This is a genomic window from Pontibacter anaerobius, from assembly GCF_026241195.1.
Classification (GTDB): Bacteria; Bacteroidota; Bacteroidia; order Cytophagales; family Hymenobacteraceae; genus Pontibacter; species Pontibacter anaerobius.
In genome coordinates this window covers 1-115343 of the sequence record NZ_JAPFQO010000005.1, presented here as the reverse complement: position 1 = coordinate 115343, position 115343 = coordinate 1, and the positions used below count along the sequence as shown (strand labels likewise).

Annotated in this window: 87 protein-coding genes (1 of these 87 running past the window's edge); 55 read left to right on the top strand and 32 right to left on the bottom strand. The window is 45.8% G+C overall.

Going from position 1 to position 115343, the window contains the following annotated elements; genetic code table 11:
- The 3 genes from OO017_RS08690 to OO017_RS08680 form a co-directional block, all read left to right on the top strand.
- Positions 1 to 2520, top strand: the 3' portion of a protein-coding gene (locus tag OO017_RS08690; RefSeq protein ID WP_266052087.1) for a tetratricopeptide repeat protein. Its footprint begins 357 nt before the window's first position; the window shows 2520 of its 2877 coding nt (coding positions 358-2877); the start codon falls outside the window, past its left edge; the stop codon is at positions 2518 to 2520.
- A gap of 45 nt (positions 2521 to 2565) precedes the next feature.
- The gene (locus OO017_RS08685) at positions 2566 to 3147 is read left to right on the top strand and encodes a SixA phosphatase family protein (protein ID WP_266052086.1); all 582 of its coding nucleotides are present in this window, start codon (positions 2566 to 2568) and stop codon (positions 3145 to 3147) included.
- A gap of 96 nt (positions 3148 to 3243) precedes the next feature.
- A complete protein-coding gene (locus tag OO017_RS08680) occupies positions 3244 to 4518 on the top strand; it encodes a DUF389 domain-containing protein (protein ID WP_266052085.1) in 1275 nt (424 codons plus the stop codon).
- Positions 4519 to 4527: 9 nt separating this feature from the next.
- Here the strand turns inward: OO017_RS08680 and OO017_RS08675 are convergent, their stop codons facing one another.
- The 4 genes from OO017_RS08675 to OO017_RS08660 all read right to left on the bottom strand — a co-directional run bounded on the left by OO017_RS08675 (position 4528) and on the right by OO017_RS08660 (position 7782).
- Complete coding sequence (locus OO017_RS08675; RefSeq protein WP_266052084.1) at positions 4528 to 4959, bottom strand: RDD family protein; 432 nt, start codon at positions 4957 to 4959, stop codon at positions 4528 to 4530.
- Between the two features lie 275 nt (positions 4960 to 5234).
- Complete coding sequence (locus OO017_RS08670) at positions 5235 to 5708, bottom strand: RDD family protein (RefSeq protein ID WP_266052083.1); 474 nt, start codon at positions 5706 to 5708, stop codon at positions 5235 to 5237.
- A 111-nt stretch (positions 5709 to 5819) separates the two neighbouring features.
- Positions 5820 to 6809 (bottom strand): c-type cytochrome, encoded by a 990-nt coding sequence (locus OO017_RS08665; RefSeq protein WP_266052082.1) that lies wholly within the window; start codon positions 6807 to 6809, stop codon positions 5820 to 5822.
- Between the two features lie 352 nt (positions 6810 to 7161).
- Positions 7162 to 7782, bottom strand: a complete 621-nt coding sequence (locus tag OO017_RS08660; RefSeq protein ID WP_266052081.1) for a MarC family NAAT transporter — start codon at positions 7780 to 7782, stop codon at positions 7162 to 7164.
- A gap of 239 nt (positions 7783 to 8021) precedes the next feature.
- On the opposite strand from OO017_RS08660, the gene OO017_RS08655 reads away from it, so the two are divergent.
- Positions 8022 to 9152, top strand: coding sequence for a 5-(carboxyamino)imidazole ribonucleotide synthase (locus OO017_RS08655; RefSeq protein ID WP_266052080.1), 1131 nt, complete (start codon positions 8022 to 8024; stop codon positions 9150 to 9152).
- Positions 9153 to 9154: 2 nt separating this feature from the next.
- Positions 9155 to 9682, top strand: coding sequence for a 5-(carboxyamino)imidazole ribonucleotide mutase (gene purE / locus OO017_RS08650; protein WP_266052079.1), 528 nt, complete (start codon positions 9155 to 9157; stop codon positions 9680 to 9682).
- An 84-nt stretch (positions 9683 to 9766) separates the two neighbouring features.
- Here the strand turns inward: purE and OO017_RS08645 are convergent, their stop codons facing one another.
- The 9 genes from OO017_RS08645 to dnaK all read right to left on the bottom strand — a co-directional run bounded on the left by OO017_RS08645 (position 9767) and on the right by dnaK (position 20109).
- Entirely contained in the window at positions 9767 to 10834 is a 1068-nt protein-coding gene (locus tag OO017_RS08645) for a glycosyltransferase (protein WP_266052078.1), read from the bottom strand.
- 279 nt (positions 10835 to 11113) lie between these two features.
- Positions 11114 to 12103, bottom strand: a complete 990-nt coding sequence (locus OO017_RS08640) for a glycosyltransferase family 2 protein (RefSeq protein WP_266052077.1) — start codon at positions 12101 to 12103, stop codon at positions 11114 to 11116.
- The gene (locus OO017_RS08635; RefSeq protein WP_266052076.1) at positions 12100 to 13041 is read right to left on the bottom strand and encodes a glycosyltransferase family 2 protein; all 942 of its coding nucleotides are present in this window, start codon (positions 13039 to 13041) and stop codon (positions 12100 to 12102) included. The genes OO017_RS08640 and OO017_RS08635 overlap by 4 nt, the downstream gene beginning before the upstream one ends.
- Before the next feature lie 3 nt (positions 13042 to 13044).
- Entirely contained in the window at positions 13045 to 14064 is a 1020-nt protein-coding gene (locus OO017_RS08630) for a polysaccharide deacetylase family protein (protein ID WP_266052075.1), read from the bottom strand.
- Positions 14065 to 14066: 2 nt separating this feature from the next.
- The gene (locus OO017_RS08625; protein WP_266052074.1) at positions 14067 to 14804 is read right to left on the bottom strand and encodes a methyltransferase domain-containing protein; all 738 of its coding nucleotides are present in this window, start codon (positions 14802 to 14804) and stop codon (positions 14067 to 14069) included.
- Positions 14801 to 15688, bottom strand: coding sequence for a glycosyltransferase family 2 protein (locus OO017_RS08620; protein WP_266052073.1), 888 nt, complete (start codon positions 15686 to 15688; stop codon positions 14801 to 14803). Before OO017_RS08620 ends, OO017_RS08625 begins: the two co-directional genes overlap by 4 nt.
- Positions 15689 to 15745: 57 nt before the next feature.
- Positions 15746 to 17026 (bottom strand): ABC transporter ATP-binding protein, encoded by a 1281-nt coding sequence (locus OO017_RS08615; RefSeq protein ID WP_266052072.1) that lies wholly within the window; start codon positions 17024 to 17026, stop codon positions 15746 to 15748.
- 12 nt (positions 17027 to 17038) lie between these two features.
- The gene (locus tag OO017_RS08610) at positions 17039 to 17893 is read right to left on the bottom strand and encodes an ABC transporter permease (RefSeq protein WP_266052071.1); all 855 of its coding nucleotides are present in this window, start codon (positions 17891 to 17893) and stop codon (positions 17039 to 17041) included.
- Positions 17894 to 18180: 287 nt separating this feature from the next.
- On the bottom strand, positions 18181 to 20109 hold the full coding sequence (gene dnaK, locus OO017_RS08605; protein WP_266052070.1) for a molecular chaperone DnaK: 1929 nt from the start codon (positions 20107 to 20109) through the stop codon (positions 18181 to 18183).
- A 402-nt stretch (positions 20110 to 20511) separates the two neighbouring features.
- Here dnaK and OO017_RS08600 point away from each other — a divergent pair, with 402 nt between their 5' ends.
- Positions 20512 to 21435, top strand: a complete 924-nt coding sequence (locus tag OO017_RS08600; protein ID WP_266052069.1) for a mechanosensitive ion channel family protein — start codon at positions 20512 to 20514, stop codon at positions 21433 to 21435.
- A 25-nt stretch (positions 21436 to 21460) separates the two neighbouring features.
- On the opposite strand, the gene OO017_RS08595 is transcribed toward OO017_RS08600, so the two are convergent.
- From OO017_RS08595 to OO017_RS08580, 4 genes are all read right to left on the bottom strand, one after another.
- Positions 21461 to 22054, bottom strand: coding sequence for a hypothetical protein (locus OO017_RS08595; protein WP_266052068.1), 594 nt, complete (start codon positions 22052 to 22054; stop codon positions 21461 to 21463).
- 56 nt (positions 22055 to 22110) lie between these two features.
- Positions 22111 to 22626: a hypothetical protein gene (locus OO017_RS08590; protein WP_266052067.1), complete on the bottom strand. Its 516-nt coding sequence runs from the start codon at positions 22624 to 22626 to the stop codon at positions 22111 to 22113.
- Between the two features lie 160 nt (positions 22627 to 22786).
- A complete protein-coding gene (locus OO017_RS08585; RefSeq protein ID WP_266052066.1) occupies positions 22787 to 24151 on the bottom strand; it encodes a dihydrolipoamide acetyltransferase family protein in 1365 nt (454 codons plus the stop codon).
- Positions 24152 to 24280: 129 nt separating this feature from the next.
- Positions 24281 to 25540 (bottom strand): competence/damage-inducible protein A, encoded by a 1260-nt coding sequence (locus tag OO017_RS08580; protein WP_266052065.1) that lies wholly within the window; start codon positions 25538 to 25540, stop codon positions 24281 to 24283.
- A gap of 147 nt (positions 25541 to 25687) precedes the next feature.
- Between OO017_RS08580 and OO017_RS08575 the strand changes: the two genes are divergently transcribed.
- From OO017_RS08575 to OO017_RS20005, 3 genes are all read left to right on the top strand, one after another.
- Positions 25688 to 26419: a DUF4197 domain-containing protein gene (locus tag OO017_RS08575; RefSeq protein WP_266052064.1), complete on the top strand. Its 732-nt coding sequence runs from the start codon at positions 25688 to 25690 to the stop codon at positions 26417 to 26419.
- A 143-nt stretch (positions 26420 to 26562) separates the two neighbouring features.
- The gene (locus OO017_RS08570) at positions 26563 to 27843 is read left to right on the top strand and encodes an erythromycin esterase family protein (protein WP_266052063.1); all 1281 of its coding nucleotides are present in this window, start codon (positions 26563 to 26565) and stop codon (positions 27841 to 27843) included.
- Between the two features lie 100 nt (positions 27844 to 27943).
- Complete coding sequence (locus OO017_RS20005; protein ID WP_266052062.1) at positions 27944 to 30880, top strand: ligand-binding sensor domain-containing protein; 2937 nt, start codon at positions 27944 to 27946, stop codon at positions 30878 to 30880.
- Positions 30881 to 30971: 91 nt separating this feature from the next.
- Here OO017_RS20005 and OO017_RS08560 read toward each other — a convergent pair whose 3' ends face one another.
- From OO017_RS08560 to OO017_RS08500, 13 genes are all read right to left on the bottom strand, one after another.
- Positions 30972 to 31154, bottom strand: a complete 183-nt coding sequence (locus tag OO017_RS08560; RefSeq protein WP_266052061.1) for a hypothetical protein — start codon at positions 31152 to 31154, stop codon at positions 30972 to 30974.
- 33 nt (positions 31155 to 31187) lie between these two features.
- Positions 31188 to 32030 (bottom strand): glycoside hydrolase family 16 protein, encoded by an 843-nt coding sequence (locus tag OO017_RS08555; protein WP_266052060.1) that lies wholly within the window; start codon positions 32028 to 32030, stop codon positions 31188 to 31190.
- Between the two features lie 157 nt (positions 32031 to 32187).
- Positions 32188 to 33072, bottom strand: coding sequence for a glycoside hydrolase family 16 protein (locus OO017_RS08550; protein ID WP_266052059.1), 885 nt, complete (start codon positions 33070 to 33072; stop codon positions 32188 to 32190).
- Positions 33073 to 33169: 97 nt separating this feature from the next.
- Positions 33170 to 34618 (bottom strand): PKD domain-containing protein, encoded by a 1449-nt coding sequence (locus OO017_RS08545; RefSeq protein WP_266052058.1) that lies wholly within the window; start codon positions 34616 to 34618, stop codon positions 33170 to 33172.
- Positions 34619 to 34651: 33 nt separating this feature from the next.
- Positions 34652 to 36148, bottom strand: coding sequence for a RagB/SusD family nutrient uptake outer membrane protein (locus OO017_RS08540; RefSeq protein ID WP_266052057.1), 1497 nt, complete (start codon positions 36146 to 36148; stop codon positions 34652 to 34654).
- Positions 36149 to 36176: 28 nt separating this feature from the next.
- Positions 36177 to 39338, bottom strand: coding sequence for a SusC/RagA family TonB-linked outer membrane protein (locus tag OO017_RS08535; protein ID WP_266052055.1), 3162 nt, complete (start codon positions 39336 to 39338; stop codon positions 36177 to 36179).
- 559 nt (positions 39339 to 39897) lie between these two features.
- Positions 39898 to 40860, bottom strand: coding sequence for a calcium/sodium antiporter (locus tag OO017_RS08530; RefSeq protein WP_266052054.1), 963 nt, complete (start codon positions 40858 to 40860; stop codon positions 39898 to 39900).
- Between the two features lie 111 nt (positions 40861 to 40971).
- On the bottom strand, positions 40972 to 41679 hold the full coding sequence (locus OO017_RS08525) for a YebC/PmpR family DNA-binding transcriptional regulator (protein WP_266052053.1): 708 nt from the start codon (positions 41677 to 41679) through the stop codon (positions 40972 to 40974).
- Between the two features lie 159 nt (positions 41680 to 41838).
- Positions 41839 to 42471, bottom strand: a complete 633-nt coding sequence (locus OO017_RS08520; protein ID WP_266052052.1) for an ABC transporter ATP-binding protein — start codon at positions 42469 to 42471, stop codon at positions 41839 to 41841.
- The gene (lpxA, locus tag OO017_RS08515; protein ID WP_266052051.1) at positions 42461 to 43252 is read right to left on the bottom strand and encodes an acyl-ACP--UDP-N-acetylglucosamine O-acyltransferase; all 792 of its coding nucleotides are present in this window, start codon (positions 43250 to 43252) and stop codon (positions 42461 to 42463) included. The genes OO017_RS08520 and lpxA overlap by 11 nt, the downstream gene beginning before the upstream one ends.
- Entirely contained in the window at positions 43249 to 44643 is a 1395-nt protein-coding gene (locus OO017_RS08510) for a bifunctional UDP-3-O-[3-hydroxymyristoyl] N-acetylglucosamine deacetylase/3-hydroxyacyl-ACP dehydratase (RefSeq protein WP_266052050.1), read from the bottom strand. Before OO017_RS08510 ends, lpxA begins: the two co-directional genes overlap by 4 nt.
- 252 nt (positions 44644 to 44895) lie before the next feature.
- Entirely contained in the window at positions 44896 to 45918 is a 1023-nt protein-coding gene (gene lpxD, locus OO017_RS08505; protein ID WP_266052049.1) for a UDP-3-O-(3-hydroxymyristoyl)glucosamine N-acyltransferase, read from the bottom strand.
- A 1041-nt stretch (positions 45919 to 46959) separates the two neighbouring features.
- Complete coding sequence (locus tag OO017_RS08500; protein WP_266052048.1) at positions 46960 to 48192, bottom strand: HD domain-containing protein; 1233 nt, start codon at positions 48190 to 48192, stop codon at positions 46960 to 46962.
- 286 nt (positions 48193 to 48478) lie between these two features.
- Here OO017_RS08500 and porX point away from each other — a divergent pair, with 286 nt between their 5' ends.
- The 32 genes from porX (at position 48479) to OO017_RS08340 (ending at position 84616) form a co-directional block, all read left to right on the top strand.
- Positions 48479 to 50038, top strand: coding sequence for a T9SS response regulator signal transducer PorX (gene porX, locus OO017_RS08495; RefSeq protein WP_266052047.1), 1560 nt, complete (start codon positions 48479 to 48481; stop codon positions 50036 to 50038).
- A complete protein-coding gene (gene tsaE / locus OO017_RS08490) occupies positions 50031 to 50483 on the top strand; it encodes a tRNA (adenosine(37)-N6)-threonylcarbamoyltransferase complex ATPase subunit type 1 TsaE (protein ID WP_266052046.1) in 453 nt (150 codons plus the stop codon). The genes porX and tsaE overlap by 8 nt, the downstream gene beginning before the upstream one ends.
- A 310-nt stretch (positions 50484 to 50793) precedes the next feature.
- Positions 50794 to 52020 (top strand): alanine dehydrogenase, encoded by a 1227-nt coding sequence (locus tag OO017_RS08485; RefSeq protein ID WP_266052045.1) that lies wholly within the window; start codon positions 50794 to 50796, stop codon positions 52018 to 52020.
- A 167-nt stretch (positions 52021 to 52187) separates the two neighbouring features.
- The gene (locus OO017_RS08480; protein WP_266052044.1) at positions 52188 to 53186 is read left to right on the top strand and encodes an NAD-dependent 4,6-dehydratase LegB; all 999 of its coding nucleotides are present in this window, start codon (positions 52188 to 52190) and stop codon (positions 53184 to 53186) included.
- 32 nt (positions 53187 to 53218) lie between these two features.
- Positions 53219 to 54376 (top strand): LegC family aminotransferase, encoded by a 1158-nt coding sequence (locus tag OO017_RS08475; protein ID WP_266052043.1) that lies wholly within the window; start codon positions 53219 to 53221, stop codon positions 54374 to 54376.
- A gap of 2 nt (positions 54377 to 54378) precedes the next feature.
- Complete coding sequence (locus OO017_RS08470) at positions 54379 to 55008, top strand: acetyltransferase (protein WP_266052042.1); 630 nt, start codon at positions 54379 to 54381, stop codon at positions 55006 to 55008.
- Positions 55005 to 56030: an N-acetylneuraminate synthase gene (gene neuB, locus OO017_RS08465; protein WP_266052041.1), complete on the top strand. Its 1026-nt coding sequence runs from the start codon at positions 55005 to 55007 to the stop codon at positions 56028 to 56030. The genes OO017_RS08470 and neuB overlap by 4 nt, the downstream gene beginning before the upstream one ends.
- The gene (gene neuC / locus OO017_RS08460; protein ID WP_266052040.1) at positions 56012 to 57154 is read left to right on the top strand and encodes a UDP-N-acetylglucosamine 2-epimerase; all 1143 of its coding nucleotides are present in this window, start codon (positions 56012 to 56014) and stop codon (positions 57152 to 57154) included. Before neuB ends, neuC begins: the two co-directional genes overlap by 19 nt.
- Positions 57141 to 58187, top strand: coding sequence for a nucleotidyltransferase family protein (locus tag OO017_RS08455; protein ID WP_266052039.1), 1047 nt, complete (start codon positions 57141 to 57143; stop codon positions 58185 to 58187). The genes neuC and OO017_RS08455 overlap by 14 nt, the downstream gene beginning before the upstream one ends.
- On the top strand, positions 58188 to 58871 hold the full coding sequence (locus OO017_RS08450; protein ID WP_266052038.1) for an acylneuraminate cytidylyltransferase family protein: 684 nt from the start codon (positions 58188 to 58190) through the stop codon (positions 58869 to 58871).
- The gene (locus OO017_RS20000; protein WP_266052037.1) at positions 58864 to 60663 is read left to right on the top strand and encodes an ABC transporter ATP-binding protein; all 1800 of its coding nucleotides are present in this window, start codon (positions 58864 to 58866) and stop codon (positions 60661 to 60663) included. The genes OO017_RS08450 and OO017_RS20000 overlap by 8 nt, the downstream gene beginning before the upstream one ends.
- Positions 60663 to 61841, top strand: coding sequence for a hypothetical protein (locus tag OO017_RS08440; protein WP_266052036.1), 1179 nt, complete (start codon positions 60663 to 60665; stop codon positions 61839 to 61841). Before OO017_RS20000 ends, OO017_RS08440 begins: the two co-directional genes overlap by 1 nt.
- Positions 61838 to 62842: a polysialyltransferase family glycosyltransferase gene (locus tag OO017_RS08435; RefSeq protein WP_266052035.1), complete on the top strand. Its 1005-nt coding sequence runs from the start codon at positions 61838 to 61840 to the stop codon at positions 62840 to 62842. The genes OO017_RS08440 and OO017_RS08435 overlap by 4 nt, the downstream gene beginning before the upstream one ends.
- Before the next feature lie 406 nt (positions 62843 to 63248).
- Positions 63249 to 63836, top strand: coding sequence for a serine O-acetyltransferase (locus OO017_RS08430; protein ID WP_266052034.1), 588 nt, complete (start codon positions 63249 to 63251; stop codon positions 63834 to 63836).
- A 105-nt stretch (positions 63837 to 63941) separates the two neighbouring features.
- On the top strand, positions 63942 to 64724 hold the full coding sequence (cysQ, locus tag OO017_RS08425; RefSeq protein WP_266052033.1) for a 3'(2'),5'-bisphosphate nucleotidase CysQ: 783 nt from the start codon (positions 63942 to 63944) through the stop codon (positions 64722 to 64724).
- Positions 64724 to 66496, top strand: a complete 1773-nt coding sequence (locus OO017_RS08420; RefSeq protein WP_266052032.1) for an SLC13 family permease — start codon at positions 64724 to 64726, stop codon at positions 66494 to 66496. Before cysQ ends, OO017_RS08420 begins: the two co-directional genes overlap by 1 nt.
- Positions 66497 to 66499: 3 nt before the next feature.
- Positions 66500 to 67105, top strand: coding sequence for an adenylyl-sulfate kinase (gene cysC, locus OO017_RS08415; protein ID WP_266052031.1), 606 nt, complete (start codon positions 66500 to 66502; stop codon positions 67103 to 67105).
- Positions 67102 to 68007, top strand: a complete 906-nt coding sequence (gene cysD / locus OO017_RS08410) for a sulfate adenylyltransferase subunit CysD (protein ID WP_266052153.1) — start codon at positions 67102 to 67104, stop codon at positions 68005 to 68007. The genes cysC and cysD overlap by 4 nt, the downstream gene beginning before the upstream one ends.
- Before the next feature lie 10 nt (positions 68008 to 68017).
- Positions 68018 to 69259, top strand: coding sequence for a sulfate adenylyltransferase subunit CysN (gene cysN / locus OO017_RS08405; protein ID WP_266052030.1), 1242 nt, complete (start codon positions 68018 to 68020; stop codon positions 69257 to 69259).
- A gap of 25 nt (positions 69260 to 69284) precedes the next feature.
- Entirely contained in the window at positions 69285 to 70061 is a 777-nt protein-coding gene (locus tag OO017_RS08400; RefSeq protein WP_266052029.1) for a polysaccharide deacetylase family protein, read from the top strand.
- Positions 70054 to 70902: a sulfotransferase family protein gene (locus tag OO017_RS08395; RefSeq protein ID WP_266052028.1), complete on the top strand. Its 849-nt coding sequence runs from the start codon at positions 70054 to 70056 to the stop codon at positions 70900 to 70902. The genes OO017_RS08400 and OO017_RS08395 overlap by 8 nt, the downstream gene beginning before the upstream one ends.
- Positions 70902 to 72059, top strand: coding sequence for a glycosyltransferase family 4 protein (locus tag OO017_RS08390; protein ID WP_266052027.1), 1158 nt, complete (start codon positions 70902 to 70904; stop codon positions 72057 to 72059). Before OO017_RS08395 ends, OO017_RS08390 begins: the two co-directional genes overlap by 1 nt.
- Positions 72056 to 73150 carry a glycosyltransferase gene (locus OO017_RS08385; RefSeq protein WP_266052026.1) on the top strand — a complete coding sequence of 365 codons (1095 nt, stop codon included), beginning with the start codon at positions 72056 to 72058 and terminating at the stop codon, positions 73148 to 73150. Before OO017_RS08390 ends, OO017_RS08385 begins: the two co-directional genes overlap by 4 nt.
- An 11-nt stretch (positions 73151 to 73161) precedes the next feature.
- Positions 73162 to 74352: a glycosyltransferase gene (locus OO017_RS08380; RefSeq protein ID WP_266052025.1), complete on the top strand. Its 1191-nt coding sequence runs from the start codon at positions 73162 to 73164 to the stop codon at positions 74350 to 74352.
- 121 nt (positions 74353 to 74473) lie between these two features.
- Positions 74474 to 75436, top strand: coding sequence for a GNAT family N-acetyltransferase (locus tag OO017_RS08375; RefSeq protein WP_266052024.1), 963 nt, complete (start codon positions 74474 to 74476; stop codon positions 75434 to 75436).
- Positions 75436 to 76647 carry a hypothetical protein gene (locus OO017_RS08370; protein ID WP_266052023.1) on the top strand — a complete coding sequence of 404 codons (1212 nt, stop codon included), beginning with the start codon at positions 75436 to 75438 and terminating at the stop codon, positions 76645 to 76647. Before OO017_RS08375 ends, OO017_RS08370 begins: the two co-directional genes overlap by 1 nt.
- Positions 76647 to 77657 carry a polysaccharide deacetylase family protein gene (locus OO017_RS08365; RefSeq protein ID WP_266052022.1) on the top strand — a complete coding sequence of 337 codons (1011 nt, stop codon included), beginning with the start codon at positions 76647 to 76649 and terminating at the stop codon, positions 77655 to 77657. Before OO017_RS08370 ends, OO017_RS08365 begins: the two co-directional genes overlap by 1 nt.
- A 154-nt stretch (positions 77658 to 77811) precedes the next feature.
- Positions 77812 to 78993, top strand: a complete 1182-nt coding sequence (locus OO017_RS08360; RefSeq protein ID WP_266052021.1) for a glycosyltransferase family 4 protein — start codon at positions 77812 to 77814, stop codon at positions 78991 to 78993.
- A complete protein-coding gene (locus OO017_RS08355; protein WP_266052020.1) occupies positions 78965 to 79582 on the top strand; it encodes a sugar transferase in 618 nt (205 codons plus the stop codon). The genes OO017_RS08360 and OO017_RS08355 overlap by 29 nt, the downstream gene beginning before the upstream one ends.
- A 365-nt stretch (positions 79583 to 79947) precedes the next feature.
- The gene (locus tag OO017_RS08350; protein ID WP_266052019.1) at positions 79948 to 80544 is read left to right on the top strand and encodes an acetyltransferase; all 597 of its coding nucleotides are present in this window, start codon (positions 79948 to 79950) and stop codon (positions 80542 to 80544) included.
- A 1-nt stretch (position 80545) separates the two neighbouring features.
- The gene (locus tag OO017_RS08345) at positions 80546 to 81682 is read left to right on the top strand and encodes a DegT/DnrJ/EryC1/StrS family aminotransferase (protein ID WP_266052018.1); all 1137 of its coding nucleotides are present in this window, start codon (positions 80546 to 80548) and stop codon (positions 81680 to 81682) included.
- 1065 nt (positions 81683 to 82747) lie between these two features.
- Positions 82748 to 84616, top strand: coding sequence for a polysaccharide biosynthesis protein (locus OO017_RS08340; RefSeq protein ID WP_266052017.1), 1869 nt, complete (start codon positions 82748 to 82750; stop codon positions 84614 to 84616).
- A gap of 76 nt (positions 84617 to 84692) precedes the next feature.
- Here OO017_RS08340 and OO017_RS08335 read toward each other — a convergent pair whose 3' ends face one another.
- On the bottom strand, positions 84693 to 85592 hold the full coding sequence (locus OO017_RS08335; protein ID WP_266052016.1) for a flavin reductase family protein: 900 nt from the start codon (positions 85590 to 85592) through the stop codon (positions 84693 to 84695).
- A 449-nt stretch (positions 85593 to 86041) separates the two neighbouring features.
- On the opposite strand from OO017_RS08335, the gene OO017_RS08330 reads away from it, so the two are divergent.
- The 7 genes from OO017_RS08330 (at position 86042) to OO017_RS08300 (ending at position 95203) form a co-directional block, all read left to right on the top strand.
- Complete coding sequence (locus OO017_RS08330; RefSeq protein WP_266052015.1) at positions 86042 to 86827, top strand: polysaccharide biosynthesis/export family protein; 786 nt, start codon at positions 86042 to 86044, stop codon at positions 86825 to 86827.
- A 10-nt stretch (positions 86828 to 86837) separates the two neighbouring features.
- On the top strand, positions 86838 to 89243 hold the full coding sequence (locus OO017_RS08325) for a GumC family protein (RefSeq protein ID WP_266052014.1): 2406 nt from the start codon (positions 86838 to 86840) through the stop codon (positions 89241 to 89243).
- Between the two features lie 61 nt (positions 89244 to 89304).
- On the top strand, positions 89305 to 90801 hold the full coding sequence (locus OO017_RS08320; protein WP_266052013.1) for a lipopolysaccharide biosynthesis protein: 1497 nt from the start codon (positions 89305 to 89307) through the stop codon (positions 90799 to 90801).
- A 100-nt stretch (positions 90802 to 90901) separates the two neighbouring features.
- The gene (locus tag OO017_RS08315; protein WP_266052012.1) at positions 90902 to 91798 is read left to right on the top strand and encodes a glycosyltransferase family 2 protein; all 897 of its coding nucleotides are present in this window, start codon (positions 90902 to 90904) and stop codon (positions 91796 to 91798) included.
- 23 nt (positions 91799 to 91821) lie between these two features.
- The gene (locus tag OO017_RS08310) at positions 91822 to 92742 is read left to right on the top strand and encodes a glycosyltransferase family 2 protein (RefSeq protein ID WP_266052011.1); all 921 of its coding nucleotides are present in this window, start codon (positions 91822 to 91824) and stop codon (positions 92740 to 92742) included.
- Between the two features lie 65 nt (positions 92743 to 92807).
- Entirely contained in the window at positions 92808 to 94061 is a 1254-nt protein-coding gene (locus OO017_RS08305) for an O-antigen ligase family protein (RefSeq protein WP_266052010.1), read from the top strand.
- Between the two features lie 32 nt (positions 94062 to 94093).
- Positions 94094 to 95203, top strand: coding sequence for a glycosyltransferase (locus OO017_RS08300; protein WP_266052009.1), 1110 nt, complete (start codon positions 94094 to 94096; stop codon positions 95201 to 95203).
- A gap of 59 nt (positions 95204 to 95262) precedes the next feature.
- On the opposite strand, the gene OO017_RS08295 is transcribed toward OO017_RS08300, so the two are convergent.
- Complete coding sequence (locus OO017_RS08295; protein ID WP_266052008.1) at positions 95263 to 96483, bottom strand: alginate lyase family protein; 1221 nt, start codon at positions 96481 to 96483, stop codon at positions 95263 to 95265.
- Positions 96484 to 97138: 655 nt separating this feature from the next.
- Here OO017_RS08295 and OO017_RS08290 point away from each other — a divergent pair.
- The 7 genes from OO017_RS08290 (at position 97139) to OO017_RS08260 (ending at position 115204) form a co-directional block, all read left to right on the top strand.
- On the top strand, positions 97139 to 105598 hold the full coding sequence (locus OO017_RS08290; protein ID WP_266052007.1) for a malectin domain-containing carbohydrate-binding protein: 8460 nt from the start codon (positions 97139 to 97141) through the stop codon (positions 105596 to 105598).
- 1113 nt (positions 105599 to 106711) lie between these two features.
- Positions 106712 to 108439 carry a heparin lyase I family protein gene (locus tag OO017_RS08285; RefSeq protein WP_266052006.1) on the top strand — a complete coding sequence of 576 codons (1728 nt, stop codon included), beginning with the start codon at positions 106712 to 106714 and terminating at the stop codon, positions 108437 to 108439.
- Between the two features lie 310 nt (positions 108440 to 108749).
- A complete protein-coding gene (locus OO017_RS08280) occupies positions 108750 to 109817 on the top strand; it encodes a glycosyltransferase family 4 protein (protein ID WP_266052005.1) in 1068 nt (355 codons plus the stop codon).
- A 111-nt stretch (positions 109818 to 109928) separates the two neighbouring features.
- Entirely contained in the window at positions 109929 to 111038 is a 1110-nt protein-coding gene (gene wecB, locus OO017_RS08275; protein WP_266052004.1) for a non-hydrolyzing UDP-N-acetylglucosamine 2-epimerase, read from the top strand.
- Complete coding sequence (locus OO017_RS08270; RefSeq protein WP_266052003.1) at positions 111013 to 112596, top strand: heparinase II/III domain-containing protein; 1584 nt, start codon at positions 111013 to 111015, stop codon at positions 112594 to 112596. The genes wecB and OO017_RS08270 overlap by 26 nt, the downstream gene beginning before the upstream one ends.
- 10 nt (positions 112597 to 112606) lie before the next feature.
- Positions 112607 to 113839, top strand: a complete 1233-nt coding sequence (locus tag OO017_RS08265; RefSeq protein ID WP_266052002.1) for a glycosyltransferase family 4 protein — start codon at positions 112607 to 112609, stop codon at positions 113837 to 113839.
- Positions 113840 to 114208: 369 nt separating this feature from the next.
- Positions 114209 to 115204, top strand: coding sequence for a sugar transferase (locus tag OO017_RS08260; RefSeq protein ID WP_266052001.1), 996 nt, complete (start codon positions 114209 to 114211; stop codon positions 115202 to 115204).
- The last annotated feature ends 139 nt before the right edge of the window (positions 115205 to 115343 follow it).

Sequence of the window (115343 nt, the reverse complement as noted above, 5' to 3'; positions counted from 1 at the left end):
TTGCAGGTGCAGGCCTGGCAACTGGAGCAAGCCATGGCCACGGCCAACCAACTGCTGGAGCTAAACCCCAGAGACGAGGAGGCGGCACTAGCCGTTGGCCGCGTGCTGATGCTGCAGAAAGAGTATGGCCAGGCGCTGGAATGGGCGAAAAAGGTGCAAAGCTGGAACCGTGAGAATGCGGAGGCCTGGCTGCTGGAGTCGGATGTGCATTTCTGGAACCAAAAGCCGGAGCTGGCCGAGCAGCCGCTTATCAACAGCCTCACCCTGAACCCATTTAACGCTGATGCCCGCTTTAACTACGGGTATGCCATCTGGCGCCGCGTGGATGCCACCCAACTCGATGATATGGCGGCGCAGTGGGAGCTGGCCCTGGCGCTGAACCCGCTGCACTACGTGACGCACTGGCACTGGGGAAATGGCCATACCAACCTCACCTACGCCGATTATGCCCAGCCGGAGGATGAGCAGGTGCGGGAGGCACTGAAACCTGCCGATAAGCTGCTCTCGGAAAACAAGCTGCCGGAGGCGCTTGCTGTGGTGGAAGAGGTGCAGCAGAAGTATAATAACTCGGTGCTGCCTGCCATGCTGCGCGGCTCTGCCTATTACATGGCCTTCGGGATGGACCGGCAGACACGCCTGGATTCGGCACAGGCCATTTTCCAGCGCATCCTCCAGAAAAAGAAACACTACGGGCCGGCGCACAATGCCCTGGCCGCCGTTATTAAGCAAAAGCAACTTACTTACCTGCACAACTACGACTCGCTGCAGCAGGTGGTACAGCAGACCCAGATCAAAGACCCGGTAAACTTTGCCATGGTTTTTCCGGATGTGGCCTATTACCCCGGCGAGGAGGTGCAGAAGATGGTATGGTCGCAGCTCTACGAGAGCATCGTGTACTTCCCGTTCCTGAGCAAACAGGGTGAAACGTTCGTTATCCCGCCGCTGCACGTGGACCTGGCCATCGCCATGAACTCGCCATACTTCCGGCAGGCTACCACCTTCGACAACCGCCAGTGGATGGACATACGTGGGGTAGGCAGTGGGGCAGCGGCCATTGAGTATGTGGTGCGTGGCTCATACCTGGAGCGTAACGTGGTGCTGCACGAGTATGTGCACCTGTTTCATGGGCGCGTGTTTACCGATGCCGAGAAACGCGAAGTGCGCCGCCTCTACCACCAGGCTATGGAGAAGAACCGCACCCTGGATTATTACTCCGCCAACAACGAGCACGAGTACCTGGCCCAGACTTACCCGGCATACTTTGAGCCTGTCAAAGTGCATCCGCTCAATCACAAATCCATCAACACCACCGCCGACCTGAAGGCCAAAGATCCGGAGCTTTATACTTTCCTGGATAGGCTGGTGGCACGGCAGCGGGCCTACCTGGCAGGCAACGAGCAGGCAATGGCCAGCAACTGGGCACAGGTATACCTGAACCTGGCCACGCAGGCACAACATCAGGATGAGCTTCAGAAAGCAGGTTTATACTTAGACAGTGCCCTGGTGTGGGATAAAAACTACCAGCCGGCCCTGCTGGCCTACGCCGGCGTGGCACAACGGCAGAAAAAGTATAAGGAGGCGCAGGCATGGCTGGAGCAGGCCAAAACCATCAACCGAAATTATGCGCCTGTTTACCTGGCGGAGGCCGAGTTGCAGGAAACCATGAAGCGCAGCGGCAAACTGAATGCCCACGATGCCCTCATGAGCCAGATGGAGCTTTATAAAAAAGCCGCCACCCTGGAGGATGACCTGCTGATGCAGGCGCAGGTGAATGAACTGTTCCGGGCGTTTTTTGTGGACTATGGCATGGTGCCGGAGGCCATTGCCGTAGCCCAGGCTTATGTTGAGAATGCACCCACCGTCTCCACCTACCTCCGCGACCAGCGGGATGAGGCACTGGCCTATGCCAGCTGGCTGAAGGGCACCACAAGTATAAACCAGGAGGCTGTGCGGGAGTTGCAGCGGCTGGTATCCTTAAAACCACAGCAGTACACGCTGCGCAGGCAGTATGCCGAAGTGCTGGCCACCCAGGGCAAGTATGAAAAAGCCATCCAAACGCTGGAGGAGGCCCAGCGCATTCTGTCGGCCGCCGGCACCCCGCGCCCGGATTATATGACCATGATTGCTGATTACCACCTGCAGCTGCAAAATAAAGCAGCGGCCCGCGCCGCCGCTCAACCGTTGCTGGGTGGCAAGGTGAAAGTGCAGGGACAGGATCGCCTTCTGCTGGTTCCGGTGCTGGCGGAGCTGGGGGAGAAGAATAAGGCCAAAGCCCTCCTGAAAGAACTCCCGAAGCCGGAGACAGTAGTGGAAAAAGCCCGGCACCTGTCGGCGAAGGGAAGAATGCTGGAAGCGCAGGGAAAAATTGGCGGCGCCGTTCGAATTTACGAAGCCTCCCTGTTGTTGTACCCTTACCAACTGGAGGTGCGGCAGCGCCTGGTGCGCCTGCTGCGGCAGAAAGGCCGCGACGAGGATGCCGACAACGTGGCACAGGCCGGTGAGCAACTGGCGCATTCCTAAGTATAAACACAATCAAATTTCATAATCTAACCAACACACTTTTACATGAACAAAACTTTACTCAAACAACTTAGTGTATTTCTGTTGATGCTGCTGGCTGTGGCCTGCCGCCAATCTCCGGCGGGGCAGGAGGGAGCCCTGGCCGTGGTAAACCCTGTTGACAACAACGCCCAGCCAACCGTAGTGTACCTGGTGCGCCATGCTGAAAAGGATATTTCTGACCCAGGTAACCAGGATCCAGATCTTACCACGGAAGGTGTGGCCCGTGCAGAAGCGCTGCGCACGCTATTGGAGCAGCAGCAGGTAGACGCCCTGTTTGCCACTAAGTATATCCGCACAAAAAACACCCTGAAGCCGCTGGCAGAGGACCGGAAGCTGGAGGTACAACAGTACGAGGCACATGATTTTATGGGACTTAAAGAACGTATTCTGCAAAACCACCAGGGGCAGACGGTGGTGGTGTCGGGACACTCTAATACGCTGCTGCCGATTGTGGAGGCCTTGGGGGCTGAGCGGCCTTTGCCCGATATTTCGGAGCAGGAATACGATTACCTTTTCAAGGTGACGCTTGCCCCGGATGGTACCGCTACCGTAGAGACAGACCACTTCGGAAACACGGCTAAGTAACCCACTTTATACTTTGCCGAAAGCCCCTGCAGCCTGAGTTGCAGGGGCTTTTGTATTTAACGGAACACCTGTGGCGGTTGCCTCCGTAGTAAGAGCATGCGCAAATTAACTATAAAAGTAAAGGAAGGACAGGGGCAGGAAATTAAAGCGATAGCCGAGGAGCACGAGGGCAAGAACCTGATCGTGCAGCAGGCGGAGGAGGGGGAGGTCGTGACCGTGCACCTGAGCAACCAACGTGTAAGCAAGTTTATCTCGGACCTCAGCAAGTATGAGAAGGCGGAGATCACACTTGTTCCACGTGGGGTTATAGCGTTGTATCCGCCCCAGGATGATGCCCCGGACCAGGTTACAGATGTAACTTACCGCAGCCCGATCGAGATATTTCTGGGCGGCCTGCAGAGCGTGGGTTCCAAAGTCGGGCTGCTCTCCTATGCTGTGGTGGGAGGGATGCTGGTTTGGGTGGGCCTTTACACCAATACCAGTTACCTGCTGGTGGCAGCCATGCTGGTGTCGCCGTTTGCCGGGCCCGCCATGAACGCCGCGCTCGGTGCCGCCGCCGGAAAAGGTGGCTTGCTGAAACAGAGCCTGCTACGTTATTTTATGGCTATTGGCGCATCCATACTTATCACTTTTATACTTTCTTTCCTGATTGGGCAGGACCACGCCACCCCGATGATGGTGAGCGTAAGCCAGATCTCGCAGGTAACGATCCTGCTGCCGCTGGCGGCTGGTGTGGCGGGCGGTATTAACCTGGTGCAGTCGGAGCGGGATAGCCTGGTGGCTGGCGCAGCAGTAGGCATGCTGGTGGCGGCCTCGCTCTCTCCTCCTACCGGCCTGATCGGGATGGCCCTGAACTTCGGCAACTGGCAGTTGGTGCGCAGTGGTGTGTTTCTGCTTCTCTTTCAGCTGGTAGTCATCCAGCTTACGGCGGCCTTGGTGTTCCGGTACATGGGCAAGGTTACGGTAAAAGGCGTTCGTTTTGCGGATGGCAGGGAGTCTGTGTTCCGGCTTTCCCTACTGGCCTCGGGCTTAATAATTGTGGGAATGCTCTACTGGCAGTTCTCCAGGCAGCCTGCACTGCAAAAGGGCAGCCTGAACACGCAGATCACAGAGGTGATGCGCGATGAATTGAACAAAATGAAGGACATTGAAACGATAGAGGTCAGCGCCCGGTTTACGCGCGGCACATTGCCAAACCTGAACCCCGTGATATGTGAACTGTACCTCTACAACCGTAACAAAGCCCTATCAGATCAAGAGGTGAAAGCGTTGGTGCAGGATGTGCTCTACAAGCGCATCAAGTCGGAGAAATGGAATGCAGACCCCATGTTTGACATCACGGTGCTAATGTATCCGGGGGAGGGGAAATAGGAGAAAATACTATTGCGCTACTACCTGCGTGCCCGCCAATCGGTCATGAAAAGTACGGCGGTTGCTGTAGTCGGAGCCGACCAGGAAGCGGAGTGCAATAAGTACGGCAGACACCGGCCGGGCAAAAAAGCGTACAGAAGCAGCCTTAAAACCAATACGTCCGCCTTTCGGCCCTATCACCCGGAGGTTCATGAGGTACTTCCCCAAGGTGCCCTGGCAGGGGCAGGTTTCGGTTCCGGCAAAGTATAGCCAGCCCAGCAACAGGTGCAGGAGTCGCTCCGGCTTCATAAAAAATGCATCGTCGTTGCTGCTAAAGGTAAAGTAGTCTGCTATACCGATCAAGGTGAGCAGCAGCAGGACATCCAGCGAGAAGGCAAGCAGCCGGGCGCCAAGGTCTGCCAGTTCTATTTTGTCTTTGCTTTGGGTATAGGTAGTGTGCATTTAGTAGGTTTAAAAGGGTGCGCACTTTTTTATACTAGCAGATGATGTGTTATGGTTACGGCGAGGTGAGGAGAATTTATACTTTTTTGTTAAGCTTGAGCTGTTTTCGGGTTTATAGCCAGTGTGTTAAGGTAGTATGGGATGATAAGATTATAATTTGTGTCTAACGATACAACCGTAGGTTGAAACGCGGGTAATGCATAAACTGTAGTAAAGCGCAGATATCCGTCGCTACTTTAGCAGAAAGCTGTAAGTATAACGGTAAGCAGCAAGCCTTACATTTCTCTGTTTCCGGGGTGCTGCAGCACCAGGGTATCGGCCAGTTTATCATGCAGCGCCTGGCGTCGCTCTGTAAAGGCAGCCATCAGGTAGCCTATCAGCAGGATAAGCCCCGACAGCATTTTGCCAAAGTAACGGCCAGTAGCACGGGCAAAAGAGATGCGGTAGCCATTCGTATCCGTCACGAAGATGCCGAAAATCTGCTTGCCAAAAGTGGCTTGTCTGGCCGAACTCTCGAAGCCGGCATAGTATAGCCAACCTATAAAAGCCGCAATTCCCTGTATCTTAAGGCGGCCCTCAATATCGGTTATGTCGGGAATCGTGTTCATGCCGATGAAAGGAAGTATGAACAGGTTCATGAAAAAAGAGATGATCATGGCATCTATAAAAATAGCCGCCATACGTTTCCAGAAGCTGGCATATTCAAGTGCGACCGGGTTTTTCTCTTCTTCGTTGTGATAAAGTTGCATGTGTAAAGTAGTATTGGCAGCGATGATACAACATCCGGGGCACACCTGCAACAAAAAAAGCTGCCCGCGTGGGCAGGCAGCTTCATGAGTATAGTTTCTTTGATAATGATTTTAGGAAGTGGCAGGCGGCGTATAGCGCTCAACTTTGTTCTTAACAGGGTGCTGGGTCCTCAGGTACTTGTATATTGCCCGCAGGTCCTCTTCTTTCATGCCGGAGTACATTTTCCAAGGCATCAGTGTCTGCATCTGGCCCGGCGCCAACTGTTTATTGGCAAAATCAGTATCCTGGTACATCTTAAAGCGCAACAAGAATGCTTCTTCTGTCCAGGAGCCGATACCTGTTTCATTATCCGGCGTGATGTTGGCAGCGCGTAGTATGGCTCCGTCTGGGAATTTAAAGTCCATGCCTCCCGAGAATTTCCCCAACTCCTCCTCTTTAGGAGAGTGGCAGTCGCCACAGCCGGCAATCGTTACCAGGTACTTTCCACGCGATAATTCGTTGTCCAGCACAGCCTTATCAGTGGCGGGATGTATCTGGTTAGACGGCATCGTGCGCAGGATCAGGTTGAACGGAAAGTCCGGTTCAGACTTTGGTACCTCGTTTTTGATAGGGTCCAGTGTGCGGATGTACGCGATGATGGCGTGTGCATCCTCGTTTGTCAGTTGGCTGTAAGCTCCGTACGGCATCATCGGGAAAAGCGGTTCGCCGTCTTTGCTAACTCCTTTGGTCATAGCGCGGTATACTTCGCCGTCTGTCCAGGTGCCTATGCCGGTTTCTCTGTCAGGGGTGATGTTCCTGGCGTAGAAGGTGCCGGGGAAGCCCATGTTGTGGTCAAATTTGTCACCGCCCTTGCCAAAGGTGCCCGGAACGGGAGGCGCTGAGAGTCGTGAGAAGTCGCGGGTGGAGTGGCAGTCGATACAAACAGTGACATGGTTGGCCAGGTAGCGGCCACGTTCAATCTGCTCCGAAGTTTTCTTCACGGTTAGGTTTGGGGCGGCATCCACGTTCGGGAGAGCGTACTGCAGGTAAATAACAACCGCAGCTAAGGCTACAAGGGCGAAAACCACCACGTAACCAACTACTTTCAAGGCTTTTTTCATAGTTTTAAGTATTGTGCTTAGTTTATGTAGGCTTGGAATAGTTAAATGCAAGATGTAATATTTATAAAAATTAGCCATATAGTCAAATTTTATATTTGCTGTGAAAGCTCTTTTTAGTATAAATACCAAAGCGACATGCCAGCAGAAACAAAAAAGCCGCAGACGTATGATCTGCGGCTTCTACATAGCTGTTGTTGGTGGCTTCTTAACCATCAGGTTGAGTTTATACTTGAAGTATAAACTCTCAGAAAATTTTTAAAAGTATAGTTTTGTTTTCGGCGGTGTGGTTTTCGGTTAAGAAATTAAAGTGCTTTTAGGCAGTATAAAGTTGATAGGGAAGTCCTCGTTCAAACTACTCGGCGAAAAACAATGCCTTAAGGGCCGAAACAATAAAGTTAACGCCGATGGAAAGCACGATAAAGCCCATAATCCGTGATAAGGCTGCCAATCCGGATTTGCCCATGAAGCGCGTTAATTGGAAGGACGACCGCAGGATGAGGTAGGAAACGGCCGCAAGCAGAATAATACCCACCAGGATCATCACCATATCAAAATAGGAAAGCGAGGTGGTAAACAAGCCTATACTTACGGCGATGGCACCCGGGCCGGAGAGCATCGGCATAGCCAGCGGCGTGAAGGAGATGTCCTCTTTCTGCTGCCCTTCCTCCACCACATCGGGAGATATCTTCTTTTTGCTGCCCCCCGGAGACAGCAGTTCGAAACCAGCACGCATGATCATCAGGCCGCCTGCAATGCGCAGGTCATGAATGCGAATACCGAAGAAGTTGAGCACGTACTGGCCAGCCAGAAAGAAAATAGCCAGGATGCCCACCATGTACAGGCATGCTTTTAAGGCCTGCTGGTTTCTTTGGCTAGGCGTGTCGTCCTGCGTTAGGGTGAGGAACACGGGCATGGCGCCAAAAGGGTTTACGACTGAAAAGAGGGCAGAAAACGTGGCAAGTATGATTTCCATGTATAGGGGATGGACTCGGGTTTGGTATAGCTTTAAATATAGGTGTTAAATAATGTATCTGCAACGTAAAAATTGCGCGGGCGGTGGTAAAACCATCTTTTTCGGTGCTGTTTTTTTGGCCGGATGTAGCCTGTGCCATACCGTTGCACAATAAAAGACGCAGAACTTAAGCCTTTTGTCTTTCGTCTCCGTTCATAATCCTTATTTTTGAGGATAGATCAACCAAACCGTTACAATACATGAAAGGAGAAGTAAAGCTAGGCATACTTGGCGGCGGACAGCTGGGCCGCATGCTGATGCAGGCCGGGCTCGATTTTAACCTCTATACCCTGGTGTTGGACCCTGATGAGAACGCACCCTGCAAAGACATCTGCAACGAGTTTTACGTGGGCAGCTTCCGCGATTTCGACACCGTGTATGAGTTCGGCCAAAACTGCGACATCCTGACCATCGAGATAGAGCACGTGAACGCCGATGCGCTGGAGAAGCTGGAGCAGGAGGGCGTAAAAGTATACCCGGATGCTAAAACCGTGCGCACCATTCAGGACAAGGGGCTGCAGAAAGAGTTTTACAGCCAGCACAGCATCCCTACCTCCGATTTTATACTTCTGAAGGATAAGGGAGAGCTGGAGCAGCGCGCGGATTTCCTGCCGGCGTTCCAGAAGCTGCGCCGCGAGGGCTACGATGGCCGCGGCGTTACCCGCCTGACGGGCGAGGCCGATTTCGGGAAAGCGTTTGAGGAGCCCTCGGTGCTGGAGAAGCTGGTGGACTTTGAGAAGGAGATCTCCGTGATCGTGGCCCGAAACGAGAGCGGCGAGGTGACGGCATTCCCGGTGGTGGAGCTGAGCTTCCACCCCGAGCACAACCTGGTGGACTCGCTCTTTGCGCCAGCCAACGTGCCATATAAGTTGCAGCGTCATGCCATCGAGATCGCTACCCGCGTGATTGAGGCTTTTGAGATGGTAGGCATACTTGCCGTGGAGATGTTCCTGACCAAAGACGGGCAGATACTGGTGAACGAGGTGGCCCCGCGCCCGCACAACTCCGGGCACCACACCATCAAGGCCAACTATACTTCGCAGTATGAGCAGCACCTGCGCGCCATCCTGAACCTGCCGCTGGGTTCTACGGAGATCCAGAGCGCCGCCGTGATGCTGAACCTGCTCGGCGAGCCGGGTTATGACGGCGAGGCTAAGTATGAAGGGCTGCAGGAGGCGCTGGCGGTGCCAGGCGTGTACATCCACCTGTACGGTAAGAAGTATACCCGACCTGCCCGCAAGATGGGGCATATCACGGTGCTGGGCCAAAGTATAGAAGAGGCGCAGCAACGGGCTGCGTCAGTAAAAGATGTAATCAAAGTAAAAGCATAAGTATGGCTGAAGAAACTAAAAATACACAACCTCAGGTAGGCATCATCATGGGCAGCCAGTCTGACCTGAAGGTAATGGATGCCGCCGCTGAGATCTTGGAAACGCTGGGAGTGCCTTACGAACTGACCATCGTATCGGCGCACCGCACGCCGCACCGCATGTTCGAGTATGCCGAGAATGCCCGCAAGCGCAGCCTGAAGGTGATCATCGCCGGGGCCGGTGGCGCGGCGCACCTGCCGGGCATGGTCGCTTCCATCACCACGCTGCCTGTTATTGGCGTGCCGGTAAAATCCTCCAACTCCATTGATGGCTGGGACTCCGTGCTGTCGATCCTGCAGATGCCGGGCGGCATACCAGTAGCCACCGTAGCCCTGGATGGAGCCCTGAACGCCGGTATACTTGCCGCCGAGATTATCGGTACCAACAATCCCGCTGTGGCCGATAAACTGGAGAAGTATAAGAACAGCCTGAAGGACAAGGTGATGCGCTCGGTGGAGGAGCTGAAGAGAGGGGATCGGGATTTGGATTAGGCGACACTCTAAAGCTTATAGCCATGGCAGAGGTAGTTTTAATACTTTTGCCATGGCTTATCTTTTAATCAGTGTAATATGAGGTTAGGATACACCTAATTTTAGCTTCTTTTTCTGGTGTTGGGGGGATCTCTCTGTTTGAGCCGGGAGCTCCTTTTGTTGAAATCGTAAAATTTCCAGAAAGTTTCTCAACATGTTAAAGCACCTCCTGTAGCTAAGTAGCCTTGCCTCCGATGCCATTAGTTTCAGCCTGTTAACCTTGTCTGCTTCTGAGCCTTTTCGTAAAAGGAGCAGGTTGAGATAGAGTGGCATAATTTGCCTTAGCGTGAAAAGAAACAGCCGCATGAGTCTTAAGCTAAACGATAATGTGTTTCTGCTGCCAAAGTTTATTAGTATGCTGTAGGGTATCAATACATCGAAACACTGGGCTCTTTCTTTAAAGAAACGGGTATAATAGCTCCATGTGATTCTTGCTTTTGGCATAAAGTGCTTAAATCTTAGCCTGTCATCATACCAAATATCGAAATTTGCTAGTGCAATCGCGTAACAAAGTTCTGAATCGCCACCAGAGCTTAAGCTGTTAGCGTTTCGATCCGTTAAAAAGGGTTTATAACCTGCCTTAAACAACCTCAAGAAGGCAGACCTTCTTAAAATTGAACCAGCTCCGTAAACTATATTGCGCTTTACTTTACCGGATCTAGTTTCCTGTGGTCCGTTGCCAAACATTGGAAGTGTTTGTGCCCAACTGGGGGGAGGAACTTCGTACACAAGTTCTCCATGCCCGCCCAATACGCCGATGTTTGGGTGCTGAAGCATGAGATGGTAAGCAGTATCTACATATTCTGTGTTTAACCAATTATCATCATCGCAAAACAATACGTACTCATAGTTTGCCTCTTCTATAGCCATCTCTCGTGCAAATGTGAGTCCCTGTCTGGGTTGGTACAGCACTGAGAACGGAACAGTGTTACGATACTTGTGCCACTCCTGCCTCGCAATCTGTGAAGTATCATCCGTTGAAGCATTATCTATCACAATGACCTCCCAGGGTATATTAGATTCTACCCGCTGCTGCGTAATATGCCGAATCGTTTCGGGTAAGAGCGCAGCTCCATTAAAAGTACATATGACCACTGTTACACCTGGCTTCATGCTGTATTCTAAATTAGTAAGGTTATTCTGCCAGAAGAAGGACTAGCTTTTCTGAATAGTCTGTTTTCAGTTTAAGTATGGTTTCAGGTTTACGGCGGAGAATTTGTGCGGCGGTTGACTTCGCGTGAACCTGTAGGCGCTGTTTTTAAAATTTAGATATAGGTTACCATCCTACACTAAATTACTAAATCATGTTTCCATCAGCCTGTTTCCAGTGGAAGTCAGTAATGGTTTTGTGTTATACGATTGTTCTTGTAAAAAATACAAAAAAATAATTATTTAGTTACGGATTTTAAGTGTGTATACTAGGCGGCCAGCTGTAACATATATTAGCAGAAAAATCGCTTTGTGTAGAGGGAGCTTCTTCAGAAAATAGCTTAAGGTCTTTTTCCATTTTAGTTTTGCCGCATGTATAATCGCACTTCTATCCCTGTTCACATTTTCCTTGGCAATTATATGATTTGTGAGTAGCTGCAACTTAGCCATACAGTCGGCAATGCTCCTAACGTTCTGCTCTGCTAAAAGTGGGGCATAGTTAAAGCGAAAGCATTCTAGGTAGCTATCGGGCAAAGTATAGTCATCGCCTGCAAAATATCGGAGATTATTCAGTATCTGCGTTAACTCTGTTTGGTTGTATTCCTCTTTCTTTACCTGGTTAGAGGTGCTTTTGCTAGAAAGCCGGTAGTCAAGCAGAACCTCGGGCAGCACGTGTAACTTGTTCTTTCTGGAGAGGCGGCACCACAACTCATAGTCTTCTGCGTAAGGCAGTATATACATCCCTGCCTCCATCACAGTCTCTTTTCGGAACATTACAGTAGGATGGTAAATGGAGCAGAAAAAAGTAAGGTTATAGTAGGTACACTCCCCAGGCAGATCATCTTTCCAAAGGAATCTGCCAGCTTCAGAAATAGTGGCTGTACGAGCACCTACCAGTGAGCAGTCCGGGTACTGCTGCAGGTACGTGTATTGCCTTAGTAGGCGATTTGGGTAGCTGATGTCATCGGCATCCATCCGGGCTATATAAGAGGCAGAAGCTAAGTATATACCTTTGTTCAGGGTTGCTGCAATACCCATGTTCTGCTGATTCTGCACAAATCGGATGCGACTGTCTGTATAGGAATGTATGATCTCAGCGCTTTTATCTGTAGACCCGTCGTCAACAATGAGAAACTCAAAATCTGAGAGGCTCTGGCACAAGATGCTTTCTATAGCTTCTGCTATATATTTTTCAGCATTATAAACCGGCATTAAAACAGTAACCTTGCTCATACCCATACTGCTTTTTTTACAAATTGCTTTACACTTGCAGGAACTACACTGCGCATCATCCGCTTGGCTTTTTGGGGAACTGCCCTGGTCATAAAATAAAGAAGCGGGAAACGGTAAGGCATAAGTGCTGCACCAAGTAACTTCTCCACCTGTGTGTACTTTACTTTTTGAGACTGCAGGTGTGTCTCCAGCCACTCCAGAAAAGCTTTGCGTTCGCTGTGGTAGTTACCAGTTTGGTGAGAAGTATGCACCAGTGACTCTGGGCGCTGACGGTAGCGGTTATTAGCTGTGGAGGAGATGTAGATGGGATCGTTCAAGTACAGTTTTATTAGCAGTGCCTGATCGTCGTACATGCCTTTGAAAGAGTCATCAAAGCCTCCGTGCCTTAAAACAGCCTCCCTTTTAACCAACATACCGCATATACAAGGGGCCGCACCTCTACCTAGAGGGTATAGGTCAAGCAGGAGCTGGGGCGGTGTAAATAGCTTGTTTTGTTGTGTACCTACCTGTGTGAGCACATTTTGTTTACCAACCCTAGTCCAATTGTGCCAATACTCTGTGGCCTCGCATACCATGGTTGCATGATGCGCTTGCAGTACCTTTAGCTGATGCTTTAGATAAACAGGTAGCCAGACATCATCCGCGTCCAGAAAGGCTATATATTCCCCGGTGGCCCGCTCTATGGCTACGTTTCGGCTGTAGCTTGCTCCCTTATTTTGATGCCCTTCATGATCGGTATAGAAGATTTTAGAAGGATATCTTTTTGCGTAAAGCTTCGCAATGCTGGTACTGTTGTCTGTTGAGCCATCATCAATCAGCAGGAGTTCCCAGTTATCATGCTCCTGCTGTAACACGCTAAGAATAGTTTCCTCGATGTAGTTCTCCACATTGAGGAAACAGGTAACAATGGAAATTTTGGGGGCAGGGCTGATACGCATGAGTCACTTAGCTATATTAAACCAGTAGTTTAGTTTTTTACTGAATTCTTTGGCAGCCCAATTCTGAACCTGAAACCGACCGAGCCTGTACCGGTGACTATTCTTTCGTATAAGTTTGGCCTCCGTCGTAAAGGCTGCCTCAAGGCTCAGGCTTTCGGCTATAGCTACTGAGTCTTCATTGTGGTCACCGTAGGGGTAAGCCAGAATAGTTACCCTTGTGTTTAGTGTCTGCTCCAGAAACTGCTTATTCCCTTCCATCTCCTTTTGCTGCACATAGGCGGTATGGCTGGCTAGGGCAGGATGAGTAGAAGTATGTATGCCTACACTCAAGAGTCCGGAGCTTGTCATGTCCTTCAACTGGTCAAGCGTCATGCATTTGTACTCTGTGCGTACGTCAGGCCTTACACCCGCCCACTCTTTTAGCTGCTGAAGCAGGTGCTGTTGCTGCAGGTACAGCAGGGGCTTGAGCAAAGTGTACAGCTTCAGGTATAAACTGCTTCTCAGGCTTACTGGTGGTGTAGAGGCTTTCCAGTGGCTGTGGCGCTGCTGTAGCTCAGGGTTTAGTACGGATTCCTGCTCCAGGTTAAACTCCAGTTGGTGCCCGGCAACCTGCAGGGCAAGCTGTTGCGGGAGCTGCTCTGTGAACAACAGCAGGCGCTCCAGTTCATCCCACCAGAACTCCTTTACTTGGTTTATATGTGCCGAAGAGATAAAGAAGGTAGCTGGCAGCTCATACTTCTCCAGCAGGGGTTTGGCAATCTGGTAATTATCGGCATACCCATCGTCGAAAGTAATGGCCACGCCTTGATTCGGAACAGAGCCGTTACGGAGCGAGGCTGTAAGCTGCTGCAGGGGTATAACGCTGTAATGCTTCCGGAGCACCTGCAGGTGCTGCTCAAACCTATCCGGGGCTACGGCAATATCCCATACATCCGATGCCGGCGTAGCCACACGGTGGTACATGAGCACCATGGCCCTGTGCGCAAATAAGTTACGAAGACGGTAAAGGATGCGGCTTTTCAAGTTCAATGGTGTTTAACAGCTTTAACCGTGATTATTACCTGGTAATGCGGGTCCTGGAAGTCAAGCTGCGGCTTGGGTACCTCACCAAGGCCCATGCCATACAGAAACGCTGTGGCGGTATACACGTTCCCGAAGGTGCGCACCTCTACCTCTGCATCCAGAAAATTTTCTGTAAATAGCCGAGACAAAGATTTATCTGTAAACGACCAATACCATGTGTCTTTCCATATACCCTGGTCTATAGGCGTGATACCCGGTGAGGTAAGTAAAAGCGTACCCCCAGGTTTTAAAATGCGGTGGCAGGTTTGTAAGGCACCTTTAAAGTCATAGATCAGGTGCAGTGTCTGCGTCAGAACGATGCAGTCAAAGTGGTTGCTAGGGATGTGTGGCGCATGGCTCAGGTCACCAACATAGGTAGCTTTGGGGTTGCTATCGTCTATATGCAGTATATCACTTTTGGATACCTTGCTGCCGCCATATTGCATGGTGTACTCATTGTCGCCTATTTCCAATGTATTGCCTTTTATGTGCGGAGCCTCTTTCTGCAGGAAGTTCTCGATGTAGTAGCGGTCCACAGGGCCACCACGGTCATACCCAAAGCGTTTGCTGAAAGGGGTCTGCCGCAAAAAATCCCCGACATCAACCTTGCCAACAGGAGGAACAAACCGCTTGTAAAGACCGCTCTTGTGTAGCCAGCGCAGGCCAACGGAGGGAGTATGTTGCTTAATGAATGATTTCATAATGATAACAATTGAGCAATTACGTATTTTACATATAGCTGAGGCCTGTGTCTGAGCAGCATGTACAAATCTTGTCTGGTTGTGGGCAACTGCTTGCGCCGTAGTTTTTTATATATCTTTTTGCAGTAATAATCTGTCCAGGATTTAAAGCCTATTGGGTAAGCCTGTTTCTCTGTTTCGGTGGCAAGGTTTTGTTTATGCCGGCTTAGCACCTCCAGCGCACTTTTCAGCATGCCAGGTATGTTAGTAGACATGTTGTAGCTGTGGATGCGGTAGGCTGCTATTTTATCAATGTGGTGATAGACCGGATACTTTCTGGTAACCTTCAGGTACAGGTCATAGTCTTCACATGACTTTAGGGTAGTATCAAACAGAAACTCCTGAAATACTTCCCTTCTGAAAAGAACAGTGGCTATCATGCAGATGTAGTTGCCCTGAAGCAGACGGCAGTAATAGTCTGAATTTACCACATTGCCGCCCCCTACTACCTCATTCTCATTGATGTACACATAGTTGTAGAATCCCGAGACAAAGGCCAGCTCTTTGTTTTGCTGCAGGTGCTTTATATTTGTTTCAATACCTTTAGGGTACAACCAGTCATCAGCATCCAGAAAAAGCAGGTAATCGCCGGTGCTGTGTTTTATACCTGTGTTTCTGGCGGCAGAAAGGCCCTGGTTCTGCTGCCATACATATCTGACTTGCAGGTAGCGTGCAGCCACGGCCTTGGTTTCATCTGTAGAGCCATCATCTACCACAACAATTTCTGTGTTGGCATGGGTTTGCCGCAGTACACTTTCTATTGCTTTCGGCAGAAAGTGCGCGTGGTTATAGCAAGGTATAATCACCGTAACCAAAGGCTCTTCTTGTTGTAAAACAGATGTCATATAAACTGATACGCTTGCTGTTTCTCTTGCTTAATGTTACTTCTGCGGCTCGCTATACTACTCCTGCAGTGCCATTTTAGACTGCTTTAGAGCAAAGGGTAACTTTGGTCTAACAGCGCCGCTCCACTTGCCATACCACTGTATGTTTTCCCGGTAGTCTTCCAGTTCAAATGAGAGGCACTCTTCATAATGGTATAAAACAACCGACGTATCTCTTAGTATAATGAGGGAGATGTAGTAGGAACCATCGTTCAGGAAGTTGCCGGGTATGGTGCATTCTCCTTCTACTATACCCTTATCGCAGGTGGTAGCCGGGGCCGGTACATCAAAAATGCAGTCGCCACCATAGGTAAACAGGTGCAGGCCTGCGCTTAAAAGTACATCGTCTGACATGTTCCAGAACTGGAACCGTACCGTTAATGCCGCTCTTATGTCCAGTGGCTCATCGGGGTTTGCTGTTTGTGGAATGAGTTCTACTGACTTTAACCGCACCAAATCATTTCCAGGAGCCTCGTCAGGAGTAGCCCACTGCTGCTTTAGCTTTAACTGCTGCACGCCCGATAAATAGCTGTTCACGACATGGGAAACAGGGCCCGATGCCATCATCTTGCCCTGGTTTAGCCAAAGCGCCTTGTCGCACAGGTTTTTTACAGCCTGCATGCTGTGGCTTACAAAGAGAATCGTGCGACCGTCTGCCCTTGATACTTCACGCATCTTACCAAGGCACTTCTTTTGGAAGTCGGCGTCCCCTACGGCCAGAACTTCGTCAACTATCAATATGTCAGGCTCCAAATGGGCAGCCACGGCAAAGGCCAAACGCACATACATGCCAGAAGAGTAGCGCTTTACAGGTGTGTCTATAAACTTTTCTACACCCGAGAAGGCCACAATCTCATCAAACTTTTTCTGTATCTCGTTTTTGCTCATACCCAAGATGTAGCCGCTAATGTAAATGTTCTCTCTGCCTGAAAGTTCCTGGTGAAAACCGGTGCCAACTTCAAGCAGGCTACTGACTTTACCTTTTCCTCGTACCAGGCCATTGGTTGGGCGTACAATCCGGGAGATGATTTTGAGCAAAGTTGATTTTCCGGAGCCGTTGCTGCCAATAATGCCAAGGGCTTCGCCTTGCTTTACTTGAAAGCTTATATTCTGAAGCGCCCACAGAAATTGCCTTTGTGCCGCAGCGTTGGTGTCCTTGCCACTAAAGAAAAGGTCGTTCTTTTTTAGAACTGATGTTGTCCACCACCGTTGCAGATCCTGACGCAGTGAACCCGTACCGATGCTGCCCAGGCGGTAGATTTTGCTAAGCTCTTCTACTTCTATTACTACATCAGACATAATTCTCGTGATTTATACTACATCTATCAATTTATCTCCTTGCTTATTAAAAGTAAGCAAGGCAGCCAGCGCAACGATTATAGCAAACAGAAGGCTATAAATAAGGTTAGCAGGTGTAACGACACCTTCGCCCAACAAGCCTAGCCTGAATAACTCAAACAGCGGGGTGAGGGGGTTTAAGGTCACAATCCAATGCAAGTTATCAGGTACAGAGGCTAACGGATATATAACCGGTGTCAGGAACATGAATAAGCGTATGCCTAAGTTGATCAGGCTAACCATATCACGGTATTTAGCCGTGAGCACGGAAAAGAGCAGCCCCAGGCTAAACCCAATGACACCTACCAATACAATAGCGATAGGAAAACCTACCACCCAGAGACTGAAAGAGGGGCGGTAACCCTGAAAAATTCCATAATAGCCGATGAGAAGGAGCAGTAGGGCAAATTGAATGAGAAACTGCAAAAAGTGTGAAGAGGTGACAGCGGCAGGCATGACAATACGCGGAAAGTAGACTTTGCTGAAAAGGCGCGCGTTCTCGCGAAACGTATTAGAGGTACCTGTAAAACTGTCGCTAAAGAGGTTCCAGAGCACTATACCTGAGAAGTAGAAAAGTACTTTAGGAGTTTCTCCTGTCGAGATACCCACTAATTTACCGAATACTAACACATAGGTAATTAGGGTAAGAATGGGCAGTAAAAGTATCCAGAGAGGGCCAAGTATGGTCTGTTGATACTTTAGGAGGAAATCCCTTCTGACAAGGCTGCTCAGTAGGTATCGGTAAGACCAAAGTTCAGGCAGGCTCCAGTCCCAATAACTTGTTTTGGCGCTTATTTCCCAGTCCCACACTTTTTTACCTGCTGCCATAGTGCCTTTATCAAAGGTGAAGAATAAAGTGATATTGAAAATTACGGTCGCGGAAGCTCCTGTAGACTCAAGAGCGAGTAATGTTTAATTGTTACGTGAAAAAGAAAATTTTGGATTATTTAATTGATAGTATTCTTGTCTATTTTATTGCAGTTATACCTAACTGCTCCTGTAAATTTTATGTGCAGAATTTATGTAGCCCTTGAGTGACATAAGACCTTCTAAAACATAAAAATCCCCTGCCGGAACCCGGCAGGGGATTTTTATATAGTTTGAGTTTTAGATGCTTACTTGTTGCCGTCTACCTCTTCGTAGTCCACATCGGTAACGCCGCCGTCGTTGGCTGCGCCTTGCGGTCCGCCCGCCTGGCCGTTGCCACCACCTTCAGCGCCTGGGGCGCCCTGGCCTTGCGTAGCAGCGTACATCTCCTGAGAGGCGGCGCTCCACGCGTTGTTCAGATTTTCGGTGGCAGTGTCGATGCCTGCGATGTCCTTAGACTCGTGGGCTTTCTTTAGTTCTGCCAGTGCGTTCTCAATGTTAGACTTGTTGCCTGCAGAAAGCTTGTCGCCATACTCCTTCAGCTGCTTCTCAGTCTGGAAGATCATAGAGTCGGCTGTATTCAGCTTCTCGATCTCTTCCTTGGCCTTCTTGTCAGCTTCGGCGTTGGCCTCTGCCTCCTTGCGCATTTTCTCGATCTCCTGCTCGCTCAGACCGGAAGAAGCCTCAATACGGATCTTCTGCTCTTTGCCAGTAGCCTTATCCTTAGCTGTTACGTGCAGGATACCGTTGGCGTCGATATCGAAGATCACCTCGATCTGCGGCACACCACGCGGTGCTGGCGGAATGTCAGACAGGTGGAAGCGGCCGATGGTACGGTTGTCCTTAGCCATTGGGCGCTCACCCTGCAACACGTGGATCTCCACAGAAGGCTGGTTATCCGAAGCGGTTGAGAAAGTCTCAGACTTCTTCGTAGGGATAGTTGTGTTCGACTCGATCAGTTTGGTGAACACGCCACCCATCGTCTCGATACCCAGTGAAAGTGGGGTTACGTCCAGCAGAAGCACGTCTTTTACTTCACCTGTTAGTACACCACCCTGGATAGCGGCACCGATGGCAACTACCTCATCCGGGTTCACGCCTTTAGAAGGCTTCTTGCCGAAGAACTTTTCTACTTCTTCCTGCACTTTCGGGATACGGGTTGAACCACCCACCAGGATCACCTCGTCGATGTCTGAAGTAGAAAGGCCTGCATCCTGAAGCGCTTTCTTGCATGGCTCCATAGAGCGGCGGATCAGGTCGTCAGACAGCTGCTCGAACTTAGCGCGCGTCAGTTTGCGCACCAGGTGCTTCGGCACACCGTCTACCGGCATAATGTATGGCAGGTTGATCTCTGTCTCCTGAGAAGAAGAAAGCTCAATTTTCGCTTTCTCAGCGGCTTCCTTCAGACGCTGCAAGGCCATTGGGTCCTTACGCAGGTCCAGGCCTTCGTCTTTCTTAAACTCCTCGGCCAGCCAGTTAATGATCACGGCGTCAAAGTCGTCACCACCCAGGTGCGTGTCACCGTTTGTAGAAAGCACCTCGAATACACCGTCACCCAATTCAAGGATCGAGATATCGAATGTACCACCACCCAGGTCGAACACGGCGATTTTCTGGTCTACGCTTTTCTTATCCAAACCGTAGGCAAGTGCGGCTGCTGTTGGCTCGTTGATGATACGTTTTACCTCCAGGCCTGCAATCTGGCCAGCCTCCTTAGTAGCCTGGCGCTGTGCATCGTTAAAGTAAGCCGGTACGGTAATTACTGCCTCGGTTACAGTTGTGCCCAGGTACTCTTCTGCAGTAGCCTTCATTTTCTGAAGGATCATAGCGGAGATCTCCTGTGGCGTGTACTGTCTGTCGCCGATCTCTACGCGCACCGTGTTGTTGCCACCCTGCACAACTTTGTAAGAAACCTGCTTCGCCTCCTCGCTCACCTCGTTGTAGCTGTGGCCCATGAAACGCTTGATTGAAGCGATTGTGTTCTGAGGGTTTGTAATTGCCTGGCGCTTGGCAGGGTCACCTACTTTACGCTCGCCGTTTCCATTGTCCAAAAATGCTACGATAGACGGAGTGGTGCGGCGTCCTTCGCTGTTAGGTATAACAACTGGCTCGTTACCTTCCATTACGGCAACGCAAGAGTTTGTAGTACCTAAGTCAATGCCTATTATTTTTCCCATTCTATAGTTTTATTTATAGTTGCTGATTCAATTTCTTTTTATGGTTACTTCTGTTTTAACAAGGTATGTGCCAACAGGGCCGTAGCCTATTTTTTATGTCATTCTGTCAGAACGTAGCCGTATAGCCATGCTTGTTGGCCGACTCGCCGGAGCAGACCTGTCGGCATTGCGACATAATTACTGAAGTATACTTTACCTCTGCTGTGCTCCATAGGTTTTGTACAGTAGTACAGATTGCGCCAGCTAAGTATGGTGCAGTAGTACGGCAATTCTGGCTCTCTTTCTTTAAGTATAGGTATGCTTGCAACTGCCTGAGAAACTGCTTTATACTTATTTCGTTCAAATCATCATGGTCTAAGAAACATCTACCTGCTTTGCTTCTCCCACAGTGGTTTGAAAAACATGCAAGACAAGACTACAGATAAAATTAATGAGTCAGCCTCTGGTTTAGCCAGCGTGGTGGAAATGTATTGGGAGAGGTTTCTTGTCATGCTGCCTAGTTTGCTGCTGGCCATCGCCATTCTGGTGCTTACGCTGTGGTTAGCTGGCAGGGCCAAATACCTGATTGGCAGGAAGCTGAGTGGTAAGTCTAAAGACGAGATTACGGTAAAGTATATTGCTCGTATCTCGAAGTGGGTATTGGTATTGATCGGTTTTCTGCTGATGCTGCAGACCTTAGGCCTGAGTGGCATGGCGGGAGGTATTCTGGCTAGTGCGGGGGTGTCGGTGGTGGTGCTGGGCTTTGCTTTCCGGGATATTGCCGAGAACTTTCTGGCCGGGCTTATACTTGCCTTCAACCGCCCTTTCGAGGAAGGCGACTTTATAGAGGTGAACGAGCTGATGGGCAAAGTGATTACCCTCAACATCAGAACAACGCACCTGTTCACGTTCGACAGCCGGGATATTTACGTGCCGAACGGCAAGATACTCACCTCCGCCGTCATCAACTTTACCCACAACGGCTTCGTGCGCCTAAACTTTTTGGTTCACATCGATTATCACAATAACATACAGGAGGCCATTCTACTGATAGAGAAAACTGTGACGGGGGTGGAGGGCGTATTGCCAAAGTATGCCCCTTTCGCCGCGGTGGAGGAACTTGGTGCCAGTGCCGTTAGCCTGAAGGTATTCTTTTGGGCAGAAAGTGCAGACTTTGATCGGGTGGTCCATCAGCTGAGGGGAAACGTGATGCAGGCAGTAACCCGGGCGCTGCTGGAAAATGGCTTCACCATACCTGCCAACATACAGGAGCTAAAGCTGTACGACTTTCAGAAAGACTTTCCCGTTCGGATCGTGGGGTCTTCCACATCTTCAGAAAAACTTTAACGTGGCGTTTAAGTACTGCGGGTTGCTACTCCTGAAAGCCAGCGATTAGTTGCTGCACCTCTTTCCTATACTTCGGCAGGATATCGCTCAGGCCGTCTTTGGCCGAAGTATAACTTATCTCTACCTGCTTCTCGCCGAGGTGATATGCTAAAAGGCCTTGTTCTTCCTCTGTTAGATAGTACAACTTGTTAGGCTCAGAGGCTGTGGATATATAGTAAGTCCGGAAACTAAAGCTGTTGCGGATGCGGTGCTGTGTGGGGGCGCGGTTCTCAAGGTAGCGCTGCGTCACCACCGTGTCCAGGTCTATGTTGCTCTGTATTTGCACGATGCTGCGGATCTCGCCTTCATCAAACTTCCAGCGGTGCACCTGGTGCGGGCCCTGCTGCTGCTGAATATAGGTAGCGTTGCTTAGGTCGAGGTTGGCTACCAGGGAGAACAGCTGTAGGTCTTCGGCCATACTTTGCACGGTAGGGCTTAGGTTGCTGTTGTCGCTGATGAAGTAGCTGTTGCTTTGCTGCAGCCGGTTCAGATCCTTCTGCAGGTCTTGCTGCAGGCGCAGTTGGGAGGAGTCTGTCAGGAGGAAGGAAAAGGGCAGAAGTATACTTAATAGGAATGTCATCGGTTAGCTGTTTTTTTTTACTTTATACTTCTCCTTCTCAAATCTTGTGCTGGGAATTATAGTTTGGAACTATCCAGTACCGTCCAGCTAATCTTCCCGTCCTTCACCTCATACTTCAGCAGCATGTAGCCGCCAATGTGGCCGTCCTCATAGTAGGCCAGGGCATAGCGGTCGTTCAGGATGCGGCTGTCGCGGATGGCCATGGTGCCGCCCAGCACGCCTTTAGTAGGTATCAGCTCGCTCTGCTTGCGGCTCAAATCGTTCATCAGTTCGGTTTCCGGGTTCTGTAGGCCCTTGCGCTTCAGGCGTTGCAAGTCGCTCTGGCTCAGGCTGCCGAGCTCATCCACGAAAGCGGCTCCGCCCGGAGGCACCAGGTTCATCGTGTCCGGCGGCAGCACCATCTCCTCCAACGAGTCAACGGCCTCGGTCTGCTCCTCCAGCTCCTCATCGATCTCGGCTACCTGGGTATCGGCAATGGCCAAACGGCTCTCGGCCTCGTTCTTTTGCCAGTAAAAGTATAGCGTCAGGAAAAGGAAAACGGCGGCCAGGATCCAGGGAAGTATGTTTCTCATGTTTTATAAAGTATGATGTATATGTACGGCTTAAAAGTATAGCAATTTGCTAATTTATACTTCGCCTTTCGCAAAAAGTGCCGGTTTTGAGAAAAAAATAAAGCCTGCCCCAGTAAGGGAGCAGGCTTTATACTTATAAAATAGCTTTTCTATGGTTATTTTAGATCGCCTGGTTCACGTCGAAGTTCTCCAGGTAATCTGCCACACGGCGCACGAACATGCCACCCAGCGAGCCATCCACCACGCGGTGGTCGTAGGAGTGCGACAGGTACATGAAGTGGCGGATACCGATCAGGTCGCCTTCCGGAGTCTCGATAACGGCTGGCTTTTTCTTGATAGCACCCACGGCCATGATCGCCACCTGTGGCTGCATGATAATCGGCGTGCCCATCACGTTGCCGAAAGAGCCCACGTTAGAAACAGTATAGGTGCCGCCTGCCAGGTCGTCCGGCGTCAGTTTGTTCATGCGGCCACGGTTGGCCAGGTCGTTCACCTTCTTCGTCAGCCCGTTAAGGTTCAACTGGTCGGCGTTCTTGATGTTCGGCACAATCAGGTTACCGCTTGGCAGGGCCACGGCCATACCTATGTTAATGTCTTTGTGGCGAATGATGGTGCTGCCGTCCACGGACACGTTGATCATCGGGAAGTCCTGGATGGCCTTGGCAATGGCCTGAATGAAGATAGGCGTGAAGGTCAGGTTCTCGCCCTCGCGCTTCTTGTACTCGTTCTTCCACTTGTTTCTCCAGTTCACGAGGTTGGTCACGTCGGCCTCCACGAACGAGGTTACGTGCGGAGAGATGCGCTTGCTGTCCACCATGCGGTCGGCGATCATCTTGCGCATGCGGTCCATCTCGATCAGCTCGGTGTTGCCGCCGTAAGAGGCCGCTGGTTTTACCTGAGGGGCAGCTGCCTGTGGCTGGGCAGCCGGTGCTGGTGCAGCGGCAGGTGCCTGTACGGGCTGTGCTTGCGGCTGAGCCTGAGAGGCAGCTTGCGCTGGAGCGGCACCACGGTTCTCCAGGTAATGCATGATGTCTTTCTTGGAAACGCGGCCCTCGCTGCCGGTGCCTGGCACATACTCAAGCTCCTCCATAGAGATGCCTTCCTCGCGGGCGATGTTGAGCACAAGCGGAGAGTAGAAACGGCCGGTGGCAGGCTTATCGAGCTTGCTTGCAGAAGTGGCAGTAGAAGCAGCAGGGGCGGCAGCCTCTTGCGGGGCAGTGGCCTGTGGAGCTGCGGCAGAAGTCTCAGTTGTGGCAGGTGCAGCAGGAGCTCCGGTATCTTCACCGTCGGTAGAGATGATGGCGATCGGGGCGCCCACGGCCACCACGTCACCTTCCTGTACCAGAATCTCCTTCAGTACGCCGCCTTGCAGGGCTGGTACCTCTGTGTCCACTTTATCTGTAGCTACTTCCAGCACCGACTCGTCCTGCTCAATCGTGTCGCCCACGTTCTTGAGCCATTTCAGAACGGTACCTTCCATGATACTCTCGCCCATCTTGGGCATAACCATTTCTACAAGTGCCATATGTGTCGTTATTCGTTGATCGTTTTTTAATTCAGGAAAAAGGATGAAGGACTGGAAACAGGCGAGTGAGTGCTAACCCCTTTCAAGGCCTTTTGTATAAAAAGTTGGGACAAAGTTAATTATTTTAGGCTATTCCTCAACCGTTGGCTCTAAACTTTGGCGCAGCAGGTTCAGCACAGCCATTGTGGAGTATTCTATATTAAGCAGCCTGTTTTTGTTAAAGTTAAGCAGCTTGGCCACGGTTTTATACTTGTCGGAGTAGGCGATCCAGATGGTACCCACTGGTTTTCCGGGCGTACCGCCGTCTGGCCCGGCAATTCCGCTGGTAGCCACCCCGATATCGGTGTCAAACTTCAGGCGCACGTTCTCGGCCATCGCGCGTACAGTAGCCTCGCTTACGGCACCATGCTGCTGCAGGGTTTCAGGTTTTATACTTAGCTCCTGCATCTTCACCTCATTATGATAGGCTATAATGCCACCGATAAAGTAGGCCGAGCTGCCCGCTATACTTGTAAGCTTGTGTGCCACGAAGCCGCCCGTGCAACTCTCGGCAGAGGCGATGGTGAGGCCGCGCTCCTTCAACTGCTGGCCGATGGCTTCCTCCAGGGGCACCTCGCCGTAGGCAAAAATATACTTGCCAATGATGCCCGGCAACTTGTCCACCTCCTGCTGCAGCTCCTGCTCCAGTTTTGCCTCGTTCATACTTTGGCCGGTTAGGCGGAGGCGCACGCCGCCCAGGTGCGGCAGGTAGGCCAGTTTGAGGTGCCCGGGCAGGCTGTCTTCCCAGGGCTCCAGGCGCTCGGCAAGTATAGACTCGGGCAGGCCCACGGTCTGGATCACTTTATGGATGATATGCGGCGTTTTGAAGTATGCCTTCAGTTGGGGCAGCACGGTGTCGGTCATCATGCGCTTCATCTCAAACGGCACCCCCGGCATCGACACGTATACTTTCCCGTCCTGCTCAAACCACATGCCCGGCGCCGTGCCTAGCACGTTGCGCACCGGCGTGCAGTTCTCCGGCAGAAAAGCCTGCTGGCGGTTCAGCTCCGTCAGCTCAATGCCCCGTGTCTTGAAAAGCGAGGCGATGTCGGCCAGCGACGGCTCGTGCAGTTTAAGCGAAGTATGAAAGTAGTCGGCCAGCACGTGCTTTGTCAGGTCATCCTTGGTGGGGCCCAGTCCACCGGTCATCAGGATAATGTCGGCGCGGGTTTTTGCATTATCCAGGGCCAGCACAATATGCTCGGCGCTGTCGGAGATGGAGGTAATTTGCTTTACCTTTACACCGATCCTGGTGAGTTCGGTGCCCATCCAGGCGGAGTTGGTGTCCACAATCTGGCCATACAGAATCTCATCGCCGATGGTGATTATCTCAGCAGTAACTGCTTTCATATATATTTGTGGTCTGATTTATGTTTAGGCTTCTTAAACCTTATAAAGGTAAAGATGTTGTGGCAGATTGCACAAATTGCGGCAGCCATACTTCTAAGAATCGGACTTTATACTTTTAAATCGAACGGAATCAATACAAAACCCTATATGAAGAAACTGATTTATACTTCTGCGCTGGTTGTGGCCCTTGGCGCTTCAGGCTGCACCGTAACCGATATACAGCGCACCATGGATGGTGTACTGGCCGGTACGGCAAACGCTCCGCTTACCCAAACCGAAGTAGCCGCCGGCCTGAAGCAGGCGCTGGAGGTGGGTATCGGAAACGGCGCAAGCAAAGCCTCCCAAACAGACGGGTATTTTGGAAACCCGCTTATCAAGATTCCTTTCCCGAAGGATGTACAGCGCGTGGAGAACACCCTGCGCCAGGTGGGTTTAGGCAGCGAGGTGGATAAATTTATACTTACCCTGAACCGTGGCGCCGAAGACGCAGCCAAAAGTGCCGTGCCGATCTTCGTGAGTGCCATTAAGCAGATGACGATACAGGATGCCTGGGGTATACTTCGCGGCGACAAGGATGCCGCCACCAGCTACCTGAAGCGCACCACCTCGCAGCAGCTCTACGAGGCGTTTAACCCAGTTATGGTGAAATCACTGGAAAAAACGAACGCCACCCGCTACTATGCCGACCTGGTTAACCAGTACAACAAGATTCCGCTGGTGCAGAAAGTAAACCCAGACCTGGACGATTACGCCACCCAGAAAGCCATAGACGGCCTGTTCTTACTTGTGGCAGATGAAGAGCTGAAGATACGTGAGAACCCCATCGCCCGTACCACCGAACTGCTGCGAAGGGTCTTTGCCCAACAGAACCAGTCGTAAGCTAGGTTACACGCTTCACTTAGCTTTGCACCCGCTTTACTCATAAGTAGAGCGGGTGTTTTATTTTCTGGAACATAAAGCGCTCAACGAAAGTACAATACAGCAAAATTTGATTTAGCCCACTTTATACTTTGACTACGGCTATGGGACAGAAACCTTTTCAATACACGGCACTTACGAAGGAGAAAGACCTGGATGTTTTACTGCAGGAGATAGGGGATGCCCGCGTGGTGATGTTGGGGGAAGCCTCACATGGTACCTCAGAGTACTATACCTGGCGCACGGCCATCTCCCGCAGGCTGATCCAGGAGAAGGGCTTCAACTTTATCGCCGTGGAAGGAGACTGGCCCGAGTGCTACGCCGTGAACCGCCTCATAAAAGGCTACCCCAACGCAGGGGGAAAGATAGCCGAAGTGCTGGAAGTATACCGCCGCTGGCCTACTTGGATGTGGGCCAACTGGGAGGTGGCGGCGCTGGTAGAGTTGCTGCGGGAGCACAACAACCAGCGTAACCAGGGGGAGAAGGTCGGGTTTTATGGGCTGGATGTGTACAGCCTCTGGGAGAGCCTGGAGCAGATCGTGCGCTACCTGGAGAGCAACGACGGGCAGGCCGCTGAGGCTGCTCGCCTCGCCATCAATTGCTTTGAGCCCTTTAACCGCGACCCCCAAACCTATGCCCGTGCCACCGCCTTTGTGCCCACAAACTGCGAGCACGAGGTGATCGAGATGCTGCAGAAGGTGCAGCAGCAACGCAGCTTCAGCAATGACCCCGAACAGGATTTTAATACGAAACAAAATGCCCTGGTGGCGGCCAACGCCGAAAAGTATTACCGCGCCATGATAAACGGCAGCAGCAACTCCTGGAATGTGCGCGACAGCCACATGATGGAGACGCTGGACCGTCTGCTGGAGTTACACGGCCCTGACTCCAAAGCTATTGTGTGGGAGCATAACACACACATCGGGGATGCCCGCTACACGGATATGGCTGACAATGGCATGCACAACATCGGCCAACTTGCCCGCGAGAAGTATGGGCGCAACAACGTGAGACTGGTGGGCTTCGGCACCTACCAGGGCACAGTAATAGCCGGGAAAGCCTGGGGGGCGCCTATGCAGAAAATGGACGTGCCACCCGCCACCAGCGGCAGTTGGGAGGAAATGCTCCACAACATCAGCACTGATGACAAAATTATACTTTCAAAAGACCTGAAGCACGTGCCGGAAGTGCAGGACTACATTGGCCACCGCGCCATCGGCGTAGTGTATGATCCTAAGTATGAAATGTTCGGCAATTACGTGCCCTCCATCATACCAGAGCGCTACGACGCCTTCATCTACTTCGACGAAACAGAGGGCGTGCACCCGCTCCGCATGAAGAGTCGCGGCGCAAAAGAGCCGGACCTCTACCCTTGGAATTATTAAACTGAAAAGGTTTTAAGGGAAAATCAGCCTCACCCTACTTGTATGTCCGTCCACTTTTTGTAAATTGGTTAACCAGGCATACATCTTAGGTGGATAATTTGTGAAAAGGCTACTGTCATTACTTCTCTTCATACTTTTTGGGCAAGTTAATCTTTCGGCACAGGTTAAGGATGAAGGCATCCCCTTTATCAGGAACTACGTGCAGAAAGAGTACAATGCCTCTGCCCAGAACTGGGCTGCTGTGCAGGACCATCGGGGCGTAATGTACTTCGGCAACAACTATGGTGTGCTGGAGTACGATGGCAATAACTGGCAGGTGATCATCCTGCCTAACCGGACAATTGCACGCTCACTGGCTATCAGTAAAGACGGCACCATCTACGTGGGCGGCCAGAACGACTTTGGCTACCTGCGGCCAAACCGGCAAGGCACAATGGAGTTCGTGTCGCTTAAAGTGCAAGTGCCTGCGGACGACCGATCTTTTGATGATGTCTGGAAGACCTATGTAACAGAGGACGGCGGCGTATACTTTTGCACCGTAAAGGCCATCTACCATCTCCAAAATAAGCAGATAAAGGTTCATCGCTTGCCCGGCTACCCGTGGGGGTTCCCGTTTTATGTGCGCAACACGCTCTATGTACCGGTGCCTGAAAAAGGCATGTACGAGGTGCAGGGAAATAAAATGTCGTTTATACCAAACAGCGACATTTTAAAAGGCGAGACCATTACCGGCATGCTGCCGCATCACAAAGCAGGTATACTGCTGGTAACCGGCGAAGGTAAGATGTATTCTTATGATGGTTACAACCACTTTAAAGAGTGGAAATTGCCGATCAGTCCGTTTCTGGAAGCAGCAAAGGTAAACACCGTGGTGTCATTCTCCGGGGGGCTGGCCTTTGGTACGGCTCATAACGGGCTGCTTTTAACAGACAAAGACGGTACCCCACGGCAGCACCTAAACATCGAAAAAGGCCTTCAGAATAATTCCATCCGAAGTATTTACCAGGACGATACGGGAAACTTGTGGCTGGGGCTTAATAATGGCATCAGCTATGTAGAGTCAAACTCGGCCTTTACGCACTTTAACGCAAACAACGGCCTGCCTGGCACAGCCTATACTTCTTTGCTCGATAATGGACAGCTGTACTTAGGCACCAGTGACGGCTTATACTTTAAGGAGTGGTCGAACAGGGAAAGTCCTTTGCACCCAGCTCCTTTTCAGTTGGTGGAGGGGGCACAAGGGCAGGTGTACAACCTGCAGAAGGTAAAAGACAAGCTGCTGCTCTCGCACCACGAAGGGCCTTTCGAAATAAGAGACGGTAAAGCCGAAAGGCTCTCAGACCACCGTGGAGCCTGGTTTTTTCTCCCTCTTAAATCGCACCCGGACTATCTGCTATGTGGCACCTACACCGGTTTGCTGCTCTATAAATTTGAAGGGGAGGAGCTGAAATTTGTTCGTTCTGTTAAAGGATTCAATGAGTCTTCCAGGGTAATGGAGGAGGATGATGCCGGCAACATCTGGATAGCGCATGGTTACAAAGGCATCTTTAAGCTGGCCCTCTCTGATGATTTAAGTAAAGTCGTGGATACAAAATTCTACGGAGAGGAGAGTGGTTTCCCGTCGAACATCTTCATCAATGTGTTTAAAATAAACGGAGAGTTGGTATTTACCGGGGAGCACGGCATCTACAAGTATAACAAACGCAGCGACAGGTTTGAGAAGCATACCGTTTTCAGCAAACTTTTTGATCCCGGTGTGCACATCAGGAAGCTCGCAGAGGATGTAGACGGAAACATCTGGTTTTCAGCGGGAAAGGAAATGGGCGTGCTGAAGAAGAAAAGCAACGGCAACTTCGAGGTGGAGAAGAATATCTTTAATAAGCTCTCCGGCAAATTGGTGGGTGGTTTTGAGCATATCGCCCATTATGACCGCTCTAATATGTTGATAGGCACCGATGAAGGCTTTGTGCATTACCATCCTTCTTACCTGCAAACAGATAATATAGACCACACATACCATACACTCATCAGGCAGGTAAGCGCTACAGATGGTGCCACGGATACGTTAATCTCCGGTGGTGCTTTTTTGCATCAGGCGCAAGTATCTGTGAATCAGTCGGAAGAATTTAAGCCAGCTTTGCCTTTTGCCTTCAACTCCTTAAAGTTTATCTACAGCGGTGTTACCTATGAGGAGAACGAGCAGGTGCAGTACCAATACATGCTGGAAGGCTTCGACAAAAACTGGTCTGGCTGGAGTACTACCCCGCAAAAGGAATACACCAACCTGCCTGAAGGCACCTATACTTTTAAGGTGAAAGCGCGCGATGTATACAACCGAGCCAGCGAGGAGGCAACTTTCGGTTTTACAGTGCTTCCTCCATGGTACAGGACTGTATGGGCAAACGGTTTATACTTGATGCTTGGCCTGCTGGTGCTTTGGCTGCTGAAGCGGCTTATAGACCGGAGGGTACGCTGGCAGCAGGAGCAACTAAAGATAGAGCAGGAAAAAGCACTCCGGTTAAAAGAAGCTGCGCACGTGGAGGAAGTACTAAAGGCGGAGAAAGAGATCATTAAGCTGAACAATGATAAGTTGGAGAGCGAGCTGGATCATAAGAGTAAGGAGCTTGCTTCTTCGGCGATGCACGTGATGCAAAGCCTTGAAACCATAGGTAAAGTACGGGGGCAGCTGCAAACAGTAATGGAGCAGGTAGAGGATAAGCAGGCGCTGCACCATCTGCGAAAAGTGCTGCGTTCTGTGGAGGAAGACATGAAGGTGGAGAACAATTGGGATCAGTTTGAGCTGCACTTCAATCAGTTACACCAGAACTTCCTGAAACGCCTGCGCCACGATTTCCAGGACCTTACCCACCGCGATATTAAACTTTGTGCGTACCTGCGTATGAACCTGACGAGCAAAGAAATCGCCTCTCTGTTAAACCTTTCGCTGCGCGGCGTGGAAACCAGCCGCTACCGCCTTCGCAAAAAGCTGAACCTGGAGCAGGAAGTGAACCTGACAGAGTTTATACTTAAATATTAGACAGCCTGTGAAAGTATAAAAAAAGCCCCGCAAAAATTGAGGGGCTTTTTTAGTGGATGGGTTAAATCAACCTAATTCTATTCAATCAATCTTATTCAATGGTGTTAGCCAGCGTAAAAGTCTTTTTCTGGACGGCTATACTTACTTTCACGTCACCAGGCTCGATAATTTTCCTGCCGTAGCGGTTAAGATAGCCTAAGTCATCAGGAGAGAGGGTGGTGGTAAGCAGTCCGCTGCGAGCAGGGCCGGAAAGCGCAATCCTCCTTGTTCTCATTTATGATGTCGTTGTTCGGCTTAAATACTCTACTTATTCCTGTAGCAGCTCATACACGCGCACATAATCCACCTCCATCTTCTGTGGATAGACGCTGGGGTCAACGCCCTTTGAGCCCCCCCAATCACCACCAACAGCCAGGTTTAGCAGCAGGTGAAAGCGCTTGTCGAATGGCCATGCTTCGAAGCCGGTACCTTCGTTAGGATAGTCAAAAATCTGTTTGTCATCTATGTAGCCTTTTATGGCATTTGGGGTCCAGTCCACGCGGTAAAGGTGAAAGTCCGTGCTGGCTGTAGGCACTACTTCTTGTTTTCCTTTCTGTGTTCCTTTTCTGTGGTTGTAGGCCTCTGTATGCACAGTGATGTGCACCGTGTTCTGGTCGTAGCCCACATGCTCCATGATGTCGATCTCGCCGGACTTGGGCCATTCGCCGTAGGCCCAGTCGGTGGGCAGCATCCAGATGGCGGGCCAGGTGCCCCGGCCTGTCGGCAGCTTGGCCTTCACCTCAAAGCGGCCATACAAAAAATCGCCTTTGTTCTTTGAAACCAACCTTGCAGAGGTGTACTCCTTGTCGCCTTTCTTTTGCTTATGGGCAGTTATAGTAAGCACCCCATCGGCCACGCTGGCGTTAGAGGATTTATCGGTGTAGTACTGCAGCTCGTTGTTGCCCCAGCCGCTACCGCCAATGTCGTAGCCCCACTTGGAGTTATCCGGCTTGCCTTTGTAATCAAACTCATCGGCCCACACAGGAGAAGATGAAAAAGCCCATTCATTTACTTTTGGTTGCGTGGCATCATTGCTAGTGTAGGCCGTGTGCTGTGGAGAACAGGTAACGGAGGCGCTGAATATCAGCAGGGATATAAAAGTATGTATCATTTTTTTGATTGGTAAATGTGTGTATTATTCATACTTACTCTGAACTATGGATAAATGCTGAGTTTCTGAAACAGAAGCCCAAAGTTTGCCAGGGCTGCGTTGTAGGTGCAGCCAGATTTAAGCTGTTGAACCAGGGTATAGATAGTGTAGCAGCCTGTTATTCTATCATTTTGTACACGCGTACATAATCCACCTCCATGGTCTGCGGGTAGACATCAGGGTCAACACCCTTTGAGCCACCCCAATTACCGCCCACCGCTATGTTCAGCAGCAGGTGAAAGCGCTTGTCAAAAGGCCAGGTGCTGTAGCCTTTTCCATCGTTGACAAATTCAAATACTTTCTGGTCGTCTATAAAACCTCTGATGGAGTAGGGAGTCCAGTCCACGCGATACAGGTGAAAAGCTGTGCTGGCTGTTTCAATCACTTTGCTGTTGCCGCGCTGGGTGCCTTTGCCATGGTTATAGGCCTCTGTATGCACGGTGATGTGCACCGTGTTCTGGTCGTAGCCCACATGCTCCATGATGTCGATCTCGCCGGACTTGGGCCATTCGCCATAGGCCCAGTCGGTGGGCAGCATCCAGATGGCCGGCCAGGTGCCGCGGCCTGTCGGCAGCTTGGCTTTTATTTCAAAGCGACCGTACTTAAAATCGCCTTTATTCTTTGTTACGAGCCTTGCTGAAGTATAGCTTCTACCTTCCATCTGCTCTTTGCGTGCCGTAATAGTCAGTATGCCGTCAGCTACGCTGGCGTTGGAGTTTTTGTCGGTGTAGTACTGCAGCTCGTTATTGCCCCAGCCGTTCCCGCCAATGTCATAGCCCCACTTGGAGTTATCCGGCTTGCCGGTGTAGTCGAATTCATCGGCCCAGACAGGCGTGGCCTCGAATGTCCAGTTTTTATCCTGCGGTGCCTGTGGCCTAGGGGCAGGGGGAAGCGGGTTCGGATCATCTGACTTTGAGCCGCACGAGGTAATGAGCAACGGTAAAAGAATCAGCGTTAAAAAGTGACGTGCCCTTTGCCTAAAATCCTCTCCTGTAAGTACCATGGTTGTATGCTGTTTGCCGGCAGGTATGCACCGGCAGGTAAAACTTGTTTAGTAAAAGGGCCAGGTCCTTTTGCTGATCCTGGCCCTTTTGTATTTGTTACTTTGCAACCGTCTGTATGTCGTCGATAAAGAAGATGCCCGGTATGAAGTTGCCTTCGCCGCCGATTTGTATCACGATGCGGTTCAGGTCCTTTCTTTCAGCAAAGGCACTAAAGTCGAAGGTAAGCTCTACCCATTTGCCATACTGACTTGACTCTACCTGGTGCTTGATTTCCACCTGGTTGGCCCAAGGCTGTGCAGCAGTACCATCCTGCAGCTTTACAGACACCTGCGGAAGCAGGTTTTTGTTAGCCCAGTCTTCGCCCTCTGCCGTAACAAAGTCGTTGTAGGCCGGTACAAGTACCTTCAGCTTAATTACGCTCTTCTGTGTCAGGTCGAAATTGTAGGCGTAGTCTGCAAACATGTTGGCAAACTCATACTCTCTGCCTGCCTGCTTCACATACATGGCCACTTTCGCTGATTCGTTTATCGGAACAGGCGCAGGATTGTCATAGCTCTCATTCAGCGACAGGGTCTCCTTCTTCCATGTCACATTGCCGTCCGTGTCAAAGGTGTCCTCTAACTCAATTGCCTTCATCTGCCTTGGCTCTACCGGACGGGTGTATCCCTTTGGTACCAGGCGGTAGAACCAGGCGTTGCCCGGAACACCTTTCTGGCTGCTCATCAGGTAGAGCTCGTTTTCGCCAAGCGTCAGGATCTGATACTTGTTCACACCCACATAGTAGCCCAGGAAACCATTGTTAGAAAGCGTCAGGTACTTTTTGCCGCCCTCTTCGGTAATGCTCCAGCTTTGGTTCGTAGGCGGGGTGTAAGATACTGTTACGTCCTGGCTTGCGTTTGTACCGCCTAGCTCAGATGCATAATCCTTGTTTGAGTAAGTATCTCCGTTGTTCTTATAGGTATAAGAGAAACCTTCCAATTTAAAGGTCATCTCATCATCATAGAGGCCAACACCTGCTTTCTCGTTCGGACCGGCAGACCACCAGTTAGGGGTAGGAGTGGGAGCAGTGGCATCGCCTATACCTAAGTGCCCTTTAAACTCTTTCTCTATCACCCAGGTCTTGCCATCTGCGTCGTCAGCACCACCTGTTAGGAAGTTGTAATCCTCGCGGTTCAACATCGACACGTTGGTTTCAGCAATTGTGATGGTTTTGGTGCTCATGGCATAGCCGCCACTCGTGAATACGGTCAGTTTAACCGTATACTCACCTTCCACAGCGAAAGCCCCCTGCACCTGCTGTCCCTCGGCCACGGCACCGTTACCAAAGTCCCAGATAGCCTTAAAAGCCCCTGGTGTCTGGTTGGTGAAGGTTATGATGTTCGCGTTATCATCCGATGGGGTTGCTGTAAACTGCACCATCTCGGAGGATGGGGCTGGGGCCAGCTCTGCATCATTTCCTTCCGGAGTGCAGGCCGTAAACATACCCGTTAGCAGCAGCGCCGCCAGTATCGAGTATATGTTGGATATGAAAATGTTATATCTCATGGTTTCTTTAATTTAAAAATGATTGCCCAAAGCTTATCTGTACTCTGGGTTTTGCTCCAGCTTCGTGTTAGCCAGTTCCTCCAGCGGAATAGGCAACACCTCATGCTTGCCAGCCACAAAGCCCATCGGAGCCAGCACTGAGGCAGCTCTGCCGGTGCGTACCAAGTCGTGGAAGCGGTGTCCTTCAGTAGCCAGTTCCAGTCTGCGCTCCCGGTAGATGTTCTCAAGCGTTGCCGCCACAGGTGCCAAGCCTACACGGGCGCGCACAGTGTTTAGCAGTGCTGCTGCCCGGCTCAGGTCTCCGCCTCCTTGTACAATCGCCTCAGCTTCCATCAGGTAAGTATCAGCCAGACGAATCTCTATGTAATCAATGTTAAAGTTAAGTACAGGTTCGCCTCCCGCAGTGGATAGCCATGCTGCTCTTGGCGCATACTTCTTCACAAAGTAGCCGGTGTCATCGTAACTAGGCTCGTAAGTGGCGCCATCAATCGCGTTGATGTCCAACACAGTCTCGTCATAACGAGGGTCACCCTCCAGGGCGGCCACCAGACTCTCTGTAAGTGGGTTAAAACCCCAGCCAGATACATAGGTAGGACCAGAGTAACCTCTCGGCCCCATCATCTGCACGCCTACGTTGCCTTCAAAATTTGGCCACGCTCCCCAGTCCTGTCTTGCCAGGTTCGTGTGTACAATCTCAAATATGGATTCGCTGTTAAACTTGTTGGCCGGGTCGAAAATGGCCCCGTAGTTATCCATCAGTTTATAGCCATACATGCTCGTGCCACCAGGGGTCCCATTCACATCTGCCAGTTGTGCGGCGGCGTTACTCCATTCCTGCTGGAACAAGTATACTTTGCCAAGCAAGGCTTTTCCGGCGCCTTGTGTGGCACGGCCTCCCTCTGATGCGACAGGCACAGTGGTTGGCAGGTTAGGAATAGCCTCCGTTAGATCTTTCTCAATCTGGGCATATACTTCTTCCGGGCCTACCTGCGTCTGGTTAAAGATCTCCTCTGTGGCAAGCGGTGCTGTAAATAGCGGCACGTTTCTGAACAGGCGCACCAGCTCAAAGTAGTAGTAGGCACGCAGGAACTTTGCCTCAGCGATATAGCGCTGCGCGGTAGCCTCGGCCAATCCTGGCACGCCAGCCTCAACTTTAGCCAATATCGTGTTGGCTCTGGCTATACCTCTAAAGTTTCTGTCCCAGTACTCTTCCTGAGGGCCAACGGCAGGAGTTAAATTAAACCTGTTCCATGCCTGCCAAGTGTTCATGTCCGATGGTCCGCCACCGCCTGCGTACGCGTCGTCAGAGGCGGCATTGATGGCGGCAATGTTATGGTAAGTGTCGCCAGCTTCCCAACCGAGTGGGTCGTAGGCAGCCACCAGGCCAGTGTAGGCTTCTGCCGGGTTTTTATAGTACTCCGATTCCAGAATGGTACCTTCCGGGTCTACATCTAAAAAGTCGTCTTCACAGGCACTAAAGAGTGGCAGCGCTAGTGCGAAGACAGCAGCATATATAAATTGCTTTTTCATGATTCTAATCGATTAATATTCTTTCCTACTACAGACCTATGTTTACACCAACCATAAATGTGCGTGCCTGTGGGTAAAATGCACGGTCGATACCGAAGATGTTACCGCCAATTTCAGGGTCGTAGCCGGTGTATTTGGTAAATGTTACTAAGTTGTTGCTGCTTACATAGAAGCGTGCCTTCTGCAGGGAAATTTTGTCTGTGATTGATTTAGGGATGGTGTACCCGATCTGTAACGTCTTGATCCTGAAATAATCACCGTCTTCCAGGTAGAAGTCGGAAGGATTAGAGAAGTTGTGGTTAGGGTCAGAAGTTGACAGTCTTGGGTAGTCGTTTGAGGTACCTTCGCCTGTCCAGCGGCCTAGCGCTTTAGATTGCCAGTTAGCTGTACTGATCTCCAAACGACGCAGTCCCTGGAAGATCTTGTGGCCTGTAGCGCCCTGACCAAAAACAAGCAGGTCGAAGTTTTTCCAGTCCAGGTTCAGGGTAGCACCGAAAGTCCAGTCGGGTAGCGGCTTGCCAAGTACAACACGGTCATCTGCCGTAATCTTCCCATCGCCGTCTGTATCTACCCAACGGAAGTCGCCAGGTTGTGCATTGGGCTGTATAACCGTTCCGTCGGAACTAACATAGCTTTCCACCTCTTCTTCGTTCTGGAAGATGCCATTCGTCTTATAGCCATAGAAGGCCCCGTAAGGCTGCCCAACAATCCTGCGGTTGAGTGGGTGCTGAAATGTCTGAATGCTGGCGCTGCCTTGATCAGTAAATGCCTTACCGCTTTCAAGTGACAGGATCTCATTTTTAACATAACCAGCATTACCAGTTAGTCTGAAGCCAACTTCACCAAATGTTTTGTTGTAACCTAACTCCAGTTCAACACCTCTGTTTTGCATATCTGCAATATTGGCTGCCGGATTGCCCGTTTGGCCTGCATAACCTGGCAGCTCCAGATCTCTCAGGATACCAGTTGTTTTCTTGTTGTACCAGTCAAATGTGAAGTTAAAGTTCTGCAGGAGAGTAGCTTCGAAACCGATGTTGGTCTGTGCTGTTTCTTCCCAGCGCAAGTCAGGGTTTGCTGGCGCGTTAGGGCTGTAGCCAATGGTGTAGCCGTCGTAACCGAACGTGTAATTTCTGCCTGGGCTAACGGTTGAAATAAATTTGAAGTTTTCGGTATTGTCATTTCCAACCTCACCGTATGAGCCACGGATCTTCAGGAAGTTCACCACGTCATTCACCGGCCAGAAGTCCTCGTTAGAGGCAACCCAACCCATGGAAACAGACGGGAAGTAGCCATATTTGTAGTTTTCGCCAAAACGGGAAGAGCCGTCTCTGCGAATGATACCTGTAAACAGGTATTTCTCCTTATAATCGTAGGTAGCGCGGGCAAAAAGCGAGCTAATAGTATGTGCTACAGCATCGTAAGCGTACGCTGTGATGTTTGTGCTAGGAACCGGCAGGTTGAAAGAGGCCTCATCAAAGTTTGTAGCTGGAATCGCATTGTAAGAAAGTCCAAGTCCGTCAGACTGACCATCTTTATAAGCACCTTGGCCAAATAACACCGAAAAGTTATGGTCACCCATTTGTTTTGAGTAAGAGAGCGTGTTCTCAATGTTATAGTCCACTACCATATTCTTGTCACGGTTTCTGGCAGTCTGGGTACTGATAGTGGAGGCGTTAAGGTAGTAAATCGGTCTGTAGCTCTCGCCGCCCCAGTAAGCAAGTTTGCCACCCAGAGTTGACCTGAATTTAAGTCCTTTAAGCGGCTCTATCTCTGCAAAGGCGTTTCCAACGATGTTGTCAGACCAGCCATAATTGCCTAATTGGGTCTGTATATAGGCCAAAGGGTTGGTCATTTCCTGCATTACTATAGTTGAGATGCCATAAGGATAGCCCTGAGCATTTCTTATTACAGGTTGCCTGTTATAGACACTCTCCGGGTCCTCAAGAATAGCCGGGTCCGTAATTAGCACAGGGGTTGTAGGGTCCAGGTTGATGGCTGAGTTAAGTGGGCCGCCAAATTCTGTGTTCGGGTTGAAACCACCCTTGCTCTTAACATGGGAGTAACCTACGTTCTGACCTATGGTTAACCAGTCAGTTACTTTGTGGGTAGAGTTCAGGCGCACGTTGTGGCGCTCGTAGTTAGATATTTCTGATGCTACGATACCCTCTTGGTTCAGGTAACCATAGGATGCATAGTATGTAGATTTGTCGTTGCCACCGCTCACGCTAAAGTCGTGGTTCTGAATGCGTGCATCGTCGTTAAAAACATATTCCTGCCAGTCAGTACCTTCTCCTAAAGCCTGTGGGTCTTCAAAAACAATGGGGCCGCCACCTGCTACAGAAGCCTCGTTTCTTAGCGTGGCATATTCTGTGGCATTCAGAAGGTCCAGTTTTCTTGCAGGAGCCTGTGTGCCATAGTAGGCATTGTAGTTTAAACGGATTGCACCTTCTTTACCTTTTTTGGTAGTTACCAGGATAACACCGGCAGCACCCCGTGTACCGTAGATAGCAGCTGAGGCAGCATCTTTCAGCACCTCGATAGACGCTATGTCTGACTGGTTCAGGTAGTCGATACCTCCGTTCACGATCACGCCATCTACTACATAAAGAGGGTCGTTGTTGTTCAAGGTAGTGATACCCCTTACACGTACGGTAGAGGCTGCACCTGGTGCCCCGGAGTTAGCAGCAACGGCTACACCAGAAGTTCTACCCTGAAGTGCCTGCTCTACGCGGGTAACCTGCTGGTTCTCCAGGTCCGATGTTTTAACGCTGCTGATTGCACCCGTTACCACACTTTTCTTCTGGGTACCGTAACCTACTACCACTACTTCCTCCAGCGCCTTGGTATCAGGAGCCAGTGATACACTGAAGGTAGACTGATTGTTGATGGTTACTTCTTTTGAAGTATAACCAATAAATGAAAATACAAGTGTTCCGTTTCCATCTGGCACTGCCAATGAGAAGTTGCCTTCGACGTCAGTTGTGGTGCCTTTTGTAGTGCCCTTCAAAACAACGGTAACCCCAGGTAAGCCAGAACCATTCTCATCTGTTACCTTGCCTATAAGCGTAATTGCCTGGGCAGCCTCCATAGGCAATGGCCGTAGTCCTGTTGCACTGCCGGCAGTTACGCTACTGGTAACACTGGCAGCCAAGGTAATACAGCCAAGAGCTGTGTAGAGATGTTTTCTCATAAAGAAATTTATTAGGTGTAAATATGATAGGTTGGTATTTGTGATTAATCAATTACTGGATTGCTTAAAATGTTAGAAAAGCGATTGAGCTAAGCTATCCAAAAGCTCCTCAATCTATATCCGACATAATTTTATGGCATAAAAATAATTAATCAAAAGAAGTGTCTACGGTTTCACTACTTTTTGACTACGTCACGACTACTTCATTTTTGCTTGTTGTTTGTGTAAGTGCCTGTATGATAGTCGGTAATGTGTAAATAAGAGTGGTGTATGTGAAAGTAGGTTGAAATCCTCACAAGTATGAGTGAGTGCTAAATGAAGTAACTGTTTGGAGAGAATTGTCAAGTGTGAAACGTGTATTACATTAACCTGTACTAGATGTACTGTTGACATAATGTACAGCGGGGGGAGTTGGGGAGAGTAAATTCTTACTAGCTTATGCAGGCATTGCCATCAAATACTTTTAAGCTTGAAGTCTGTTGGCAATAGCTGCTGCTTGCTGAGGTACATGCGGTGTTATGGGTGAACATCCTTTCACCAAAACCTAGCTGCCTTTGTGTCAGCCTCTAACAACTAAATAGCTAATGTAGGCAAAGTATGTCAGCAAGAAGATGGTGCCGTTTAAGCGGTCAATAGCGTTGCGCTTGCCGATGGGCATGGCAAGTATGAGCATGGCGCTTGCCAGAATCATCATGATGATGTCTGCATTATTCATTTCGTTAAAAGGAAGCGGAGTAATAATGGCGCTGAGGCCCAGAATCCACAAGAGGTTAAAGATGTTTGAACCCACTACGTTGCCCACAGCAATGTCAATGTTACGGCGGTAGGCAGCCATGGCGGAGGTCACGAGTTCCGGCAAAGATGTTCCAAAGGCGACCACCGTCAGCCCGATAAAAGACTCGCTTAAGCCAAACTTCTGTGCAATGTGTACGGCGCCCTCTACCACCCACTTGCCTCCCAAAAACAAACCTAAAGTACCTAAAAGCATAAGGAGCACAGACTTGCCTACAGGCATAATGGTGGATTCCTCATCCGGAATAACCGCGTCTTTGTTGGTTTTAGCTACATTGTAAATATAGACCATAAACATCGCAAAAAATGCAAGCAGTATACCGCCATCCAGTCGGCTGATGTACAACTCATATCGGCTGTTAAGCAGGGTTGCGTTGGCCAGGAAGCCAACCAGTAGCGTAGCTATCAGCGAAAATGGAATTTCTGTAAGTATAGTTGTGCGTTTGAGCGGGAGGGGGCAGATAAGCGCTGTAACGCCAAGTATGAGCAGCAGGTTAGCCACATTACTGCCAAACACGTTCCCTATCGCTAACTCCGGTTGCCCCTGCAAACTTGCCATCACGTTCACGATCAGCTCCGGAAGCGACGTGCCAAATGATACAATGGTCAGGCCTACCACCATATCAGGCAAACCATAGCGCCTGGCAATCGAGGAGGCGCCATCAACCAGAATATCTGCTCCTTTTATTAGTATTACAAAGCCTATTATGAAAAGTATGTAAAGGAGCATGCCTGGTTTATTTCTGTTTTTCCGGATAATTGTGGTTACGTGTATTCTAATAAAAATGGCTGCACTGGGTATTCCGGTGCAGCCATTTCGAGGTATTTTATCAGCTTTAAGCTAGGCCATGTTATGGTACACGGCTTGAACGTCGTCGTCCTCTTCAAAGCGCTCGATCATACTTAGAACCTCTTCTTCCTGCTCCTCGGTTAATTCCGTGCGGGTAGTCGGGATGCGCTGTACGTCTGCGCTGATTACTTCCAGGCCCTTCTCTTCCAGACCCTTCTGCATGTTGCCAAACTCGGTGAAAGGTGTTTCGATAATGATCTCGCCTTCGTGTTCATAGATATCCTCAGCGCCGAAGTCAATCAGATCCAGCTCCAGTTCTTCCAGGTCCACACCTTCAGCCGATATCTTGAAAATGCCTTTACGGTCGAACATAAAGTCCAGGGAACCGGTTTTGCCCAATGAGCCGCCGCCTTTTGAGAAATGCATGCGCACGTTGGCTACTGTGCGGTTCAGGTTATCGGTGGCGCACTCTATAACTACGGCAATACCATGCGGTGCGTAGCCTTCGTATACTACCTCCTCGTAATCTTTCTCCTCTTTAGAGGAGGCTCTCTTGATAGCCGCCTCGATGCGGTCTTTCGGCATGTTTACGCCTTTGGCGTTTTGGATAGCCGCTCTGAGGCGGGAATTGGTGTCAGGGCTAGGACCGCTTTCTTTCACGGCCATAACTATTTCTTTGCCGATGCGCGTAAAGGCCTTCGACATTTTGTCCCAGCGTTTAAACTTACGGGCTTTTCTGAATTCAAATGCGCGTCCCATAGTATGCGTTTTGTGTGTTTACAAATTTAGGAACCTCAGACGAAAATTGATAGTGTTTTGGGTGATCGTTTTTAGTAATTCGTTCTTGGGAGGATCACAAAAACAGTAAAGAAGGCGATTTTTAAATCTCTCGAATAACTGCTAATAAGCAACTAACTCTTATTTCCGCGGCAACACGTGATAGTCTGAAATCCGCAACTGCTGGTCGCAGAAGCTATACTCGTGCTGTATGTTAGACCCCACAATGATCAGGCGACCTTCTTTGTTCTGCGTCACGTGCTCCTGGTACCAGGCCACACCTTCCTGATCCAGGTTGGTGGTTGGCTCATCGAGCAGCAGCATGGAGCTACTGGAGTAAATGGCAAGCCCCAGTTTCAGGCGTTGCTTCATCCCGGAGGAGAAATCCTTTACAAACTTATTCTTGGAGCGCTGCAGGCCCATGCGGTCAATAAGCCCCGAGGTGGATAAGTTCTGGCGCAGCGGCTTAAAGCGGGTATGGAAGTCGAGCATCTCGAGAAGCGTGAACTCCTCTACCACCTCCAGGTAGGGGGCCGTCAGGGAGAGGTGCCGGTATACTTCATCTGCCACAACAGGCTTTCCGGCAAAAGTATAATCGAGTTTGCCCTCGCTTGCCAGGTTGTGCCCGGCAATTATAGTAAGAAGAGTGGATTTCCCGGAACCGTTATGCCCAAGTATAGCATAAGAGGTGCCTGACTCAAAAGTATAGGTCAGGTTCCGGAAAATCCACTCGTAATTATAACGTTTACCTAAATCCTTTAGGTTAATTAGCATCCTTCGCGAAATAGCCTTTAATGATACCGCGGCCGGAGTTACGCACAAAGTTGATGATCTCGTCGCGCTCACGGCTAGGCGAAAGCTCTACCTCAATCTTATCCAATGCCTGGCTGTTGTTGAGGCCGTTCATGAACAGGAGGCGGTATACATGCTGTATATCGTTTATCTGCTCGCTCACATACCCTCTGCGGCGCAACCCTATGGAGTTGATGCCAGCGTAGGAGAGGGGCTCACGCGCCGCTTTCACGAATGGAGGAACATCCTTCAGTACCAGCGAACCGCCGGAGATAAAGGCATGCGAACCGATCTTCACGAACTGGTGAATGGCACTGGTGGCGCTGATGATGGCAAAATCGCCTACCTCTACGTGCCCGGCCATCTGCACCGAGTTACCGATGATGCAGTTGTTGCCTACCATGCAGTCATGCGCTACGTGGGCGTAGGCCATCACAAGGCAGTTACTGCCCACCACAGTCTTCATTTTATCTATTGTGCCGCGGCTAACCGTCACATACTCGCGGATAATGGTGTTATCGCCTATGTATGCGGTAGTTACCTCTCCGGCAAACTTCAGGTCCTGCGGAATTGAGGATATTACTGCACCCGGGAAAATCTTGCAGTTTTTGCCAATGCGGGCACCTTCCATGATCACGGCATTAGAGCCGATCCAGGTGCCTTCGCCGATCTCTACATTTTTGTGGATGGTAGCGAATGGCTCGATTACGACGTTCTGCGCGATTTTAGCCTCTGGGTGTACGTATGCTAATGGCTGGTTCATGCGTCTTTCTTTACTATACTTGCCGACATTTCAGCTTCCATTACCAGTTGGCCGCCTACAAAGGCCTGGCCGCTCATTTTGGCAATGCCGCGCTTTATGGGAGCCAGCAGTTCACATCTAAAAATTATGGTGTCGCCCGGAACAACTTTGCGCTTAAAGCGGCACTTGTCTATGCCCAGGAAGTATGTCCAATAGTCCTCCGGCTTCTCTACGGTGTTGAGCACAAGAATCCCGCCAGTCTGGGCCATGGCCTCAATCTGGATAACACCAGGAAGCACCGGGTTGCCCGGAAAGTGGCCCTGGAAGAACGGCTCGTTCATGGTTATGTTCTTAACGCCCATAACCGTGGTTTCGTCTAGGTGAATGATTTTATCGATCAGCAGGAACGGGTAGCGGTGTGGCAGTGTGGCAGCTATCTGGTTGATATCCATCACCGGCTTTTTCTTAGGATCGTAGGTTGGCACGTTTTTGATCGTAGCCTCGTGGATCATCTTTTTGACCTTTTTGGCAAAAGCGATGTTCGCGGCGTGGCCAGGGCGTGCCGCCAGTATCTGTCCTTTTATCGGGCGGCCGATCAGGGCCAGGTCACCTAGCAGGTCCAGCAGCTTGTGGCGGGCCGGCTCATTCTTGAAGCGCAGCTCGGTATTGTTCAGGATACCCTCCTCTTTCACCTCCACCTTCTGCTTCTGCAGTAACTCTGAAAGGTGCGTCAACTCATCATCCTGCACCACACGGTCCACGATCACGATGGCATTGTCCAGGTCACCGCCTTTGATCAGGTTCTGCTTAAACAGGACCTCCAACTCGTGCAGGAACACAAAGGTGCGGCAAGGGGCGATCTCTTTCTCAAACTGGTTCAGGTCCGTAATAGAGGCGTGCTGGCTGCCCAGTACGGGCGAGTTGTAGTCCACCATCACCGTCAGGCGGTAATCGTCCAGCGGCAGGGCGGCGATCTCTACGCCACGTTCGTCATCTTTGTAGCTCAGGCCTTGCGTTATCTCGAAGAAATTTCGCAGCGCGTTCTGCTCCTGGAATCCAGCCTCGTGCAGGGCCTTCACAAACTCTATGGAAGAGCCATCCATGATCGGAGGCTCCGGGCCGTCGAGCTCAATCAGCACGTTGTCAATCTGCAGGCCAACCAGGGCGGCCAAGGTATGCTCCACTGTGTTTACGCGGGCGCCGTTCTGCTCAATGGTCGTGCCCCTAGAGAGGTCCACTACATTGTCTACATCGACATTTACAATAGGCTTGCCGGGCAGGTCAATGCGTTGGAATTTAAAGCCATGGTTGATGGGAGCGGGTTTAAACGTCATGTTAGAAACCACGCCGGTGTGCAACCCAATGCCCGATACAGTAACCGGTGCCTTAATGGTGTGCTGTTTATCGTTCATTCACGTATCTGTAGTCGTGTATTTGCTTATTGTTTGCGTAAAAGGAGCGACCCTAAGCGCACTGCGGATAGCACATCGCACAGTTTCAGGAGCTAAGCCGTTCGCCCATGCAAACTTAAGACATTAATAGGCTATTGCCAATTTTTATATAGAAAGTAGCGGCCGGATAATAGATTATATGATAAAGGCAAGGTATGAAGTACAGGAGGCACTTCAGGAAAAGCACCTGTTATACTTTACAAAGACCTTGGTTTATACTTTTTCCTTTAGCATCTCCAGTTCGCGCTGTAGCTCTGGCAGCTTGCGGAACACTGTCATGGCTCGCAGGTTTTGCTTGTAGTCGAAGGCCGGAGAGCCCTGTATGATCAGTCCTTCCTCTTTTAATGACTTCGAAACACCCGATTGCGCCCCGATAGTTGTTTTGTTAGCAATGGTAATGTGGCCTACGATACCCACCTGGCCTGCAATGACACAGTTGTTGCCAATTTTAGTTGAGCCTGATATGCCAGTTTGGGAGGCGATAACCGTGTCGGTGCCCACTTCAACATTGTGCGCAATCTGCACCAGGTTGTCAATTTTAGTACCCTTACGGATGATGGTAGAACCCATAGTGGCACAGTCGATGGCGGTGTTGGCCCCTATGGAGATGTCATCCTCCAGTACCACATTGCCTATCTGCGGCACGGCTTTGTAGGTGCCATCTGGCTGCGGTGCCCAGCCAAAGCCGTCGCTGCCGATCACGGCTCCGGAGTGGATAGTGCAGTTGCTGCCTATCACGGTGTTGGCGTATAGTTTTACACCGGCAAATATGGTGGTGTTATCACCGATATGTACATTGTCGCCAATGTATGCCTGTGGGAAAATGCGCACGTTGTTGCCGATCTTGCAGTTGTTGCCGATGTAGGAGAAAGCGCCACGGTAATGGTTTTCGCCAATCTGGCTGCCCTTACCCATAAAACAAGGCTCTTCCACACCTACTTTGGAGGCTAAAAGTGCCGTCTGGTAATAGTGTAGCAAGGTTGAGAAACTGGAATAGGGGTCCTCCACCCGGATAAGGGTAGCGCTGGTCTCTTTCTTCAGTTCCAACGTATTGGAAACGATCACGACGCTGGCACTGGTGCTATATAAATATGGCTCGTACTTCGGGTTGGAAAGAAAAGCAAGGGCACCCGTCTGGGCTTCCTCAATTTTGGCTAAAGTGCTGACCTTGACAGAATTATCTCCCTCTACCTTGCCCTGCAGCAAGTCAGCTATCTGTTGAACAGTAAATTCCATTTTGTAAAATTAGAGCAAAAACTCAAAAACGCTAGTGCTTTGGGGGTGCAAACTTAACAAAAAATCCCGCCACCTCCTTCTGTTTTAAGTTTATACTTTAGAACCCTGCGCCAGCCTTTCATCTAATCGTTAAAAGTAGAACCCAGGTAGGGGAGGTTTGTTTATACTTTTCATGGCTTATTCTTTTCTCGGCTATACCTGCTAGCTGGTGCAGCTTATTTATACCTTTTCCGCCTCCTTCTGGCGCAAGTCTTCAGACTTGTGTCTTACAATGATGTTGAGTTTGTAACGCAACTGTAGCCATACTTTATACTTTGGCTATACTTAATACCTGCCTTTCCCGCTGTTCCGGACATCCCTGTCCGGAACCTCTCTGCTGCGGATTTCCTAATCCTCGCAATCCGTACTTTATATTCCATAGCCGTGCTTCCTGTAGCTTGAACCAAGCTAACCTTATTAGCTACTACTGATCCTCAGTCTTACGAACCTACAGTTGTATCTCTGGCTTTGGCTCCCTCCAGCCCGGGAGGGCTCGTCTTCCCGCATCGCGCGGTGTTCCCTCCTGCGCCAGGGCGCTGCCGCATGCGCGGCACCGGATCTCACAAGGCGCTCAACGGAAAGACTGGGATCATTATCCAATAGCCATCACTATACTACTTGAACCTGACTCTCTCTCCTGTTTTGGGGGTAGGGGCCCTCGAGAAAAGGAGAGGGCTGGGGAGAGGTCAAACTCCTCTCCTTTGACAAGGAGGGGCAGGGGTGGTTGGATGATACAGCCGCCGGAGCTTGAAACAAGTGCCCCTTAGGAGTAAGGGCGCTCAACAAAGAAGGCAGGGGTGGGTTAAATCATCTGCAGAGTAGGCTTACACCATCGCGCGGACAGGTTGCGACATGCCCACGCAACACCAGCAGCCTTGTAAATTATACTTTGGCCGGTTAAAAACTGGCCTCTCCTACACTCCAAGCTAAAAACTTAAAGTGTGGGAAAGGCCCTGACTGTTCAATTCATACTTGTTTGCCTCAGGTTATGAGGGAGAGGTGCTACAAATGTGCCACCTCCTTTGGGTAACACACGAAGTGTTTCTCCACTTTATAGCTCAGGGCGCGGATATTAGGTAGGTCAGAGGCCTCGGCCACGTCTACTACATAACCTGATTTGGTCAGCATATCAATTGTTTGGCCCTCCACGTCGTAAGCGTTGTTGCCAATCTTACCCGAGATCATCAGGTATTTAATGTCCTCTTCAGGCAGTTTATACTTGTCCTGCACCAGTTCCTTGATGCCCAGCTGCATTTCATGGTCTATAGGCTTGGCGGAGATGTATACTTTGAACAGCTTGCGGCTCAGGATACTTTTGGCCAGGTACGAAAGTATAAAATCGGGGTGCATGGCCCAGTCCTTTATGCCGCTCCAGATGTCGTGGTCGTCGAGGGATACGAAACGCTCCAGTATGTTCTTGTCCTGCTTAAAATCATCCATGGTGAGGTCAGTGGAGAGGAAGAACCGGAGGCAGGGGCTGGCGGGTACCTCCACACCGCGCTGCATCAGCTCGCGGGCACGCTGCACCACGCGCAGCACCATGTTTTCTGCACTGATTACGGTTTTGTGCAGGTACACTTGCCAGTACATCAGCCGGCGACTCACCAGGAAGTTCTCTATACTATAGATGGCTTTTTCCTCCACCACCAGCTTGTCGTTAGCCACGTCCAGCATCTTAATAATGCGGTCTGCCCCGATCTTGCCCTCGTAAACACCCGTATAGAAGCTGTCGCGGTTCAGGTAGTCGAGGCGATCCACGTCTAACTGGCTGGAAACGAGCTGGTGGAAGAAGCGGCGGTGGTAGTTGTCCGTGAAAATATCGATGGCCATACTCAATCTGCCGTCAAACTGCTCGTTTAGCAAATGCATAATGTGCAATGAGAGGTGCTCGTGGTGCACATTTTTGAAAATGGCCGTCTCCAGCGCATGCGAAAAAGGCCCATGGCCCACATCGTGCAAAAGTATGGCAATGAGCGAGGCCTCAAATTCAGTATCGTTTATTTCGTTATTTTTACTGCGCAGGGTCTGCAGGGCAGTGTCCATCAGGTGCATAGCCCCCAGCGCATGATGAAAACGGGTGTGAAGCGCACCCGGGTATACCATCTCCGTCAGGCCCAGTTGCTTGATGCGGCGCAGGCGCTGGAAGTATGGATGCTCAATTATATCGAAAATAAGCTCTGTCGGGGCCGTTATAAAGCCGTAAACAGGGTCGTTGAAGATCTTTTTCTTATTCACAAAACCGGGGATTTGGGTGTTGGTAAGTAAACCAAGTATAGATACCGTAAGTTTTTATTAACTTGGGGAAACCATGCTGTACCGAAAACTAGCCTTAAAATGAGCCAAAAGATACGATCTTGCGGCAGGACTGCTCCATATAGCTAACAAGACAGGACGAAGCAATTATTAACCGCTTTGGTTTGTTATCCCTACAGAGGGTGGGTTGCTTAGCACTTATTTCAACTAACTACTGCGCCTTTCAACCGTTATACAAATTAGCCATACCTATACAAAGTATAAAACGATGCAAAGATACAATATTTTATGGGCCGATGATGAGATCGACCTGCTGAAGCCGCATATCCTCTTTCTGGAGGACCGTGGCTATGACATTACGCCGGTAAACAGCGGCGCCGATGCTATTGAGGAGTTCCGGGACCGCAGTTTTGATGTGGTTTTCCTGGACGAGAACATGCCCGGCATCAGTGGCCTCGAGACACTGAATGAGTTGAAATCAATTCGCCCCACTGTGCCCGTGATCATGATCACGAAGAGCGAGGAGGAGCATATCATGGAAGAGGCCATCGGTTCTAAGATCACTGATTACCTGATCAAGCCGCTTAACCCCAACCAGATTCTGCTTTCAGTAAAAAAGGTGCTGGAGAACAAGCGTCTGGTGAGCGAGAAGACCAACATGAGCTACCAGCGCGATTTCCGCCAGCTGGGCATGGCCTTTGGGGAACGTCTGAGCCCAGGGGAGTGGGCTGACATCTACAAAAAACTGGTATACTGGGAGCTGGAGATAGACGAGACAGAAAACAAAAGTATGGCTGATGTGATCAACATGCAGAAAGACGAGGCCAACTCCAATTTCGCCCGCTTCATCATGGATAATTATGAGGACTGGATGAATGGCGATGACGAGGCGCCGCTGATGTCGCACCAGCTGTTTAAACAACGCGTATTCCCGATGATGAAGGAAAGCGACCGCCCCGTATACTTTGTGCTGATCGATAACCTGCGTTATGACCAGTGGAAAGTGCTGGAACCGTTGATCTCGGAGTATTTCTCTGTAGACTCAGAGGAAATGTTCTACTCTATACTTCCTACCACCACAGCCTATGCCCGAAACGCTATTTTCTCGGGCATGCTGCCAACCGAGATTCAGAAAAAGTACCCGAACATGTGGGTGAGTGACGACGAAGAGGAGGGTAAGAACCTGCATGAGGCCGATTTCCTGGAAATACAGTTTCAGCAGAACCGCGTCACCGACAAGCACAGCTACCATAAGATCACGAACGTTCAGGCTGGTCGCGATCTGCTGAGCAAATTCAGCAACCTGGACAACAACAAGCTGAATGTGATTGTGTACAACTTCGTGGATATGTTATCGCATGCCCGTACAGACAGTAACATGGTACGAGAACTGGCCCCGGACGAGTCGGCTTACCGTTCCATCACCAAGTCGTGGTTCCTGCATTCGCCGCTGTTCGACACCCTGAAGATGATCGCAGAAAAGAAAGGCCGGCTCATCATTACCACCGACCACGGCACCATCCGGGTAAAAAGGCCATTTAAGATCATCGGCGACAGAAATACCAACACCAACCTGCGCTACAAGCACGGTAAGAACCTGGGTTATACCGATAAAGACGTATTTACAGTGCGAAAGCCGGAGAGATTTTTCTTGCCAAAGGCCAATGTTTCCACTACGTTTGTATTTGCGATAGAAGACTACTTCTTTGCTTACCCAAATAACTATAACTACTACGTGAACTACTACAAAGACACCTTCCAGCACGGGGGCGTGTCGTTGGAGGAAGTGATTATACCGTTTGTAACGCTTACACCGAAGAATGTATAATACAGAAACTAAACGGGTACAAATGAAGATGTCGTCGTTGGGAGATTTGCCAGCGACGGCTTCTGTGCTTTTGGAGGAAGCTGCTTCGGAGCCGATCATACTTTTTGAAGGGCCCATGGGGGCCGGCAAAACAACCCTGATTAAGGAGCTGTGCAGGCAAATGGGCGTGCAGGAGAACGTGAGCAGCCCGACATTTGCGCTAGTGAACGAGTATGAAGGTGAGAATGGGAAACTAATTTATCATTTCGATTTTTATAGGATAAACGAGGAGCGCGAAGCGCTGGATATTGGGGCACCGGAGTATTTCGAATCTGGAAACCTTTGCCTGATCGAATGGCCCTCCCTGATTCCGAACCTGCTACCGGAGAGTTACCTTCTTGTAGATATTATTCCGGATGCAGACGGCAAGGAGCGAGAAGTGGTTATTAGAAAGTTTGGAAGTTAGAAGGTTTAAGAGTTTGGAAGTTATAAATTCCCCCTCTCGTTGGGGGTAGGGGTGAGTTTATAGGTATGCTGATTCTGCAGTATAAATATATACCATTGCTGGTACAAGCTTATAGTTCTTATTGCTGTTTTATGTGGTAGGTACGAGTTACAAGCTAGCTCCAGCGAAGGGGGAGTTGAAGAATGTTGCTTCAACTTAAGGTAAGTAAAGCACTTTTACATAGATTGAGTCAGAAAATAGGGTTTGAGGTGAAATTAGCTGTACATGATAACTCTCCACTTTTTACTCTAAACTCATAACTAAATAAAGTATGACGGAGAAGTTTGCCGTAGATTTTGGAAAACTGGCTACAAGCCCGGCCCTTTACCCGAAAGAGTCGATGCTGGCTGTGGAGGAGAGGCGCCGCAGCCTGTTTATCGGCATCCCGAAGGAATCCTCGTTTCAGGAGAATCGCATTGGCCTAACTCCTGATGCCGTGAAGCAGCTCACTGACCAGGGGCATCGCATACAGATTGAGACGGGAGCAGGCAGCCATTCCAAATACTCTGATAACGAATACTCTGAGGCTGGCGCCAAAATCGTGTATAACACGGAGGAAGTATACGAAGCCGATATCATCCTGAAAATCGCGCCTCCAACCTACGACGAAATCGAATACCTTCGTCCAGGCCAGACACTGATCTCCGCCCTTCACTTCGGCAACCTCACTTCAGACTATATCAACGCCCTGCTACGAAAAAAGATCAACGCCATATCTTTTGAGCTATTCAGGGATAAATCGGAGGCAAAGCCGGTGGTGCGAGCCATGAGCGAGATTGCCGGCAGTACCGTGATGATGGTGGCTGCCGAGTACCTGAGCAGTAGCAACGAGGGCAAAGGGATTATACTTGGAGGGATCACCGGTGTGGCCCCAACCAAAGTGGTTATACTTGGGGCCGGCTCTGTGGCCGAATTTGCGGCACGCGCTGCTCTGGGCTTGGGCGCAGAAGTGCGTGTGTTCGATAACCATATCTACAAACTTCGTCGCCTGAAGCACAACGTGGGGGCGCAGATCTTTACCTCTACCCTGGACAAGGCTATCATGTATAATGAGATAAAACAGGCGGATGTAGTAATCGGTGCCTTTGTGGCCGATGAGGGACAAATTACTTGCGTGGTAGAGGAGAGCGTAGTTGCCCAGATGAACCCCGGTTCCATCATCATCGATGTCTGCATCGACCAGGGCGGCTGCTTCGAAACCTCTGAGATTACCTCACACTCGCGCCCTGTTTTCCGTAAGTATGACATCATCCACTACTGCGTGCCCAACATCCCGTCCAGGGTTCCGCGGACAGCCTCGCAGGCACTCAGCAACATCTTCACGCCCATCTTCACCGAGTTCTCTAAGTATGGCGGCATCAACGAGGTGCTGTTCATGAACGAGCACTACCGCAGCGGCGTCTACATCTACAAAGGCAGCCTCACCAACGCCCATATCGCCAAAAAGTTCGGCATGCGGTATAAGGAGTTGGGGCTAATGATTGCGGTGCGGAATTAGAGGTGTTAATATAAGTTGATTTAGTCAATTTTTTCCCTGGGTTTGTCAATAGGATCTCAGAACAATGTGATGATAGAGGAGGACATAGCACCTTCTTTTATGATATATTCTATATCTTTGCAGGGCCTTATTGATTAAATATAGATTTCTAGCGCAAAATTTAAGTAATGGAACTTAAGAACAAAAAAGTCTTAGTAACTGGTGCGGATGGTTTTATAGGAAGCCATCTGGTAGAGCGACTTTTAGAAGAAGAATGTCAGGTTAAAGCTTTTGTATATTATAACTCTTTTAATAGCTGGGGCTGGTTGGATACCTTGCCTAAAGAAAAACTCTCGCAAATAGAAATATTCTCGGGAGATATCCGGGATCCGAATGGTGTACGTACTGCCATGAAAGATGTAGATGTGGTGTTTCACTTAGCGGCACTGATTGCTATACCGTTTAGTTACCATTCTCCCGATAGCTATATTGATACCAATGTAAAAGGTACTTTGAATATTGTTCAGGCAGCAAAAGACTTAGGGGTAGAAAGAGTACTAGTTACGTCTACCTCAGAAGTGTATGGTACAGCACAATATATTCCGATAGATGAGAAGCATCCACGTCAGCCACAATCTCCTTATTCGGCTTCAAAGATTGGTGCAGACTGCATAGCAGATTCCTTTTATAGGAGTTTCAACTTACCACTTACTATAGTGCGTCCATTTAATACCTATGGTCCTCGCCAATCAGCCAGAGCTGTTATTCCTACAATTATTACGCAGTTGCTGCAGGGTAAAACTGAAATCAAATTAGGAGATATTACTCCTACACGTGATCTGCTTTTTGTAAAAGATACAGCCAATGGTTTTGTTGAAATAGCTAAGTCAGATAGCCTAATCGGTGAAGATTGTAACATCGCAACAGAATCTGAGATAACAGTTGGAGATCTTGCGCAGAGCCTTATCAACCAAATTAATCCGGATGCAAGAATTATACAGGATGATGTTCGTTTAAGGCCTGAGAAGAGCGAGGTGTTCCGTTTATATGGCGCTAACAGTAAAATTAAAAGCCATACAAATTGGGAGATGAAATACACCTTAGAGCAGGGGCTTGCGGAAACCATCGAGTGGTTCCGAAACAAAGAGAATCTGCGACAATACAAGGCTGATATATACAATATCTAGTATTAAGGTTAATCTATTTTAAGAACTTATTTATGGGGCAGACTACTAAGTACAGCCACATCATAAACTATATAAAGTCGCTCTTCCCTAACCAGGATTTTATCCCCTTACATGAGCCCAGGTTCATTGGTAATGAGAAGAAATATGTAGCTGATGCCATTGATTCCACTTATGTATCTTCAGTGGGCGCCTATGTGAACCGCTTCGAAGAAATGATGCAGGATATTACAGGGGCTAAATATGCCATTGCTACTGTCAATGGCACTGCAGCCTTGCATATGGCACTTCTAGTTGCTGGCGTAAAGCAGGGGGATGAGGTACTTTCACAGGATCTTACTTTCATTGCTACTGCCAATGCCATCAGTTACATCGGTGCAAAACCTATTTTTCTGGATATTGATAGGAAAACACTTGGCCTGAGTGCTGAGAAACTGGAAGCGTATTTACAGGAGTTTGGGCGGAAAATTGATGGCGCTACTTACAACAGCAAAACCGGTAATCGGATTGCTGCGTGTGTGCCAATGCATAGTTTTGGTTTTCCTTGTGAAATAGACCGCATTGCTGCTATATGCCAGGAGTGGAACATACCTATGGTGGAGGATGCTGCAGAATCTTTAGGAAGCTATTATAAAGGAAAGCATACAGGTAATTTTGGGTTGCTAGGTACTTTCAGCTTTAATGGGAATAAGACAGTTACCTGTGGCGGTGGCGGTGCAATTGTGACAAATGATGAGCATTTAGCAAAACTAGCTAAACACCTTACCACGCAGGCTAAAACACTACATGCCTGGGAGTTTAACCACGATTATATCGGTTATAATTACCGCATGCCAAACCTCAATGCTGCCTTAGCTTGTGCACAATTGGAGCAATTAGATGCTTTTGTGAAAAATAAGCGTGAACTGGCTGAAAATTATAAAAACTTCTTTGAGGAAGTAGAAAGTATAGAGTTTGTATCAGAAGGTAAGGACGCAAAAGCAAATTACTGGCTGAATACACTTTTACTAGAAAATAAAGAAGAACGTGATACTTTCTTAGCCGAAGTTAATGGGAGTGGGGTTATGACACGCCCTGCCTGGACATTGATGCATAAGCTACCAATGTTTGAAGACTGCTTAAAGGGTGACTTAGAAGTAAGCCAGTGGATAGAGGAGAGGCTCGTGAATATTCCAAGTAGCGTCAGAATATAAGGATGAATCAATTTGCTCTATTAGGATATTCAGGCCATGCCTTTGTTGTAGCAGATGCCATTAGAATGAGGGGAGATGGTATAATTGGATATTATGATAGAGCAAAGGTTATAGTTGACCCTTTTAATTTGGAGTATTTAGGTGACGATAAAGATGAAGTTGCTGTATCAAAAATCGCAAATTCAGGAGCAAATTTTTTTGTAAGTATTGGTGATAATTCTATAAGAAGAAAGCTGATTAGGGAATTCACTGAAAAAGGGTTTGTCACAAGCTCCATTATTCATACGACTTCCATTATCTCTACTCTGGCTTCTATTGGAGGCGGTAGTTTTGTGGCTGCTGGAGCAATTGTAAATCCCTTGGCCAAGGTAGGTGTTGGTGCAATTATTAATACAGGTGCAATTGTGGAACATGAATGTTGCATAGGAGACTATGCACACATTGCACCGGGTGCTGTGCTTGCAGGTAATGTGCAAATAGGTGAAGGAAGCTTTATTGGGGCAAATGCCGTTGTGAAACAGGGAGTAAGGATTGGCAAAAATACTATAGTAGGTGCAGGCGCAGTTGTTATAAAGGATATACCTGATAACCTGGTATGGGCAGGAAACCCTGCCATAGATTTAAAAAAATGAATAAAACTATCATAATAGCAGAAGCAGGAGTTAATCATAATGGAAACATAGCTTTAGCAAAGCAGCTTATTGATGTTGCAGCTGATGCTGGTGTTGATTATGTGAAGTTTCAGACTTTTAAGGCAGACAAACTTGTCAGCAAATCAGCTAAGCAGGCAGAGTATCAAAAGAAGAATCTGGGCAATAGTACAGAAGATTCTCAGTACAACATGTTGAAGAAACTGGAGCTTTCAGAAGACATGCATAAGGATCTGTTAGGTTATGCTAATCAAAAAGGAGTTAAGTTTTTATCAACAGGTTTTGATGAAGAAAGTGTAGATTTTCTGGAAAACCTTGGAATAGATCTTTTTAAAATTCCTTCCGGTGAATTAACAAATTATCTATACCTCAAACACATTGCTCCCAAAGGAAAACCTATTGTAATCTCAACAGGGATGGCATCCTTAGGTGAAATTGAAGATGCACTGAATGTATTGAGAGAAGGAGGAGCAAAGTTAGAAGATGTTACAGTTCTGCACTGTAATACAGATTATCCTACAAAGTATGAAGATGTGAATTTAAATGCCATGCTCACTATACAGCAGTCATTTAAAATAGATATTGGATATTCAGACCATACTTTAGGTATAGAGGTACCGATTGCTGCTGTGGCACTCGGGGCAAAAGTCATCGAAAAACACTTTACGCTTGATAGGAACATGCCAGGACCGGACCATAAAGCTTCTCTGGAACCGGCTGAGTTAATTGCCATGGTCTCTGCTATAAGAAATATTGAAAAAGCGCTGAGTGGTGATGGACGGAAAGAACCTACTGAGTCAGAATTGATCAATAAAAGTGTTGCCCGTAAGAGTATCCATTTGAAAGAATCAATTTCTTCTGGAGAACTAATTGACGTATCAAAATTAGAAATGAAAAGACCCGGAGATGGTATATCCCCGATGGATCTGCCAAGAGTGATTGGACGTAAATTGAATTCTGACCTGGATGCCGGAGTTAAGTTAGAATGGAAACACCTTCAATAATGCGGGTAGGGGTTCTCACTAGTTCTCGTGCTGACTATGGCATATACAAGCCACTACTGAAGGCTCTGCAGGAAGATCCTGAGTTTGAATTAAGTATCATTGCCTTTGGTACTCATTTATCTCCTTTTCACGGATATACTGTAGATAATATTGCTGCAGATGGGTATGAAGTCAATTATAAGGTTAATTCTTTGCTCATCAATGATGACAAGAATGCTGTATCTACAGCATGTGCATTGACTTCCTTAAAATTTGCTGATTTTTGGGAACAGCATTCAACTGACTTCGACCTTGTATTCTGTCTGGGGGATAGATTTGAAATGTTCGGGGCAGTTTCAGCAGGTATACCTTATCAGGTAAACTTCGCTCACTTGCATGGTGGAGAAACTACCCTAGGAGCTATTGACAATGTTTATAGGCACGCTATAACGCTTGCTTCATCTTTGCATTTTGTATCGCAGGAGGCATTTGCCTCAAGAGTTGCAGAGATTACAGGTAAGAGTGATAATATTTATGTGACGGGTGCTCTAAGTCTGGATAACTTAAGCAATATTCAGATGCTTACTAAGGAGGAATTTAAAAATAAGTGGGGAATAGATTTAGACATTCCTACCGTTTTAGTAACTGTTCACCCAGAAACAGTGGCACCTGAGTTAAATAGCAGGCACCTGACAGAGATCTTAGAATCTTTACGATTTGTAGCAAAAGAGTATCAGGTAGTGATAACAATGCCTAATGCGGATACGAATGGCAATGTTTTCCGTGAGGGATTTAATACTCTTAAAATAGAATTAGAAAATAAGTTACACTTGATTGAGAACTTTGGTACACAGAGTTATTTTACCTGTATGCTGTACTCAAAGCTATTAATCGGAAATACCTCAAGCGGAATTATTGAAGCCGCTTCTTTTAAAAAGTATGTCATCAATGTAGGAGACAGGCAAAAAGGAAGAGCAGCAGGAGAGAACGTTTTGCAGGTTCCGTTTGATTCAGAAATGATAATCAGCACCTTAAAGCAAATAAAAGGGCTTGGTGAATATAAAGGGCAAAATCCTTATTTTAAAGATGGTGCCGCTCAAAACATAATTACTATTCTAAAAGAACAAAACTGTGATAAGCTTTAGAAGACATCTAATTAAGACTAACTCTCCTATCAAAACCGCATTGGCTCAGCTAAATGAACTTGCAGCAGATTCAATTCTTTTTGTTATAGATGAGGAAGAGAAATTATTAGGTTCTTTAACGGATGGAGATGTAAGAAGGGGTTTCTTAAAGGGGCTTACGTTAAGTGATGTAGTTGATGAATTTATCCAGTCAAATCCTAAGTTTCTTCAAAGAGGCTCCTACACAATTGATGAGGTTATCAACTACAGAAAGAACAACTTCAAAATAATTCCAGTCCTCTGTAAAGAGGGAAAAATTGTTAACATTATAAACTTTAGGTTTCTCAAGTCATACTTACCTGTTGATGCTGTATTGATGGCAGGAGGAAGGGGAGAGCGTTTGAAACCTCTTACGGATGATACACCAAAGCCTCTCCTTAAAGTAGGTGACAAACCTATAATCGAACATAACATTGATCGTTTAATCAGTTATGGTATTGATGATGTATGGATTTCAGTTAGATACTTGGGGGAACAGCTTGAAGCATATTTTGAGGATGGAAGCTCTAAGTTTATTAATGTTAAATATGTCTGGGAAGATGAACCACTCGGAACTCTTGGTGCGGTGAGTAAAATTGAGGATTTTCAGCATGACTATATTTTGGTCACAAATTCAGATCTGTTGACGAATCTTGATTACGAAGACTTCTTTCTACATTTTCAAAAGAGTGATGCTGCTCTATCAGTGGTTACTATACCTTACACTGTTAATGTGCCTTATGCTGTATTAGAAACCGAGAATAACAATATCATAAGTTTCAAAGAAAAGCCGACTTATACTTACTACTCTAATGGAGGAATTTATCTTCTAAAGAAAGAAGTCCTGGGATATATCCCAAGTAACAGTTTCTATAATACAACAGATCTTATGGAGCTTCTGATAGAAAAAGGTTTGAAAGTGAGCTCATATCCTCTCAGAGGTTATTGGTTAGATATAGGCAAGCATGAAGACTTCAAGAAAGCACAGGAAGATATACACCATATTAAATTCTAAATGGAAATACTATACTTGATTCCAGCAAGAGGTGGTTCTAAAGGGTTACCAGGTAAGAATATAAAACTACTTAATGGGAAACCATTGATCTGCTATACCATTGATGCTGCGAGAGAAGTAAGTGAAGACGCTAATATATGTGTGTCAACAGATGATATTAAAATTGCTGAAGTTGCTGAAGCATATGGGGTGAAGGTTCCTTTTCTAAGGCCAAGTGAGTTAGCTACTGATTACTCAACATCTGAGCAAGTGATTCTTCATGCTTTACAACATTATGCAGATAAGAAAAGAGATTTTGAATATGTTGTATTGCTACAGCCGACATCGCCTTTACGTACAGGTCAACATCTGAAGGAGGCTTTAGCTCTTATCGAAACAGATACTGAAATGATTGTATCTGTTAAAGTAACAGATTCAAACCCTTACTATGTACTTTTTGAGGAGGATCCTACGGGGCAACTTCAAAAAACAAAAGAAGGAAGGTTTACAAGAAGACAAGACTGTCCAGTAATTTATGAATTGAATGGGTCTATATATATAATTAGAGTAGATAAGTTAATTAAGGGAGGATTGGCAAATCTAAGGAAGAAAAAATATTTAATGGACAAAATGTCATCAATAGATATAGATGATATAATCGATTTTAAACTAGTAGAATTACTTATTTCTAAAAGTAGTGGATAAAATAAAGCAGTTATTAAAAAGCAATTTTGGAAGTTTTACCTATTTTTATTCCTATTTAGGGAATAGAATATTTGTTTCCGTAGGTCTAAGCTTGCTTGTAGGAGTTTTAGATGGGTTCGGTTTAGCAATGTTCTTACCTTTACTGCAGATGATCAGTGGTAGTCCTGATGAGGTACAATCTGAACAAATGGGTAATTTGTCTTTTCTGGTGGATGGGCTTCAATATTTTGGATTTAGCCTCACACTTCCTACCATATTGATAGTAATATTCATTTTCTTTACATTAAAAGGAGGATTTAAGTTTATAGAAGGATTTTACAAAGTAATTCTGCAACAAAAGTTTATTAGACAGATTAGGTTTTCTAACATAGACCTCCTATCTGGGTATCAATATAATTCGTTTGTCAGAAGTGATTCTGGAAGGATCCAGAATACAATAACTGGCGAAGTCGACAGACTTTTGTTGGCATATCGATCTTACTTTACTGCTTTTCAGTATGGTATATTGGTGCTTGTTTATACTTCCTTAGCTTTCTTAGCAAATCCTCAGTTCGCTGTATTGGTAGCAATTGGTGGAGGTCTTACAAATGTAATGTTTAAAAAGGTTTATTATACAACAAAAAAGCTATCTAGGAACTTAACAAATGAGAATCATGCTTTTCAGGGGCTACTTATACAAGAGGTGCATAATTTTAAGTATTTGAAAGCTTCTGGATTAATAGGAAAATTTGGTCAAAAATTGAAGAGTTCTATAAAAAGTATTGAAGAACTGCAGAGGCGTATAGGAGTTCTTGCAGCTTTGCTTTCATCAATGAGGGAGCCCTTAGTAATGCTTGTCGTAGTTATTGTTATATTGGTACAAGTTAATATTTTCTCACATAACCTAGGAGTATTAATATTAAGTTTGCTGTTTTTTTACAGATCTTTAACTTTTCTGATGGGCCTTCAAAACTTCTGGAATACATTCTTATCAGTTTCTGGTTCTCTTGAAAATATGGATGAGTTTAATAAGGAACTCTTCCAAGATCAGGAACAAAATGGGCGAACTAAGATCGAATCCTTCAGAGAAGTGATAAATCTGCGCAACCTAAGCTTCTCGTATGGCCGAAACTTAATCTTAAAAAATGTTTCTTTAAGCATTTATAAGAATGAAGCAATTGCATTAGTAGGTGAAAGTGGCTCTGGCAAAACAACATTGATGAATTTATTATGTGGTTTGTTGAAAGCAGAAAAGGGAGATTTATTGGTAGATGGTATAGAAATGCATGAAATTGATATGAAATCCTTTCAAAACAGAGTTGGATATATTACACAAGAGCCTGTTATATTCAGTGATACTGTGTTCAATAATGTCACGTTTTGGGCCTCCCCAACAGAAGAAAATCTAAAACGCTTTAATGAAGCGTTAGAAATGGCTTCTATAGCTGATTTTGTTAAAGGACTACCAGAAAAGGAAAACTCTCTATTGGGTAATAATGGAGTATTGATCAGTGGAGGTCAGAAGCAGAGAATTTCTATTGCAAGGGAACTTTATAAAGAAATTGATATTTTATTTATGGATGAGGCAACGTCTGCTCTGGATTCTGAAACAGAAAAAAGTATCCAACAAAACATAGAGAAGCTAAAAGGGAAATATACAATTGTTATTATTGCACATAGACTATCAACAATAAAAAATGTTGATAGAATTATCTATCTAAATAGAGGAGAAATAGAAGATGAAGGAGATTTTGAAAGCCTCAAATTTTCATCTACAAGCTTTAATAAAATGGTAAACTTACAGGAGTTCTAATGGAGGCAAATCACAATGTGATATTTATTTTTGCGAGGATATTTCGCAACTCTCATAGGAGAATTTTCCAACTAGATGAATTAATGAATCTAGGCTATAACATTAAGCTTCTTGACCTATGTCCAATAAATAATTGTTCAGCAACTATAACGGATCCCTTTCTCTTTAATCTAACAATTAAGATAAATAATTATAAAGAGTTAGATCTTTTCAAAAAAGGTCTAAGTGAAGAGCCAATTATATATGTAACTAATGATGGGAATTTAAGGAACTATAAATTACTGTTTAAGAATATTAAAAGAAAGCAAGACAAACTACTTTCTTTTAATACAAGAGTTTTTCCCGGGTTATATAATGAGAGAACTGGTTTTAAAAAGTTAATACATAATGCAGTAATCCACCTTGATGGAGTTTTGCCATTTTATAAGCTAAAACTTTTGTGGGAATTTGTATATAGTTCATACCTGCCTGACTATTATCTGGCTAGTACAGATTTTATTGTTCCAACTAAAATAACTCTTTCGCTTCCAAAAGAAAAAAGATTTATAGTTCACTCTGATGATGTGAACCAGTTGATTATCGAAAGTAAACCAAAATTATTTCCAAATAAAAGAATAGGGATATTTATTGACCAACTGATACCAATGGCTAAAAAGCATCAATTAGATGAAAGCTATAGGCGAGATTATTACACGAGGTTGGAAAAATGCCTCATAGCACTGAAGGTGAAGTTTGGGTTAGATGATGTCATTGTTGCAAGTCACCCTGAGGCATCCTGCTATGCTGAAGAGTTAAAAAATGAACTCCCAAATCTTAAGAAAGTTAGTAATCAAACACATTCTTTGATAAAAGAGGCAAAAGTTGTGTTTACACATTACAGTACTTCTGTAGGAGTTGCTGTCTATTACGACAAGCCTGTTGTTTTGCTTGTAGACGACATTCTTTTAAGTGACAAAGCAGTGAAAAGATGTATAATAGAGTATGTGCGGGCGTTAGACTTACTTGTTTATAACATGGATAATTCATTAGAGGGGATAGAAATAAGCAAGATCCACATCAATAAATATCTTTATAATGAATACAAGAAAAAATACTTGATGGGGAATAATATTAAAGAAAATTCATATTTGTATTCTATTTCTGAGATATCTGATGCAATAAGAAGAAAAGTTGTATGAAAATTCTAGTTATAGTTTCAACAAATCGGCAAGTTGTTGAATCTGTTAAGTATTTAAAAAGCTTCTTTTATGGGAATTTGACAATAGATATAGCCGTTATTGGGCAGCATGTTCAGGAAAGTTATTTAAAGCTATTACAGAATTGTGCCGCAAAAAGTAGAGTTACCAATTATTATAATGGAACAAGTTCCTTTTCGGGGTTCATTGTAGTTGTTAATTATCTAAGATATCTAAAATGGAAGAGGCAGGCGTATGACAGGATATTGTTCGGAAACTTTTCTAGTTTAAAACAGAGGGTACTTCTCATCCCTTTTCAAGAAGTACCAAAAGTATTGGTAACAGATGGTGCAATTATTATTGACTTAATTAGTCAGCGTGAAAGAGGGGTTGATAAAGTTAAGGATTTAAAGATAGCAAAGCTTTTAGGACTAAAGCCATTAAAATCTTTAACTCTATTTACTGATTATCCAGTTACTCCAGCATTATGCGATAGCTCCATTATATATAATGTGAAGCAAGATGTAACTTCTACTAAAACAAAAGAGATACATTTTCTTGGCTCATATTTAGTAGAATTAAAATTTATAAAAGAGGAGTATTTGATTGATCTAATTTCAGCTATATATCAAAAGTATGGGCAGAGAATTAAATATTATTTACATCCCCGTGAAAAGATAGAGCATGTAAAGAAGATTAAGCCGTTCGCAGATATAATCGAGTATCAGAAAAATTATGAGGAGGTATTTCTGCATGAAAAAAAACCAGAAATACTTATCTCTTTCTATAGTTCTGCAATGTTTGAATTGTTAGGAGTCGACAAAACAATGACCTTTATTTTTATTAATATTATTGACTCTTTGCAATCACATGTTGATTCAGCAGCAAAGCAAAAACTTATGGATGTTTACAGCTTCGCCAGAGGTCTGAGTGAAGTTAATAAAAATCTGCAAATTTTGTGCTTAGGAGATATAAAATCTACTAGGCCAGTAAATCAAGCATAAACATTATTTATAAAAATAAAGAAATAGCTGCCTTGCAGTAACGATAGTAATTCTGCTAAATATTAATAAGGATGAAAATCGCAAAAAAGTTTTGAAAATATGAATGACCTTAGCAGCACAATTATTTATCATAAAGCAGCAGGATCAACTGCACAATGTAGCATTGTGTAACATAAGACAATTGGTTTTTAGTGTCAGCTAAAGTTTATCAACATAAGATTGAAAGATTGATTTTATCTAAAGCCTTAGCCTGCTTAGACTTTGCATAACTAAAAATATACAAATTTGCAATTCCATGCTTAAAAGCAAAGTCATTAAGATAATTATATAAGCTTTATGCTGATAATCAAATTGGGGAGCTTAGCATTTAGTGCACCTACACTAAAATGGAAGATTTACTAAAGTTTTGTTAAACTTTAAGCTAATTCCTGTTTCAAAATTAACATTAACATTTAAGATAGTGATTCGAGTGGACTCATACAGATACTTCAATAGTGGTGAAATTTCTAGCTTTTACATTAAACTATTAACAAGGCCTGGATTAAGATTTATGTATTTTTTTAGGTTGTGTCAGTACTACAAATTGTTTCATCCACTTGGTTTATTCTCAAGGTTTATTTATAAGAGAATGCAGGTAAAATATGGATTCCAAATACCACACACTTGTAAGATTGGAAGAGGATTGTTTTTAGGGCATTATGGGAATATTGTAATCAACCAGGATGTAGAAGTTGGTGAAAATTGTAATATTGCACAAGGTGTAACTATAGGCCATATTAGTAGAGGCAGCAAAAAGGGAAGCCCTAAGATAGGTGATAGGGTATGGATAGGTGCAAATGCGGTAGTAGTAGGTAAAATTTCTATTGGAGATGATGTACTTATAGCCCCTCTATCTTTTATCAACTTTGATGTCCCAGACAAAGCTGTAGTTGTTGGTAACCCTGCCCAAATTGTAAGTTTTTCAGGTAGTGGAGGATATATAAAAAATATTTAAGTTTAACTTACTCTTACATAAACTATAAATGATCCTTTGTGAATTGTTTCGATAAAATAAAAGTAAACCCTTGCCTGCAGTATTAAGAAATATTCTTGTAAAGAAATGTATGTAGATTTAATTTTAACAGCATCTATCAAAGCAGGTGAAGGTATTGTATCAATTTATGAAAGTGCCCATTCAATAGATTATAAAGCTGATAATTCACCAATAACAGAAGCTGACAAAGTAGGGCATAGAATTATAAATAGGTACTTGAACCAAACTGTTTATCCGATATTAAGTGAAGAAGGTAAAAATGTACACTTATCTGAAAGAATAAAGTGGGATAACTACTGGCTTGTTGATCCATTAGATGGAACAAAAGAGTTTATAAATAAGAATGGTGAGTTTACAGTTAATATAGCGCTGATAAGTGCTGGTACTCCTGTGATAGGGGTGGTATATGTCCCAGTAAAGAAGTGGTTGTATGTTGGTATAGAAGGAGAAGGTGCTTGGAAGCTTGAACTTGAAGATCACCAGTTGCCTCCAGATTGGAAATCTGCTGGAATAAAGCTTCCCGTAGACCAATGTAATAATGATTGTTATACAGTTGTAGGAAGCCGATCTCACACCACTGAAGAAACGAATAAATTTATTTCCAATTTGGAAAAAAAGCATGGGGAGCTTAGTTTTCTTTCAATGGGTAGTTCTTTAAAAATCTGCCTAGTAGCGGAGGGGAAAGCTGATATATACCCACGCCTTGCACCTACCATGGAGTGGGATACGGCCGCAGGTGATGCCATTGCCCGTAGTGCTGGTTGTAAAGTTGTGCAATATGAAACAGGTGAGCCTCTACAATACAATAAGAAAAACCTGTTGAACCCATGGTTTGTTGTTAAGCGCTAATGGGTGAGCTGCATTATGATAAGTGGATAACCGTGCTTGTACTATTGGGGTGTTTAGTAGGGCTTTTTATGGGCAGGGTCCGGCCTTCTATGGTATTTATTGGCGGCGTTATAGTGCTCATGTTAGCAAGAGTTGTAGCACCGTCAGATTTTCTGCAGAGCCTCAGTAATGAATCTATAGTGACCATCTTTCTGCTTATTTTTATTACAGCGGGTATAAAAGAGCATTTTAACCTAATTGGGCTTCTAAACAGGCTCTTCAGATCTGCGAAAAGCTCTAGAGGCTTTTTAATCCGCATGACAGCTGGCACCTCGCTCTTGTCTTCTGTAGTTAACAATACTCCTATTGTTGCTCTGATGATCCCATATGTGTACCATTGGGCAAAGCGAAACAAAGTGGCTCCATCTAAATTACTAATCCCACTGTCGTTCGCTACTATAGTAGGGGGAATGATGACAATAGTAGGGACTTCAACAAATCTAATTCTAAACGGATTCATACTATCAAAGGAGCCTGAAGGCTTAGGGTTTTTAGATTTTCTGTTACCAGGTATACTGGTAACAATAGTGGGCCTAATTTTCCTCGCCACATTTGGCTACAAGTTGCTCCCTTCCCGTACCAATCCATTAGATGAATTTAAAACGAATGCCAGGGAGTACTTAGTAGAGACATATATTGCGCAAGGTTCAGTACTTGTAGGGAAAAGTATCGCTGAAGCTAACCTGCGTAACCTGGAGGGAATCTACCTTTTTGAAATAGTAAGAGACGGTAAGATTATTAATGCCGTTGATCCCGATGAGGTGTTGCAAAAAAATGATCACTTATATTTTGCAGGTGATACTGAAAAAGTAGTAGAACTCCTACAGCATGATAATGGTTTACAAATACCTCGCTCCAATGAGTTAGGAATAGGGCAGCACGTAAATCTAATAGAAACAGTTATCCCTAGGAATAGTGCACTAACTAACCGAACATTAAAAGAGAGTGAATTCAGAGAGAAGTATGATGCGGCTGTGGTAGCTATTCACCGGAATGGTGAGAATCTGAGAGGTAAAATTGGCTCAATCATTCTTGAACCAGGTGATTTGCTGTTGCTATCTGCCGGACAAAAATTCTTAACACGGAATAAGAATGATCGCGACCTCTATACTGTATCAGTGGTATCCCGAAGCAATGGAACGGCAAAGTGGAAGAAGATTTTATTTGGTGCTGGAATACTGCTGTCTTTAGGTCTAATGGCTTTGGGAATTACGAACCTTTTCTTTAGTTTATTTATAATAGCTGTATTGATGACCAGCTTGGGCTTGCTGAGAGCAGATGAAATCAAAAAGCTGTTGGACCTCGACCTTCTGATCATACTTGCAAGTGCTTTGACCCTGAGCAAAGCACTGATTGATACAGGTATTGCAAATGAAGCGGCTTTTGCAATTATCAATTTATTTGAAGCAGGTGGTAAGTTTGGAATACTCATAGGATTGTTTTTAATAACCGTCTTACTTACCTCGTTTGTAACTAATGTTGCTGCTGTTTCAATCGCTTTTCCCATAGCTTACTCAATAAGTCACAGTCTGAACCTGAGTCCAACTGGATTCTATGTAGCTATCGCATTTGGAGCCTCTGCTTCTTTTATGACACCGGTTGGTTATCAAACAAATCTTATGATATATGGGCCTGGGTCCTATAAAACTAAAGATTTTCTCAAAATTGGCGTTCCTTTTACGCTACTGTATTCTCTAACTTGTCTCATTTACATTATTTTAAGGTACTTTTAACTTATGAGTGAAAAGCTACATATCGTTCCGCATCTCCACCAGGTTAACAAGGAGCTACGTAATAAAATGAAAGGGCACCGTTCATTGGTAGTGTGGTTTACCGGTTTCTCAGGAAGTGGTAAATCAACGCTCGCCAGCAAATTGGAAGAATATCTTTATAACCAAGGTTGTCATACCTATGTTCTGGATGGTGATAATGTACGCAATGGCCTGAATAATGACTTGGACTTCTCAGATGAATCGAGAAAAGAGAATATCAGAAGAATTGGCGAGGTTACAAAGCTTATGGCTGATGCCGGACTTGTCGTGCTATCAGCTTTTGTTTCGCCTTTTAAAGAAGATAGGGAGCGGGTGAGGAGTATTGTAGGTGATGAAAGCTTTGTTGAGGTCTTTGTAGATTGCCCTATTGAAGTTTGTGAGCAACGTGATGTAAAAGGGTTATATGCTAAGGCTCGTAAAGGAGAAATTAGTAACTTTACCGGAATTAGCTCACCATTTGAAGCGCCTGAGAAACCGGATTTACACATTCTTTCTCATGAAGAACCTTTAGAATGGTCGATACAGAAGCTAATTGCATACATCGAACCAAAGTTGAAATTAACAAAATGAGTAGTTATTCTTTAAGCCATTTAAAAGAGTTAGAGGCTGAGGCAATCTATGTGATCCGCGAGGTTTTCGCACAATTTGAAAGACCTGCTATACTCTTTTCAGGAGGTAAAGATTCTATAGTTGTAACCCACTTAGCCTGTAAAGCTTTCTTTCCGGCTAAGATTCCAATGCCATTAATTCATATTGATACAGGGCATAATTTCCCTGAGACCATAGCATTTAGGGATCAGTTGGTAAATGAACTAGGGGTACAACTTATTGTGGGGTCGGTGCAGGAATCCATAAACAAGGGTAGATCCAGGGAAGAGACAGGAAGAAATGCTAGTAGAAATGCGCTGCAGACTGTAACCCTGCTGGATACGATTGAAGAGCATCGAATTGATGCTGCCTTAGGAGGAGCCAGACGTGATGAGGAAAAGGCAAGAGCCAAAGAGCGCTTTTTCTCACACCGCGATGACTTTGGTCAGTGGGATCCTAAAAACCAACGCCCAGAGCTGTGGAACTTGTTCAACGGCAGGAAGAACCAGGGAGAGCATTTTAGGGTGTTTCCAATCAGTAACTGGACAGAGATGGATATATGGCAGTACATTCTTACAGAAGATATCGCTATTCCATCGTTATACTTTGCGCATCACCGGGATGTTATTTACAGGGATGATACCTGGCTACCCGTTTCAGAATACATAAGCCTGCGGGATGAAGAAAGAGTAGAACGTAAGCTTATTCGCTTCAGGACATTAGGAGATATTACCATTACTGGTGGCATAGAGTCAGATGCGGATACGTTAGATAAAATAGTACTGGAGGTAGCTGCTTCGCGGCAAACAGAGCGTGGAAACCGGTCGGATGATAAACGCTCTGAGACATCAATGGAAGATAGAAAGAAGCAGGGATATTTCTAAAGAAAAAATTATGCAAATATTAAGATTTACGACTGCCGGAAGTGTGGATGATGGTAAAAGTACCCTCATCGGCAGACTTTTATATGATTCGAAGTCAATTTTCGAGGATCAGATAGAGGCTGTAAAAAAATCAAGTGAGAAAAAAGGCCTTGCACATGTGGACTTATCGCTATTGACGGATGGTCTGAAGGACGAGCGGGAGCAGGGTATTACAATTGATGTGGCCTATCGATTTTTCGCAACGCCGAAACGCAAATTCATTATTGCAGATACTCCTGGCCATATTCAGTATACCAGGAACATGGTTACGGGAGCCTCCACAGCAAATTTAGCCTTGATCCTGATAGACGCCAGAAAAGGAGTAGTAGAGCAAACATGCAGACATTCTTTCATTGCCTCTCTTCTGCAGATCCCACACGTAATTGTATGTGTGAATAAAATGGACCTTGTGGATTATGCTGAAGAGCAGTTTGATAAGATTGTGGAGCAGTATAAAGAGTTTGCTGCTAAACTGAATGTGAAAGATATACGATTTGTGCCAATTAGTGCTCTACATGGTGATAACATTGTTAACAGATCGGAAAATATGGGATGGTACCAAGGTGAAACGCTGCTGCATACACTGGAGACGATTCACATTGGCAACGATAAGAATCTGATAGATTGCAGGTTTCCTGTTCAGACAGTGATCCGTCCGCATAGCAATGAACATCATGATTACAGAGGCTATGCTGGTCGTATTGTCGGTGGTATATTTAAACCAGGTGACAAGGTACTAGTGTTACCATCAGGATTTAGCAGTACGATTAAAAGCATCGATACTTATGATGGGCCTGTGCAGGAAGCTTTTCCTCCCATGTCAGTTACCATGACACTGGAAGATGATATCGATATCAGCAGGGGGGACATGATTGTACGTGAAAATAATCAACCTGAGGTGAGTCAGGATCTCGATGTAATGCTTTGCTGGCTTAATCCACGAGGACCTGCACTTAACGGGAAGTATATCTTGCGGCATACGTCTAACGAAGTTCGCACGATGATTAAGGAGGTTCTTTATAAAGTAGATATCAACACACTGCACCGTATTGAGGATGACAAAGATGTTAGGATGAATGAGATCAGCCGGGTGCGTTTAAGAACAACAAAGCCTTTGCTAGCAGATTCATATACCAGAAACAGGCATACTGGTAGCTTAATTCTAGTTGATGAGGCTACAAACGAGACCGTAGCAGCAGGTATGATTATTTAATTGTGGGTAGGCATCTTCTCATGCAATGGAAAAGTTATTCTCAAATAGAAAGATTGTAGTTTATCATAAGTTCTGTTCTAATCATCAACTGGAAGCACATCTTTCAATCCTTCAAAAGGAGGATGTCCTAATTACTGTAGATGATGGAGATGTTTCTTTCTATAAGTATCTTTTCCCTTTGCTCCATAAGTATAAAATACCTACTGTACTTTTTATAATTACTGAGTTGATAGATACTAACAAACCTTTTTGGTGGGATGAGTTAGTGTATTTACTTGGCAAAGAGGAGGGGGAGAAAAGGGTGTGGGAGGTCAAGGAATGGCCAAATCAAGAGAGAGTCGCCTACATTAATCAATTAAGAGTTGAGTCTGATAAGCCTTCGCTTAAACAAGCTCAATTAACTACTGAGCAGCTAAAGGAGATGGAAAGAGCAGGAGTGATTATCGCCAATCACTCCCATACCCATCCCATGTTCAATCAATGTTCAGAAGTTGAACTTCGGGATGAGTTTAGACAGTCAAAGCATTTTTTTGATAAAGCTGGATTAAAAGGTTTTAATCTTTTTGCTTACCCGAATGGGAATGTAAATCAGTTGGCAGAAAAAGTGGCCAAGGAAGAAGGGATAAGCCATGCATTTCTTTTCGATCATAAACTACCTGCGAAAAAGTATGATCCCTACCGAATATCCAGATTAAGTATAACTGATCAGACAAGGCCGAGTAAATTGCGCTTTATTTTAAGTGGCTGGCACTCAAAGATTCTGCCTTTAAGAAGAAGTATCTATAAACTAATAAATGGCTGAGAAATCAATTAAACATCGCCTTGTTGCCCGCTATAGGAGAAACAAGGCGCTTTCTTTCTTATTAGACAAAACAGGGAAGAAGATCGAAGGGAAAAAATGGGTGTTTATTATCGGTTGCTATAATTCAGGTACTACATTACTCGAAGAAGTATTATCTACCCATCCGGAGATGTCCTCTTTAAATGACGAAGGGGTAATGCTGACAGATAAACTCACGAGGCCAGAGGATTTCTTTTGGCGCAGGATGTGGAGTGAGTGTGAGCAGGATCTTCAGGTTAACGACGAAGAATCCGCTGAAGTAGCTAAAAGACACTGGTCTCATTTTTACGATCTATCTAAACCTGTCCTTCTTGAAAAGTCAATTGTTAACACTATCCGGATTGATTACCTCAACAGGTATTTTAAGGAGGCATTCTTCATTCATTTGGTTAGAAACGGCTATGCTGTTGCGGAAGGCATATACCGAAAAGCAACGGTGATGGAAGGTAATCATCTATATGCGGAGAATGGTAAATACCCGCTAGAGTTATGTGCCAAGCAATGGGCCAGAAGCCTTGAGGTGGTTGAGCAAACTAAATCTAAAGCCGAGAATTTTATAGAAGTTACTTACGAGGATTTTACATCAAATCCTGATAAGGTACTGCGTGATATCACTGACTTTATTCATGTGCAACCCTTCAGTAGTACTTTCAAGGATAATGTGTTTAAGATTCACAATGTTGAAAGCAATATCAAGAATATGAACGGTAGTAGCTTGAAAAAGCTATCGGCGGAAGATGTCGTGATTATCAATAATGTAGCTTACAAGTACTTGGATAAGTACGGTTACCTGATTAAATAATGAGAATACTTTTTGTGCAGGATAGTTTAGGTACGGGTGGAGCTGAACGTTCAAACGCCTATCTGTGGTATTACCTAAGAGAACAGAAGGTAGACTTTTCTATAGTGGTGTTGGAGCATAGAAAGGAAGGAATTGAAGCAGAGATATTGAGAGAAGGCTTCCACGTAACATTTTTGAAAAGTGGAAATTTTATTCAGAATAGCCTCGAGATCGTCTCTATCATAAAAGCTTACAAGCCTACCATTGTTCACTCTGTGCTTTTAAAATCGAACCTACGAGTGAGATTGGCAAAAGCTTTTACACCTTTTTATCATGTTGAAAGCTTGGTTAACTGTACTTATGATCCGGTTAGGTTAAAAGATCCTAAAACTAGTAAACCTGCTTTTTATGCTTATAAGATTATTGACTACCTGTCTGCGATAAAGGGAGTCAATCATTCTGTTGCAATTACAGAGGAGGTTGAGAAGCACTACAGGAGTCATTTAAAGTTTCCAGATAAGCGCCTAAGCGTAATTTACAGAGGCCGCAATCCCAATGTGCATGTTGTAGCTAGAACTAAGCATAGGAAAGCTCTGCGTCATGAGTTAGGACTGAGCTCTGAAAAAATGATTTTAATACATGTAGGAAGGCAGGAGTACCAAAAAGGCCATATGCATTTATTAAATGCAATTCATAAAATTAGCTCAAAGGATGTTTCGGTTTTGAATCAGATTGCTGTTGTGTTCTGTGGCAGAAAAGGAAATGCCTCACCAGAAATAGAAGAGTTTTTGAAAGCCTATCCAGAGGTTCAAGCTAAAACTTTCTGGTTAGGCCATAGGCTCGATGTGCCAGCTTTACTAGTGGGGGCAGATGCTTTTGTGTTTCCTTCTTTGTATGAAGGATTGGGTGGGTCTTTGATAGAGGCACAGGCTGCAGCGCTTCCAGTAATTTGTTCAGATCTACCCGTATTTCATGAAGTAGTAATCAAAAATGAAAACGCGCTGATGTTTCCTGTAGGAGATGATGATAAACTTGCTGAACAAATCATTACATTAACTAAGGGTGCGGAATTGAGGAAGAAAATGGGGAATGAGAGTCTTGAGAACTTTAACAGGAAATTTAAGCTTGACAAGATAAATGAAGACACGCTTAGTTTTTACAGAGAGGTGAGCGCATGAAAATTCTTCAACTCATTCAAAAGCCTCAGCCACGAGGTGCTGAGATCTTTGCCGCGCAGTTATCAGATAACCTGTCAATGCTTGGCCACACATCAGAACTACTGGCGATATTTGATAGTCCTGATTCCTATAAGTACAGTAAGCCGCATCAACTGTTGGAAGCTAATCCCAGTGCCCGATTATGGGATAGACAAGGCTGGAAGAACTTATCTGAGGTCATACAAACAAAGAAGCCAGATATTGTACAAGCTAATGCTGGTGATACACTGAAGTATGCTGTGTTTTCTAAGTTGCTGTATAAATGGAAACAACCGATTGTTTTTCGAAATGCCAGTACGCTAAGTTCATATATAAAAAGCCCTGTACAGAAACTGTATAATGGTTTTCTGTACAGAAAAACTGATGCCATTGCTTCTGTAAGCAATCATTCCAAGGAAGATTTGGTTCGACTCTATCCAGGATTAAACCTTAAAACTACTACTATACCCATTGGCTTAGAGGACAAACAAGCTGTTAAAAACCCTTTTGCAGGAAATCAAGAACAACAAGTAAATCTGGTACATGTAGGCGGTTTCTCATTTGAGAAAAACCACGAAGGCCTTTTGCGTATTTTTCAGTCTGTTGTCAAGAAACACTCTAACGCACATCTGTGGCTGGTGGGAGATGGGCCATCAAGGAAATCAATAGAGGAGAAAGCAAAAGAGTTAAATTTGTTAGGCTCAGTGCATTTCACAGGATTTGTAAATAATCCATTGGATTACATTGCACATGCGCAGGGGTTATTATTACCTAGTATAATTGAGGGACTACCAGGTGTAATTTTAGAAGCAATGCTATATGAGACACCAGTTGTTGCATACAATGTTGGAGGCATAAGAGAAATTGTAAAGCACAAGAAAACCGGATGGCTGATTGAACCAGGTGATGAGTTGACTTTTGCCCAATCAGTTAATAATGTTCTCAATCTGAGAAACGCAGAGAAGCAACAAATAACTTCAGCTGCCTTAAACCTTGTAAAAGAAAACTACATGAATTTAGGTATTGCAGAGAGGTTTGTTTTGCTATACGAACAATTATTAAACAAGAAATAAATAATATATCCTTGTCTAAAATTAAAGTTCTTCACCTAATCAAATCGCTGGGCCGAGGTGGCGCTGAAATGCTGTTGCCGGAAACGCTTAAGGTACATGATCGGGAGCAATTCGACTTCCATTTTGCATACTTCCTGCCCTGGAAAGACCAAATGGTGCCTGCCATTGAAGCGCTGGGTGCTAAGGCTGTTTGCTTTAAGGCGAATAACAACCTGCAGATGTTTAAGCGTGTAGGGGAGATCAGTCGCTATGTGCAGGAGCATAAGATTGAAGTGATCCATAGCCACCTACCTTGGGCTGGCGTGATTGCCAGGTTGGTAGGTAAGAAAACAGGGGTACCTATTGTTTATACGGAGCATAACAAGTGGGAGCGCTACAACAAGATCACGTACTGGCTGAACAAACTTAGCTTTGGCTGGCAAGACGCAGCCGTGGCGGTGTCGGATGATGTGCAGAAATCTATCCGGAAAAATTCCAGTGCTAACTTCCGAGAGCTTACTTTGCCGGCTGTGCAGGAAGCCAGAGTCAACAGGAAAACGCGGCAACCATACTTGCTAAATATCTTGAATGGAGTAAATACTGCACACTTTGTGAGGGATGAGCAGGCAGGCCTGCAGATACGGCAGGAACTAGGTATACCAGCTAAAGCCCCTGTTATCGGTACCGTGTCTGTGTTTCGTTTTCAAAAGCGTCTGGATGTATGGATGGAAATCGCTGCTGATATTCTGAAAAAGGTACCAGATGCGCATTTCATAATTGTCGGGGATGGTCCGCTGAAAGATGAACTGCTAGCAAAAAGAAAAGCCTTGGGTATAGAAGAGCGCCTGCACATGCCAGGTCTCAAAACCGATGTAAAGCCTTATTTCAGCGCTATGAATATCTACATGATGACCTCAATTTTTGAAGGGCTGCCTATCGCCTTGCTTGAAGCCATGAGTTGTTCCTGTGCAGTGATTAGTACTAAAGCTGGAGGTGTTGGAGAAGTAGTAGAAGATGGAAAGAGTGGCTTGCTTTGTGAAGTGGATGAGTACAACCATTTAGCAGATATTGGAGTAAGGTTGCTGCAAAAACCCAAGCTTTGTGCAGAACTGGCAGTCGGAGCACGTGCCAGGGTGCAAGTTGATTTTAGTATAAATAAAATGGCGGAGGAGCTAGAGGCTTTATATTCGTTTTTGAAAGAGGAGAGGGAGCTATCAGAGTAAATCTGCTCCTTGGAGGATGGAACTTTGGGGTCGATTGTCATCCCCCTGCCTCCTTCAAAGGGGGACATAGAATTCCTCTCTTGAGAGGGGGAGGGGTGTGTTAATATTCTGAGTATTTAAAATGAAAATAAGAAAAGGAACAGAAGCAGATATACCGGCTATTGTAGAGCTACTGAAGTCTTCCCTTGGGGAAGGATTGATACAGAAGTCGGAGCGCTTATGGCACTGGAAACATGTGGAGAATCCGCATGGGGCATCGCCTATATTAGTGGCAGAAGATGATGGAAAGGTAGTAGGCGTAAGGGCTTTTTTGAGGTGGCAGTGGGTATATAAAGGCCAAGTGCTACAAGCTATCCGCGCCGTAGATACCGCAACGCATCCAGACTACCAAGGAAAGGGGATATTCAAAAAACTGACACTTCAAGGTTTAGCCGACGCAAAAGAGGACGGTATACACTTGGTTTACAATACACCTAATGAAAGTAGTAAGCCGGGATACCTAAAAATGGGTTGGTTTGAGATGAACCGGATGGCATTAAAGCTTAAAATTAACCCATTTGCTTATAAGCGTCAGGCTTCCCCTGAGGCACCTAACCAAGATTGGGATAAGCTTGCATCTCTTCTGCCGCAGCTTTCAAATCCAATTGCCAAGGCAGGGAAGGTACAGACTCTTAATAGCCCGGCTTATATGATTTGGCGCTATAAGGACAATCCTCTGTTTGATTATTACTTCCTTTCTGATTATAAGTCATATGTATTGTTTTACCGATTTAAAATTCACAATTTCGGACAGGAGATGAGGGTAGTGGACTTTTTAATAGATGAAAAGACTTTTGATAAAAAAGCAAAAAACTTACTAAAGACTTCATTTAAACAAATCAGTAATGCTTGTTTCTTGACTTCCGCCTCAGGAAGACATTTTGAATTAGCAAGTGGTATTTATCCAAATATGGGTTTTTTACCAGTGATGGATAAAGGGCCAATAGTTACATTACGTAATGTTAGTTTGTCGGATGAAGTGTTCACTATGCTAAGTAATCAGGAAAGCTGGGGCTATGCCTTAGGAGATATGGAGTTGTTTTAATGCTGGGAGCTGTACTTTTAATATTGCTGCTTTATGCTGTTAATCAGCCAATTATAGGTACCTTTAAAAAAAAGTTCCCTTTTCTAAAGGTAGAACTGTTGAATAATCTTTATTGGTGGCATGTGCTATTTGCAATAATTTATTATTTATATGCAACCTTCAATAGTTCAGATTCAAAGGCATACTATAGTCGAATCAATTCCGAATCTCTGTATTCTTCTTGGTTAAGTATTTACCAAACAGGTACTAGGTTTATAGATTTTGTAGCTTATCCGGTTGTTAATATATTAGGTTTCAGCTATGAGATGGCGATGGTATTGTTTGCTTGGTTTGGCTATTTAGGCTTCTTATACTTTTATATCTTCTTTAAGGAAAATGTGAGGCTGGAGCTAAAGTATAAAGGCTACGACTTAATAATGCTGTTGCTATTCCTTCCTAACATGCATTTCTGGACGGCTTCTTTGGGTAAAGGATCTTTAGTCTTTCTGGGAATAGCTATGTTTACCTATGCCCTGGCTGCTCCACAGAAAAGATTGCTTACTATACTTGTAGGGGCACTGATTGTTTATCACATCCGTCCGCACATGTTTTTATTTATAGGTGTTGGGGCAATTGCGGGTTATGTAACAGGTAGTGAGAAAGTACCAGCCTATCAAAAATTTCTGATTTACATTGTTTTTGCTGGGGGCTTGGCTATCATGTATAATAAAATTCTTGCTTTTGCGAATATTAATGAGGAAGACGTATTAGGGAGTTTTGAGGATTTTTCTCAGTTACAGGCCGGGCGCCTAGCAAGTGCTGGATCAGGAGTTGATATTAATAATTATCCTCTACCTCTAAAACTCTTTACCTTCTGGTTTCGTCCGCTGTTTTTTGATGCACCGGGTGCATTGGGGCTTTATATTTCTGTTGAAAACCTTTTTTACCTGTTGTTAGCTTGGAAACTAGTTGATAAAGATTTTATTCCATTCGTGAAGAAGTCTTCTTCGCTTGTGAAAATGAGTATGGTGACTTTTGTCTCTTCATCTATTGCACTTTCGATGGTAATGTCGAACTTGGGCATTGTGATTCGGCAAAAAAGTATGGTCATGTACTTCTTCTTTTTCTTAATCCTAGCCTTTATGGAATACAAGCAACGGAAGAAAATGGGCACAACAGAAGAAGGAGAAACTGTTGCCATAATGCCTCGGAAACGTTTACGTTTAGTTTAATGCAAAATAAACCCATTTTTACTATTTCCCTGGATTTTGAACTGTATTGGGGTGTGTTTGATAAAGTACTACTGGAAACAAAGCAAACCTACTTTAGCAATACACGTCATATAGTAACGGAGTTGCTGGGCCTTTTTGAGCAGGAGGAAGTACATGTAACTTGGGCAACAGTCGGGATGCTCTTTGCTCAAGACTGGCAGGAGTGGCAGGAATATCAGCCGACGCAGCAACCAACTTATGTAAATAAGCAATTATCAGCTTACCGTTTGCAGGAGCTTTATAGCCAGGACAGCGCACTGGATAATAATTTCTTCGCTCCCGAACTAGTAAAGCAAATAGCTAACACCCCTTACCAGGAACTGGCTACACATACATTCTGCCACTACTATTGCAAAGAGCAGGGGCAAACGCTGGAGCAGTTCAGGGAAGACCTTAGAGCAGCAAAGCGTATTGCCAGCGCCAAAGGCTTGCCAGCGCCAGCCTCGCTTGTGTTTCCGCGTAACCAGTTTAACCAGGAGTATCTGAAAGTATGCTATGAGGAGGGGATCAACAGCGTGCGCTCTAACCCAAAGGATTGGTTCTGGAAAGATACTGTAGAAGATAAGCTGTTGAACAAGGTTTTCCGTACCGGGGATGGCTATTTTCCCTTGGGGCAACGAGCTTCTTTCCCGCTGTCATCATTGCAGTATGAAGAGGGTATGCCTGTGGCTATTCCGGCCAGTAGGTTTTTGAGGCCGGTAAACGGCAGTAAGCCTTTGCTGAACAAGCTCCGCCTGAAGCGGATATTGAATGAAATGACTGAGGCTGCCAGGCGAAAGGAATGCTACCACCTATGGTGGCACCCACACAATTTTGGAGATCATCCGGAGCAAAGTATGGCAGATTTAGGAGTGATCATAAACCATTTCAAGCAGTTACAGCAAAAGTATGGAATGGTAAGCATGACGATGCAGGAGACCCAGGAGTATGTGCGGGAGGGGAAGTATAGTGCTTCAGGGGTAAAGCAGTAGTAATATCTACCCACCCCGGCCCCTCCTTGTCAAAGGAGGGGCGCTTTTATTCTTGCTATTTTTATAAGTAACTTTACATAAATTAATTTTCCTAACACCCTCACGTGTTTTGGGGGTAGAGACCCTCGAAAAGGGGAGGACAGGGAGGAGTAACATGGCAAAACTTTTCCGCATAACAACAGTACCGCTTTCACTGCAAAAGCTCATCTCAGGGCAGCTGCCTTATATGCGCTCTAAGGGCTTTGAACCTCTGATGATCTCGGCTGATGGGCCAGAAGCAGTAGCGGTGGTGAAGGAGCAAGCTTGTGAGCATGTATTGGTACCGATGACGCGAAAAGTGACGCCACTCCAAGACCTGCGTTCGCTTTGGGATTTCTACAGGCTCTGCAGAAAGCATAAACCGGAGATTATCCACTCACATACGCCAAAGGCAGGTATCATTGGGATGTTGGGAGGCATGCTTGCAGGAGTGCCTGTGCGTTTGCACACGGTGGCGGGTTTGCCTTTGATGGAGACAACCGGTTTAACGCGTCGTATCCTGAATGCGGTGGAGAAGCTGACTTATACTTGTGCTACCAAAGTATACCCTAACTCTACCGTACTGAAAGACTTTATCTTGGAGAACGGCTTCTGCGGTCCTGATAAGGTAAAAGTGATTGGCAATGGCAGCAGCAATGGCATCAATACAGCCTTCTTTAACGTAGAGGACCTGGATTTTGGAAAGCTTCAGGAATTGAAGCACGAGCTAGGGATTCAAGCTGATGATTTTGTGTTTGTGTTTATTGGCAGGCTCGTTAAAGACAAAGGCATACGTGAGTTGGTAACAGTCTTCAAATCACTGCAAGGAAAATATAAGCATATCAAATTACTTCTGGTTGGCCCCTTAGAGCAGGATCTTGACCCATTACCGACAGAAACACTTCAGGAAATAGAGCAGAACCCCGCTATTTTATCAGTTGGATTTCAGAATGAAGTGCGGCCATACCTGGCAATCAGCCATGCATTGGCTTTTCCGTCTTACCGAGAGGGTTTCCCGAACGTTCCGATGCAGGCGGGCTGCTTTGAGCTGCCAAGCATTGTGACCGACATTAATGGGTGCAATGAAATTGTTGTAGAAGGGGAGAATGGACTTATTATCCCTCCCAAGAATGTACATAAACTACAAAAGGCGATGGAGCTGCTGGTAACTGACAAGGCCCTCTATGACCACCTGAAATCAAACGCTCGCCGCATGATTGTGGAGCGTTACGATCAACGGCATTTTTGGGAGCTGTTGTACCAGGAGTATCTAGAACATTTGAACAAGCATGAACTGGCTATACCGAAATTTTCTTAAACGCATCATCGATTTTGTACTTAGCCTGACAGCTTTTATCGTGCTGCTGCCGGTTTTCCTGGTGGTAACGGTGTTGCTATATTTTGCTAACAAAGGGAAGCCTTTCTTTCTGCAGCCACGCCCCGGCAAGAATGGCAGGATTTTCCGCGTGATTAAGTATAAAACCATGAACGACCAGAAGGACGCGCAAGGCAATTTGCTGCCTGACGAGGTCCGACTGACAGCAGTGGGTAAGTTTGTTCGTAAAACCTCCCTGGATGAAATACCGCAGCTGCTGAACGTGATCAAAGGGGATATGTCGCTGATCGGGCCACGGCCTTTATTGGTAGAGTACCTGCCGTTGTACAATGAAACCCAACGAAGGCGGCATGAAGTAAGGCCAGGCATTACAGGTTGGGCACAGGTAAACGGACGAAATGCCATTAGTTGGAGCGAGAAGTTCAGGTATGATGTGTGGTATGTGGATAACATGTCTCTTTGGCTGGACTTGAAGATCATCTTCAGGACTATTTTTAAGATCTTTAAATCGGAAGGCATTAGTGCGGAAGGGGTGGCGACGATGCCGAAGTTCCAAGGGAATGACGGGTGATTTAAATGATTTTATTAATTGTATATGATTATCAGGTCTTGCAGGGATAGGCCGCAGAATGTCTGCGCAACAGCTTGATTATAAACATATATGTATAATAACTTTAGCTATCGAAAATCCTGTTCATCCATACATCCTGTGAATCCTGATTCAGACAATTTCCTGGGCTAGTGCGAGCTTGTAGCTCGTACTTTGTTTATATAGAATACATGATACGGGCTACAAGCTCGCACCAGCGGAGGTATAGTTATGTAAAGCGAGTCTGGAGACTCGTACCCACTAAACGTCACCGGATGGATTCCGGCGCCAAAGATTTATAACTATTTAACTTTCTAACTTTCTAACTCTTAATTCTTAACTAACCCATGTACTTATACGGAGCCAGCGGACATGCCAAAGTCATCATCGACATCCTGCAAAGTACAGGTTTGTCGGTAAGTGGCCTGTTTGACGATAACCCGGATCTGAAGGAGCTTTGCGGCATAAAGGTGCTGGGAAAGTTTAAACTGGGGCAGGACCTGCAAGAGCCGCTGATCATTAGCATCGGCAACAACCGCATCCGTGCCAGAATTGCACAGCAACTGCCGGTAAAGTATGGACAAGCGATTTCAAAAACTGCTATCTTGTCGCCGAGTGCTACGGTAGGAGAGGGAACTGTGGTCATGCAGGGAGCCATACTTCAGGCGGAGGCGCAGGTGGGCAGGCATGTGATCATCAACACCGGTGCTACAGTAGACCATGATTGTTTGATTGGTGACTTTGCACATGTGTCGCCGGGTGCCGTACTTTGCGGAAACGTTTCGGTGGGCGAGGGCACCTGGATTGGAGCTGGAGCTGTGGTGATACCCGGCGTGAAAATTGGCAAATGGTGTCAGATCGGGGCAGGGGCTGTCGTGATTCGCGACATTCCGGATAATGCCGTGGCTGTAGGCAACCCAAGTAAGATTATAAAATACTGTTAATATGAACGAAAAAATCTGGCTGTCCTCCCCGCACATGGGTGAGAGCGAGTTTAAAAACGTAAAAGAAGCTTTTGAAACAAACTGGATCGCCCCGCTTGGCCCACACGTGGATGGTTTTGAGCGCGATCTGGCGACTTACCTGGGGGAGGGCATGCACGTGGCGGCGCTGAGCTCCGGCACGGCAGCCCTGCACCTGGCCCTGATCATACTTGGTGTGCAGGCCGGCGATGAAGTGATCTGCCAATCCATGACATTCTCAGCGTCAGCAAACCCTATTGCGTACCAGGGAGCCACGCCGGTATTTGTTGACAGCGAAGAAGAAACCTGGAACATGTCACCTGAGCTTCTGGAGGTGGCAATTCAGGACCGCATAGCTAAAGGTAAGAAGCCAAAAGCTATCATTGTGGTGCACCTGTATGGCATGCCGGCACAGATGGATCGCATTATGGCTGTGGCTGATAAGTATGAAATACCGGTGGTAGAAGATGCCGCCGAAGCCTTAGGCTCTTCTTACAAAGGCCAGAAGCTAGGTACCTTCGGAGTGTTAAGTATACTTTCCTTCAACGGTAATAAGATTATCACCACATCAGGCGGCGGTGCGCTGGTATCTAAGAATGAAGAGTGGATCAGAAAGTCACGCTTTTTGGCAACCCAGGCTCGCGATGCAGCTCCCCACTACCAGCACTCGCACATCGGTTATAACTACCGCATGAGCAACGTGTGCGCAGGCATAGGCCGCGGCCAAATGGAGGTGCTGGATCAGCGTGTGGAGAAGCGCCGTAGCAATTATACTTTTTACAAAGAGGCTTTTGCGGACATAGATGCTATCAAATTTGTAGAAGAGCCAGGTGCTTACTTCTACTCCAACAGGTGGCTAAGCACGGTGCTGGTGGAGGGGGATGTGACAAGAGAAGATATCCGCCTGCACCTGGAGAAAGACAACATTGAAACAAGACCGCTGTGGAAGCCAATGCACCTGCAGCCTGTTTTTGCCGAAGCGCCTTTCTATGGCGACGGCACCAGCGAGCGTTTGTTCGAACAAGGCCTCTGTCTGCCATCCGGCTCTAACCTGGCTGATGCTGACCTGGATCGGGTTGTGGCGCAGCTAAAGCAGCTTTACCAGGAGGCTAAAGTATAAATTTATACTTCTTTTAAGCTTGTACACCAAAAATAAAGGCCGAGGCACATAGCGTACCTCGGCCTTTATACTTTTATTTACTTGTGATAATTATTTACCCGCAGGGTTGTTGGCTCCCAGGCCGCTACCGTCTTTGCCACTCCTGGTGCCGGTACGATTATCATCCTTATCCTTTTTGTTTCAGGCGCCCTGGCCATGTTGCTGGCTGGCTGTCGCTTTAGTGCCATGCCTGTCCTCTTCTACGCCTCCCTTCATGTTAGCTTTGTTTGTTTAATCCTTCGGGTTCGGCTGTGAGTCTGCCTTGCTGGCAAGGTTTCTCTGTATTTCCTGGGTCTTATCTTTCTAGTCTGCCATATTCATTAGGTGTTAAGTCCGTTCCGTTAGCAGCCTGGTAAGACTTGTTATTGACTTACAGCCTTCGACTGCCGAAGTTTGAAAAGTTAAATCCATACGGGTAGTTTCACAGGGAAACAACATGCTTAATAGGGACTTTCAGGAATCTTTAATTAGGTGGGAGAATTTCACTTTTGCAGGAACGCTTCTATAGAAGGGATGTAAAATGCTGATGTCATGCTACTACCTGACTATAGCTCATGATCGGAAAAAATGGTAATAGACATAAAATAATAAATGCATCAATCTACACAATTTTTATGCTATATTTGCACAGTTTTTAGTAAGTACTGTATTTTGCTTTGCTAATATTCAGTTGCAGGCAGGGAATCGCTGAATGGACTTTAAAGTTCGGAAGAGTAGGTTATAGCGAGTACAACTTAAGCCTGCTCTTTGCGTTCATACATACAGATTCAAGAATTGAATATGGTGCTGTGCGCATAATTATTTAACATTACCTATATATTAGAAGTAATGTTATTATATTTATGTGTTTATTTTTGCAAGGTATTGATGTAGTAAGTTTACAAAAGAATACAGTTTTCACCTCCTGAGATAAGACGCTTTGTCAAGTGACGAAAGGAAGAGAATGCTGTTAGGGTCCTATATATGAAAATTTTACTTAATAAGTCACTTCCAAAATGGATAGTGCTTTTAATCGATCAACTTATCATGAGTTGGTCTTTTGCCCTTTCATTCTTTATTATAAAGCAATTCCACTTTGAGGAGATCATGCGTGGGCACTTCTTGGTGTACATCGGTCTTTTTGGCCTAGTGTCGCTAATCACGTTTTACACCATGCGCATCCATACTGGTCTTATCCGGTACTCCAGCATCTACGATATCTACCGCATTTTCTCTGCCGTACTCATCGCCAGCCTTTCCTATGGCGCCCTGATTGGGCTTTGGGTGGCGCCGGTGCATGGTATTGACTCTGTTAACATTTACCTTGTTCTGCTCATCAGTTTCTTTGTGTCCTCTACCTTACTTACTTTAGTTAGAATGGGGGCTAAGGCTTTGTTTATTTTCTTTAAGAGCAGCAGTACCGGTGAGCGTGAGCGCGTCCTGATTTACGGTGCTAACGGGTATTCTATACTTTTAAAGCAGGCGCTGGAGACCAGTGGGATGGGGCGCTTTGTGATTGTCGGGTTCCTGGACGAGAACCCGAACAAAGTTGATAAAAACATTCATCAGAAAAGAGTTTACCACATAGACGATATTGAGCGATTGCAGCAAAAGCTTAAAGTAGACAAGGTGCTGGTATTTGGCGAAGACCTGAAGTCTGCCAGCCAGAAACTGTTTGCAGAGCGTTGTGTGGAGATGGGTATTAAGGTGCTAACTGTGCCTCCTACGGAGCAGTGGATGTCTGGGCAGTTAAGTATGAACCAGATCAAAGACCTGAAGATTGAAGACCTTCTACAGCGCCCACCAATCGTGATTGAGAACGACCGCATCAGCAAAGACCTGAGAGGGAAACGGGTGCTGGTAACGGGTGGTGCCGGTTCGATTGGATCCGAGATTGCGCGCCAGGTAATGAGCTATGGCCCTGCCTTGCTCATTGTATGCGACCAGGCGGAGTCGCCGTTGCATGAGCTGCAACTGGAGCTGGAGGAGCAATACCCTAATGGCAAAATCGCGATTTTTGTAGGCGATATTACAAACTCCAACAGGATGTACTCCATGTTTAAAGAGTTTACGCCTGAGTTTGTATATCATGCTGCTGCTTACAAGCATGTGCCGATGATGGAGAACAACCCTTGTGAGGCGGTTCTGACAAATGTGTTAGGTACCAGAAACCTGGCGGACTTGTCGCTTACCTTTGATGTGGAGAAATTCGTGATGATCTCGACTGATAAAGCGGTTAACCCAACCAATATCATGGGCACATCAAAGCGTATCGCAGAGATCTATATCCAGTCGCTGAACAACCTGAACCATGGTAAGATTAACGGCAACAAGCACCCATATAAGCAAGTAACGCAAACCAAATTCATCACCACCCGCTTTGGCAATGTGCTTGGGTCTAATGGCTCGGTGATTCCGCGCTTCCGACAGCAAATCGAGAAAGGCGGCCCTGTAACAGTTACCCATCCTGAGATTACCCGTTACTTTATGACCATCCCGGAGGCGGTGCAGCTGGTGCTAGAGGCGGGTACGATGGGCAATGGCGGCGAGATATTCATTTTCGATATGGGCGAGCCTGTGAAGATCGTGGACCTTGCTAAGAAAATGATCAAGCTGGCGGGGCTAATCCCGGATGTGGATATCCCGGTTACTTTCACTGGCCTGAGACCAGGGGAAAAGCTGTATGAGGAACTGCTTAACGAAGAGGAGCTTACCATCCCAACCCATCATAACAAGATCAAGATCTCCAAAGTACGCCACTACCAGTACGATGATGTGGTGGTTGATATAGATGAGTTGATGCAGCTCAACAAAACGAAGGATGAACTGCAGGTAGTTAGGAAGATGAAGCAGATTGTGCCGGAATATATCAGCAAGAACTCTCGCTTTGAGGAGCTTGACCTGCAAGTGAACTAAACTTTTATACTTATAAACACAAAAGCCCGCTTCAGCAGCGGGCTTTTGTGTTTATAAGTATGTCTTAAGGCTCGATTTATAATTTGTCGCTGAGCAGCAGCACCTTCCAGGCTTGCTCTACCTGATTGTCTTCCAGTAACTTCTTGCCGAGTAGTTCCAGTTCTTGCCGAAGCCCGATGCTGTCGCTTTTATACTTTGACAAAGTATACTTTACCAGTGGGTCACTTTTAAATGCCTCTACTTCTGCCTCAGAAGGAATAACTTCCGTGTTGCCAAGGCGGGCAAGGTTATTGCCCGTTAGTAAGCTGCTGTTCCGGATAAACTCGGGAAGCAGGTCAATGCCAACGCCTTTGTTGCGAACCGGTTTGGGAAGCTCGAAAATGCAATCGCCGGTGGCGCGCAGGTAGTAGTCGCCGCCCATTCTGGCTACGGCATCCAGCTTGTAAGGATCTATTTTGCCTTCCAGGTCCAGCACGTTTTCGTTTACGTGCATCAATAATACCTCACAAATAACCAGGTTTCCGGCACCTCCTTCAGGACCAAGGCTGATCACGTCGTTCACCTTGCACTCGAAAGCCACAGGGGCCTCTTTAACCCGTGGCGGCTGCACCAGCACCGATGCCTCTGGCGTTAAGCCGGACTTAACGAACTCATTAATGCCCCGGTCATACTCTGTACTGGCAAGCGACATTTGCTCTACAATGTCATAGTTGGCAATATTAATGACTACCTCGCGCGTCTCAAGCACATTCTCCAAGGTATGCTTGCTGGTATTGTCGCGCACGCGACGGGCAGGGGAGAACACAAGGATGGGAGGCTTCGCACTGAACACGTTAAAGAAGCTGAAAGGGCTGAGGTTCACGTTTCCTGCACTGTCGGTGGTGCTGGCGAAAGCTATTGGGCGTGGAGCTATAGCTCCTAAGAGCAATGCGTGTACCTCGGCAGTTTTAGTGTCCTGTGGATCTATGGTCTTCATTATTATTCACTTTAAATTTATCGTAAAGGTAACAAAAGCATAACTCACAGAAGTGGCTAATGCATAAAACAGGTATACAGGAATACTGACCTATAATTTTATTTGCCATTTATGAACCCCTTTTTAATACATATAAACTTCAAGTTATTTAATACTAGATTATTTGTGCTTTTAAACTCTAACTAATCCTTGATAGCTATCTTGATTCCAGAATAAGCTGTTGGCTTAGAGTTCAACCTGCTTTGTGGTTCGCAATTGCTTTATCTGATGTATTTGGATTTAGCCCTCCTTCAATAATAGTGATTTGTGATATACCCTTTAAAAATTAAAAAATATTTATACACTTTTCCATAGGCATTCCGTAATGTAGGATATATTGATTACATACTATAATCAATCGATTAGTAAGTCTGAACTTAATCTACGCATCATTAATCACCCTACTGATTATGAGAATAAAATTGATTTTTATACTGTGTCTATTTTGTTTAACCTCTTGCGGCCGAAGGAACCTGGCTTATTTCAGTGACTTACAGGATAAAAAAATTTATTCGGAAAAAATATCCAATAAAACAGAACCAAAGATTCAGGCGGACGACCTGCTAAGTATTACTGTTAACAGTCTTAACCCTGAAGCTAACACACTATTCAATAGAGGTGTAATAACGCCTATAGGTCGCACCATAGATTTTAGTGTAGGAGGCAGCCCTAATATCGATAAGTATAACGAAGGTTACTTGGTCGATAAGAATGGTTACATAGAGTTTCCGGTATTAGGAAAGCTAAAAGTAGGGGGGCTGACCAAACAGGAGGCTAGCGACATGATAGAGGAAGAACTGAACGATTATTTGAAGGAGCCTACCACAACTATCCGCTACCTCAACTTCCGTGTAAGTGTAATAGGAGAAGTCAATCGTCCCTCCACCTTTACAATTCCTACCGAAAAGATAACCATACTAGAAGCATTAGGTATGGCCGGAGATATGACTGCCTTCGGGAAGCGGGAGAATGTGTTGGTAATCCGGGAGGAAGGTGGCATCCGCACGATGGCTCGTGTAAATCTTAACAATAAGGATGTGTTAAACTCGCCATACTTTTACCTGCAGCAGAGCGATGTAGTGTATGTAGAGCCGGATGAGAAAAAGGAGATACAGGCAAGTACGAATACGCGGAATATTTCCTTAGCGCTTGCTGCGATCTCATTGGCGTCTTTGTTTATTTCAAGGATACTTTAACGAAGCAGATATGAGAGAGACTGATAAGTATTTTGTAGAGCCAGAAGATTTTAATTTAAAAATGCTTCTGTTAAAGTATCTGCGACATTGGCTACTGTTCTTTGGAGCCCTTATAATTACATTAGGTACAGCATTTCTATACATACGGTATGCTACTCCTGTTTATAGTATCAGTAGTACGCTGCTTATAAAGGATGATATTGCAAAGCCAGGAGTGGCCGCTAATGAGATGTTCAGCGAATTGGACATCTTTCAGACTACTAAAAATGTCGATAATGAGGTCGAAGTCCTGAGATCTCTAGGGCTTATGCAACGCGTACTCTCAGAACTCTCTCTGCAAACAAGCTATTTTGTGGATGGAAGGATAAAATCATCAGAAGTTTATGGGAGTTCATTACCTATAAAAGTTATCGTAAGTGAATTATCACCAGAAGCTTACAGTAAGAACCTTATTGTACATATTAAAGATAATAATACGTTCGAGTTAGAAGAGATAGAAGATATTTCTCAACACGCATACCCACCTATTGCAAAACTTTTAGCTACAGAGGAACCGAAGAAACCAACTACGCATAAGTTTGGGCAACAGATAGTGAAGCCTTACGGTACTTTTACTGTGGTGGCCACATCCGGGGTGCTTCGCGAAGAAAACAATGTGCGGGTAGTGTTTAACCATATTGAAAACCTGGCTTCTATTTACAGTGGGGTGCTAAATGTCACATCGGTAAACAAGTATACAAGTGTGTTGTCTTTAACCTTAACAGATCCTATACCTGAAAGAGGACAGGATATAATTAAGAAATTGATCGAGATATACAATGAGGAGGCTGTAGAAGATAAGAAAATAGTAGCCTCCAACACCTTACAGTTTATAGATGAACGACTGAAATACCTTACCGTTGAGTTAACCGATGTAGAGAAGGATGTGGAGAACTACAAGCGGCGCAACGAAGTGACAGATGTAAGTGCCCAGGCGCAATTATATATACAGAAGGCCGGCGAGTATAACAAGCAGTTGGCAGATTGGGAAATCCAGATTGATGTACTGCAGTCTATTGAGCAGTACCTAAATAAGCAAGAAAATCAGTACGAACTTGTACCGAGCACGCTAAATATTCAGGATCCCACGCTAGTGGGGCTGATAGGTAAATTCAACGAACTACAACTGGAACTGCAGCGTATGCTGCGAACAACACAGCCCAATAACCCCCTTGTGCTCAATATAAACGATCAGCTAGCCAACCTGCGGGTAAATATTCTGGAAAACCTGCGCAATATTAAAAGCGGCCTGATTATAACTCGGGACAATCTGAAATCGAGCCATGCCCAGTTTGAGTCCAGAATTCAAAAGGTGCCTTCCATAGAGCGCGACTTGCTGGAGATAAACCGGCAGCAGGGCGTTAAACAGGAACTGTACCTGTTTCTGCTGCAGAAACGCGAGGAGTCTGCCATGTCATTAGCGGCCACTATCTCGAACTTGCGTATAATTGATGAGGCAGTTCTGGGGGATTATCCTGTAAGACCGCGCACTACGCTTATCTATGCACTCGCTTTGATCTTGGGGATAGGTGTACCAATGGGCTACGTGTACATGAAGGAGGTGCTGAATGATAAAGTACAGGAGCGAAAAGATGTTGAATCCCTCACTTCTACACCTATTTTGGGTGAGATTGCGCATAGCAAAGGCAAAGAAACAGTAGTTGTGACCAGCAAAAGCAGAACACCTGTTGCAGAATTGTTCCGGCTTATTCGTGCTAATCTGCAGTTCGCTACCGGAGGGAGGGAAAATAAAGTAATTCTCGTTACCTCCAGTATGAGCGGCGAAGGTAAAACCTTTATAAGTATAAACCTTGGTGCCAGCCTTGTATTGACGGGTAAAAAAGTAGTTGTACTCGGTTTCGATCTGAGAAAATCTGGCTTGACCCAAAGCCTGGGCTTATTTGCCGACAAGGGGATAACTAACTACTTAATATCAGATGTCCAGGCAGTGGATGAGGTGATAATTCCCTCCAGAGCACTGCCTGACCTGTACGTTATAGGGGCAGGACCTATTCCTCCAAATCCGTCTGAGTTAATGCTGCTTCCGGGGGTTGGTAAACTTATAGAAGAACTCAAGCTAAGGTTTGATTTTGTTATACTAGACACACCTCCAGTTGGGCAGGTGGCAGATGCACTTTCACTGGCGCCCTATATCGACTCGAGCATCTATGTGGTTCGCTACAACTACACCTTTAAAGAGCAGGTGAATATCATTGATGATATTTATAAGAACAGCAAGTTTAAGCATTCTATGATCGTCATTAATGATGCGAAGAATGAAAACAGTTATGGCTACGGCTATGGCTATGGCTATGGCTATGGTGAGGGCGTAGAAGGGCCACGCAAAAATAAATTTAAAAAGCTTGTAAGCGTATGATGGCTGGTTGTTCAGCCATTGATTCTTTTGAGACAGATATTGCTAATAATCAGATAAGACAATGCAACAAACAAAACCCTCTAGTCTTAAGCTTAAAGTAGTTAATGGCGTTTTCTGGAACGTTATTGAGCTTGTCATTAACAGAGGTTTTGCTTTTGCTATCAAATTGGTGTTAGCTAAAATATTGTTCCCGGAGCAGTTTGGCCTGATCGGTATGGCTACAGTGTTTGCTAGTTTCGTGCAGGTGTTTAATGATATAGGAATAGGCGCTGCTTTAGTGCAGCGGAAGCAGGAAGACCTACAGGAAATCCACTTTCACACTGCCTTCTGGACAGGTATTGTGTGGTCTATTGGAATATACCTTATTATGGCATTTGGCGTAGCACCATTGGCTGCTTCCTTCTATAGGGAGCCTATCCTAAGAGATATCGTGCCGGTTATGAGCTTGGGCATACTGTCAGGGCCTGTAAATTTGGTGCACAACGCTCAGCTTACAAGGGAGATGCAGTTTAAGAAGCTTGCTTTTATAAGCGGGGCCTCTACAATTTTTTCGGGACTTTTGGCTTTAGGGCTAGCTCTTGCTGGAGCAGGTGTATGGTCTTTGGTATTTAATTCTGTAGCAACTTTTGTTATAGCCATGCCTCTTTATTTCGGGGCTACTAAATGGGTGCCAAAGCTGCAATGGCAAAGGGCTGCTTTCAATGATATTTTTGGATTCGGTGTCTACACAACAGGGACTAATTTATTTAATAATCTAATTTCTAAGCTAGACTATCTCCTTATAGGGAAATTGCTTAGTGCCTCTGCCTTGGGGGTATACACACTTGCCTTCGTGCTAACAGATACCTTCAGGAGCCAGATCATGCACATGGTTAACAAAGTAATGTACCCTATATATGGGCAAAAGCAGGACGACATCTCTTTGGTCAGGAAGTTCTACCTAAAAACTGTTCGCTATAACAGCTTATGTATATACCCTATTATGGTGTTCTTTATTGTGCTGGGCGAGCCGTTTGTGCTGGGCTTTTTCGAGGCGAAGTGGAGTGAATCTGTAATACCCCTGAAAGTTCTGGCTTTATCAGTCATGATCCACATGCTGGTAAGCAGCCATGGTTCATTAATTCGGGGTTTGGGCCAGCCAAGGCTGGAGATGAAGCTACAGTTTTTTAAAGCCTTGTTTTTGTATGTACCCTTAATATCATTTGGGGTTTACTATTATGGCATACTGGGAGCTGCATGGGCTTTTGTAGGTACCAAGACAATAGAGGTGATTTTGGCCCAATACTATCTTAAGAAATTGGTAGGAATCACTGTTAAGGACTTAATGAAGACTATAACACCTCCGCTATGGGCCGCTGTTGCAGCTGCAACGGTCACCTACCTATTGCTCTACATGGAGATAAATTATATAGTTGCGGCTGTGAGCTTAGTATTTAGCTATAGTGCAGTTATCTGGCTATTAATGGGTGCTGAACTTCTGCTACAGTTTAAGGAGGTAAATAAAAAAAGTAAATCAGGCAGGGACGAAACATTCAAGAAAGCAGTGCAAGTGCCTTAGCCGTAAGGTACTATTAAATGATAAACAACGCTGCAATGCAATCTTCATGGTTATGATACCATTTTTAGGTGAATAAATATAATGTGTTAATCAAATGAATATGGGCGTTTTCAGACCATATGTTTCTGTTATTATACCAACTTATCACGATTGGGATAGGTTAAAAATGTGTGTTAAAAGCCTGCAACTTCAGACATACCCCACTGATTTATTTGAGGTTATCATTGTAAACAATGATCCTGCTGATGAGGTACCTCCAACAATTTCCTTGCCTGCTAATTTTGCCATATTACATGAAAGTGCACAAGGGTCTTATGCTGCAAGAAACAAAGGAGTTGCTGTTGCTAAAGGTGATATTTTGGCATTTACAGACTCAGATTGTATCCCTGAATACACCTGGATAGAGGCTGCAGTTAGCTACTTCGGTACACATCCTGAGATAGATAGAATAGGAGGTGAAGTTAACTTGTTCACGGTTGACTCCCGCTACACTCTGGCGGAGGCTTACGAGGTAGTGTATGCTTTCAGGCAGGAAGAAAATGTGAAGGAGGATACATCTGTTACCGCTAATATGTTCACCAGAAAGAAAGTGTTTGATAAAATCGGGCTCTTCGATTCAAGTATGTTTTCTGGAGGGGACTTTGAATGGGGAAAGAGAGCTGCACAGAATAATTTTAGAATAGGCTTTTCAGCTGAGGTAATAGTACACCATCCAGCAAGAAGAGACTTAAAGCAGTTGATTAATAAAGTTAAGCGTGTGGCCTCTGGTAATTACCTTATGAATGGCGAAAAAAAGAGCGCAATTTTCAGGCATATAGATTTCCTCTATGAAATTCGGCCTCCTGTAAATGAGTTCAGGCTAATATACTCCCGAGGTAAACAGCTAACCTTTAAATTAAAAATGTTGGTCTTTTTGCTGCGGTACCAAATTAGAGTACTTAGGGCCTTCGAAGAAATCAAACTCTTCTATGGGGTAGTTCCCTATCGTGATGTTTAACTGTTTCAATATCATTCTGTTTTATGGCTAGTGATGTAGGTTTTTCTGTGATTATTCCCGTTCATAATAAACTTCCTCATTTAGAAAGATCCGTAAACTCTGTGCTCCATCAGACGCACAAGAATTTAGAGGTTATTCTGATCGACGATGCTTCAACAGATGGATCTTCCAAAAAGCTTCAAGATTTTACAGATAAGAGAGTGAAGGTGCTACGGCGTGAGGTGCCGGGGGCAGGGGGGTATGCCGCCAGAAATTTAGGTATTAATCATGCTCGGATGGAATGGGTTTGCTTCTTGGATGCTGATGATGAATGGAAACCAAACGTACTTGAAACAGTAGCCCAATTAGCTGCAACAGATGGTGAGGTTGAAGTGATTAGCTGGAGTTGGTTTATCAAAGAAGGAAATAGTCAAAGTCTTAATGGTTTTTCTGTGCTGCATAAGAAGTACGACTGCAAAACCTATACTTTGATAGATTTTCTAACTGTGCCGCCCCCAATCTGGACAGGTGCCGTCGCTATCAAAAAGGGCAGGCTTATAGCTGCAGGTATGTTCCCTGAAAAAGACTTTACAAGAGGGGGAGACATGGATACATGGGTGCGGTGCCTGTGGGGTAGTAAGAAAAATGTATGGCTTAACCAAGCCATGTCATACTATCACACAGACTCTGTTAACATGGTTACGAGAAAAGAGGATAGAAACCCCCTTTTCATTTTCTCTCCCTTCCTACAGAATCTTATAACTACCACCGATGATAAGGAGTTAAGAGAGGCCATTCTGTTTTACCAGAACAGGTATTTGTACATTATCTTGAACGGTAGGGTATATGAGGGCAAAAACATAGATTATAAGCTGCTCAGCAGAATGCATCTAGGCAGGCAGGCTCTATGGCTTGGCCTGAAGCTCCATCTAAACAGGTTGCGGCATGCCGTGGGCCTGATTTAAAAGGTGTTATAAGATTGATTTATGGTTAACAATCTGTAAAATAAGGTGGTATGCGGGTAAAGGTTATGAAAAGGCATCGTGAATGGGGATATATCCTAACACTCTTCTCCATTGGAAGTGTGTTTTTAGGTAGCTCCGTTATCGGTCTGGATTTATCATTCTTCAAGCTATACCCTTTGCGCCTATTTGGTTTTATAGGTCTGGTTTTCATGGTGATAAGTAAAGGATGGAAAGACGCATTTCTCTCTTTTAACTCAAGGTTTGTGCTTTTTTTTCTGGGCTTAGGGTTTATAAGTATCATGTGGTCGCCAGATACTGTGCTAGCCATAAAAGAGTTTGGCATAATACAAACAGGACTAACACTGAGCTGGTTAATTTTCAGATATATTGATTCTGAAGACAGGGTAAAGGTGCTGCTAAATATTTGGGTGGTTGGCGCATTGTTTGTTAACTTAATAGGCTTGTGGGAAGTATGGCAACAGGAGTATTTAATTGTAACAGAAGTTGGTGAGATGACCGAAAGAGCGATAATGAGAATGGGCTTTCTGGCACCCCGATCTGTATTTGGTAATCAAAATAACTTTGCCTTTTTTAACTCCCTTACGTCTCTTGTTTTGCTTGGTGTGGTGATGAAAAAGTATCAGCCGACCAAGCTCTACATATTAACTTGGGCAAGCTTAGTTTTGAGCCTGTTCATTCTCATTAGCTCTTACTCAAGGGCTGCAATCGGAGCATTTGTCTTAGGTACTTTTGCTTTTCTTCTGCTAACCATGTTTAGCAGCAATACACATAAAGCCAGTGTTACAAAATTGTTGTTGGTTGGCGTAGTGGGTTTTATAATTCTTGTTTTTGTCGACAGTTCTATCCTTACGTCACTTGCTGATATGCTCTACTTGGTTGTCGAGAAACATGAGTACTCATCTCAGGAAGGGAGAGCCTTCTTATATGCTAAGTCTATGGACTATGCTGTCGACAATGCCGGTATTGGAATGGGACCTGGTGCCTCTGTTGTGAATCTGGCAGGATGGCCTCCTCATAACTATCTCATTCAAATCCTGGTGGAGTATGGTATCTTAATCTTATTGGTCCAGTTATGGGTTGTTTTTAAGGCATACAGAAGGTTTGGGCTTTATAAAAGCACTGTAAACTCGGCCTTACCTACCATGGGTAAAGCCGTTATCCTGGCATTCCCTCTAATGTCTATCGGACCTAGCACAATATTGGGTGAAGGGGTTTTTTGGTTGTGGTTCGGTTTTACTATAGCCTTTAGTTCTATTATAGCTCGCAAGTATTATAGAGCTCACTTCCAAGCTACATAACAAAATTTATAACTGAGCTATATTGATTAATAATGACTAACAGAATCTGCTTTTTCCCTGGCACACTGTCACTTGGCGGTATAGGAAAGCTATTTGTCAATCTTATCGAGGAATATGCAAGTCGTGGAATAGGGGTAGATGTTTTCCTGACAAAAAAAGAGGGGGAGTTTTTGGAGCAGCTTCCGGCCAGTGTGCGTGTCTTTGAAGGTGGTGGCAGAGCTTTAAATAGCATGCTGCTGTTTATAAAATACCTGAATAAAGAGAAACCTGACGCGGTAATTTCAGCAAGAGAATATCTAAATATTGTTAACATACTTTGCTGTGCCTTATCTTTTAGTAAGGCTCGGGCGGTAGTTTCTCTGCACACTAACCAAACTGCCGAGAATGCGGCAGGTCATGCTAGGTTCAAAAACAACTATCATAGTAGCCGGTTGATGGTTTTTGCAAAACTGTTGTATAGGTTATCGCCTAAAATAGTGGCTGTTTCTAGAGGGGTTGCAGATGATTTTTCTCAGCGCATGAGCGTTGAAAGAAAAAAAATTGAGGTAATATACAATCCTGTGTATAAGCCTTATAGTGGAGAATGTTCTGCAGTAGACAATGATTTTAATGCTTTTATCAAGACAGGTAGAAAGTATATAGTTGGTGTCGGGCGGCTAACCGAGCAGAAAGATTTTGCCACCTTGATACGTGCCCTAAGTATGGTCCGGAAAGAAAAGGACATTGCTTTGGTTATACTTGGGGAGGGGGCGTTGCGTCAGCAATTAGAGGAGCTTGTAGAGGAGCTTGGCTTGGCTGATCATGTATTAATGCCTGGTTTTGTTAAAGACCCACTCTGCTATGTTAGCAGAGCCTCGGCTTTAGTGGTGTCATCAGAGTTTGAAGGTTTTGGTAACGTGATTGTAGAGAGTTTGGGAGTGGGCACTCCTGTTATATCTACTAATTGTCCCAGTGGCCCAAGCGAGATACTGGAAGATGGAAAATATGGGGCGCTTGTACCCGTAAAAAAACCAGAAGCAATGGCTAAAGCTATACTAGGCACTATCAATTTCCCTCCCGAACCAAGCATTCTGATTGATCGAGCAAAGGAGTTTGCTGTACCGCACATTGCTGATCAGTATTTATCTTACATCTATTCCTGATCAGGTAAAGTTTCTGTAAATGCTGAAAATTAGATTATTTTGTGGTGATAGGTGTGTTGTCAATCGGAGGTTAACATTAGCAAGGGCTCTGTGTTCCATCGCTCCTGCGCCCCACCGAATTTTATGAAATAGGCTTTACAGCTACTATCGTTGTAAACTCGGGTTGCGGTTTGCGCAATAGGCAGAAACCACTTTGTTTTTATACCTGATACTTCCTCATACTGCCACTCTTTTTGACCAGCGGCATAAGGTAACAGCCATAAAATACTTTGTTTAATGCCTTTGCCATCAGAAGTGGAGTAGTGCCACACATCCACCCCAGCTTTATTTCCTAAGTTAGCTATCCCTATCCAACCATTGATATTCTTGATGCAATAGGTCCAGGATCTGGATCTTTCAAGTTCTAAGGGCTGACTACCGTCAGGTTTGAACTGCCTGTCCATACGTTTGAGGGTATAGTCCTGCAGGTATTCTTTTGCAAAAAATTTGTTGTCCGTAAATAAAGCGTAGCCTATTACCTGTAAGTCATAGTAAGTGCCAATATTATTAGGTGCCTTGGCAGCTTCTTTCCCAAGGTCGCTTGTCAGCATCCAGTTCAGAAAACTGCTAAACCAATCCTTTAAAGCTGCTTTATCTAGAGCCGTAAATGATTCTGAGCCTTCTAGTAGCTGAATTCCATCAATCATATTTAAAAAGTGAATCGTTTCAATCAGGCCAGTGCCTCTACCATCAGTAACTCCTCTTATTGCCTGCGCATAGTTTAGGTGCGGCGACATTTTTGTATTTGCATCAATAAAAAATATGTGTAGTAATTCTGAGGCTTTCTGCGCATACTTCTCATCATCTGTAAAATAAAAGGCGGTGCCAAGTAGCAGTATATCTGAACTTAGGTTACTGATGTGGTACTTGTCCTTTGTTTCGTTAGCCTCAGGGTTTGTTTTACCATCCTTTATAATGTAAGGTAATCCATCAGGTGTTAAAGGATTTGGCCACCAATAAGGGCTTAGGCTAAGATAATCATGCTTGTTACCACTAGGTGGGTTAATTGTTTTATTGACTACTGTGTAAGGGGGCTTGTTTAAGGCTCTATTAGCCTTATCTGCAAGTTTTTGTAATGCGGCTACAACCTGTTTATCTCCTGCATACAGTCTATGTTTGTTCTGCATAAGTACCTCTCCATTCAGTTTGAAAGTATTAGGCTTTACCTGACTTAACCCATCAAAAGTATACAGCAGGCTTATGAAAATATACCACAGAATGATCTTCAGTCGCTTGTTCATGGCTTTCTTCAGGATTTCAGAATAAAGAAGTCTTAGCTTCTAATAGGAAGCAATTGAAACCGTGTTATACATTTACTACATATTTCTAAGGTAAACTAATCCTCTCTTCTCTCCGATGGTTGATTATCCATAAAATTAATTAGTGAATTAATGTTTTTTTATTGTGGCTGCAATGCACCAACTCTCATTAAAACGTAAAGTAAATAAGGTGGTTTAATTTGTGTCATGTCTATATTTTTTTGGATGATGTTGGGCTTGTTAAACCACCAGCCATAGCAGCTGCCTGAAACTGTTTAAAAAATTGAGCTAGGCTTGCGCTGATATGGAAATGAGAAACAAGTCAGAATCATTTTCTGACGCGGTTGTAAAGCCTTTTATACACTTTCAAGAATGATATTTCTCAGATAAGCTAAGCTGCACATGTTTTAACACAAATGCTATGGAAAAGAAATCTACTAGTACAGTTACTTGCATAGGATATTTAGAGAATCTAAAACTACTGGTTTTACTAGCTATAGTTATAGTCAATACTGTGGGGGGCAGAGGATACGCTAACAGTCATGTAAGTCCACCAACTGAAGGGCATAGATCATCTAACTACAGTTCTTTTGTTGCCTGTCCTTCGCTAAGCCCACTGGACTGCAGCCAACTTCAGGTGAACTTACCCTTTAACCTTTCTTTCAATAGCGGCATATCAGGTACTCTGGCTGACAAGAATGGAGTGGGTACAGGGTTCACGATGGTGGCGCCGTATTCGGGTACCCGCTTGGCTATAGATGGGACTCCCACAAACACTACAGTTCCGGGTTACGAGCCATCTAAGCTAACCCTTACCGGAGGTGTGCTGCAGCTGGCTAGCAATAAGGGCTTTGCTTACCTTACTGATAATAACCAATTAAATACTTTGGGGGTGCAGGTTGATACGCGCGGACGCTTACAGATAGATGCTGTGCTGGTTAAACCGTTTAATGGTACCAGTTATGAGCAGGCAGGACTCTGGTTAGGCTTAAGCGATAAAACCTTTGTTAAGCTAGTGGTTGTAAACTCCAAGGTAGAGCTTCGCAGGGAAATCAATGATGTTTCTACTTCCTCGGATCAGCGTGTTACCTCAAGTATAACAGGACTTAGTACCCAAAATGTCCGCTTGAGGTTGATTTTGGATCCCTCAGCCAATCTTGTCTATGGATTTTACTCGACCGATGGTACTACTTACAAGAATGTTGGGGCGAGTTATTCGCAACCAACACTAAGTACAACAGGAATGGGGATTAGTGGAGCAACGGCCTATGCAGGTGTCTTCGCTTCGCATCGTAACTCAAACACGTCTGTTACTTACTCTTTTGATGAGTTTTCTATTTCGGGTGAAACATCAGGAGGGAGTGGGGCTCCTGCCTTTTCGGCTTCCAGCTATAGCTTCTCAGTTTCTGATAACTCCTTCACAGGCACTACCATTGGTACAGTTTCTGCCTCAGACCCTGATGGAGGTAGTGTTACTTATACAATCGCAGGAGGCAATACGAACGGTACTTTTACTATTAACTCATCTACAGGAGCCATAGGGGTTGCCAAAAAACTGAACTACCACACCCAGGCAAACTATGGTCTGATAGTAAAGGCTACAGACACAGGTGGTGCATCTGCCACAGCAAATGTCACCGTTTCTGTTAGTGCAGGGACTAACATGGGTGCGTTTAGCTCCATTAGTTGGAGTACCGCGGCAAGTCAGCCTTATACCGTAAGCGAAGCACAGGGAGAGGCGGTAGGAGGTAAGCTTTATACCTTTGGAGGCTTTGATAGCCAGAAAACAACGTTCACGCCTACCAGTCGTGCTTATGTTTATGACCCGGTTGTAAACTCTTGGTCTGCTATTGCCTCTATGCCTCCTATGAACGGGACAAACTATGGTGGCGTTACACACGCCGGCTTTGCAACCGACGGTACAGATATATATTTTGCTGGAGGTTATACCTCTAACTCAACCGGGTCAGGTCAGATTTTTGGAACTAAGGAAGCCTGGAAGTACATCGTAAAAGAGAATCGCTATGAACGACTACCTGATTTGCCTGTGACAATCTCGGCAGGACAGTTGGAGTATGAGAATGGTAAACTACACCATATCGCCGGAACAAACTCTTCCCGCACAATGGATCTCGGGGATCATTATGTACTGGATCTGGATAACCTGGCAGCCGGCTGGAAAACCTTGGCCGCTCTTCCTGCGCCAAGGCAGCATGCAGGCTCAGCAGTGTATGAAGGTAAAATTTACTATATAGGTGGACAGACTGGGCACGATAGTGAGCTTGTTGCCAGTAAGGAGGTGCACCGGTATGACCCTTCCTCAAATACCTGGACAAAGATGGCGGATTTGCCTGTACCATCGGGAACTACTGGGCGGGGCCATATATCGTCTTCCGTGATTATTGTTGGAAGCAGAATACTGGTGTTGGGTGGTGAGACGGTGCACAGTAGCGGCAGCACGAACATGGTGTCGGCCTACTCGCCAGCCACTAACACATGGGAGAGTCTAACGCCACTTCCGCAGAACAGGTACTCCGGTGTGGCTGCAAACTTAGGAGGGAGCCTTTTCTACACAGGGGGGGCAAAAACCAGCACCACATTCAAAGGTACCCCATCCGGTGTTACCAATGACCAGCAGGCAGTAAGTTCTTTTACCCTGGTAAATGCTGATACAGACCAGGATATACAGACCTTATCGAACGGAGCCACCCTGGACCTTACCTCCCTGCCAACCAAGAACCTGAACATCCGGGCCAATACGAATCCAGCTACGGTAGGAAGTGTGGTGATGGAGCTGACAGGTGCCGAAACAAAAGCCGTGACAGAGAGTGCGATGCCCTATGCCCTTTACGGGGATGATAACAACGGCGGTTACTACGGCTGGACACCTGTGGCAGGCAACTATACTATTAAAGGTACCCCTTACTCCGCCTCAGGTGGGACAGGCACACCAGGAGCGTCATTGTCTGTTAACTTTACGGTAAGTGATGGCACTACTACTCCGCCTCCTGCCGAGACGGCAAGCCAGCTCATTAATGCGGGCGGCAGTCAGTACGTTGACGGGCAGTCGCGCACCTGGTCAGCCGACGCGGGCTTCTCGGGCGGGGTAGCCTCCTCCAAGTCCTTCAACGTGGCCGGCACCACGGACGATGCGCTGTACCTGGCCTACCGCTACGCCCTGGACGGGGCGCCGTTCAGCTACAGCCTTCCGCTCAGCGCCGGCACCTACACCGTGAAGCTGCACCTGGTGGAGCCGTGGTTCAAGGCGGCCGGGGGGCGCTCCTTCCACGTGGACGTGGAGGGCCAGCGGGTGCTGACCGGCTACGACATCTACGCCGAGAGCGGCTTCGGCGCGGCCGTGGTCAAGACCTTCGAGGGGGTGAGCGTGGCCGACGGCGCTCTCAACATCGCCTTCACCTCCGTGACCAACAACGCCATCGTCTCGGCCATCGAGGTGCTGGGGCAGTCAGGTACAGCGAACTATACTTTAACTGTGGGGACAGCTGGTAGCGGAACTGTAACAAAGAGGCCTGACCAAAGTTCCTATGCGGGAGGTACCAGTGTAACGCTCACGGCGGTGCCAGCTACAGGGTATCAGTTTAGTGGCTGGAGCGGAGACGTATCAGGGACGACCACCCCGCTCAGCATCGTTATGGATGCTAATAAAACAGTAACGGCAACCTTCACACAAACCCAGCAAACTGCCACACAACTTATTAATGCGGGCGGCAGTCAGTACGTTGACGGGCAGTCGCGCACCTGGTCAGCCGACGCGGGCTTCTCGGGCGGGGTGGCCTCCTCCAAGTCCTTCAACGTGGCCGGCACCACGGACGATGCGCTGTACCTGGCCTACCGCTACGCCCTGGACGGGGCGCCGTTCAGCTACAGCCTTCCGCTCAGCGCCGGCACCTACACCGTGAAGCTGCACCTGGTGGAGCCGTGGTTCAAGGCGGCCGGGGGGCGCTCCTTCCACGTGGACGTGGAGGGCCAGCGGGTGCTGACCGGCTACGACATCTACGCCGAGAGCGGCTTCGGCGCGGCCGTGGTCAAGACCTTCGAGGGGGTGAGCGTAGCCGACGGCGCTCTCAACATCGCCTTCACCTCCGTGGCCAACAACGCCATCGTCTCGGCCATCGAGGTGCTGGGACAGTCGGGTACTACACAACCACTGCTCCTGTTTACTCCGGCTTCGGCTACTGTAAACCTTCCAAGCGGTCAGCAGAAGGAGCTCAAGGTAAACCTGAATAACTCTGATGAAGATCCGGTTACAGTACAGCTTACTGCGACAGAGGTAGGAGGGACGAGTGTACCTACATGGTTAACTTTTGGGGGCAAGGCGCTTTCAGAAGCGAATAATGTGACCTATAGCTTAGGATCTACCGGGAACGAATTACTGTTTTCCGTTAATGCTGGCTCGCTTGCCGCCGGAACTTATACTGCTACGGTGACGGCATCCGCTATAGGGTATACGCCTGCCGAGTTGATTGTGACGCTTGAGGTTGCAAGCTATGAGGAAAGTTTACGGCCTTATGTTACAGCTGTGCGCCCAGCTGATGGGGCAATTAGTGTACCCTTAGGGCATTCAGTTTCTGTTGATATAGCTTATCCAAGCGGCAAGTCTATTGATGGAAATACTGTTAATACCAGCTCCGTTAAGCTGTACAAAGTGTCCGGTACGAGCAAAACTGAGGTGACAGGCACAGCTGTAAATGCCACTGCAGCTGGAGATGCCATTACACTTTCTGCGTCGCTGGCCCTGAGTACTACGTATGAGTTTTACGTGAGCGATCAGGTAAAAGACCTGAATGGTTATATGATGAAGCCGTTTACTTCGCACTTTACCACGGCAAGTTCTACCAGCGATATACCTACAGACTTAGCTGGCGTTGCCTTTACAGAGCAGATTCTGGTTGATAGTAACTTTGGAAGCGACGGGTTTACATCTTTAGTGATCGGTCCTGATAACAAACTATATGCTGCAACTTCAGGCGGAAAGATTGAGCGTTGGGACTTAAAAGCTGATGGCACATTGGCCAACAACGTTACTATCTCTCCATTTGGTGGTAGCAGGCGCTTGCTCATAGGACTTCGTTTTGATCCTTCGGCTACAGCCAGCAACTTAGTTGCCTGGATTAGTCACTCTGCTCCGGAATTCAGTGATGCACCGGATTGGAGTGGTAAAGTTTCCCAGGTTAATCTAAATAATACATCTAACCCGCAAGTGGTGGATTATGTAGTGAACCTGCCGCGCTCAACTAAAGATCACGCAACGAACAGTATAGACTTTGGCCCTGATGGTGCACTTTATTTCTTGCAGGGTAGTAATACCGCCATGGGAGCACCTGATGGGGCTTGGGGCTATAGGGATGAGCATTTACTTTCGGCTGCGGTGCTACGTTTAGATATCGCCAAGGCTAAACAGTTGTCGCTACCTATAAATGCTAAAACCGAGGAAGGTGGTTCCTATAACCCATATTCTACAAGCGCAGCCTTAACTATATATGCCACAGGTGTACGTAATGCTTATGACCTGGTATGGCATTCAAACGGGCAGTTGTATGTGCCAACAAACGGTTCTGCTGCGGGTGGCAACACGCCGGCATTAAAGTCCGGATCGGTTTGGTCTAATGGTCAGGTATACACGGGGCCTGATGTGCCAGCCATGAACAACGTGCGTGATACACAGAGCGACTATCTGTTCAGAATAGTGAAGGGAGGATATTATGGACACCCGAACGTGCTCCGTAAAGAGTACATTATGAATGGGGCAAATCCTACCTCAGGCACTGACCCGGGCGAGGTGACCTGGACACTGAATGGCCAAACGTATGGCTATCCGGTAGGTACACCGAAAGAGCCGAACTACAAAGGTTGGGCATATGATTTTGGTCTAAACAAGTCGCCTAACGGTGTGATCGAGTATAAGAGCAGTGCATTTGGAGGAAAGTTAAAAGGCAAGCTCCTTGTTTGCCGCTTTAGTGGTGGTGATGACATTATAGTGTTGGAGCCTGGAGCTAGTAACCTGGATATTATTCGTGCTACAGAGGGTAGTGATGTGCCCGGTTTGCGTCGCCCGTTTGCTAACCCGCTGGATGTAATCGAAGATGTCCGTACAGGAAACCTCTATATATCAGAATACTTTGACGGAAATGGTGATGGCCAGCCGCGCATTACATTACTGCGTGCGAACGACGCAGGTACTCCGCCGCCAACTCAGACAGCCAGTAAGCTCATCAACGCAGGCGGCGGACAGTACGTTGACGGGCAGTCGCGCACCTGGTCAGCCGACGCAGGCTTCTCGGGCGGTGAGGCCTCCTCTAAATCCTTCAACGTGGCCGGTACCACGGACGACGCGCTGTACCTGGCCTACCGCTACGCTGCTGCTGGTGCACCATTCAATTATAACATATCATTGAGTGCTGGTACCTACACTGTAAAACTACACTTTGTAGAACCATACTTTAAAGCGGCCGGCGAACGCTCTTTCCACGTAGATGTGGAGGGCAAACGGGTGCTGACCGGTTACGATATTTACGCCCAAGACGGCTTCGGCAAGGCCGTGGTCAAGACCTTTGAGGGGGTAAGTGTGAGTGACGGAACCCTTAACATCGCCTTCACCTCCGTGGCCAACAATGCTATTGTCTCGGCTATTGAGATTGTCGGTGCTACTTCACCAGGAGAAGACACAACGCCGCCAGCGGTTGCAGTTCAGTTAAGTGGTGCTGTACAGTCAACTAACACTTATATCAATGAAGTGACAGTCTCTGTTGATGCTTCCGATCAGGGCGGTTCAGGTTTAGCGACCGTGCAATACAGTCTAAACAGTGGGGCCTTCCAGACATATGCCGCACCATTCACCATAACACAAGTTGGGAACTATACTTTGCAGGCTAAGGCAACAGATGGGAATGGCAACGTGACAACTACCGGGGTAACAAACTTTAGTGTTGTGAAAGGTTCTGTTAGCAACGGACGCTTAGTAGTCCAAAATATGGACAAGTTTCCTGCCTCAGATCGATTGACTTTCTCTCTAATCCAGATCCCGTGGCGGAGAACATCACCTACTGTAACACCTTATAATGAGAATCACGACGTGGTGCGGCTTAAGATCAGTAACAAAGGCACAGAAACACTGAATGTGTCAAAACTGACACTGTCGAACCCTGCTGCCTGGAAGATAGTGTCATTGGGAGGTGCTAGTTATAACAGCAGTACCAGCCTGCCACTAAACCTAAGCGCGGGGCAATCCGTGGAGGCTGTTATCCAGTTTGTTGCGAAAGATCTGGGTGGCCGCGTCAAGATACTTAAAGATAAGCTGACCATTACGTCAAATGATGCCACTACTCCAAACAAGGATGTTAACCTGAATGGGTTGTGGCAGTATAAAGGGGAGGGCAATAATGAGCCGTACGCCCAGGAAATCCTAAGTGCTTTCGGGTTCCTTTCTAAGACAGGGTACAATGCGAATGATGGAACTAATGATGGTACAGCGATTGTGCCTAACTCAGACGAGATCATTTCATCTTTCTTTGTCCGGGCAGACCCAAGCCAGCCTGTGTACGTGATTCAGATGGCGGCTTACCACGGCTGCTGCTCATCTACGCAGAGTTTCCAGTGGTACGCGAAGGGTTCTACTTCAAACGCGACTGTGTTCACGCACAACTCACTCGATGGGCAGTCCTTGTTGCCGCGCAAGTCAGGTTCTTCGACAGAATTGGCACAGGGTACATTTAGCCCCTCGGGGCCGTTCGGTATCAAAGTAAGCTTGTCTCACACGGATAGAACAAGGAACGTAGGTGGTAAAATCGGTATCAGGATCTGGAAAGCTGTTGACGCAAACGGTAATATCATCCCCAACACCTATATCATGGCCATGGACTACCTTGACTCCCCATCGGTGAACTATGACTATAACGATAACGTGTACTACGTCAGCAATATCAAACCTGAAACGGGCTCTGCCAATTATTCTGAACTGGCTTCGGCACCTTCAGCGGTGACTTTCGGATCTGTAGTAACGGGCGGTAGCAAGTCTTTATCTGTAAGTCTTAAGAACCTCGGAAGCAGTGGCGATCCTTCTGTCTCTATCAAAGGAATAGAAATAACAGGTCCGAATAAAGGTGAGTTTTCAGCTGTAGCACCAAGTACCAGTACACTGGCGCCACAAGCTTCCACAAGTATTTCAGTTAAATTTCAACCACAGAGCCTGGGAATAAAAAATGCAGCGTTGCTGGTGCACTACAATAACTCAAACAAGCCGCTTCGAATCCCATTGTATGGTATAGCCAACACGAGCAGCTCTACAATTACTGCGCTTAAGCGTATAAAAGGTGCGGCAGATGCTAACATAACCATTGCCGGTAATGTGTGGGAGGCAGATAAGAACTACAGGCAAGGATCCATCAAACTTGATAAACAGGTGGTGGCAGGTCCGATTGCGGCAACGGACGATGATATCCTGTATCAAACCTACCTGTCCGCTTCTAGTGACCTAGCAGAAACACGTTATGCGATCCCGATTCAAAATGGTAGTTATATGGTGCGCATGCACTTTGTAGAGAACTATTTTAATGGAGAAGGAGCAAGGGAGTTCAATACTACAATAGAAAACCAGCTAGCGCTACCTTACTTTGACATCTTCAAGGAGGTTGGCTACAGGTCTGCTCTAGTGAAAGACTTTTTGGTTAACGTAACGGATGGTAACTTGAGTATCAAATTTAATCCGACCGTAAACCGGGTCGCTATTGCTGGATTGGAAATTTATCAGGCCTCCTCGATGGCTGCAACATCCGTAAACACACTCTCTGTTGCAGAAGGGCCATTGAGCAAAGAGCGACGCCTGCAGGTGTATCCTAACCCTACGAGCTCTGGTAGTAAGTTCTTTGTGGAGGTGGCTAACTTTGAGGAGCATGAGGTCTTAAAAATTTCGATACATGATATTGCAGGGCAGTTAGTCACTTCGCTTTCAGCAGAAACTGATGAACAGGGGGCTTGTAGTAAAGAGGTAATAGTTGACGGGGCGCTGAGCCAGGGCATCTATCTCATTCGAGTCGTGGCTCCATCGGGAATCATGGCTACAAAACTGATCATAAAATGATGCATGTGACGGTCCTACCTGGAGAGTTTCTGTAGGGTCAAGTAATTCCATTAACTTAAACTTTGTGATACAAAAGGCTGAGGGAGTAGAAGGACCTACTCCCTCAGCCTTTTTATGCATTCTGCTCCTGAAAAAGTGGTAGACGGCAATGTAGTTGCAGTAAGACACGAGCTCATTCAGACTAAAGGAAGGCACAAGTGAAATGCGTTATGCTCTTTTAAGTTGCCTGGCTATTTAACAGCGTGTAAGGTGTGCCGGAGCTTATTACTCCTCTTTGTTCATCTACTTCTGCCATTGTATTAATTGACTTGAATTAGGAGCTACTATAAAATGGATTTTATCCAATCAATAGATTTATTCTTATACTTTGAGGCATAGGTAAGATAGTAACAGTGGCTGTACAAAGTTAGAGTCGCCTTTTGGGAACAGATACTTTCTTACAAATACAAAATGGGTAATTTTTCTTCAGGTTGTGGAATGTTTACACACAGCAAAAAGTGCTTGCAACCTATATTGTAATTTTAACTGATTGATATATAGATTGCTATGTATTGAAGAAATAACTGGTATACTTAATGCCTTACTGGAGAGGGTATGAAGGCAGATTAATTTGTTGTTATACGTGCACTTAAGCAGGAGGGTTAATTAGTTATCCATGGCTGTTTTTTATGTTCTTTAAATAATCATATTTAAAGAATGGGGTGTTAGTTAATTGTTATTTCCTGACACTTAAGAATTGTTTAAATATGTCGTCTGGCATATGCATATTTTTGCATATGCTTTTTTTTGTTGTAAACAGAAATAATAGTGTTTTTACTATTTTAATTTTTCAGGTATAACATTTCAAATTTGTCATAAAATGCTGATTATTAAGATATTTTTTGGTGAACGTGTTTGCGAATGAGCTTTTGTTATTTATGTTTGCAACATCAAAATCAACTAATCGGGTTGGCGATTCCAAGAGTAGTTTGCTTTGATAAGTAAAAATTTTGCCTAAAAATTTAGCTTGTTTTTATAAGCCATGTATCTTTTTAGGTATTTAAAAAATTAAATTTATTTTTTTCACCTTAATATCACTGACAATCAAATTTTAATTTATTTTCAACTAGCCAAATGAGAATTAAGCAATTTTTAGCCATTGCTTTATTATCTGCGCTTGGAACTGCCTGTCAGAAAGACGAGGAGATGCTCCCAGATAATATTGCCAGTACTAGCTCTGTAGATGCAATCACTTCTGTAGAATCACAGAGAAAGAACCTGTTAATAGAAGAGTTATTCGAAGCTTCTAAAACGGACGCATACACTGCTTACTCCAATCCGGAGTTTGATTTTTATGGGGATTTTTACCGGGTCTTTACAAAGACTTCTTACGGTTTTAATGTTTCATCCTCTGAAGTAAGAAATGGAAAAACAGCGGCACGCTTTGAACTGAGAAAGTCTGACTCAGGTGTAGTACGTGCAGAAATAGCGGGAAGAAAAGCTGATACCAACCGCAACCGTTGGTATGGTTTAAGTATCTATTTGCCTAGCTCGGAGTGGTCAAACGATACAAGTTGGGATATCATCACGCAATTTAACGGTGTGCCTGATGACGGTGAACCTGCACGAAATCCGCCAATCAACCTTTATGTGAAGGAGGGAAGACTGAAACTTCAGGTTATCTGGGCATCAGAGCGAATAAGCTCTGATACTGACAGAGATGGGGAAAAGGTTTTTGACCTAGGTCTTGTTGAGAAAGACAAATGGTTAGATTTTGTTTACCACATCAATTACTCCTATAGCTCTGACGGCGTGTTGGAGATCTGGAAAAATGGTTCTAAAATTATAGACTATAGAGGTCCAAACAGTTATAACGATTCAGTGCTGCCATACTTTAAAGTGGGGCTTTATAAGAGACACTGGCCGGTAGTATCTAAGCGAGTAATGTACGCAGACGAAGTTCGTGTAGGTAATGAAAATGCTACTTATAATGATGTAGTGCCATCAGGTAGTTCATCACTATCTACAGGAACTGTATCCGCCAACCCATCATCTACGGGAATCACCTTGGTCAACGCAGACACAAATAAGGATTTAATGGAGGTTAAGGATGGTGCTGTGCTGAACCTTGCAACACTAGGAAGCAAAAACCTGAACCTTCGAGCTAACACAGGTAGTGAGGTAGGCAGTGTGGTGTTCTCTTTAACAGGAACTCAGACCAAAACTGTAACTGAAAATATTGCTCCTTATGCCTTTGCCGGCGATGATATGAACGGTGACTACTACGCTTGGACTCCATCAGTAGGTAAATATACGCTTACTGTTACTCCTTATTCATCTTCTGGCGGAAAAGGTACGGCAGGACAGCCAACAACTGTGAGCTTTACTGTTACCAATCAGACGCAGAGCCTGAGCAAACTGACCAATGCTGGCGGACAATCTTACAATGATACCCAGTCTCGCACGTGGGCTACTGATAATCACTTCTCTGGCGGTATAACTTCTAGCAAGTCTATCGAGGTGGCTAATACATCCGACGATGCGCTTTATCGTAGCTACCGCTTTGCACGTTATGGTGCAGCGTTTAGCTACAGCGTTCCTGTTGATGAGGCAGGTACATATACTGTGAAGCTTCATTTTGTGGAGCCATATTTTAAGGCTTCTTCCAAGCGAGTGTTTAATGTAGACGCTGAAGGTCAGCGTGTGCTGTCAAACTTTGATGTGTACAGCCAGGTTGGTTTCGGTAAGGCACTAGTTAAGACGATAAGTAATGTATCTGTAAAAGATGGTGAACTAGACCTGAATTTTTCTTCAGTGACAGACAATGCCATCATCTCCGGTATAGAAATAGTGAAGCAGTAGTTAGAACACCAGACTGCACAACAAAAAGAGGCTGCCCAAAAAGGGCGGCCTTTTTTTTTTGTTTTATAGGCACTAGAAACTGCTCCTCCCCGCTTAATGGCAGCTGCGGGTTGATTTTTTTTTAAAACAAAGCAAGTAATTTATACGAGACTTCACGAAAGTATAAAAACAAAAAATATAAGTGTGCGTTAATTGTGGTAGATGAATAATTCAAAAAAATATCCACAAAGCAATAGTTAGCTTTTTAAAAGTACTAAGTGTTAGCCGTGGACGATTCTCTAAATTTTTGCACCTTATAGTTTGGCGTAATATGAAGTTGCTTTTTGTGTTAGAGTTAGGTTTACTACATTACAGAATACCGATTTTAGAGCAAATCGCCAGAGACGATTCGGTTGAAAAATGTGATGTACTGCACACAGAGACCCACACAAACAGCAGTTATGCGTTTATTGAGTTGAAGTCTAGCCCTAGGTACTATGGTAAGTTCCGGTTCTTGCCAGAAGTAAGAGCATTAAAAGATGCCTATGATGTGGTTGTCTTTTCTTTTAATTTATGGATGCCGAATTGGATATTCACTTTCTTCTCAAACCGTAAACCCAAGTACATACTATGGGGACAGGGGTTTGGCAGAGAAAATAACTATTGGGCCGCCCGACTGGCAAGGATCTCCTTCGCAAAATGGGCAGACGGGCTGATATTATATACAGCAAAAGGGGCAGAGGACTTTCTAGAATATGGTATACCCAGAGAAAAGCTGTTTGTTGCCAAAAACACACTGCACATTGGGAATGCTGGGCGATCGGGTCAAGCTCAGAAAACAGATTTGCTCTACGTTGGAAGAATACAAAAGCGAAAAGGGATAGACCTGCTTCTAAAAGCGTTTTGTAAAGTCAAGGATAATATACCGGAATATGTTAGAGTAAGGGTTGTTGGCAGCGGCGACAAGACAGAGCTGCTGGAGCAGGTTAATACCTACGGCCTGCAAGGCAGAGTTATGTTTAATTCCGGTGTTTTTGATGAGGAGCAGCTAAAGAATATATTTTCTACAGCTATTGCGTATGTGTCCCCTGATCATGTCGGACTTGGTGTGGTGCATAGCTTTGCCTACGGGGTACCGGTAGTCACGAACAAAAACAGGAAGCATGCTCCGGAGGTGGAGTACTGTGATAGCTCTAACAGTATCCTGTACGAAGGCGGGGTTGAGCAATTGGCGCTGGAGTTAGAAAGAATATGTACTGACAGTAATCTACAGGGGAGTTTGTCAGAGGCAAGTTATGCCTACTACGATAAAAACTTAAGATCTGAGATAATGATTAATGGGTTTCTCCAAGCTTTCAGGTATGTCACTACTGGACCAGGTAAAGCCGTGAAGGTATAATCTATCTCTACAAACTCTTTCTTATGAAAGGCAGCTCATTTGTATAACATAGTATGTAAGTGAGTGCATGAGTATTGATAAATTCTTTTCATCACTAAAATCTGTACACCTATGCTGATTTCTATAGTTGCAGGCGCTAGGCCAAATTTTATGAAGATTGCCCCTATTATCGATGCGATTGAGGAGGAGGAGGGAATCTCTTACAGGTTAATTCATACAGGGCAACACTATGACAAAAAGATGTCTGGCGACTTTTTTGAGCAGCTAGGTATACCCGAACCCCACGTAAACCTGGAAGCCGGCGGGGGAACGCAGGCAGAGCAAACGGCCGCTATTATGCTGAAGTTTGAGAAAGAGCTGTTGGCAAATCCCTCGGAGCTTGTGGTGGTGGTTGGAGACGTGACTTCTACCATGGCCTGTGCTATTACGGCGCAGAAGTTGTGCATTCCAGTGGCACATGTGGAAGGAGGGATCCGCTCTGGTGATTGGTCAATGCCTGAAGAAATTAATCGCATGGTAACGGATAGTATTACAAACTACTTCTTTACTACATCAGAAGTGGCCAATGCCAACCTGCGCCGTTCTGGTGTTACAGACGACCGCATCTTTTTTGTGGGTAATACCATGATTGATACACTGCTGAAACAAATGCCGAAACTTTCTAAGCCTTACTTTTGGGAGGAGCTAGGCCTCGAAAAAAAACAATACTTGGTTCTTACATTGCACAGACCGTCAAACGTAGATGATGCCAGTCAACTCAAGGGGCTTCTTAAGGTGTTGGAGGATTCGGAAATACAGGTACCAGTCGTTTTTCCTGTACACCCGAGAACGTGTAAGAACCTGGAAGTATTTGATATACAGTTGCATAATGTGAAAACAGTAGAGCCTATGAGCTATCTGGAGTTTAATTATTTAGTGCAAAATGCCATGGGGGTTATCACAGATTCAGGGGGTATCACCGAAGAGACAACCGTTATGGGAATTCCCTGTATGACGCTCAGAGACTCCACTGAAAGACCTGAAACCTGTACGCTAGGCACAAATGTACTATTAGGCAGTAACCCGGCAGCGCTACGGGAGGCTTTAGCAAAACTACAAGCCGGTGAATGGAAAAAAGGAACCATTCCTCCTTTATGGGATGGGAAGACCGCCGAAAGAATAGTGGGGCATATTTCTGATATTTTCAAAGTGGAGCGTGAAAAAGCTAGGCTTGTATTTTGACACCATCAAATACCTGAAGTGCAAACAACTCGTATATCAGACACTGTACCGTGTGCTGAAGGTAAAGCCCTTGGCTTCTTACGTTACCCCTGAGAGAAGCATAAATACCAGGCTGCTGGCTTTCTCAGATTATCTGCCTACGCTGTGTTGTGCTGACACTAAAAACCGGTTTAGCTTTTTAAATAGGCAGGTCACTTTTGCCGCTGGCGTGGATTGGGCATATGCAGCTAACGGTAAACTCTGGAACTACAACCTACAGTATGGATATTACCTGCTACAGGAGGATATACATATGGATATCAGGCTGGAGTGGCTGAAAGCGCTGCATCAAAGCTTGTATACAGGTACTGTCGCTCTGGAACCATACCCGGTTTCTGTTAGAGCTATGAACAGTATCAGGTTCATATGCCGCCATACCCTCACCGATACTGCTTTGCTCTCTGCTGTGCACGGTGAGCTTAATTTTTTATCGGGTAGAGTAGAGTATCATCTTCTGGCAAATCATGTGCTGGAGAACGCTTTTGCACTGCTTATGGGAGGGGCTTTCTTCCAGCAACCTGAGTGGCATAACATGGGCAGGGAAATCCTGCTGCGGGAGTTAGAGGAGCAGGTGCTAGGAGATGGGGCGCACTACGAACTTAGCCCGATGTACCACCAAATTATCCTCTACAGGGTTTTGGAACTGATAGACTGGTATCAGAACTATGAAAATCCAGACAACCTTCTCCTAGAGAGAGTATGTTCCAAAGCAAGCCTGATGCTTAGCTGGTTAAGGAACATGAGCTTTTCTAACAACGATATCCCACATGTAAACGATAGTGCCCCCTCAATTGCCTATGATACCGCCTCTCTTCTAAATTATGCCGCCTCCTTGCAGTTGGAGCCGATGGCTAGTGTCCAGTTAGCAGATTCAGGATACAGGAAGTTTGACAGCGGAAGCTATGAATGTGTGGTAGATGCGGCGGCGATTGGGCCTTCTTACCAGGCAGGGCATGGCCATGCGGATGCGTTATCCTTTATTTTATACTATAAAGGCTCTCCGGTTTTGGTTGAGGCAGGTACCTCAACGTATGAGCCGGGGCCACGAAGAGAGTATGAGAGATCTACAGGCGCGCACAATACAATAGAAATACAAGGAGCAAATCAGTCTAAGGTATGGGGCAGCTTCAGGGTGGGATATAGGGCAAACACCACTGTTGTAAGGGAAGAAGCTGGGCTGCTGATAGCTGAGCATGATGGTTATGTTAACCGGTTTGGGATAACTCACAGAAGAACATTTGAGTTTGAAGCATCACAAATTACCATTACAGATGAACTTCTGGGTGAGGAGAGTATGGCAGGTATTGCTTATTTCCATCTCCACCCAAGTGTTCAGTACAGTTTACACCACCATATGGTTAGCATACCAAATATATGTACAGTAGTGTTTTCAGATGCAGTAGAGTACGTGGAAGCAGGCACATACCAGTTTGCCGAAGGTTTTAACTCCTGCTGTCCCTCAGGTGTGATCAAAGTTGCATTCAAAGGTAAGATAATAACTAGAATCAAATTCATTTAATATTAAGTTTATGAAGATAGTCTACTTTTACCAGTACTTCTCTACACCAAAAGGATCATGGGGCACGCGTGTGTATGAGTTTGCTAAAAATTGGGTGGAGCAAGGGCATGAGGTAACGGTGGTTACTAGCGTCTTCAGCAAGTCTGACCTTAAAGCCACTAAACTGATAGAAGATCAGTATTTTGATGGCATCCATGTAAAAGTGCTTAATGTCCTGATAGATAATAAACAGTCCTTTTACCGCAGAATCTGGACATTCATCCTCTACAGTGTAATTTCCTCCTATTATGCGCTTACCCTTAAAGCGGATGTCGTGATAGCCTCATCTGGTCCGATTACAGTTGGATTGCCAGGTCTTTTGGGTCATTATTTCAGAGGCAGAAAACTTGTCTTTGAAACAAGGGATCTATGGCCCGAGGGAGCGATAGAGTTAGGTGTCATTAAAAGCCCTGTACTTAAGAAGCTCAGTTACTGGTTTGAAAAGCAATGTTACAGAGCTTCATCATACATTGTTACGTTATCGCCAGGTATGACCAAAGATATCCAGAGGCGCTATGATATCGACCAAATTGATGATGTTACCAATGCGGCAAATATCTCGCTTTTCTCTACTCCAGTGCCTTTTCCCAATAGCGTTATTGAACCCTACAGCTATGCCATTTATACGGGTAACATAGGTATGGTGAACAATTCATATTGGTTGTTCGAGGCTGCTAAAGCTTTGCGTGCATTAGGGAGGTCAGATATTACTATACTTTTAATTGGCGAAGGGCAGCAACGAGAGGAGTTGGTGCGAAGAGCCAAAGAAGAGGGCATTCAAAATTTTGTAAGGTTAGACCTAATGCCAAAAAGAGAATTAGTTGGTTATGTTCAGCATGCGCTTGTATCACTGGTTCCGCTCAAAGGTACCCCAGTGCTGGATACCTCATCACCTAATAAGTTCTTCGAATCGCTGGCTGCTGGAGTGCCTGTCATACAAAATACTAAGGGGTGGATGAAGGATTTTCTGGAGCAGCACAAAGTGGGGCTGACATTAGACCCAAATGATCCAGAGCAGTTGGCAAAAACTTTAATCTGGATGAAAAATAACCCTGCACAAGTAGGGGAGATGAAGCAGAGAGCGTTGGATGTAGCTAAAAAGCACTTTGATAAAGACTTTTTAGCCTCCAAAATGCTGAATATCTTGGTAAAACTTCATGAACCTTCCTCCCAAGCCCTAGCTACCAAGTTTATAACACAATAGCGGTTTATCAAAACACGTTGCTTTGCCCATACCTTTTACTGCGGTTGAATTTGTGAATATTGGTCTGGTTCTACTAATGCTTTCAATATTTAGGGTGTTCGTGAGGCTTCAGAAAATGGTCGTTCTTTTATAAACTATGAGTTCATTTACTATATAAAATGTTACATGAATTTAAAGTGTAAAATTTTTAACTTAATAAATTAATACTTTGACTAAATAAATATATGTGTTTGATAAATATAATTGTTCTAATATATTTTTAAACAAAATATCTATTGTACGGGACGGGTATAGTGTCGTATATACAGGTAAGCCGCTTGCATAATACTGATATTTTTCTTGTGTTTTCCTGTGTAAAATTTCTTTGATATGGAAATATATCTACCACCTAAGACCATTTCCAAAAGCCTTGTACTTCGCGATCCACAACAATATGGCGTTAAGCGTAAAAAATGCTTAATTATCTATCCTGGTGATATCGCCTCAGAGTTTTTAAAAGAGCCTGGCTTGACTAATTTTTATACTGTTGACTGTTGGGATGGGACAGCAAAAACAGACTTTGCTACAACATTAAGTTCTGCAAAATATGATGTGGTTTTACTCGATCCAAGTTCTAACATAACATTAGATAAATCTCAACTAAAGTTCATCAACGATTTAAGAGTTAAACAGGTTAGTGTTTATAATCTGGCGTCTTTTCACGAAAATTTTACAAAACGAATACCACTTGCTCACTTTAAGTCGTGGCTGATTAATAGCGATATGTTTTTTGTTAGCTCACGGCAGGCATTTCTGATCCAGAAGCGATTTATTGATATGCTGATGAGTTTAATTTTGGCCCCTTTTGCTTTGTTCTTAGTTCTATTAGCTATTGTAGGTATAAAATGCACTTCCAAGGGCCCCGCTTTCTTCATACAGAACAGGGTTGGGATGAAGGGTAGAACATTTAAAATATTTAAACTTAGGACAATGTATCATACCCCTGAAAGCACTAATAACAGCCATACTGTGGTGAATGATGTACGTATTACGCCAATTGGAAGAATATTAAGGAAAACGAAAATAGATGAATTGCCACAGTTATATAACATTCTTTGCGGACATATGAGCCTGATAGGTCCAAGGCCAGAAAAAGAAGAAATTGTAGCTAAACTTGTAGATGATGCCCCTTATTACAACTTGCGACACTCTATACGCCCTGGTGTAACGGGTTGGGCGCAGGTTAACTATCCTACAGCAACACCAGAACACAATATGCAGAAACTGGAGTACGACTTGTTTTATGTAAAAAATGCATCATTGATTCTTGATTTTAAGATACTTATACAAACTGTGAGGGTGGTTTTTACTATGAATAGTTTGTAGTAGATACTGAAAGCATAAACTATAGAAAAACTCTATTTGTAAAGTCCTCATATTTGACTGAGTTAGTAAAGCGTGGGGTAAGGAGAGGTTTAATAGTTTGACGTGCCGGGGCCGCAACTGTAGCTACAGTTGCGGCCCC

Bases quoted from the DNA above. Each gene is read 5' to 3' on its own strand.
- OO017_RS08685 (WP_266052086.1), top strand. From the start codon at position 2,566: ATGAACAAAACTTTACTCAAACAACTTAGTGTATTTCTGTTGATGCTG.
- OO017_RS08680 (WP_266052085.1), top strand. From the start codon at position 3,244: ATGCGCAAATTAACTATAAAAGTAAAGGAAGGACAGGGGCAGGAAATT.
- OO017_RS08675 (WP_266052084.1), bottom strand. From the start codon at position 4,959: ATGCACACTACCTATACCCAAAGCAAAGACAAAATAGAACTGGCAGAC.
- OO017_RS08670 (WP_266052083.1), bottom strand. From the start codon at position 5,708: ATGCAACTTTATCACAACGAAGAAGAGAAAAACCCGGTCGCACTTGAA.
- OO017_RS08665 (WP_266052082.1), bottom strand. From the start codon at position 6,809: ATGAAAAAAGCCTTGAAAGTAGTTGGTTACGTGGTGGTTTTCGCCCTT.
- OO017_RS08660 (WP_266052081.1), bottom strand. From the start codon at position 7,782: ATGGAAATCATACTTGCCACGTTTTCTGCCCTCTTTTCAGTCGTAAAC.
- OO017_RS08655 (WP_266052080.1), top strand. From the start codon at position 8,022: ATGAAAGGAGAAGTAAAGCTAGGCATACTTGGCGGCGGACAGCTGGGC.
- purE (WP_266052079.1), top strand. From the start codon at position 9,155: ATGGCTGAAGAAACTAAAAATACACAACCTCAGGTAGGCATCATCATG.
- OO017_RS08645 (WP_266052078.1), bottom strand. From the start codon at position 10,834: ATGAAGCCAGGTGTAACAGTGGTCATATGTACTTTTAATGGAGCTGCG.
- OO017_RS08640 (WP_266052077.1), bottom strand. From the start codon at position 12,103: ATGAGCAAGGTTACTGTTTTAATGCCGGTTTATAATGCTGAAAAATAT.
- OO017_RS08635 (WP_266052076.1), bottom strand. From the start codon at position 13,041: ATGCGTATCAGCCCTGCCCCCAAAATTTCCATTGTTACCTGTTTCCTC.
- OO017_RS08625 (WP_266052074.1), bottom strand. From the start codon at position 14,804: ATGAAATCATTCATTAAGCAACATACTCCCTCCGTTGGCCTGCGCTGG.
- OO017_RS08620 (WP_266052073.1), bottom strand. From the start codon at position 15,688: ATGACATCTGTTTTACAACAAGAAGAGCCTTTGGTTACGGTGATTATA.
- OO017_RS08615 (WP_266052072.1), bottom strand. From the start codon at position 17,026: ATGTCTGATGTAGTAATAGAAGTAGAAGAGCTTAGCAAAATCTACCGC.
- OO017_RS08610 (WP_266052071.1), bottom strand. From the start codon at position 17,893: ATGGCAGCAGGTAAAAAAGTGTGGGACTGGGAAATAAGCGCCAAAACA.
- dnaK (WP_266052070.1), bottom strand. From the start codon at position 20,109: ATGGGAAAAATAATAGGCATTGACTTAGGTACTACAAACTCTTGCGTT.
- OO017_RS08600 (WP_266052069.1), top strand. From the start codon at position 20,512: ATGCAAGACAAGACTACAGATAAAATTAATGAGTCAGCCTCTGGTTTA.
- OO017_RS08595 (WP_266052068.1), bottom strand. From the start codon at position 22,054: ATGACATTCCTATTAAGTATACTTCTGCCCTTTTCCTTCCTCCTGACA.
- OO017_RS08590 (WP_266052067.1), bottom strand. From the start codon at position 22,626: ATGAGAAACATACTTCCCTGGATCCTGGCCGCCGTTTTCCTTTTCCTG.
- OO017_RS08585 (WP_266052066.1), bottom strand. From the start codon at position 24,151: ATGGCACTTGTAGAAATGGTTATGCCCAAGATGGGCGAGAGTATCATG.
- OO017_RS08580 (WP_266052065.1), bottom strand. From the start codon at position 25,540: ATGAAAGCAGTTACTGCTGAGATAATCACCATCGGCGATGAGATTCTG.
- OO017_RS08575 (WP_266052064.1), top strand. From the start codon at position 25,688: ATGAAGAAACTGATTTATACTTCTGCGCTGGTTGTGGCCCTTGGCGCT.
- OO017_RS08570 (WP_266052063.1), top strand. From the start codon at position 26,563: ATGGGACAGAAACCTTTTCAATACACGGCACTTACGAAGGAGAAAGAC.
- OO017_RS08560 (WP_266052061.1), bottom strand. From the start codon at position 31,154: ATGAGAACAAGGAGGATTGCGCTTTCCGGCCCTGCTCGCAGCGGACTG.
- OO017_RS08555 (WP_266052060.1), bottom strand. From the start codon at position 32,030: ATGATACATACTTTTATATCCCTGCTGATATTCAGCGCCTCCGTTACC.
- OO017_RS08550 (WP_266052059.1), bottom strand. From the start codon at position 33,072: ATGGTACTTACAGGAGAGGATTTTAGGCAAAGGGCACGTCACTTTTTA.
- OO017_RS08545 (WP_266052058.1), bottom strand. From the start codon at position 34,618: ATGAGATATAACATTTTCATATCCAACATATACTCGATACTGGCGGCG.
- OO017_RS08540 (WP_266052057.1), bottom strand. From the start codon at position 36,148: ATGAAAAAGCAATTTATATATGCTGCTGTCTTCGCACTAGCGCTGCCA.
- OO017_RS08535 (WP_266052055.1), bottom strand. From the start codon at position 39,338: ATGAGAAAACATCTCTACACAGCTCTTGGCTGTATTACCTTGGCTGCC.
- OO017_RS08530 (WP_266052054.1), bottom strand. From the start codon at position 40,860: ATGCTCCTTTACATACTTTTCATAATAGGCTTTGTAATACTAATAAAA.
- OO017_RS08525 (WP_266052053.1), bottom strand. From the start codon at position 41,679: ATGGGACGCGCATTTGAATTCAGAAAAGCCCGTAAGTTTAAACGCTGG.
- OO017_RS08520 (WP_266052052.1), bottom strand. From the start codon at position 42,471: ATGCTAATTAACCTAAAGGATTTAGGTAAACGTTATAATTACGAGTGG.
- lpxA (WP_266052051.1), bottom strand. From the start codon at position 43,252: ATGAACCAGCCATTAGCATACGTACACCCAGAGGCTAAAATCGCGCAG.
- OO017_RS08510 (WP_266052050.1), bottom strand. From the start codon at position 44,643: ATGAACGATAAACAGCACACCATTAAGGCACCGGTTACTGTATCGGGC.
- lpxD (WP_266052049.1), bottom strand. From the start codon at position 45,918: ATGGAATTTACTGTTCAACAGATAGCTGACTTGCTGCAGGGCAAGGTA.
- porX (WP_266052047.1), top strand. From the start codon at position 48,479: ATGCAAAGATACAATATTTTATGGGCCGATGATGAGATCGACCTGCTG.
- tsaE (WP_266052046.1), top strand. From the start codon at position 50,031: ATGTATAATACAGAAACTAAACGGGTACAAATGAAGATGTCGTCGTTG.
- OO017_RS08485 (WP_266052045.1), top strand. From the start codon at position 50,794: ATGACGGAGAAGTTTGCCGTAGATTTTGGAAAACTGGCTACAAGCCCG.
- OO017_RS08480 (WP_266052044.1), top strand. From the start codon at position 52,188: ATGGAACTTAAGAACAAAAAAGTCTTAGTAACTGGTGCGGATGGTTTT.
- OO017_RS08475 (WP_266052043.1), top strand. From the start codon at position 53,219: ATGGGGCAGACTACTAAGTACAGCCACATCATAAACTATATAAAGTCG.
- OO017_RS08470 (WP_266052042.1), top strand. From the start codon at position 54,379: ATGAATCAATTTGCTCTATTAGGATATTCAGGCCATGCCTTTGTTGTA.
- neuB (WP_266052041.1), top strand. From the start codon at position 55,005: ATGAATAAAACTATCATAATAGCAGAAGCAGGAGTTAATCATAATGGA.
- neuC (WP_266052040.1), top strand. From the start codon at position 56,012: ATGGAAACACCTTCAATAATGCGGGTAGGGGTTCTCACTAGTTCTCGT.
- OO017_RS08450 (WP_266052038.1), top strand. From the start codon at position 58,188: ATGGAAATACTATACTTGATTCCAGCAAGAGGTGGTTCTAAAGGGTTA.
- OO017_RS08440 (WP_266052036.1), top strand. From the start codon at position 60,663: ATGGAGGCAAATCACAATGTGATATTTATTTTTGCGAGGATATTTCGC.
- OO017_RS08435 (WP_266052035.1), top strand. From the start codon at position 61,838: ATGAAAATTCTAGTTATAGTTTCAACAAATCGGCAAGTTGTTGAATCT.
- cysQ (WP_266052033.1), top strand. From the start codon at position 63,942: ATGTATGTAGATTTAATTTTAACAGCATCTATCAAAGCAGGTGAAGGT.
- OO017_RS08420 (WP_266052032.1), top strand. From the start codon at position 64,724: ATGGGTGAGCTGCATTATGATAAGTGGATAACCGTGCTTGTACTATTG.
- cysC (WP_266052031.1), top strand. From the start codon at position 66,500: ATGAGTGAAAAGCTACATATCGTTCCGCATCTCCACCAGGTTAACAAG.
- cysD (WP_266052153.1), top strand. From the start codon at position 67,102: ATGAGTAGTTATTCTTTAAGCCATTTAAAAGAGTTAGAGGCTGAGGCA.
- cysN (WP_266052030.1), top strand. From the start codon at position 68,018: ATGCAAATATTAAGATTTACGACTGCCGGAAGTGTGGATGATGGTAAA.
- OO017_RS08400 (WP_266052029.1), top strand. From the start codon at position 69,285: ATGGAAAAGTTATTCTCAAATAGAAAGATTGTAGTTTATCATAAGTTC.
- OO017_RS08395 (WP_266052028.1), top strand. From the start codon at position 70,054: ATGGCTGAGAAATCAATTAAACATCGCCTTGTTGCCCGCTATAGGAGA.
- OO017_RS08390 (WP_266052027.1), top strand. From the start codon at position 70,902: ATGAGAATACTTTTTGTGCAGGATAGTTTAGGTACGGGTGGAGCTGAA.
- OO017_RS08385 (WP_266052026.1), top strand. From the start codon at position 72,056: ATGAAAATTCTTCAACTCATTCAAAAGCCTCAGCCACGAGGTGCTGAG.
- OO017_RS08375 (WP_266052024.1), top strand. From the start codon at position 74,474: ATGAAAATAAGAAAAGGAACAGAAGCAGATATACCGGCTATTGTAGAG.
- OO017_RS08370 (WP_266052023.1), top strand. From the start codon at position 75,436: ATGCTGGGAGCTGTACTTTTAATATTGCTGCTTTATGCTGTTAATCAG.
- OO017_RS08365 (WP_266052022.1), top strand. From the start codon at position 76,647: ATGCAAAATAAACCCATTTTTACTATTTCCCTGGATTTTGAACTGTAT.
- OO017_RS08360 (WP_266052021.1), top strand. From the start codon at position 77,812: ATGGCAAAACTTTTCCGCATAACAACAGTACCGCTTTCACTGCAAAAG.
- OO017_RS08355 (WP_266052020.1), top strand. From the start codon at position 78,965: ATGAACTGGCTATACCGAAATTTTCTTAAACGCATCATCGATTTTGTA.
- OO017_RS08350 (WP_266052019.1), top strand. From the start codon at position 79,948: ATGTACTTATACGGAGCCAGCGGACATGCCAAAGTCATCATCGACATC.
- OO017_RS08345 (WP_266052018.1), top strand. From the start codon at position 80,546: ATGAACGAAAAAATCTGGCTGTCCTCCCCGCACATGGGTGAGAGCGAG.
- OO017_RS08340 (WP_266052017.1), top strand. From the start codon at position 82,748: ATGAGTTGGTCTTTTGCCCTTTCATTCTTTATTATAAAGCAATTCCAC.
- OO017_RS08335 (WP_266052016.1), bottom strand. From the start codon at position 85,592: ATGAAGACCATAGATCCACAGGACACTAAAACTGCCGAGGTACACGCA.
- OO017_RS08330 (WP_266052015.1), top strand. From the start codon at position 86,042: ATGAGAATAAAATTGATTTTTATACTGTGTCTATTTTGTTTAACCTCT.
- OO017_RS08325 (WP_266052014.1), top strand. From the start codon at position 86,838: ATGAGAGAGACTGATAAGTATTTTGTAGAGCCAGAAGATTTTAATTTA.
- OO017_RS08320 (WP_266052013.1), top strand. From the start codon at position 89,305: ATGCAACAAACAAAACCCTCTAGTCTTAAGCTTAAAGTAGTTAATGGC.
- OO017_RS08315 (WP_266052012.1), top strand. From the start codon at position 90,902: ATGGGCGTTTTCAGACCATATGTTTCTGTTATTATACCAACTTATCAC.
- OO017_RS08310 (WP_266052011.1), top strand. From the start codon at position 91,822: ATGGCTAGTGATGTAGGTTTTTCTGTGATTATTCCCGTTCATAATAAA.
- OO017_RS08305 (WP_266052010.1), top strand. From the start codon at position 92,808: ATGAAAAGGCATCGTGAATGGGGATATATCCTAACACTCTTCTCCATT.
- OO017_RS08300 (WP_266052009.1), top strand. From the start codon at position 94,094: ATGACTAACAGAATCTGCTTTTTCCCTGGCACACTGTCACTTGGCGGT.
- OO017_RS08295 (WP_266052008.1), bottom strand. From the start codon at position 96,483: ATGAACAAGCGACTGAAGATCATTCTGTGGTATATTTTCATAAGCCTG.
- OO017_RS08285 (WP_266052006.1), top strand. From the start codon at position 106,712: ATGAGAATTAAGCAATTTTTAGCCATTGCTTTATTATCTGCGCTTGGA.
- OO017_RS08280 (WP_266052005.1), top strand. From the start codon at position 108,750: ATGAAGTTGCTTTTTGTGTTAGAGTTAGGTTTACTACATTACAGAATA.
- wecB (WP_266052004.1), top strand. From the start codon at position 109,929: ATGCTGATTTCTATAGTTGCAGGCGCTAGGCCAAATTTTATGAAGATT.
- OO017_RS08265 (WP_266052002.1), top strand. From the start codon at position 112,607: ATGAAGATAGTCTACTTTTACCAGTACTTCTCTACACCAAAAGGATCA.
- OO017_RS08260 (WP_266052001.1), top strand. From the start codon at position 114,209: ATGGAAATATATCTACCACCTAAGACCATTTCCAAAAGCCTTGTACTT.